Annotated in this window: 85 protein-coding genes and 2 tRNA genes (1 of these 87 cut by a window edge); 47 read left to right on the top strand and 40 right to left on the bottom strand. The window is 64.2% G+C overall.

What is annotated here, in order from left to right:
• The 3 genes in view from ACODS9_RS11100 to cbiE are tightly spaced (each overlapping or abutting the next) and all read right to left on the bottom strand, a layout consistent with a single transcriptional unit that may run on beyond the window.
• Positions 1 to 106: the start of a cobalt-precorrin-6A reductase gene (locus ACODS9_RS11100; protein WP_489093907.1), read on the bottom strand. 614 nt of this gene lie to the left of the window's left edge; only the first 106 of its 720 coding nucleotides appear in the window; it begins with the start codon at positions 104 to 106; its stop codon lies off the left edge, out of view.
• Positions 103 to 1,197 carry a cobalt-precorrin-5B (C(1))-methyltransferase gene (locus ACODS9_RS11105; RefSeq protein ID WP_489093908.1) on the bottom strand — a complete coding sequence of 365 codons (1,095 nt, stop codon included), beginning with the start codon at positions 1,195 to 1,197 and terminating at the stop codon, positions 103 to 105. Before ACODS9_RS11105 ends, ACODS9_RS11100 begins: the two co-directional genes overlap by 4 nt.
• Positions 1,190 to 2,401: a precorrin-6y C5,15-methyltransferase (decarboxylating) subunit CbiE gene (cbiE, locus tag ACODS9_RS11110; protein WP_489093931.1), complete on the bottom strand. Its 1,212-nt coding sequence runs from the start codon at positions 2,399 to 2,401 to the stop codon at positions 1,190 to 1,192. The genes ACODS9_RS11105 and cbiE overlap by 8 nt, the downstream gene beginning before the upstream one ends.
• 111 nt (positions 2,402 to 2,512) lie before the next feature.
• Between cbiE and cobG the strand changes: the two genes are divergently transcribed.
• From cobG to cobJ, 4 genes are read left to right on the top strand one after another with little or no spacing between them, the layout of a single operon-like run.
• Entirely contained in the window at positions 2,513 to 3,838 is a 1,326-nt protein-coding gene (cobG, locus tag ACODS9_RS11115) for a precorrin-3B synthase (protein ID WP_401109149.1), read from the top strand.
• Positions 3,831 to 4,457, top strand: a complete 627-nt coding sequence (locus ACODS9_RS11120) for a precorrin-8X methylmutase (RefSeq protein ID WP_011535884.1) — start codon at positions 3,831 to 3,833, stop codon at positions 4,455 to 4,457. The genes cobG and ACODS9_RS11120 overlap by 8 nt, the downstream gene beginning before the upstream one ends.
• A complete protein-coding gene (locus ACODS9_RS11125; RefSeq protein ID WP_102683173.1) occupies positions 4,454 to 5,188 on the top strand; it encodes a precorrin-2 C(20)-methyltransferase in 735 nt (244 codons plus the stop codon). Before ACODS9_RS11120 ends, ACODS9_RS11125 begins: the two co-directional genes overlap by 4 nt.
• On the top strand, positions 5,176 to 6,876 hold the full coding sequence (cobJ, locus tag ACODS9_RS11130; protein ID WP_489093909.1) for a precorrin-3B C(17)-methyltransferase: 1,701 nt from the start codon (positions 5,176 to 5,178) through the stop codon (positions 6,874 to 6,876). Before ACODS9_RS11125 ends, cobJ begins: the two co-directional genes overlap by 13 nt.
• A 12-nt stretch (positions 6,877 to 6,888) precedes the next feature.
• On the opposite strand, the gene ACODS9_RS11135 is transcribed toward cobJ, so the two are convergent.
• The 11 genes from ACODS9_RS11135 to ACODS9_RS11185 form a co-directional block, all read right to left on the bottom strand.
• On the bottom strand, positions 6,889 to 7,485 hold the full coding sequence (locus ACODS9_RS11135; RefSeq protein ID WP_023633040.1) for a MarC family protein: 597 nt from the start codon (positions 7,483 to 7,485) through the stop codon (positions 6,889 to 6,891).
• Between the two features lie 129 nt (positions 7,486 to 7,614).
• Positions 7,615 to 10,389 carry a hybrid sensor histidine kinase/response regulator gene (locus ACODS9_RS11140; protein ID WP_489093910.1) on the bottom strand — a complete coding sequence of 925 codons (2,775 nt, stop codon included), beginning with the start codon at positions 10,387 to 10,389 and terminating at the stop codon, positions 7,615 to 7,617.
• Between the two features lie 136 nt (positions 10,390 to 10,525).
• On the bottom strand, positions 10,526 to 11,818 hold the full coding sequence (gene purD / locus ACODS9_RS11145; protein ID WP_046854049.1) for a phosphoribosylamine--glycine ligase: 1,293 nt from the start codon (positions 11,816 to 11,818) through the stop codon (positions 10,526 to 10,528).
• A gap of 181 nt (positions 11,819 to 11,999) precedes the next feature.
• Positions 12,000 to 13,607: a bifunctional phosphoribosylaminoimidazolecarboxamide formyltransferase/IMP cyclohydrolase gene (purH, locus tag ACODS9_RS11150; protein WP_489093911.1), complete on the bottom strand. Its 1,608-nt coding sequence runs from the start codon at positions 13,605 to 13,607 to the stop codon at positions 12,000 to 12,002.
• A 78-nt stretch (positions 13,608 to 13,685) separates the two neighbouring features.
• Positions 13,686 to 14,006 carry a DNA-binding transcriptional regulator Fis gene (gene fis / locus ACODS9_RS11155; protein WP_011535876.1) on the bottom strand — a complete coding sequence of 107 codons (321 nt, stop codon included), beginning with the start codon at positions 14,004 to 14,006 and terminating at the stop codon, positions 13,686 to 13,688.
• Complete coding sequence (dusB, locus tag ACODS9_RS11160) at positions 14,003 to 15,016, bottom strand: tRNA dihydrouridine synthase DusB (RefSeq protein WP_489093912.1); 1,014 nt, start codon at positions 15,014 to 15,016, stop codon at positions 14,003 to 14,005. The genes fis and dusB overlap by 4 nt, the downstream gene beginning before the upstream one ends.
• Positions 15,017 to 15,221: 205 nt before the next feature.
• Positions 15,222 to 16,553 carry a DUF3426 domain-containing protein gene (locus ACODS9_RS11165; RefSeq protein WP_489093913.1) on the bottom strand — a complete coding sequence of 444 codons (1,332 nt, stop codon included), beginning with the start codon at positions 16,551 to 16,553 and terminating at the stop codon, positions 15,222 to 15,224.
• A 43-nt stretch (positions 16,554 to 16,596) separates the two neighbouring features.
• Entirely contained in the window at positions 16,597 to 17,475 is an 879-nt protein-coding gene (gene prmA / locus ACODS9_RS11170) for a 50S ribosomal protein L11 methyltransferase (RefSeq protein WP_046854052.1), read from the bottom strand.
• 167 nt (positions 17,476 to 17,642) lie between these two features.
• A complete protein-coding gene (locus ACODS9_RS11175; RefSeq protein ID WP_489093914.1) occupies positions 17,643 to 20,453 on the bottom strand; it encodes an FAD-binding and (Fe-S)-binding domain-containing protein in 2,811 nt (936 codons plus the stop codon).
• Positions 20,454 to 20,524: 71 nt separating this feature from the next.
• The gene (gene lldD, locus ACODS9_RS11180; RefSeq protein ID WP_038706870.1) at positions 20,525 to 21,670 is read right to left on the bottom strand and encodes an FMN-dependent L-lactate dehydrogenase LldD; all 1,146 of its coding nucleotides are present in this window, start codon (positions 21,668 to 21,670) and stop codon (positions 20,525 to 20,527) included.
• Between the two features lie 63 nt (positions 21,671 to 21,733).
• The gene (locus ACODS9_RS11185) at positions 21,734 to 23,404 is read right to left on the bottom strand and encodes a lactate permease LctP family transporter (protein WP_102683181.1); all 1,671 of its coding nucleotides are present in this window, start codon (positions 23,402 to 23,404) and stop codon (positions 21,734 to 21,736) included.
• Between the two features lie 260 nt (positions 23,405 to 23,664).
• Between ACODS9_RS11185 and ACODS9_RS11190 the strand changes: the two genes are divergently transcribed.
• Positions 23,665 to 24,432: an FCD domain-containing protein gene (locus ACODS9_RS11190; protein ID WP_023629356.1), complete on the top strand. Its 768-nt coding sequence runs from the start codon at positions 23,665 to 23,667 to the stop codon at positions 24,430 to 24,432.
• A 58-nt stretch (positions 24,433 to 24,490) separates the two neighbouring features.
• On the opposite strand, the gene smpB is transcribed toward ACODS9_RS11190, so the two are convergent.
• On the bottom strand, positions 24,491 to 24,973 hold the full coding sequence (smpB, locus tag ACODS9_RS11195) for an SsrA-binding protein SmpB (RefSeq protein WP_023629355.1): 483 nt from the start codon (positions 24,971 to 24,973) through the stop codon (positions 24,491 to 24,493).
• A 161-nt stretch (positions 24,974 to 25,134) separates the two neighbouring features.
• On the opposite strand from smpB, the gene ACODS9_RS11200 reads away from it, so the two are divergent.
• Positions 25,135 to 25,569 (top strand): type II toxin-antitoxin system RatA family toxin, encoded by a 435-nt coding sequence (locus ACODS9_RS11200; protein ID WP_046854056.1) that lies wholly within the window; start codon positions 25,135 to 25,137, stop codon positions 25,567 to 25,569.
• Between the two features lie 88 nt (positions 25,570 to 25,657).
• On the opposite strand, the gene ACODS9_RS11205 is transcribed toward ACODS9_RS11200, so the two are convergent.
• Positions 25,658 to 26,176, bottom strand: a complete 519-nt coding sequence (locus ACODS9_RS11205; protein WP_046854057.1) for an outer membrane protein assembly factor BamE — start codon at positions 26,174 to 26,176, stop codon at positions 25,658 to 25,660.
• A gap of 97 nt (positions 26,177 to 26,273) precedes the next feature.
• On the opposite strand from ACODS9_RS11205, the gene fur reads away from it, so the two are divergent.
• The gene (fur, locus tag ACODS9_RS11210) at positions 26,274 to 26,678 is read left to right on the top strand and encodes a ferric iron uptake transcriptional regulator (RefSeq protein ID WP_028691268.1); all 405 of its coding nucleotides are present in this window, start codon (positions 26,274 to 26,276) and stop codon (positions 26,676 to 26,678) included.
• Positions 26,679 to 26,755: 77 nt separating this feature from the next.
• Here fur and recN read toward each other — a convergent pair whose 3' ends face one another.
• Positions 26,756 to 28,429 (bottom strand): DNA repair protein RecN, encoded by a 1,674-nt coding sequence (recN, locus tag ACODS9_RS11215; RefSeq protein ID WP_046854058.1) that lies wholly within the window; start codon positions 28,427 to 28,429, stop codon positions 26,756 to 26,758.
• A 183-nt stretch (positions 28,430 to 28,612) separates the two neighbouring features.
• Between recN and grpE the strand changes: the two genes are divergently transcribed.
• The 8 genes from grpE (at position 28,613) to ACODS9_RS11255 (ending at position 38,946) form a co-directional block, all read left to right on the top strand.
• Entirely contained in the window at positions 28,613 to 29,167 is a 555-nt protein-coding gene (gene grpE / locus ACODS9_RS11220) for a nucleotide exchange factor GrpE (RefSeq protein WP_023629352.1), read from the top strand.
• Between the two features lie 101 nt (positions 29,168 to 29,268).
• A complete protein-coding gene (dnaK, locus tag ACODS9_RS11225) occupies positions 29,269 to 31,194 on the top strand; it encodes a molecular chaperone DnaK (RefSeq protein WP_217867301.1) in 1,926 nt (641 codons plus the stop codon).
• Positions 31,195 to 31,405: 211 nt separating this feature from the next.
• Positions 31,406 to 32,530, top strand: coding sequence for a molecular chaperone DnaJ (gene dnaJ / locus ACODS9_RS11230; protein WP_028691264.1), 1,125 nt, complete (start codon positions 31,406 to 31,408; stop codon positions 32,528 to 32,530).
• A 13-nt stretch (positions 32,531 to 32,543) separates the two neighbouring features.
• Positions 32,544 to 33,350 carry a 4-hydroxy-tetrahydrodipicolinate reductase gene (gene dapB / locus ACODS9_RS11235; RefSeq protein WP_038706867.1) on the top strand — a complete coding sequence of 269 codons (807 nt, stop codon included), beginning with the start codon at positions 32,544 to 32,546 and terminating at the stop codon, positions 33,348 to 33,350.
• 226 nt (positions 33,351 to 33,576) lie between these two features.
• On the top strand, positions 33,577 to 34,713 hold the full coding sequence (carA, locus tag ACODS9_RS11240) for a glutamine-hydrolyzing carbamoyl-phosphate synthase small subunit (protein WP_023629348.1): 1,137 nt from the start codon (positions 33,577 to 33,579) through the stop codon (positions 34,711 to 34,713).
• Positions 34,714 to 34,818: 105 nt separating this feature from the next.
• On the top strand, positions 34,819 to 38,040 hold the full coding sequence (gene carB, locus ACODS9_RS11245; protein ID WP_489093915.1) for a carbamoyl-phosphate synthase large subunit: 3,222 nt from the start codon (positions 34,819 to 34,821) through the stop codon (positions 38,038 to 38,040).
• Complete coding sequence (gene greA, locus ACODS9_RS11250) at positions 38,037 to 38,519, top strand: transcription elongation factor GreA (protein ID WP_082120346.1); 483 nt, start codon at positions 38,037 to 38,039, stop codon at positions 38,517 to 38,519. The genes carB and greA overlap by 4 nt, the downstream gene beginning before the upstream one ends.
• Entirely contained in the window at positions 38,497 to 38,946 is a 450-nt protein-coding gene (locus ACODS9_RS11255) for an MFS transporter (protein ID WP_082120347.1), read from the top strand. Before greA ends, ACODS9_RS11255 begins: the two co-directional genes overlap by 23 nt.
• Before the next feature lie 12 nt (positions 38,947 to 38,958).
• Here ACODS9_RS11255 and ACODS9_RS11260 read toward each other — a convergent pair whose 3' ends face one another.
• Positions 38,959 to 39,267: a YhbY family RNA-binding protein gene (locus ACODS9_RS11260; protein ID WP_027595032.1), complete on the bottom strand. Its 309-nt coding sequence runs from the start codon at positions 39,265 to 39,267 to the stop codon at positions 38,959 to 38,961.
• A gap of 102 nt (positions 39,268 to 39,369) precedes the next feature.
• Between ACODS9_RS11260 and rlmE the strand changes: the two genes are divergently transcribed.
• From rlmE to ACODS9_RS11340, 16 genes are all read left to right on the top strand, one after another.
• The gene (gene rlmE / locus ACODS9_RS11265) at positions 39,370 to 39,996 is read left to right on the top strand and encodes a 23S rRNA (uridine(2552)-2'-O)-methyltransferase RlmE (protein WP_011532133.1); all 627 of its coding nucleotides are present in this window, start codon (positions 39,370 to 39,372) and stop codon (positions 39,994 to 39,996) included.
• A 203-nt stretch (positions 39,997 to 40,199) separates the two neighbouring features.
• On the top strand, positions 40,200 to 42,107 hold the full coding sequence (gene ftsH / locus ACODS9_RS11270) for an ATP-dependent zinc metalloprotease FtsH (protein WP_038706866.1): 1,908 nt from the start codon (positions 40,200 to 40,202) through the stop codon (positions 42,105 to 42,107).
• 8 nt (positions 42,108 to 42,115) lie between these two features.
• A complete protein-coding gene (folP, locus tag ACODS9_RS11275; RefSeq protein WP_489093916.1) occupies positions 42,116 to 42,967 on the top strand; it encodes a dihydropteroate synthase in 852 nt (283 codons plus the stop codon).
• Between the two features lie 16 nt (positions 42,968 to 42,983).
• Positions 42,984 to 44,324, top strand: a complete 1,341-nt coding sequence (glmM, locus tag ACODS9_RS11280; protein WP_489093917.1) for a phosphoglucosamine mutase — start codon at positions 42,984 to 42,986, stop codon at positions 44,322 to 44,324.
• Positions 44,325 to 44,390: 66 nt separating this feature from the next.
• Entirely contained in the window at positions 44,391 to 45,146 is a 756-nt protein-coding gene (gene tpiA / locus ACODS9_RS11285) for a triose-phosphate isomerase (protein ID WP_139673714.1), read from the top strand.
• A gap of 3 nt (positions 45,147 to 45,149) precedes the next feature.
• Positions 45,150 to 45,542 carry a preprotein translocase subunit SecG gene (gene secG, locus ACODS9_RS11290; protein ID WP_046854066.1) on the top strand — a complete coding sequence of 131 codons (393 nt, stop codon included), beginning with the start codon at positions 45,150 to 45,152 and terminating at the stop codon, positions 45,540 to 45,542.
• Positions 45,543 to 45,562: 20 nt separating this feature from the next.
• A tRNA-Leu gene (locus tag ACODS9_RS11295) sits at positions 45,563 to 45,648 on the top strand.
• 98 nt (positions 45,649 to 45,746) lie between these two features.
• Positions 45,747 to 45,823, top strand: a tRNA-Met gene (locus tag ACODS9_RS11300).
• 130 nt (positions 45,824 to 45,953) lie between these two features.
• Positions 45,954 to 46,412 (top strand): ribosome maturation factor RimP, encoded by a 459-nt coding sequence (rimP, locus tag ACODS9_RS11305; protein ID WP_038707604.1) that lies wholly within the window; start codon positions 45,954 to 45,956, stop codon positions 46,410 to 46,412.
• Between the two features lie 59 nt (positions 46,413 to 46,471).
• A complete protein-coding gene (gene nusA / locus ACODS9_RS11310) occupies positions 46,472 to 47,953 on the top strand; it encodes a transcription termination factor NusA (protein ID WP_038706865.1) in 1,482 nt (493 codons plus the stop codon).
• Between the two features lie 27 nt (positions 47,954 to 47,980).
• Positions 47,981 to 50,518 carry a translation initiation factor IF-2 gene (infB, locus tag ACODS9_RS11315; protein ID WP_046854067.1) on the top strand — a complete coding sequence of 846 codons (2,538 nt, stop codon included), beginning with the start codon at positions 47,981 to 47,983 and terminating at the stop codon, positions 50,516 to 50,518.
• Positions 50,519 to 50,635: 117 nt separating this feature from the next.
• On the top strand, positions 50,636 to 51,034 hold the full coding sequence (rbfA, locus tag ACODS9_RS11320) for a 30S ribosome-binding factor RbfA (protein WP_023629337.1): 399 nt from the start codon (positions 50,636 to 50,638) through the stop codon (positions 51,032 to 51,034).
• Positions 51,035 to 51,037: 3 nt separating this feature from the next.
• On the top strand, positions 51,038 to 51,955 hold the full coding sequence (gene truB, locus ACODS9_RS11325) for a tRNA pseudouridine(55) synthase TruB (RefSeq protein ID WP_046854068.1): 918 nt from the start codon (positions 51,038 to 51,040) through the stop codon (positions 51,953 to 51,955).
• A 150-nt stretch (positions 51,956 to 52,105) separates the two neighbouring features.
• A complete protein-coding gene (gene rpsO, locus ACODS9_RS11330) occupies positions 52,106 to 52,375 on the top strand; it encodes a 30S ribosomal protein S15 (RefSeq protein ID WP_023629335.1) in 270 nt (89 codons plus the stop codon).
• A 248-nt stretch (positions 52,376 to 52,623) separates the two neighbouring features.
• Positions 52,624 to 54,729 carry a polyribonucleotide nucleotidyltransferase gene (gene pnp / locus ACODS9_RS11335; RefSeq protein ID WP_023629334.1) on the top strand — a complete coding sequence of 702 codons (2,106 nt, stop codon included), beginning with the start codon at positions 52,624 to 52,626 and terminating at the stop codon, positions 54,727 to 54,729.
• Positions 54,730 to 54,990: 261 nt separating this feature from the next.
• Positions 54,991 to 55,341, top strand: coding sequence for a BON domain-containing protein (locus ACODS9_RS11340; RefSeq protein WP_102683196.1), 351 nt, complete (start codon positions 54,991 to 54,993; stop codon positions 55,339 to 55,341).
• Between the two features lie 95 nt (positions 55,342 to 55,436).
• On the opposite strand, the gene ACODS9_RS11345 is transcribed toward ACODS9_RS11340, so the two are convergent.
• Positions 55,437 to 55,739 (bottom strand): heme-binding protein, encoded by a 303-nt coding sequence (locus ACODS9_RS11345; protein WP_401112218.1) that lies wholly within the window; start codon positions 55,737 to 55,739, stop codon positions 55,437 to 55,439.
• Positions 55,740 to 55,799: 60 nt separating this feature from the next.
• Between ACODS9_RS11345 and ACODS9_RS11350 the strand changes: the two genes are divergently transcribed.
• On the top strand, positions 55,800 to 56,213 hold the full coding sequence (locus ACODS9_RS11350) for a VOC family protein (RefSeq protein WP_046854071.1): 414 nt from the start codon (positions 55,800 to 55,802) through the stop codon (positions 56,211 to 56,213).
• Between the two features lie 58 nt (positions 56,214 to 56,271).
• Here ACODS9_RS11350 and ACODS9_RS11355 read toward each other — a convergent pair whose 3' ends face one another.
• From ACODS9_RS11355 to dksA, 16 genes are all read right to left on the bottom strand, one after another.
• Positions 56,272 to 59,208, bottom strand: coding sequence for a DUF748 domain-containing protein (locus tag ACODS9_RS11355; protein WP_489093918.1), 2,937 nt, complete (start codon positions 59,206 to 59,208; stop codon positions 56,272 to 56,274).
• A 79-nt stretch (positions 59,209 to 59,287) separates the two neighbouring features.
• Complete coding sequence (locus ACODS9_RS11360; RefSeq protein ID WP_489093919.1) at positions 59,288 to 60,157, bottom strand: oxygenase MpaB family protein; 870 nt, start codon at positions 60,155 to 60,157, stop codon at positions 59,288 to 59,290.
• Positions 60,158 to 60,188: 31 nt separating this feature from the next.
• Complete coding sequence (locus ACODS9_RS11365; RefSeq protein WP_401112230.1) at positions 60,189 to 60,542, bottom strand: antibiotic biosynthesis monooxygenase family protein; 354 nt, start codon at positions 60,540 to 60,542, stop codon at positions 60,189 to 60,191.
• Positions 60,543 to 60,577: 35 nt separating this feature from the next.
• A complete protein-coding gene (locus ACODS9_RS11370; RefSeq protein WP_489093920.1) occupies positions 60,578 to 61,561 on the bottom strand; it encodes a zinc-dependent alcohol dehydrogenase family protein in 984 nt (327 codons plus the stop codon).
• A 170-nt stretch (positions 61,562 to 61,731) separates the two neighbouring features.
• Positions 61,732 to 62,034 (bottom strand): ArsR/SmtB family transcription factor, encoded by a 303-nt coding sequence (locus ACODS9_RS11375; protein ID WP_023631021.1) that lies wholly within the window; start codon positions 62,032 to 62,034, stop codon positions 61,732 to 61,734.
• 81 nt (positions 62,035 to 62,115) lie between these two features.
• Positions 62,116 to 64,050: an acetate--CoA ligase gene (gene acs, locus ACODS9_RS11380; protein WP_489093921.1), complete on the bottom strand. Its 1,935-nt coding sequence runs from the start codon at positions 64,048 to 64,050 to the stop codon at positions 62,116 to 62,118.
• Between the two features lie 156 nt (positions 64,051 to 64,206).
• The gene (gene pgi, locus ACODS9_RS11385) at positions 64,207 to 65,871 is read right to left on the bottom strand and encodes a glucose-6-phosphate isomerase (RefSeq protein ID WP_038706862.1); all 1,665 of its coding nucleotides are present in this window, start codon (positions 65,869 to 65,871) and stop codon (positions 64,207 to 64,209) included.
• Positions 65,872 to 66,061: 190 nt separating this feature from the next.
• A complete protein-coding gene (panC, locus tag ACODS9_RS11390; RefSeq protein ID WP_489093922.1) occupies positions 66,062 to 66,925 on the bottom strand; it encodes a pantoate--beta-alanine ligase in 864 nt (287 codons plus the stop codon).
• Entirely contained in the window at positions 66,922 to 67,722 is an 801-nt protein-coding gene (gene panB / locus ACODS9_RS11395; RefSeq protein ID WP_102683204.1) for a 3-methyl-2-oxobutanoate hydroxymethyltransferase, read from the bottom strand. Before panB ends, panC begins: the two co-directional genes overlap by 4 nt.
• A 250-nt stretch (positions 67,723 to 67,972) precedes the next feature.
• Entirely contained in the window at positions 67,973 to 68,452 is a 480-nt protein-coding gene (gene folK / locus ACODS9_RS11400) for a 2-amino-4-hydroxy-6-hydroxymethyldihydropteridine diphosphokinase (protein WP_476260784.1), read from the bottom strand.
• Between the two features lie 2 nt (positions 68,453 to 68,454).
• On the bottom strand, positions 68,455 to 69,849 hold the full coding sequence (locus ACODS9_RS11405; RefSeq protein WP_046854081.1) for a polynucleotide adenylyltransferase PcnB: 1,395 nt from the start codon (positions 69,847 to 69,849) through the stop codon (positions 68,455 to 68,457).
• Positions 69,850 to 70,596: 747 nt separating this feature from the next.
• A complete protein-coding gene (locus ACODS9_RS11410) occupies positions 70,597 to 72,039 on the bottom strand; it encodes a sigma-54-dependent transcriptional regulator (protein ID WP_110701728.1) in 1,443 nt (480 codons plus the stop codon).
• 4 nt (positions 72,040 to 72,043) lie between these two features.
• Complete coding sequence (locus ACODS9_RS11415; protein ID WP_172670868.1) at positions 72,044 to 75,019, bottom strand: sensor histidine kinase; 2,976 nt, start codon at positions 75,017 to 75,019, stop codon at positions 72,044 to 72,046.
• Entirely contained in the window at positions 75,003 to 75,179 is a 177-nt protein-coding gene (locus ACODS9_RS11420; protein WP_003250005.1) for a hypothetical protein, read from the bottom strand. Before ACODS9_RS11420 ends, ACODS9_RS11415 begins: the two co-directional genes overlap by 17 nt.
• A 209-nt stretch (positions 75,180 to 75,388) precedes the next feature.
• On the bottom strand, positions 75,389 to 76,276 hold the full coding sequence (gene gluQRS, locus ACODS9_RS11425) for a tRNA glutamyl-Q(34) synthetase GluQRS (RefSeq protein ID WP_489093923.1): 888 nt from the start codon (positions 76,274 to 76,276) through the stop codon (positions 75,389 to 75,391).
• Between the two features lie 99 nt (positions 76,277 to 76,375).
• Positions 76,376 to 76,822 (bottom strand): RNA polymerase-binding protein DksA, encoded by a 447-nt coding sequence (dksA, locus tag ACODS9_RS11430; RefSeq protein WP_046854085.1) that lies wholly within the window; start codon positions 76,820 to 76,822, stop codon positions 76,376 to 76,378.
• Positions 76,823 to 77,035: 213 nt separating this feature from the next.
• Between dksA and ACODS9_RS11435 the strand changes: the two genes are divergently transcribed.
• Positions 77,036 to 78,208, top strand: coding sequence for a pyridoxal phosphate-dependent aminotransferase (locus ACODS9_RS11435; protein WP_489093924.1), 1,173 nt, complete (start codon positions 77,036 to 77,038; stop codon positions 78,206 to 78,208).
• A 3-nt stretch (positions 78,209 to 78,211) separates the two neighbouring features.
• Complete coding sequence (sfsA, locus tag ACODS9_RS11440) at positions 78,212 to 78,925, top strand: DNA/RNA nuclease SfsA (protein WP_110701720.1); 714 nt, start codon at positions 78,212 to 78,214, stop codon at positions 78,923 to 78,925.
• Here sfsA and ACODS9_RS11445 read toward each other — a convergent pair.
• Complete coding sequence (locus tag ACODS9_RS11445; RefSeq protein WP_401112246.1) at positions 78,915 to 79,232, bottom strand: Rieske (2Fe-2S) protein; 318 nt, start codon at positions 79,230 to 79,232, stop codon at positions 78,915 to 78,917. The two genes, sfsA and ACODS9_RS11445, sit on opposite strands and share 11 nt — an antisense overlap.
• Positions 79,233 to 79,394: 162 nt before the next feature.
• Between ACODS9_RS11445 and ACODS9_RS11450 the strand changes: the two genes are divergently transcribed.
• From ACODS9_RS11450 to ACODS9_RS11465, 4 genes are read left to right on the top strand one after another with little or no spacing between them, the layout of a single operon-like run.
• Positions 79,395 to 80,279: a heme/hemin ABC transporter substrate-binding protein gene (locus tag ACODS9_RS11450; RefSeq protein WP_489093925.1), complete on the top strand. Its 885-nt coding sequence runs from the start codon at positions 79,395 to 79,397 to the stop codon at positions 80,277 to 80,279.
• A 50-nt stretch (positions 80,280 to 80,329) separates the two neighbouring features.
• Positions 80,330 to 81,313 carry a FecCD family ABC transporter permease gene (locus ACODS9_RS11455; RefSeq protein WP_367859000.1) on the top strand — a complete coding sequence of 328 codons (984 nt, stop codon included), beginning with the start codon at positions 80,330 to 80,332 and terminating at the stop codon, positions 81,311 to 81,313.
• Positions 81,313 to 82,080, top strand: coding sequence for a heme ABC transporter ATP-binding protein (locus tag ACODS9_RS11460; protein ID WP_489093926.1), 768 nt, complete (start codon positions 81,313 to 81,315; stop codon positions 82,078 to 82,080). The genes ACODS9_RS11455 and ACODS9_RS11460 overlap by 1 nt, the downstream gene beginning before the upstream one ends.
• A 12-nt stretch (positions 82,081 to 82,092) precedes the next feature.
• Positions 82,093 to 82,986, top strand: a complete 894-nt coding sequence (locus ACODS9_RS11465) for a ChaN family lipoprotein (RefSeq protein WP_489093927.1) — start codon at positions 82,093 to 82,095, stop codon at positions 82,984 to 82,986.
• Positions 82,987 to 83,157: 171 nt separating this feature from the next.
• Here ACODS9_RS11465 and ACODS9_RS11470 read toward each other — a convergent pair whose 3' ends face one another.
• The 3 genes from ACODS9_RS11470 to ACODS9_RS11480 form a co-directional block, all read right to left on the bottom strand.
• Positions 83,158 to 83,442 (bottom strand): TfoX/Sxy family protein, encoded by a 285-nt coding sequence (locus ACODS9_RS11470; RefSeq protein WP_046854091.1) that lies wholly within the window; start codon positions 83,440 to 83,442, stop codon positions 83,158 to 83,160.
• A 207-nt stretch (positions 83,443 to 83,649) separates the two neighbouring features.
• Positions 83,650 to 84,003 carry a pentapeptide repeat-containing protein gene (locus ACODS9_RS11475; protein WP_046854092.1) on the bottom strand — a complete coding sequence of 118 codons (354 nt, stop codon included), beginning with the start codon at positions 84,001 to 84,003 and terminating at the stop codon, positions 83,650 to 83,652.
• Between the two features lie 100 nt (positions 84,004 to 84,103).
• Positions 84,104 to 85,666 (bottom strand): bifunctional aminoglycoside phosphotransferase/ATP-binding protein, encoded by a 1,563-nt coding sequence (locus ACODS9_RS11480; protein WP_367857874.1) that lies wholly within the window; start codon positions 85,664 to 85,666, stop codon positions 84,104 to 84,106.
• A 118-nt stretch (positions 85,667 to 85,784) separates the two neighbouring features.
• Here ACODS9_RS11480 and mrcB point away from each other — a divergent pair, with 118 nt between their 5' ends.
• The 9 genes from mrcB to msrQ all read left to right on the top strand — a co-directional run bounded on the left by mrcB (position 85,785) and on the right by msrQ (position 95,638).
• A complete protein-coding gene (mrcB, locus tag ACODS9_RS11485; protein ID WP_489093928.1) occupies positions 85,785 to 88,106 on the top strand; it encodes a penicillin-binding protein 1B in 2,322 nt (773 codons plus the stop codon).
• A gap of 26 nt (positions 88,107 to 88,132) precedes the next feature.
• On the top strand, positions 88,133 to 88,912 hold the full coding sequence (locus ACODS9_RS11490; RefSeq protein ID WP_401112260.1) for a tetratricopeptide repeat protein: 780 nt from the start codon (positions 88,133 to 88,135) through the stop codon (positions 88,910 to 88,912).
• Positions 88,909 to 89,241, top strand: a complete 333-nt coding sequence (locus ACODS9_RS11495) for a YqcC family protein (protein ID WP_367857876.1) — start codon at positions 88,909 to 88,911, stop codon at positions 89,239 to 89,241. Before ACODS9_RS11490 ends, ACODS9_RS11495 begins: the two co-directional genes overlap by 4 nt.
• A 407-nt stretch (positions 89,242 to 89,648) precedes the next feature.
• Positions 89,649 to 91,373 (top strand): acetolactate synthase 3 large subunit, encoded by a 1,725-nt coding sequence (locus tag ACODS9_RS11500; protein WP_046857681.1) that lies wholly within the window; start codon positions 89,649 to 89,651, stop codon positions 91,371 to 91,373.
• Position 91,374: 1 nt separating this feature from the next.
• On the top strand, positions 91,375 to 91,866 hold the full coding sequence (ilvN, locus tag ACODS9_RS11505; RefSeq protein ID WP_003250040.1) for an acetolactate synthase small subunit: 492 nt from the start codon (positions 91,375 to 91,377) through the stop codon (positions 91,864 to 91,866).
• A 54-nt stretch (positions 91,867 to 91,920) separates the two neighbouring features.
• Positions 91,921 to 92,937 carry a ketol-acid reductoisomerase gene (ilvC, locus tag ACODS9_RS11510; protein WP_038706849.1) on the top strand — a complete coding sequence of 339 codons (1,017 nt, stop codon included), beginning with the start codon at positions 91,921 to 91,923 and terminating at the stop codon, positions 92,935 to 92,937.
• Positions 92,938 to 93,087: 150 nt separating this feature from the next.
• Positions 93,088 to 93,939, top strand: a complete 852-nt coding sequence (gene pssA / locus ACODS9_RS11515; RefSeq protein WP_028691215.1) for a CDP-diacylglycerol--serine O-phosphatidyltransferase — start codon at positions 93,088 to 93,090, stop codon at positions 93,937 to 93,939.
• A 77-nt stretch (positions 93,940 to 94,016) separates the two neighbouring features.
• Positions 94,017 to 95,030: a protein-methionine-sulfoxide reductase catalytic subunit MsrP gene (msrP, locus tag ACODS9_RS11520; protein WP_094012266.1), complete on the top strand. Its 1,014-nt coding sequence runs from the start codon at positions 94,017 to 94,019 to the stop codon at positions 95,028 to 95,030.
• Positions 95,030 to 95,638 carry a protein-methionine-sulfoxide reductase heme-binding subunit MsrQ gene (gene msrQ / locus ACODS9_RS11525; RefSeq protein ID WP_489093929.1) on the top strand — a complete coding sequence of 203 codons (609 nt, stop codon included), beginning with the start codon at positions 95,030 to 95,032 and terminating at the stop codon, positions 95,636 to 95,638. The genes msrP and msrQ overlap by 1 nt, the downstream gene beginning before the upstream one ends.
• Positions 95,639 to 95,647: 9 nt before the next feature.
• On the opposite strand, the gene ACODS9_RS11530 is transcribed toward msrQ, so the two are convergent.
• Positions 95,648 to 95,831: hypothetical protein (locus tag ACODS9_RS11530; protein WP_489093930.1), on the bottom strand; the 184-nt coding region annotated here is incomplete at its 5' end.

Genomic DNA, 95,831 nt, shown 5'->3' on the forward strand with positions numbered 1-95,831 from the left:
GAATACGGCCGATGCCGGCGAGGCTGTAGACATGCTGCGGCCCGAGTGTACGGGCGATGGCCAGGGCCTCGGTAACGCCGCCCAGCAGCAGGATGCGCCCGTTCATTGCACACCTGCCTTGCCGACGATGCCGCCCTGGCGGTCGATGGCGAACACCTCCACCTGGACCTGGGCCGGCACCACGCTCCGGGCGAAGTTCAGCGCATGGCGGCAGACTTCGTCGCCCAAGGCGATACCGGCGGCATGGGCCAGGGCGAGGGCCTGCTGGCTGGTGTTGGCGCCGACGATCGCCGCTTGCAACGCTGAGTCGGCGCCAATGTCGGCAGCCCAGCCCGCCAGCTGCGGCAGGTCGATGCTCGAATGGCGGCTGTGCAGGTCCATGTGCCCGGCTGCCAGCTTGCTGATCTTGCCGAAGCCACCGCACAGCGTGAGGCGCGGCACCGGCACCTTGCGCAGGTGCTTGAGCACGGCGCCGACGAAGTCGCCCATCTCGATCAGGGCGATCTCGGGCAGGTCGTAGACCCGGCGCATGGTGTCTTCGCTGGCGTTGCCGGTGCAGGCGGCGATGTGCGTGTAGCCGTTGGTGTGGGCGACGTCGATGCCCTGGTGGATCGAGGCGATGTAGGCCGAGCAGGAAAACGGCCGGACGATGCCGCTGGTACCGAGGATCGACAGCCCGCCGAGGATGCCCAGGCGCGGGTTCATGGTCTTCAGGGCCAGCGACTCGCCACCCTGGACATTGACCGTGACTTCGAAACCGCCGCCATAGCCGCATTCGCTGGCCAACTGTTGCAAGTGGTCGCCGATCATCCTGCGCGGTACCGGGTTGATCGCTGGCTCGCCGACGCCCAGCACCAGCCCCGGGCGGGTCACGGTCCCCACGCCTTGCCCGGCGACAAAGCGAATGCCGGGCTCGGCCAGCAGGCGCACCTGGCTGTAGAGCAGGGCGCCATGGGTGACATCGGGGTCGTCGCCGGCATCTTTCAGGGTGCCGGCTTCGGCGGCTTCGCCTTTGAGATGGCAGAACTCCAGGCGCATCTCTACCACCTTGCCCTTGGGCAGGGTGATGTGCACCGCGTCATTGTGCTGGCCGGTCAGCAGCAGGCGCGCCGCCGCCAGGCTGGTGGCGGTGGCGCAACTGCCGGTGGTCAGGCCGCTGCGCAGGGGCGCGGGCTGTTCGCGGGTTTCTTCACGCATCGACGGGTTTCACCACGTCGAGCAAAGTGATCGGCAGGGCCTGGCGCCAGGTGTCGAAACTGCCCAGCGGCTGGGTGTGGGCGATATGGATACGGGTCAGCTCGCCGCCATGCTGGTCGCGAAACTGCGCCAGGGCGACCTCGCTTTGCAGCGTGACGGCGTTGGCAATCAGGCGCCCGCCCGGCAGCAGGCGCTCCCAGCACAGGTCAAGCACGCCTGCGCGGGTGATGCCACCGCCGATGAAGATCGCGTCCGGACGTTCCAGACCGGCCAACGCCTCGGGTGCCTTGCCGCGGATCAGTTGCAGGCCGGGCACGCCGAGGGTGTCGCGGTTGTGTTCGATATAGCCCTGGCGGCCTTCGTCTGCCTCGATCGCAAGGGTGCGGCAGCTGGGGTGGGCGCGCATCCATTCGATGCCGATGGAGCCGCAGCCCGCGCCTACGTCCCACAGCAGTTCGCCGGGTTGCGGTGCCAGGCGGGCCAGGGTAATCGCACGCACGTCGCGCTTGGTCAGCTGGCCGTCGTGACGGAAGGCGCTGTCGGGCAGGCCGGCCACGCGAGGCAGGCGCGGGGCATCAGGCGAGGCCTGGCATTCGATGGCGACCAGGTTGAGCGTGGCGATCTCGGTGTGTGGCCAGTCGTCAGCGGTGCCGCTCAGCGTTCTTTCCTGTGGCCCACCGAGGTGTTCGAACACCTGGAGACGGCTGGGGCCGAAGCCACGTTCGCGCAGCTGTGCGGCAATGGCCGCCGGGCTGCTTTCGTCGTTGCTCAGCACCAGCAGGCGCAGGCCGCTGTACAGGTGGGCATTGAGCGCCGCCAGCGGGCGGGCGACCACCGAGACCACCTGCACGTCCTGCAGCGGCCAGCCCAGGCGGGCGGCGGCCAGGGCGCAGGAGGAGGGCATCGACAGCACCTGCAGTTCCTCGGCGGGCAGCTGGCGCGCCAGGCTGGCGCCGACGCCGTAGAACATCGGATCGCCGCTGGCCAATACGCATACCGGCTCGCCGCGCAGGGCCAGGACCGGGGCCAGGGAGAAGGGGCTGGGCCAATGCAGTTGCTCGGCGGTGACGCAGCGGGGCAGCAGGGCCAGCTGGCGCGGGGCACCGATGATGCGCGTGGCCGCTAGCAGGGCGCGCCGGGCCTGTTTGCCCAGGCCGCTGAAGCCGTCTTCGCCGATGCCTATTACTGTCAGCCAGGGGGCCATCTGTTCCTCGTACCGTTCATTGATCGCGGGGCGTTCGACCACCGGTTTTTCATGCCGCCGGACAAAGCAGGCATAATACCGCGCCTTCTACACTGAAGCGCACTTTCACGATTGCCGGATGCCCCCTTGACGCCGCCCCTGCCCCCCGAAGTTTCGCCCCGTCCCTCGGCCTGCCCGGGGTTGTGGCGCATCGTCGCCGCGCGCGATGGCGGCATCTGCCGGATCAAGCTGCCCGGTGGCCTGCTGCTGGCCGACCAGGCCGATGCCGTGGCCGACGCCGCCGAGCGTTTTGCCGGAGGCGTGATCGAGGCGACCAACCGGGCCAATCTGCAGATTCGCGGCATCGGTGATGACCACCGGGGCCTGGTCGAGCAGCTGCTGGCTGCCGGGCTCGGCCCGCGTGACGCGGCCGGTGATGATGTGCGCAACCTCATGGTGAGCCCATTGGCTGGGCTCGATCCGGCCATGGTGTTCGACACCCGACCGTTGGCCGGGCAGATTCTCGACCTGCTGGAAAGTACACCCAGGTTCCACAAGCTGTCGGCCAAGTTCGCCGTTCAACTCGATGGCGGCGAAGCGCTGGCGATGCTCGAGCACGCCCATGATCTGTGGCTGTCCGCGATGCAACGCGAAGGACGCATCTGGTTGCGGTTCGGGCTCGCCAGCAGCCTGTCGAATAGCCAGGCGCTGGGCGCGGTGCCGGTGGAGCAGGGGCTGGCGTTGGTGCGTGCAGTGCTGGAGCGCTTCCTCGACCTGGCGACCCCCGAGCAGTCGCGCATGCGTCAATTGCTGCAGGTGTGCCCGGTGGAGCACTTCCTTGAAGGGCTGCCCCTGCAAATCGACACCTCATCGCTGGCTTGGCAGCGCCCGGCAACGACAAGTGCCTGGCTTGGCATGTTGCCCCAGCGCCAGGGCGTGGCCCTGGGCGTCGCGCCACCCCTTGGTCGCCTGACCCCGGCCATGCTGCGCGGCGCCGCCCATGTCGTCCGCCAATGGGGCGATGGCAGCTTGCGCCTGACGCCTTGGCAGAGCCTGGTACTGACCAACCTGAACCCGGCCCATGTGCAGCCTGCCCGCGAACACCTTGCGGCCCTGGACCTGCTGTGTCACAGCGAGCACCCGCTGGCGCGGGTCGTCGCCTGCACTGGCTCCAGCGGCTGCGCCAAGGGCCAGGCCGACACCAAGGCCGATGCCGTCACCCTGGCCGGCTTGCTGCACCACGGCGCCCCAGGCAGCGTGCACCTGTCCGCCTGCCCACGTTCCTGCGCCATGGCCCATGCGGCCCCGGCCACCCTGCTGGCCCGCGCCCCGGGCCGCTATGACCTTTACCTGCGCGATGCGCGCCAGCCGGGCTTCGGCAGGCTGCGCGGCGCCGACCTCACCCCAGAAGAAGCAGGCGCCATGCTCGACCTGCCGACGGAGCACCTTGATGATTGACTACATCCGCGATGGTCAGGAGATCTATCGCAATTCCTTCCGCATCATCCGCGAGGAAGCCCGGCTCGAGCGGATCCCCGCCGATCTTGAAAAGCTCGCCGTGCGCGTGATCCATGCCTGCGGCATGGTCGAGGCCATCGATGGCCTGCAGTTCTCCGAAGGCGCCGGCACTGCCGGCCGCGAGGCCCTGGCCAAGGGCGCGCCGATCCTCTGCGACGCGCACATGGTCGCCGAAGGCATCACCCGTGCCCGTCTGCCGGCCAACAACCCGGTGATCTGCACCCTGCGCGACCCGAGCGTGCCGGACCTGGCCAAGGCCGAAGGCAACACCCGTTCCGCCGTGGCCCTGGAGCTGTGGCGCCCGCACCTGGAAGGCAGCGTGGTGGTGATCGGCAACGCGCCGACCGCGCTGTTCTACCTGCTGGAAATGCTCGATGCCGGCGCACCGAAACCGGCGTTGATCCTCGGCTTCCCGGTCGGCTTCGTCGGCGCCGCCGAATCCAAGGCGATGCTCGCCGCCGACAGCCGCGGCGTGCCGTTCGTGATCATGCAGGGCCGCCTGGGCGGCAGCGCGATGGCCGCCGCGGCAGTCAACGCCCTGGCCACGGAGGTGGAATGATGCAGGCACGCGGACGACTGCTGGGCCTCGGCGTGGGCCCGGGCGACCCTGAGCTGATCACGGTCAAGGCCTTGCGCCTGCTGCGCGAGGCGCCGGTGGTGGCGTACTTCGTTGCCAAGGGCAAGCGCGGCAATGCCTTCGGCATCATCGAAGCGCACCTGCAAGCCGAACAGACCCTGTTGCCGCTGGTGTACCCGGTGACCACCGAGGCGCTGCCCGCGCCGCTGTCCTATGAACAGGTGATCAGCGACTTCTACGACGAAGCCAGCGTGCAGGTGGCCGAACACCTGGATGCCGGCCGTGACGTGGCGGTGATCTGCGAGGGCGACCCGTTCTTCTACGGCTCCTACATGTATCTGCACGACCGCCTGGCCTCGCGCTACGAGGCCCAGGTGATCCCGGGCGTGTGCTCGATGCTCGGCGGCGCCTCGGTGCTCGGAGCGCCGCTGGTGTATCGCAACCAGACCCTCACCGTGCTTTCCGGTGTGTTGCCCCATGAGGAGCTCAAGCGCCGTCTGGCCGATGCCGACGCCGCAGTGATCATGAAACTGGGACGCAACTTCCCCAAGGTGCGCCAGGTGCTCGCCGAACTGGGCATGGATAGCCGTGCGCTGTACGTGGAGCGGGCGACCATGGCCAACCAGAAGATCGTCGCGCTGGACGAGGTCGACCCACAGTCCTCGCCATACTTCTCGCTGATCATCGTGCCGGGTGAGAAATGGCAGGGATGAACAAGGCTCCGGCAATCGTCATTCTCGGCCCGGGCAGCCTGGCCACCGCGCGGCGTATCCAGGCCTGTTATCCACAGGCGCTGATCCATGGCCTGGAAGGGCGCGTGGAAGGGGCCGACCGATACTACGCAGCATTTGGCGACACCCTGCGTGCGCTGTACCAGCAGGACACGCCGATCATCGCCCTGTGCGCGGCGGGTATCGTTATTCGCACCCTGGCGCCGCTGTTGAGCGAAAAAGGCGTCGAGCCACCGGTACTGGTGGTGGCCGAGGACGGCAGCGCCGTGGTGCCGCTGCTCGGTGGCCTGGGTGGGGTCAACGTCATGGCCCGAGAGATCGGCGAGGCGCTGGGTGTGAGCGCGGCGATCACCACCAGTGGCGAGCTGCGCTTTGGCACCTGCCTGCTCAACCCGCCCGAGGGTTACGCACTGGCGGACCTGGAGCAGGGCAAGCGCTTCGTCTCCGACCTGCTGGCGGGTGAGACGGTGCGTGTCGAAGGCGACGCGCCGTGGCTCGAACACGTGCAGTTGCCCGCCAGTGACGAGGCGCAACGCACTATCCACGTGGGCAGCGCACTGCGTCCGGCCAGCCGTGACGAACTGCTGATCCATGCGCGTTGCGTGGTGGTGGCGGTCAGGGCCGGTAGCGCCGACCTGGTGCACCAAATACGCGAGGAACTGCTGCGGGCGAACATCGCCGAGCCCGCGCTGGCCTGCCTGCTGGCGAGCGAAACCGAGATGGCGGAGCCAGCCCTGCACGAAGCTGCACGGGCACTGAATGTTGCCCTGCGCTTCGCCCCGGCTGCCGAAAGCCTGGAGCGGATGCTGGCTGATGCAGTCCCGCAAGCGCGGGTAGGCTCGTCCGTGGGGCTCGCCCACGCCGTTTGCCCGGCACCTGTCGACATCGACCGCATTGGCCGGCGCCGTGGTCGCCTGGCCGTGATCGGCCTGGGCCCTGGTGCCGCCGAGCTGATGGTGCCGGCGGTCAAGGCTGAGCTGGCGCGTGCGCAGGATGTGCTGGGTTACGAAACCTACGTGCGCATGGCCGGCCCCTTCCGCGACGATCAGGTGCTGCATTGCACCGACAACCGCGAAGAAATGCAGCGCGCCCGCCATGCCTTCGAGCTGGCGGCGCAAGGGCGTTCGGTGGTGGTGGTGTCGTCGGGCGATCCGGGCGTGTTCGCCATGGCCGCCGCGGTGCTCGAAGCGCTCCACGAATCCAGTGACCCGGCCTGGCAGCGCGTCGAGCTGGAGATCCTGCCCGGCGTCTCGGCCTCGCTGGCTACCGCCGCCCAGGCGGGGGCGCCACTGGGCCACGACTTCTGCGTGATGTCGTTGTCGGACAACCTCAAGCCCTGGTCGATCATCGAGAAACGCCTCGACCTGGCGGCCCAGGCGGATCTGGTGCTGGCGTTCTACAACCCGATCTCCAAGGCCCGACCGCATCAGCTGGGCGTGGCGCTGGAGGTGGTGCGCCGCCATCGCGACGCAGGCACTCCCGTGGTGCTGGGCCGTGATATCGGCAGGCCGGGGCAGACCCTGCGGGTGGTGACCTTGGGCGAGCTGCTGCCGGAGATGGTCGACATGCGCACCATGGTGCTGGTTGGCTCCTCGACCACCTGCACCTTCCCCCGTGCCGATGGCGGCCAGTGGGTGTACACGCCGCGCTGGTACCCCGCCAAGCCCTGAGCGCAGCCGGGGTCAGGGCAGCAGGTAGCCCTTGATCCCGGTGAAGATGATCTGCGCCGCCAGGGCGCAGACGAACAGCCCCATCAGGCGGCTGACGATCTGCAGGCCCTGGTCGCCGAGGATCCGTTCGATACGGTGCGAGAGGTACAGCACCAGGCCCACGGTGAAGCTGGCCAGGGCGATGCTGACGATGGCCAGCAGCTTGTCGTCCCAGTGCGGTTGGCCCACGCCCATCACCAGCAACGCACCGATGGTGCCGGGGCCGACGGTGAGCGGAATGGTCAGCGGCACGATGGTCACGTCCTGCTGCACGTTGTCGGTCTGCACCGCCGACTTGCCCTGGGCCATGCCCAGCGCCGAGATGAACAGCACCGAGCCTGCGCCGATGCGGAAGGCGTCGGCGGTGATGCCGAATACCCCGAAGATCACCCGCCCGAACAGGTACAGCAGCACGCTGGCGACCAGCGTGGCAATGGCTACCCGCCAGGCCAGTTGCTTGCGCTCCTTGCTGGAGTGGCCGCGGGTCAGGCCGATGAAACATGAGAGTACGAAGAACGGGCTGTAGAGCACGAGCATCTTCAGGTAGACGCTGAACAACTCATGGAGCATGGCGCTGGGTCCGCGGCGGGAATGGGTGGCACCTGTATAGCACGGAACCTGTAGGAGCGGCTTCAGCCGCGATCACCCGCGAAGGGGGTATCAGATTCTGTGGTGGCTGCCTCGCGGCTGAAGTCGCTGCTACAGGATCTGCGTGGTGTCGTCGGACACCGCCTGCCGCTGCCCCGCCCAGAACTGCACCAGCTCGCGCAACTGCGACAGCTCCACCGGCTTGGCCATGTGCCCGTCCATGCCGGCCAGGCGCGCGCGTTCCTTGTGCTCATTGAGGATGTGCGCGGTCAATGCCACCACCGGGGTGCGCGGACGCTGGTTGGCGGTCTCCCAGGCGCGCAACTGCTGGGTGGCGGAGAAACCGTCGAGCACTGGCATCTCGCAGTCCATCAGTACCAGGTCGTAGTGCTTGGCCTTCATTGCCTGCAGGGCCTCTTCGCCGTTGCTGGCGGTATCCGGCTCGAGGTTGAGCTTGCCGAGCATGCCGCGGATGACCTTGGTCGAGATGCTGTTGTCCTCGGCCACCAGGATACGGAAGTCGCCGGGCAGGTCCAGCGGCACCGGGGTGCCGACCGGCAGCGGCGGTGCGGCCTGCTCGCGGCCGCGCAGGGCGAGCTCCTCGGCAAGGGTGGTCTTGAGCGTGTAGCCGGCCACCGGCTTGGCGAGGATGCGCTTGACCCCGGCATTGCGGGCGATGATCTTGCTCGGCGCGTTGCTGATACCGGTGAGCATGACCACCAGGATGTCGTGGTTCAGGCTCGGGTCTTCCTTGATCTTGGCCGCCAACTGCATGCCGGTCATGCCGGGCATGTTCTGGTCGAGCAGCACCGCGTCGAAATAGTCGCGCAGGTGCGCCTTGGTGCGCAGCAAGGCCAGCGCCTCCTTGCCCGACGGCACCGCGCTGACGTTCATGCCCCAGGCGCTGCATTGCTGCACCAGCACCTTGCGGCAGGTGTCGTTGTCGTCCACCACCAGCACCCGGGCGTCGCGCAGCGGGCCGTCGAGGTCGGTGGGCGGCTGCTCCAGGCGCAGCGGGTCGAGCGGCAGGGTCAGCCACAGGGTGTTGCCCATGCTGGTGCTGGTCTTGATGCCGAACTCGCCCTGCATCAGCCCGATCAGTTGCTTGGCGATCACCAGGCCCAGGTGGCCGCCGAGCTTGTTGCTGGAAAGGAAGTGGCGGCTGTGCAGCTCGGCCTGCAGCAAGGCGTCGCGCTCGGCCGGCGGCATGGGCTCGCCGCTGTCCTGCACGGCGATGCGCAGGCGCGGGCTGTCGCCACGCTGGTCGAGGGCCACCACCAGCAGGATCTCGCCCTGGGTGGTGTTCTTCAGGGCGTTGTCCAGCAGGCTCGACAAGGCCTGGCGCAGGCGCGTCGGGTCGCCGCTGACCACTCGCGGCACCTGTGGCTGGGTGAAGCTGATCAGCTCGATGTTCTGCTGTTCGGCCTTGGCCCGGAAGATGTTCAGGCAGTCCTCGATCAGGGCATTGAGGTCGAACTGCACGTCGTCCAGCTCGATCTGCCGCGACTCGAGCTTGGAGATGTCGAGGATTTCGTTGATCAGGGTGAGCAGTTCGTTGCCGGCGCTGTGGATGGTCTGCACATAGTCGCGCTGCTTGACCGATAGCGGCGTGCCGAGCAGCAGCTCGGTCATGCCCAGCACGCCGTTCATGGGGGTGCGGATCTCGTGGCTGATCTTGGCCAGGAATTCGGCCTTGGCGTTGATCTCGGCGTCGCTGGCGGCCAGCGCGCGGCTGGCGCGGAAGCGCTCCTCGCTGATCCGGCGCAGGCGCTCGCTGACCGCGAGGTTGAGCAGCAGGCCGCTGACCACGGTCAGCGCCATGAGGATGCACAGCAACCAGGGCGTGGAGGTGCGGGTGAGGCCCAGCAGGGCCGGCAGCAGCACCAGGCCGCCGAGGTTGAACACCAGCATCGCCACGGCGAACAGGCGCGCCGGGCCGTAGCCTTTGTACCAGTGATAGCCGCTGACCAGCAGCATGCTCACGCTGCCCAGGGCGAGCAGGGCGTAGGTCATCAGGTTCAGCGGCAGGGTGTCGACGAACAGCAGCACCAGGCCGCTGACCGCGGCCACCACCATTTCCATGTGCAGCAGGCGATTGAGCCGCGCCGAACTGCAGGGGGAGAAGAAATGCAGGGTGAAGTACAACCCGGCCAGGCCTGCCAGTACCAGCGTCAGGTAGGCCGCCGGGGTTTGCGCGCTGTGCCACAGCTGCCCCCAGGGCCCAGTGAGGTTGAGCAGGATCAGCGCGCTGAGCAGCATCAGGCCGTGGTACAGCGCCAGTACCAGCGTGGTGCTCGAGCGTGTGTAACCGAAGCGGATCAGGTTGTGCAGGATCAGCATCACCAGGCCACCGAACAACAGGCCGAACAGCAGCGATTGGCGCTGGTCGGCGGCGGCGTGGGCGGTGGTCTCGACAGTGATGGCCGGGCGCAATTGGTGTTCGGAAACCAGTCGCAGGTAGATATCCAGTGGTTGGTTGCTGTGCGGCAGTGGCAGCACGTGGTCCCTGCCGCGCAGGGTGGGGCTGAGGCCGTCGCCCTGCCGGCCATGGTGCAGCTGGCGCAGCAATTTGCCGCCTTCCAGGGCGTAGAGGTCCAGGCGTGACAGGTCGGGGGCGAAAATGCGTACCAGTTGTTCCTGGTCGCTCGGATCCAGGCGGTAGTGCAACCACAGGGCCTGGTCGGGGAGGGCGGCATCCAGTTCTTCGAGGGCCAATGGGCTGAACTGGTTGCGGTAGCGTTCGGAGCGCACGTCGGACAGCTGCAGGTTGGCCTGTTCATCGAGCAGCGCCGACCAGCCTGCAGCCTGTTCGGCGTGTGCCGGGAGCAGGCAGAGCAGGGTCAGCAGGCTGACGATCAGGGCTATGGCAATCCGAAGCCGACGCACGACGAAATCCCTTCTTAGCTAATGTGCCGGATAACCACTATGCGCGGCGCGCCAAGGCGAAGGCAAGGCCCCGGCGGGGCCTTGACGACGAGCCGAAGGCCGTGCGCCGGGAGCGGCACGACCGTTGGCTGCACTTTTACTGCTGCTCACCGCGCTCGCGGGCGATGGCCCGGTAGCCGATGTCGTTGCGGTAGAAGCTGGCGTCCCACTTGACCTGCTCGGCCAGGCGGTAGGCCTGCTGCTGGGCGGCTTCGACGGTGTCGCCCATGGCGGTGGCGCACAGTACGCGGCCACCGGCGGTGACCACCTGGCCGTCCTTCAGTGCGGTGCCGGCGTGGAACACCTTGCCTTGCAGCTTGGCGGCGGCGTCCAGGCCGCTGATCACGGCGCCCTTGGCGTAGTCGCCCGGGTAGCCACCGGCGGCCAGCACCACGCCCAGGCTCGGACGCGGGTCCCATTGCGCTTCGACCTTGTCCAGGGCCTTGGCGAAGGCGGCTTCGATCAGCAGTACCAGGCTCGACTCCAGGCGCAGCATGACCGGCTGTGTTTCCGGGTCGCCGAAGCGGCAGTTGAACTCGATGACCTTGGGGTTGCCCGCCTTGTCGATCATCAGGCCGGCATACAGGAAGCCGGTGTAGACGTTGCCTTCCTCGGCCATGCCGCGCACGGTCGGCCAGATCACCTGGTCCATCACGCGCTGGTGCACGTCGGCAGTGACCACGGGGGCAGGGGAGTAGGCACCCATGCCGCCGGTGTTCGGGCCGGTATCCTGGTTGCCGACACGCTTGTGGTCCTGGCTGGTGGCCATGGGCAGCACGTTGTGGCCGTCGACCATGACAATGAAGCTGGCTTCCTCGCCGTCGAGGAACTCTTCGATCACCACGCGCGAACCGGCTTCACCGAAGGCATTGCCGGCGAGCATGTCGCGCACGGCGTCTTCGGCTTCCTGCAGGGTCATGGCGACGATTACGCCTTTACCGGCGGCCAGGCCGTCGGCCTTGATCACGATCGGCGCGCCTTTCTCACGCAGGTAGGCCAGGGCCGGCTCGATCTCGGTGAAGTTCTGGTAGTCGGCAGTCGGGATCTTGTGACGGGCCAGGAAGTCCTTGGTGAAGGCCTTGGAGCCTTCCAGCTGGGCCGCGCCCTTGGTCGGGCCGAAGCAGTCCAGGCCACGGCTGCGGAACAGGTCCACGACACCGATGACCAGCGGCGCTTCCGGGCCGACGATGGTCAGGTCGACGTTCTTCTCGGCGAAGTCGGCCAGTTGCTCCAGGGCAGTGACGTCAATGGCGACGTTCTCGCACTTGGCTTCGCTGGCGGTACCGGCGTTACCCGGCGCCACGAAGATTTTCTCGACCCGTGGGTCCTGGGCGACTTTCCAGGCCAGGGCGTGTTCGCGACCGCCGCTGCCGATGATCAAAACTTTCATGTCAAAACCTCGAAATCTGTCGAACGAGAGGCAACACCCCTCGCTGTACGAGGTCGCAATGAAGCAGGTAGATGCAAGGCGGGGACGGTTCCGATGAGCGCAGTTGCCTTATGGCAATGAGCATCAGCGGAACCGGCCCCAACGCAGCAGATGCCTGCTTCAGTGCGGCCGATTGCCATAATCAGTGGCGGAAGTGGCGCATGCCGGTGAATACCATGGCGATCCCGGCTTCGTCGGCAGCGGCGATGACTTCGGCATCACGCATCGAACCACCTGGCTGGATCACGGCGCTGATACCCACTTTAGCCGCGTTGTCGATGCCATCACGGAACGGGAAGAACGCATCCGAGGCCATTACCGCGCCCTGCACCTGCAGGCCGGCATGTTCGGCCTTGATCGCGGCGATGCGCGCGGAGTTGACGCGGCTCATCTGGCCGGCGCCGACGCCGATGGTCTGGCGCTGCTTGGCGTAGACGATGGCGTTGGACTTGACGAACTTGGCCACTTTCCAGGCAAACACCAGGTCGTGGATTTCCTGCTCGGTCGGCGCACGCTTGGTGACGATCTTCAGGTCGTCGGCAGTGATCATGCCGACATCGCGGCTCTGCACCAGCAGGCCACCGTTGACGCGCTTGAAGTCCCAACCGGCGGCGCGCTCGGCTGGCCACTCGCCGCACTCCAGCAGACGCACGTTCTGCTTGGCGGCCACGACTTCGCGGGCGGCCTGGGAGATTTTCGGGGCGATGATCACTTCGACGAACTGGCGCTCGACGATGGCTTTGGCGGTTTCGCCGTCCAGCTCGCGGTTGAAGGCGATGATGCCGCCGAACGCCGACTCGGTGTCGGTGGCGTAGGCCAGGTCGTAGGCCTTGCGGATACCGCCTTCGTCCTCAGGCACCACGGCCACGCCGCACGGGTTGGCGTGCTTGACGATCACGCAGGCCGGCTTGACGAAGCTCTTCACGCACTCCAGCGCGGCGTCGGTGTCGGCCACGTTGTTGAACGACAGCTCCTTGCCTTGCAGCTGGATGGCGGTGGAAATGCTGGCCTCGCCTTTCTTGGCCTCGACGTAGAACGCCGCGCTCTGGTGCGGGTTCTCGCCGTAGCGCATTTCCTGGGCCTTGACGAACTGGCTGTTGAAGGTGCGCGGGAACTCGCTGCGGTCTTCGGTGGACAGGGTGTCCTTGACCTGGTCGATGGTGCCCATGTAGTTGGCGATCATGCCGTCGTAGGCGGCGGTGTGCTCGAAGGCCTTGAGCATCAGGTCGAAGCGCTGGGCGTAGGTCAGGCCGCCGGCTTTCAGGCCTTCGACAATGCCGGCGTAATCGCTGGCGTTGACCACGATGGCCACGTCCTTGTGGTTCTTCGCCGCGGAACGGACCATGGTCGGGCCGCCGATGTCGATGTTCTCGATGGCGGTCGGCAGGTCGCAGCCCGGCTTGCTGATGGTGGCTTCGAACGGGTACAGGTTGACCGCGACCAGGTCGATCGGCTTGATGCCATGCTCGTTCATGATGGCGTCGTCGGTGCCGCGACGGCCCAGGATGCCGCCGTGGATCTTCGGATGCAGGGTCTTGACCCGGCCGTCCATCATTTCGGCGAAGCCGGTGTAGTCGGCCACTTCCACCGCGTTGACGCCGTTGTCCTTGAGCAGCTTGTAGGTGCCGCCGGTGGACAGGATCTCGACACCGAGCTGTTGCAGCTCACGGGCGAATTCGAGGATACCGGTCTTGTCGGAGACGCTGATCAGGGCGCGGCGGATCGGCAGGCGGGTAGTCTGGTCGGTCATTTCAGATTCCATAACGCGGTGGAGTCAGCAAAAAAGGCGCCTCTTTGCATGAGCGCCTTTTTGGTTGGGGTTCTGGCCTTACAACAGATCGTACTGCTTGAGCTTCTTGCGCAGCGTGCCTCGGTTGAGCCCGAGCATCTCGCTGGCCTTGGTCTGGTTGCCCTTGACGTAGTTCATCACGCATTCGAGCAGCGGCGCCTCGACTTCCGAGAGCACCAGGTTGTACACGTCCGTGACGGTAGCGCCTTCCAGGTGGGCGAAGTAGTTGTGCAGTGCCTTCTCGACGCTGTCGCGCAGGGTCTGGCCCTCTTCGCTCGGCGTGTTCAAGTGCTGCTTGAGGTTGGCGTTGTCGCTCACGGGCGTTGTTCCACTCACTAATGTCTCGGTCATCATCGTCATGCGGCCACCCCTTGTTCGTCCTCTGTCCCAAGGCTCTGTCGACGTTCGGCGAAAAACGCCTGAACGTTGGCGCACTGCGCTTGTGTGTCTTGCAAAGCGTTGAACTGGCTGCGGAACTCCTTGCCGCCAGGTCGGGTTGCCAGGTACCAGCCAACGTGCTTGCGGGCGATCCGCACGCCCATCACATCGCCATAGAAGGCATGCAGCGCGGCCAGGTGCTCCAGCAGAATGCGTTCCACTTCGTCCAGCGCCGGGGCGGGCAGGTGCTCGCCCGTGCGCAGGTAATGCTCGATCTCGCGGAAAATCCACGGCCGCCCCTGGGCGGCACGGCCGATCAGCAGGCCGTCGGCACCGGTGGCATGCAGCACCGCCCGGGCCTTTTCCGGCGAGGTGATGTCGCCGTTGGCGAAAACCGGGATCGACACCGCCTGCTTGATCGCGGCGATGGTGTCGTACTCGGCGTCACCGGTGTACAGGTCGGCGCGTGTGCGGCCATGCACCGCCAGCGCCTGGATGCCGGCCTGTTCGGCGATCTTCGCCACGTTCAGGCCGTTCTTGCTCGTCCGGTCCCAGCCGGTGCGGATCTTCAGCGTCACCGGCACGTCCACGGCGCCGACGACGGCATGGAGGATTTCGGTGACCAAGGCTTCATCTCTCAATAAAGCAGAGCCTGCGGCCTTGTTGCAGACTTTTTTCGCCGGGCAGCCCATGTTGATATCGATGATCTGCGCGCCGGCTTCGACGTTGGCCCGGGCCGCCTCGGCCATCATCTGCGCGTCGCCACCGGCGATCTGCACCGAGCGTGGCTCGGGATCACCTTCGTGGATGCGGCGCAGGCTCGACTTGCGGCTGTTCCACAGGCGCATGTCGCTGGAGACCATCTCCGATACCACCATGCCCGCCCCGAGGCGTTTGCACAGTGTTCGGAAAGGCTGGTCCGTGACGCCGGCCATGGGGGCCAGGATCAGGTTGTTCTGCAGTGTGTAAGGGCCGATGCGTACCGCCGACATAGGTGTTCCCTGTTGTGGGGCCGAATCATTGGAGTTCGAAAAAGGGATGGCATGATACCCGCTCTCGATGACCGGATAAAGATGAATCTGGATAAAATCTGAACAGTTGCGGCGTTATGACACCCAGTGCCAAGCGGCAAGCTTCAAGCTGCAAGAGGCCTGCAGACAGGCTTTTACCTGCGGTTTGAAGCTTGCCGCCTGTCGCTTACTCCGGCGAACGGAAGCTCAGGCTGTAGTTCACCGCCTTCGGCCCAGGGTCGAGGATATCCAGGGCGATGTGGATCGGCGTCTGGCTGGGCATCTCGCCGCGCCCGGCCAGCTCGCCCGACAGGTACTCGCTGGGCTTGAAGCGCCGGCTGGCGATCAACTGGCCGTTGAGGTCGGCGAAGCGCAGCTCGAGCAGCGGGAAGGGCTGGGCGAAGGGCGCGCGGTTGTAGATGATCGCGTCGACGATCAGCGCCCCTTTGAAGTCCGGGTGGCTGCGCACTACCAGGTTGCTGCTCTTGATCCGCGAGATGTCGACGCGGGTCGGCACCTGGCAGCCGAACATCGGGCATAACTGCTGGAACCATGGGCGGTACTGGTCCTGGCGGGCCATTTCGTCGAAGTGGAACCAGACGTACTGGAATGCCAGCAGGCCTGCGGCCAGCAGGGTCAGGAAACCCCACAGCAGGCGCTTGCCCCAGTTCGGGGCGGGCTTTTCCCAGCCCAACTGCAACGGGTCGTCGACCACGTCGACCAGCGGCTCCTTGCGCGCGCGCTCGGGCTTGGCGGCCAGGCTCGGTTCCAGGCGCTGCCCGGGATGTTCGTCGGGGTCATCGTCGCGGGCCGAGAACGGCGCGCTGTGCACCTCGTCGTCAAGCGCCGAAAGGCCCTTTTCCGGCACCGGTTCGTCATGGCTGGGTAACTGCCGCGAGGGTTCGTCGAGGTCGTCGTCGAGTGGCCGATCGCGCACTGGTGGTTCATCGTCGAGATCGAGGCTGGTGGCGCCGAGAGTAGGCTCGGTGCGCTCGTCGTCGGCCGGTGCCAGGTCAAGCGGCTCCTGCTCGACCAGCATCGGTGCGTCCTCGCGCTCCTGCGCAGGCAAACGGTCGCCGTCAGTGGCGGTGCCGAACGGTTCATCGCCAGGCCCATCGCCGAGCTGATCGTCGCGGCGGGCCTGGAGCATGCCCTTGGCCGGGGCTGCGCGCCGATCACCGGGGCTGCGCCGTTCAAGGCGCGCCAGCTCCTGGTCGAGGTCGAGGGCATCGAGTTCCTCGGCCGTGACCGTCCAGTTGTCCTCGCTCGGTGCCGGCGGGGCGGCCTCCGGCTGCACGGCTGCGGGCGCTGGCACGGCCGGCTCGGCTGCCGGCGCCGGCGCACGGGTGTCGCCTTCGCCAGCCGCGGCGCGGTTCTGCTCCAGCAGTTGTTTCGCCGCGTTGAACACCTGCAGGCATTGGCCGCAGCGCACTACGCCGCGGGCCACGCTCAACTGGTGATGGGTGACGCGAAAGCTGGTCTGGCAATGCGGGCACTGGGTGACGAAACTGTCGGTCATGCGGCTGTCCGGGAAGCTGTGCAGGAGATGAGTCTAGGCGCGCTTAGCGGCGGCGACCACTGATACGTACCCAGCCGTCGCGCACGACGATCGGGTCCAGGTCGAAGTCGGCGGCATAGGCGGCGGCCACTTCCTCACCCTGTTCGGCGAGGATGCCCGACAGCGCCAGCAGGCCGCCGGGGCGCACCAGGCCGGACAGCTGCGGCGCCAGCGATACCAGCGGGCCGGCCAGGATGTTGGCGACCAGCACGTCGGCCTGCATGGCCGGCATCTGCTCGGGCAGGTACAGGTCGAACGTGTCGTCGGCAATGCCGTTGCGCTGGGCGTTGTCACGCGAGGCCTCGATAGCCTGCACGTCGATGTCGGTGCCGACCGCGTGGCGGGCACCGAGCAGCAGCGCGGCAATGGCCAGGATGCCCGAGCCGCAGCCGAAGTCGAGCACCTGCGTGCCTTGCAGCTGCTGGCCGTCGAGCCATTCCAGGCACAGCGCGGTGGTCGGGTGGGTACCCGTGCCAAAGGCCAGGCCCGGGTCGAGCAGCAGGTTGACCGCGTCCTTTTCCGGGGCTTCGTGCCAGCTCGGCACGATCCACAGGCGCTGGCCGAAACGCATCGGCTGGAAGTTGTCCATCCAGCTGCGCTCCCAGTCCTGGTCCTCGATCACCTCGGCGTGGTACTCGGGCAGCTCGGCACCGGTCAGCAGGCGCAGGTGGGCGAACACCTGCTCGGGCTCGGCATCGGCCTCGAACAGCGCCAGCAGGTGCGTGTGCGACCACAGCGGGGTGGTGTTGAGGTCCGGTTCGAAGATCGGCTGGTCTTCGGCGTCCATGAAAGTCACCGAGACGGCGCCCACTTCAAGCAGGGCGTCTTCGTAGGTTTCGGCTTGTTCCGGGCTGATGGCCAGGCGTACTTGCAGCCAGGGCATGGCGGGCACCTTTGGTAAATCGACAGGGGCAGCCCGAGGCTGCGCGAAAAGGCCGCCAGTTTACTTGAGTGCGTGGGGTTTGTGCAGGACGCAGTTGTGCTGCCGGCTTTGCCGGCGCCATCGCGGGGCTGGCCCGCTCCCACGAGAGAGCGGGGTTGCCTTGCGGTTCAGTGGCCGCGCGCCCGGGTAACCCGGTCTACCAGGTAGACCAGCCCGTGATAATCGATGCCACTGTGGCTCGACAGGCCGATCTCGCAGGTGCGGCTGGTGGAGATCCCCTCGCTGCAATACTGCACCGCGTCCTTGAGCGTGCGCAGCGAATGGGCGTTGAGCTCCGGTGTGGTGAAGCCCTTGTCGCCGGCGAAGCCGCAGCAATGAATGCCTTCGGGGATCACCACCTGCTTGCTGCAGCGCCGCGCCAGGTCGATCAGCGCCTGGCTTTCGCCCAGGTGCTGGGTGCTGCAGGTCACGTGCACCGCCACGGGCTCGTCCTGGGGGGTGAACTCCAGCTTGTCGACCAGGTGGGTGCGGATGAAGCGCACCGGGTCGTACAGGTCCAGCCGCGATTCGCCCAGGTCCTGGACCAGGCGCAGGGTGCAGGGGCTGGTGTCGCAGTAGATCGGATCAAGGCCGCCACGGCTGGCGTGCAGCAGCGCGGTGATCAGTTCCTGGCGCTTGTGCTCGGCCTGCTTGGGGTAGCCCTTGGAGGCGAACGGCTGGCCGCAGCACAGACTGTCGGCGTTGTCCGGGAACACTACCTGGTAGCCGGCCTTCTCTAGCAGGGCACGGGTTTTGTCCAGCAGCGAACTCTGCTCGCGGTCGGCATAGGCCGGGCCCATGACCCGCGATACGCAGGCGGCCAGGTAGACCACGCGAGGGCGGGCGTCGTGGCTCGCGGTGCTGAGCTCGACGGCTCGCAGCGGCTGCGGCATGGCGGGAGTCCACTGCGGCAGGCGGCCTTTGCTGGCCTTGCTCAGGCGGGCGCTGAGCCGGCTCATGCGCGGGGCACCGAGCAGCTTGCGCGCGCCATTGGCGGCGGCCAGCGTGAAGCGCGCGCCGTGCAGGGTGGCGTGGAAATGCTCGGCCAGCCAGTCGGCGGCCTTGCCGTGTTCGGCCGCCTGACCGCGCAGCTTCTTCACCAGCTCGCCGGTGTTGATGCCCACCGGGCAGCGCTGTGCGCACAGGCCGGTGGCGGCGCAGGTGTCGATGCCCTGGTACTGGTAGGTGCGCAGCAGTTCGCGGGTATCAACGCCGGCGCGTTTCTTCGCCTGGATGTCGCGCCACATGACGATGCGCTGGCGCGGGCTCAAGGTAAGCCCTTTCGACGGACACACCGGCTCGCAGAAACCGCACTCGATGCACTTGTCGACGATCTCGTCGGCGGCCGGCAGCGGCTTGAGGTTCTTCAGGTGGATGTCGGGGTCCTCGCTCAGCACCACATCGGGGTTGAGGATGCCGTTGGGGTCGAGCAGGCGCTTGAGCTTCCACATCAGCTGGTAGGCGTCATGCCCCCATTCCAGCTCGACGAAGGGCGCCATGTTGCGCCCGGTGCCGTGCTCGGCCTTGAGCGAGCCGCCGAATTCCACGGCCACCAGCTGCGCCACGTCGTCCATGAAGGCCTGGTAGCGAGCCACTTCCTCGGCACTGTTAAAGCCCTGGGTGAAGACGAAGTGCAGGTTGCCTTCCAGGGCGTGGCCGAAAATGATCGCCTCGTCGTAGCGGTGCTTGTCGAACAGCTGGATCAGGCGGTTGACGCCTTCGGCCAGTTGCTCGATGGGGAAGGTCACGTCCTCGATGATCACCGTGGTGCCGGTCTGGCGCACGGCGCCGACGGCGGGGAAGGTGTCCTTGCGGATCTTCCACAGCTGGTTGTACACCGCCGGGTCTTCGCTGAACGCGACCTTCTGCTCCAGCGGGTAGTCGTCGATGGACGCCATCACCTGCTCGAGCTGCTCGTGCAGCAGGCTCTGGCTGGCGGCGCGGCACTCGATCAGCAGGGCGCAGGCGTTTGCCGACAGGTCCTTGACCCATGCCGGCATGCCCGGCATCTCCTGCACCGAGCGCAGGCTGCGGCGGTCGAGCAGCTCCACGGCGGAGACTGGCTGGCGCTTGAGCATGGTCACGGCGCGGCAGCAGCTTTCAACGCTGGGGAACACCAGCAGCGCGCTGGCCTTGTGCGGGTGGTCGGGCACGGTGTTGTAGGTGACGGCACTGATGAAGCCAAGGGTGCCTTCGGAACCGACCAGCAGGTGCTGCAGGATATCGAGCGGCTGGTCGTAGTCCACCAGTGCGTTGAGTGAGAGCCCCGTGGTGTTTTTCAGCCGGTACTTGTGCCGGATGCGTTCAGCCAGCGCGGTGTTGGCGCGGGTCTCGCGGCCAAGGCGGGCCAGTTCGTCCAGCAGGCCGGCGTGGCTGTGCTCGAAGGCGGCGACGCTGGTTGGGTCCTCGCTGTCCAGGCGGGTGCCGTCGGCCAGCACCAGGCGCAGACCAGCGAGGGTGTGGTAGGTGTTCTGGGCGGTGCCGCAGCACATGCCACTGGCATTGTTGGCGACGATACCGCCGATCTTGCAGGCGTTGATCGACGCCGGGTCCGGGCCGATCTTGCGCCCATAGGGGGCCAGCCAGGCATTGGCCTGGGCGCCGATCACGCCGGGCTGCAGGCGGATCTGCCCGCCCTGGTGGCGAATCTCCCGGCCATTCCAGTTGTCGCCGAGCACGATCAGCACCGAGTCGCTGATGGCCTGGCCGGACAGGCTGGTGCCGGCGGCTCGGAAGGTCACCGGCACCCGGTCGCGCTGGGCCAGCTGGATCAGCGCGACCACTTCGTCCTCGGACTCCACGCGCAGCACCAGCTTGGGGATCAGCCGGTAGAAGCTGGCGTCGGTGCCGAAGGCCAGGGTCGAGGTCGGGTCGTCGAAGCGGCGTTCGGCGGGGATCAGGCGCTCGGCATCACGCAGGAACGCGGCGGGCAGGCTCATGCAGTCTCCTCGCGGGGCCGCGGCGTCTGGCGCGCGGCGTGCCCCGGATATTCAGGCGTTGGCGGGCGCGCTCAGGCGCCCAGTTCGCGGACCAGCGAGTCTTTGCTGATCTCGCCGATGGACTTGGCACCGGTCAGCACCATGGCCACGCGCATCTCCTTCTCGAACAGCTCCAGCAGGTTCTTCACCCCGGCCTCGCCATGGGTGGCCAGGGCATAGAGGAAGGCGCGGCCGATCAGCACGCTGTCGGCGCCCAGGGCGATCATGCGCACCACATCGAGGCCGCTGCGGATGCCGGAGTCGGCGAGGATCTTGATATCGCCCTTCACCGCGTCGGCGATGGCCGGCAGGGCGCGGGCGCTGGACAGCACGCCATCGAGCTGGCGGCCGCCGTGGTTGGAGACGACGATGCCGTCGGCGCCGAACTTGACCGCGTCGCGGGCGTCATCGGCGTCAAGGATGCCCTTGATGATCATCGGGCCGTCCCAGAATTCGCGGATCCACTCCAGGTCTTTCCAGGAGATGGACGGGTCGAAGTTGTTGCCCAGCCAGCCGATGTAGTCGGCCAGGCCCGTGGGGTTGCCGCGGTAGGCGGAGATATTGCCCAGGTCGTGGGGGCGGCCCATCACGCCGACGTCCCAGGCCCATTGTGGGTGGGTCATGGCTTGCAGCACGCGGCGCAGCGGGCCGTTGGCGCCGCTCATGCCGGAGTGGGCATCGCGGTAGCGGGCGCCGGGCACGGGCATGTCGACGGTGAACACCAGGGTCTTCACGCCGGCGGCCTTGGCGCGCTCCAGGGCGTTGCGCATGAAGCCGCGGTCCTTGAGCACATACAGCTGGAACCACATCGGCCGGTCGATGGCCGGGGCCACTTCTTCGATCGGGCACACCGATACCGTCGACATCGTGAACGGAATGCCGTGTGCCGCCGCTGCGCGTGCCGCCTGCACTTCGCCACGGCGGGCGTACATGCCGGTGAGGCCGACCGGGGCGAGGGCCACGGGCATGCTCAGGGTTTCGTCGAACAGCTGCGTCTGCAAGCTCAGCTCGGACATGTTCTTCAGTACGCGCTGGCGCAAGGCGATGCCGGCCAGGTCCGAGACGTTGTGGCGCAGGGTGTGCTCGGCGTAGGCGCCGCCGTCGGCGTAGTGGAACAGGAAGGGGGGCAGCTTGCGTTGGGCCGCGGCGCGATAGTCGGTGGAGGCGGAAATGATCATGGATTCTCGCAGCGTTGCTTGTGGGGAATGCCGGGCGCGTCAAGGCGCCCGGCCCCTGTCACTTTAGTGATGAACCAGCATGCCAGTGAGCCAGTAGGCCTGGACCAGAGTGATCAGGCCGACGATGGTGGCGAAGAACAGGCTGTGCTTGACGGTGAAGCGGAACAGGTCGGATTCCTTGCCGACCAGGCCGGTGGCCGCGCAGGCCACGGCGATCGACTGCGGCGAGATCATCTTGCCGGTCACGCCGCCGCTGGTATTGGCCGCCACCAGCAGGGTGTCGCTGACGCCGATCTGGTGCGCGGTGGTGGCCTGCAGCGAGCTGAACAGGGCGTTGGACGAGGTGTCCGAGCCGGTCAGGAACACGCCCAGCCAGCCGAGGAACGGCGAGAAGAACGGGAACGCCGCGCCGGTGCCGGCCAGCACCAGGGCCATGGTCGAGGACATGCCCGAGTAGTTGGTGACGAAGGCGAAGGCCAGCACCATGCCGATCGACAGGATCGGCCAGCGCAGTTCCCAGAACGTTTCTTTGAAAGTGGTCAGACCAGTTTTGAAGTTGATCTTCAGCACCCACATCGAGATCAGTGCCGAGAGGAAGATCGCGGTGCCGGTGGCGGAGATCGGGTCGAGCTTGAACACGGCCGGCATGGCGGTGGGCGCTGTGACGATTGGTGCGGTCTTGACCACCAGCTGGTCGAGGTGCGGGATGGCGAAGTTGAACACGAAGTTGTACATCGCGCCGCCCGGGGCGAAGGCCGCCTTGAACGGTTTGAGGGTCCAGATGGTCACCAGCACGGTGAGGATCAGGAATGGCGACCAGGCCTTGAAGATCTCGCCAAAGCTGTACGGGCTCGGTTGGCTGCCGCTCGACTGCACGACGGCGGCGCCGACACTGCCCTTGGCCTCGGCGAACGCGCGCTTGGGCTGCCAGACCTTGAGGAACAGGGTCAGGGCGATCAGGCTGGCCAGGGCCGAGGTGATGTCGGGCAGCTCCGGGCCGATGAAGTTGGAGGTGAAGTACTGGGTGACGGCGAAGCTCAGGCCGGCCACCAGGGCGGCAGGCCAGGTCTCTTTCACGCCGCGCACGCCGTCCATCATGAACACCAGCCAGAACGGCACGAACAGCGACAGCAGCGGCAGCTGGCGACCGGTCATGGCGCCGATGTGGAAGGCGTCGATGCCAGTCACCTGGCCGGCGACGATGATCGGGATGCCTAAGGCGCCGAAGGCCACCGGGGCGGTGTTGGCGATCAGGCACAGGCCGGCGGCGTACAGTGGGTTGAAGCCCAGGCCCACCAGCAGCGCGGCGGTGATGGCCACCGGGGCGCCGAAGCCGGCCGCGCCTTCGAGGAAGGCGCCGAAGCAGAAGCCGATCAGCAGCACCTGCAGGCGCTGGTCGTCGGTGATCGACAGTACCGAGCTGCGGATGACTTCGAACTGGCCACTCTTGACCGTGAGTTTGTAGAGGAACACCGCGGCGACGATGATCCAGGCAATCGGCCACAGGCCGTAGAGGAAGCCATAACCCGCAGCGGCCAGCGCCATGTCGACAGGCATCTGGAAGGCGAAGATCGCCACCAGGATCGACAGTGCCAGGGTGATGCTGCCGGCGACGTGGCCCTTGAGGCGGAACACGGCGAGGGCGAGGAAGAAGAACACGATTGGGATGACCGCCGCCAGCGCGGACAGGCCAAGGCTACCAAGCGGGGTATAGAGTTGTTGCCAGGTTTGCATATGGGGTGGCCCCTAATTGTTGTTGGTCAAGGCACTGGCATTGGATAATTGGTAAGACCAATTTACAATGGCTGGTCGCTAGGTTAAGAGCGCCACGCAGGGTGTGTCAATTTGTCCTGTGGGAAACTTTGGTCGGATGCCGATGAGCGGGCATCTGCTTGGCTGGGAAAAACGCCGCCTGACGGCTGTCGGCGCAAGCCGGATAGGCGCAGAATAGGCGCCCCCGGATTCGCATCCCCGGGGTTCGTGGAGAGCATGTGATGGTTTTTGATCAGGTCCGCCAGCGGCGCCTGTCCGACGACATCGTCGATCGGTTGGAAGGGATGATTCTCGAAGGCACCCTCACCTCGGGTCAGCGCCTGCCGGCCGAGCGCGCCCTGGCCGAGCAGTTCGGCGTGTCGCGGCCATCGCTGCGCGAGGCGATCCAGAAGCTGGTGGCCAAGGGCTTGCTGGTCAGTCGCCAGGGCGGCGGCAACTATGTGGCCGAGTCATTGGGCTCGACCTTCAGCGACCCCTTGCTGAAGCTTCTCGAATCCAGTCCCGAGGCGCAGCGTGATCTGCTGGAGTTTCGTCATACGCTGGAGGCGTCCTGCGCCTACTACGCGGCGCAGCGCGCCACCGAGCCGGATCGCGAGCGGCTGAAGACTGCCTTCGATGCGTTGCAGGACTGCTACAACCGTGTCGGTGAAGTGGACCGGGCGGAGGAGGGGGCGGCGGATGCGCGTTTCCATCTGGCCATTGCCGAGGCCAGCCACAATGCCGTGTTGTTGCACACCATTCGCGGGTTGTTCGACCTGCTCAAGCGCAATGTGGTGACCAACATTGGCGGCATGTACCAGCAACGCACTGAGACCCGCGACATGCTGATCAGCCAGCATCGCGAGTTGTATCTGGCGATTGTCGAGGGGCGTGCGGAAGACGCGCGGGAGGTGTCCAGCCGGCACATTCTGTATGTGCAGGAAGTGCTGCAGGAGGCGCAGCAGGAAGCGCAGCGGGTGGCGCGGGCGGAGCGGCGCAGCGGGCGCTGATTCTGGACTTCGTGGGAACGGGGCAAGCCCGCTCCCACGTGAAAGGTCAGGCCGAGCCTTACTCTTCCTTGCCCTTGTTGCGCATCGTGCGCTGCAGCTCGCGGTTGGAGTCGCGCTCGCGCACGGTATCGCGCTTGTCGAACTCCTTCTTGCCCTTGCCGAGTGCGATCTCGCACTTGATCAGGTGCTTGCTCCAGTACAGCGACATCGCCACGCAGGTGTAGCCCTTCTGCGCCACGGCCGCTTCCAGGCGCTCGAGCTCGCGCTTGTTCAGCAGCAGCTTGCGGGTGCGGATGGGGTCGGCAATGACGTGGGTGCTGGCGGTGTTCAGCGGGGTGATGTGGCTGCCGAACAGCCAGGCTTCGCCATCCTTGAGCAGCACGTAGCTGTCGGTCAGGTGCGCCTTGCCGGCCCGCAGGCTTTTTACTTCCCAACCGGACAGGACCAGCCCGGCCTCGAACTTGTGTTCGATGAAGTAATCGTGTCGCGCTTTCTTGTTCTGCGCGATGGTCCCGGTCGGATGCTTCTTTTGTTTAGCCATAGGGGCGGCATTATAGGCAGTCGCCGCGTCCTCGGCTACGGGGTTTAGCTGCGCTTGAGCCTGTTGTGTGAATCCCGGACAATGCAACCCACGCTCTGCCGCGCAGAGCCGTTTTCAAGGCGCTGACAAGCGCTGCCGCCCAGTTTGGAAGTGACGCCTGGATGACTACCCATATTCAACGCTCCGCTCTGCTGCCGTACCCTGCCCAGGCGCTCTACGACCTGGTCAACGATGTGGCGAGCTACCCGGAGTTCCTGCCCTGGTGCTCGGCGTCCACGGTGCTCGAGACCAGTGACACGCACATGCGGGCCAGGCTGGAAGTGGCCAAGGGTGGCATGAGCCAGCAGTTCATCACGCGCAATGTGCTGGTGCCGGGGCAGTCGATCGAGATGAACCTGGAGGAGGGGCCGTTCACCCAGTTGCATGGGCTGTGGGTGTTCAAGCCGCTGGGAGAAAAGGCCTGCAAGATCAGCCTCGACCTGTCGTTCGACTACGCCGGTGCCTTGGTGCGGGCCACCTTGGGGCCACTGTTCAACCAGGCGGCCAACACCATGGTCGATGCCTTCTGTCAGCGGGCCAAGCAGCTCAATGGTTGAGGGTGCGCGTGGCGGGTGAGCAAGCCCCGCCATTCATGCAGGCAATAAAAAGCCCGGGCAAGATCCGGGCTTTTTAGTATCGGCGCATTTACTGCGGCGAAGTTTCCAGCGGTGCTGGTGTCGGCACCGGGGTGGTCTCGACGTTGTCGATTTCCTTTTGCAGTGAGTCTTCCAGCGAGCCTGGCTTGGCTGGCTTCTCCGGTTGGCTCGGCTGCTTGTCCGGGTTGACCGTGGTGTCGCCGCTGCCGCCGAGGATTTCCTGGTCGCGGCTGACGCCTGGCATGAAGTCGCCGGAGAGGTTGACCAGTTGGTCGTTCTCGTTGAAGAAGATGCTCATGCGCTCTTGCTGGCGCTGGCCGCCGCCAGGCTGCAGGCTGTAGAGATAATCCCAGCGATTGGTGTGGAAGGTGTCCTGCAGCAGGGGGTTGCCCATGATAAACCTTACTTGTCGGCGGGTCATTCCCGGGCGCAATTGGTCTATCATATCCTGCGTGACGACATTGCCCTGCTGGATGTCGATTTTGTAAACCCCGGGAAACGAGCAACCGGCGAGTGCGAGCAGTCCCACTAGGGTGAGGCTGGTTAGCAAGAGCTTGGTGTTTTGCATCGGTGGGCGACTTCCACTATCTTGGCTGGACAACGTAAACCCCGATCATACCCGTATTAAGAGAAGCTGCGAAGCAGCATCGGCGAGAAAGCTGACCATGGTTGAAAATAGCGAATTGCGCAAAGCGGGCCTCAAGGTAACCCTGCCTCGAGTAAAGATTCTTCAGATGCTCGACTCCGCCGAGCAGCGTCACATGAGTGCCGAGGATGTGTACAAGGCGCTGATGGAAGCTGGCGAAGATGTCGGTCTGGCGACCGTGTACCGCGTACTGACCCAATTCGAAGCGGCGGGCCTGGTGGAGCGCCACAACTTTGATGGCGGCCACGCGGTGTTCGAGCTGGCGGATGGTAAGCACCACGATCACATGGTCAACGTGGACAGCGGTGAAGTCATTGAATTCTTCGATGCCGAAATCGAGAAGCGCCAGAAAGAGATCGTTGCCGAGCATGGCTTCGAGCTGGTGGACCACAATCTGGTGCTGTACGTGCGTAAAAAGAAGTAACGATTTAATCGTTATTGACGACAAAGGCGACCTTCGGGTCGCCTTTGTGCTTTCTGGGTTGGGCTCGCTTCGGCCGCTCAGGCCTTGCCACTCACTACCATCTTGCGCGCATGGGCCAGCGACTCCTTGGTGAGGTCGATGCCGCCCAGCATCCGCGCCACTTCCTCGACTCGCTCGCGCTTGCCCAGGCTGGCCACGGCGGTATGCGTGGTGTCGCTGTTGCGCACTTTGTGCACGAACAGGTGGTGATGCCCCTGGGCGGCTACCTGTGGCAGGTGGGTCACGGTCAGCACCTGGCCGCGTTCGCCGAGGCGGCGAAGCAATTGACCGACAATCTCGGCGGTCGGGCCGCCGATACCCACGTCGACTTCGTCGAATACCAGGGTCGGAATGCGTGAAGTCTGTGCGGTGATCACCTGGATCGCCAGGCTGATGCGTGACAGCTCGCCGCCCGAGGCCACCTTGGCCAGGCCCTTGAGTGGCTGGCCGGGGTTGGCGCTGACCAGCAGCTCGATCTGCTCCAGGCCGTGGGGCGAGAGGTCCGTGCTTTCGAAAGGGGTGAGTTCGATGCAGAAGCGCCCGCCGGGCATGCCCAGGCGCTGGATTTCCTGCTCCACGGCGGTGGCCAGCTGCTTGGCCGCCTGCTGGCGCAGGGCGCTGAGCTCGATGGCCTTCTCTTTATAGTGCTGGGCGAAGGCCGCGAGCTCCTCGCCCAGCCGCTCGATCGACTCGTCGCTGGCGTTCAGGCCTTCCAGCTCCTCCATCAGGCGCTGTTGCAGGTGCGGCAGTTCGGTGGGGTGCACGCGGTGTTTGCGGGCGAGTGTATAGATAGTGTCCAGGCGTTCTTCGAGGGTCTGCAGGCGCATCGGGTCGGCATCGAAGTTGTCGAGGAAGCGGTTGAGTTCGCCGACGGCCTCTTCCACCTGGATCTGCGCGCTGGCAATCAGGTTGACCGCCTCGCCCAGTGCCTTGGGTGCATTGCCTACCGCGCCTAGGCGATTGAGGCTCATGGTCAGGGCGCTAAGCACGTTGCCCGAATCGCTTTCGCTGCACTGGTCGATGACCTGGCGGCAGATGCCGAAGAGGGCCTCGGCATTGGTCAGGTTCTTGTGCTCCTGCTCCAGCTGTTCCAGCTCGTTTTCGCCAAGGCCCAGGTTGTCGAGTTCCTCCAGCTGGTAGCTGAGCAACTGGTGGCGCGCCCGCTGCTCGTCGCCGGAGTTGCTCAGGCGCTCCAGCTCTTGGCGCGTCTGGTTCCAGCGCTTGGCGGCCAGCTGTACCTGGCGGGCCAGGTCGGTGGCGCCGGCGTACTCGTCCACCAGACGGCGGTGGGTATCGGTTTTCAGTAGCGACTGGTGTTCGTGCTGGCTGTGGATGTCGATCAGCAGCTCGCCCAGGGCCTTGAGGTCGCCCAGCGGGCAGGGGGTGCCATTGATGTAGCCGCGGCTGCGGCCCTCGGCGGTGATCACTCGGCGCAGGATGCAGGGGCCGTCGCTTTCCAGGTCGCGCTCGGCGAGCCAGGCGTGCGCCTCGGGGATGTCGACCAGGTCGAAGGTGGCGAGGATGTCCGCCTTGTCGGTGCCCGGACGCACCACGCCACTGTCGGCGCGATCGCCAAGGGCCAAGCCGAGGGCGTCGAGCATGATCGACTTGCCGGCCCCGGTCTCGCCGGTGATGACGGACATGCCGCGGGCGATCTCGAGGTCGAGGTGTTCGACGATGGCGTAGTTGTGGATGGACAGGTGCACCAGCATTGGGGCGGCTCCCGAGGGGTCGTGTCTGGATATTTATACAGTGCTTTTCGCGAGTCTGCCAATAGCCGGTCGACGAATGTGGAAAAGCACCTGCCCCCTTGAACCTGGTTTTTCCGACCCCATATAGCCGGCAAGACATGGCGAGCCTGGCTCGCACGACAGAAATCGTGGAGGAGAAACCCAATGGCTGACGAACAGCTGGATGAGAAGAACCTGAATTCCGAAGAAGCCGGTGCAGCAACCGCCGACGCGCGCGTTCTGGAGCTCGAAGAGCAGCTGGCCGCCGCCAAGGACCAATCCCTGCGCGCTGCCGCCGACCTGCAGAACATCCGTCGCCGTGCCGAGCAGGACGTCGAGAAGGCGCACAAGTTCGCCCTGGAGAAATTCTCCTCCGACCTGCTGCCGGTGATCGACAGCCTGGAGCTGGCCCTGGCGCACTCCAGCGCTGAAGACGAGAACGTCAAGAAGATCCGTGAAGGTGTCGAGCTGACCCTGAAGATGTTCCAGGACACCCTCAAGCGCTACAACCTTGAAGCCGTCGATCCGCACGGTCAGCCGTTCAACGCCGAACACCACCAGGCGATGGCCATGCAGGAAAGCGCCGATGTCGAGCCGAACAGCGTGATCAACGTGTTCCAGAAGGGCTACCTGCTCAACGGCCGCCTGCTGCGCCCCGCCATGGTGGTGGTCAGCAAGGCGCCGAGCGCTGCGCAGCCTTCGATCAATGAAAAGGCTTGAAATCTTTCCGGGCGCCCCCATTTAGGTGTCAAGCCTTCAAGTATTAGCGCAGATGGCCAAAGCAGTCACTGCTACCAAATTCAAGTTTCGGGAGAATCATCATGGGTAAAATCATCGGTATTGACCTGGGGACCACCAACTCCTGCGTCTCCGTGCTGGAAAACGGCACCGCCAAGGTCATCGAGAACGCCGAAGGCGCGCGCACCACGCCTTCGATCATCGCCTACGCCAACGACGGCGAAATCCTGGTTGGCCAGTCGGCCAAGCGCCAGGCGGTCACCAACCCGCACAACACCCTGTTCGCGGTGAAGCGTCTGATCGGCCGCCGCTTCGAAGAAGACGTCGTCCAGAAAGATATCAAACTGGTGCCTTACAAGATCGTCAAGGCCAACAACGGTGATGCCTGGGTCGAGGCTTCCGGCAAGGAAATGGCGCCGCCGCAGATCAGCGCCGAAGTCCTGAAGAAAATGAAGAAGACCGCCGAAGACTACCTCGGCGAGCCTGTCACCGAAGCGGTCATCACCGTACCGGCCTACTTCAACGACAGCCAGCGCCAGGCGACCAAGGACGCCGGCCGCATCGCTGGCCTGGACGTCAAGCGCATCATCAACGAACCGACTGCCGCCGCGCTGGCCTACGGCATGGACAAGGGCAAGGGCGACCACACCGTCATCGTCTATGACCTGGGTGGCGGTACCTTCGACGTATCGGTCATCGAAATCGCCGAAGTCGACGGTGAGCACCAGTTCGAAGTACTGGCTACCAACGGCGACACCTTCCTGGGTGGCGAAGACTTCGACATGCGCCTGATCGACTACCTCGTCGACGAGTTCAAGAAAGAGTCCGGCATGGACCTGAAGAACGATCCCCTGGCCCTGCAGCGCCTGAAAGAAGCCGCTGAAAAAGCCAAGATCGAGCTGTCCTCGGCCCAGTCGACCGACGTCAACCTGCCGTACATCACTGCAGACGCAACCGGTCCGAAGCACCTGAACGTGAAGATCTCCCGCGCCAAGCTGGAGTCGCTGGTCGAAGACCTGGTCAACCGTACCATCGAGCCATGCCGCATCGCCCTGAAGGACGCCGGCATCGATGCCAGCAAGATCGACGACGTGATCCTGGTCGGTGGCCAGACCCGTATGCCGATGGTGCAGAAAGCCGTTGCCGACTTCTTCGGTAAAGAAGCACGCAAGGACGTCAACCCGGACGAAGCTGTCGCCATGGGTGCTGCCATCCAGGGCGCCGTTCTGGCCGGTGACGTGAAGGACGTGCTGCTGCTGGACGTCAGCCCGCTGACCCTGGGTATCGAAACCATGGGTGGCGTGATGACCGCGCTGATCGAGAAGAACACCACCATCCCGACCAAGAAGTCGCAGGTGTTCTCGACCGCCGACGACAACCAGGGCGCCGTGACCATCCACGTGCTGCAGGGCGAGCGCAAGCAAGCTTCGCAGAACAAGTCGCTGGGCAAGTTCGACCTGGCCGATATTCCGCCGGCTCCACGTGGCGTGCCGCAGATCGAAGTGACCTTCGACATCGACGCCAACGGCATCCTGCACGTCGGTGCGAAGGACAAGGCCACCGGCAAGGCGCAGTCGATCGTGATCAAGGCCAACTCCGGCCTGTCCGACGAAGAAATCGAGAAAATGGTGCGTGACGCCGAGGCCAATGCCGAGGAAGACCGCAAGTTCGAAGAGCTGGCCGCCGCCCGTAACCAGGGTGACGCGCTGGTCCACTCGACTCGCAAGATGGTCACTGAAGCGGGTGACAAGGTCACCGCCGAAGAGAAGACTGCCATCGAGGCCGCCGTGGTTGCCCTGGAAGCCGCCGTCAAGGGCGACGACAAGGCTGCCATCGACGCCAAGGTCGAGGAGCTGTCCAAGGTTTCGGCCCCTGTTGCCCAGAAGATGTACGCCGAGCAACAGGCCGAGCAACCGCAGGGCGGCGCCCAGCAGGCCGAGCCGGAAGCCAAGCACGATGACGTGGTTGACGCCGAGTTCGAAGAAGTAAAAGACAACAACAAGCAGTAAATCCTGCATGTTGTCGCCCAGTTCACCGTCGTTTGCCGGTGAGCTGGTAGGATGTCGCCGCGCGGGGGCTTGCTCCCGCGTTGGCGTGTCTGGAACACGAGAATTATTTACAGCATCTGTCTGGGCGCATTCGCGTATGGCGGCAGGTGCTGACGGCATGGCGCACCGATGCGCAGAGGTATGCCGAACGCCCCCAAGAGTGCAATGACCTATGGCAAAGCGTGATTTTTATGAAGTCCTGGGTGTCGAGCGTGGCGCCAGTGAAGGTGATCTGAAGAAGGCCTACCGCCGTCTGGCGATGAAGTACCACCCTGACCGCAACCCGGGTGATAAAGAGTCCGAAGACCTGTTCAAGGAGGCCAACGAGGCCTACGAAGTGCTGTCGGATGCCAGCAAGCGTGCGGCGTACGACCAGTACGGCCATGCCGGCGTCGATCCGAGCATGGGCGGCGGCGGTGCCGGCTTCGGTGGTGCCAACTTCTCCGATATCTTCGGCGATGTCTTCAGTGATTTCTTCGGCGGTGGCCGTGGTGGTGGTCGTGGCGGCGCCCAGCGTGGCAGCGACCTGCGCTACACCCTCGAGCTCAATCTCGAAGAGGCGGTGCGCGGTACCACGGTCAATATCCGCGTCCCCACGCTGGTCAACTGCAAGCCGTGCGACGGCTCCGGCGCCAAGAAGGGCTCGACCCCGTCGACCTGCCCGACCTGTGGCGGTATCGGCCAGGTGCGCATGCAGCAGGGCTTCTTCGCGGTACAGCAGACCTGCCCGCGCTGCCATGGCCAGGGCAAGATCATCACCGACCCTTGCGGCTCGTGCCACGGCGAAGGCCGTGTCGAGGAATACAAGACCCTGTCGGTCAAGGTGCCGGCTGGCGTCGATACCGGCGATCGCATCCGCCTGTCCGGCGAAGGCGAGGCGGGTGCCCATGGCGGCCCGACCGGTGACCTGTACGTGGTCGTCAACGTGCGTGAGCACCCGATCTTCCAGCGCGACGGCAAGCACCTCTACTGCGAAGTGCCGATCAGCTATACCGATGCCGCCCTGGGTGGCGAGCTGGAAGTGCCGACCCTCGATGGTCGCGTGAAGCTGAAGATCCCCGAAGGTACCCAGACCGGCAAGCAGTTCCGCTTGCGCGGCAAGGGCGTGGCGCCGGTGCGCGGTGGCGCGGCAGGCGACCTGCTGTGCCGTGTGGCGGTGGAAACGCCGGTCAACCTCAGCCGTCGCCAGCGCGAGCTGCTCGAAGAGCTGCGCGATTCGCTGGAAGGCGACAGCTCCCATTCGCCCAAGGCCAGCGGCTGGTTCGAGGGTGTGAAGCGCTTCTTCGGCGATCTCTGAGAAGGAACAGGCTATGCGACGTATTGCGGTAATGGGCGCGGCGGGGCGGATGGGCAAGACCCTCGTCGAGGCTGTGCAGCAGCAGGCGCCCCAGACCGGGCTGACAGCGGCGATCGATCGCCCGGACAGCTCGCTGGTCGGGGCCGATGCCGGTGAGCTGGCGGCCCTGGGGCGTATCGGCGTGCCGATCTGCGATGACCTGGCCAAGGTCGCCGACGAGTTCGATGTGCTGATCGACTTCACGCATCCTTCGGTGACCCTGAAGAACCTGGCGTTCTGCCGCAAGGCGGGCAAGGCCATGGTCATCGGCACCACCGGTTTCACGCCGGAAGAAAAAGAGCTGCTGGCGGAGGCGGGCAAGGAGATCCCGATCGTCTTCGCCGCGAACTTCAGCGTGGGCGTGAACCTCAGCCTCAAGCTGCTGGACATGGCGGCCCGGGTGCTGGGCGATGATGTGGATATCGAGATCATCGAGGCCCATCACCGGCACAAGGTCGACGCGCCGTCGGGGACCGCGCTGCGCATGGGTGAAGTGGTTGCCAATGCGTTGGGGCGCGACCTGCAGGAAGTAGCGGTTTACGGTCGTGAAGGCCAGACCGGTGCCCGTGATCGCAAGACCATCGGTTTCGCCACCGTGCGTGCCGGTGATGTGGTCGGTGACCACACCGTGCTGTTCGCCGCCGAAGGCGAGCGCCTGGAGATCACCCACAAGGCCTCCAGCCGCATGACGTTCGCCAAGGGCGCCGTGCGCGCCGCGCTGTGGCTGGAAGGGCGCGAGCCTGGCCTGTACGACATGCAGGACGTGCTCGAGCTGCGTTGATGCCGTGGGGCTGCCTGGCAGCCCCTTGTCGCATTGGTGTGTTTTAGAGACACATCTACGGTAGACCGAAAACGCACTTTTCTGTAAGCTACAGCTTTAGTGTGTCCACTAAAAGCGCGCAGCGAATTGAATTCAGCACTTAAAAGCGGGGTGACGTGTCCATACGTCACTCCGCTTTTTTGCAACCTGCGATCGCCCTTTCATGCTTGATTTACGGGAGGTCTTCTTGACAAAGCCAGCCATACTCGCCCTTGCCGACGGCAGTATTTTTCGCGGTGAAGCCATTGGTGCCGACGGTCAGACCGTTGGCGAGGTGGTATTCAACACCGCTATGACCGGCTACCAGGAAATCCTTACAGACCCTTCCTACTCGCAGCAAATCGTCACCCTGACCTACCCGCACATCGGCAATACCGGCACCACTCCGGAAGACGCCGAATCCAACCGCGTCTGGTCCGCCGGCCTGGTCATCCGCGACCTGCCGCTGCTGGCCAGCAACTGGCGCAACACCCAGTCGCTGCCTGAGTACCTCAAGGCCAACAACGTTGTCGCCATCGCCGGTATCGATACCCGTCGCCTGACCCGTATCCTGCGTGAAAAGGGCGCCCAGAACGGCTGCATCCTCGCCGGTGACAACATCACCGAAGAGCAGGCCATCGCCGCTGCCCGCGCCTTCCCAGGCCTGAAGGGCATGGACCTGGCCAAGGTCGTCTCCACCAAGGAGCGCTACGAGTGGCGTTCCAGCGTGTGGGAACTGAAGACCGACAGCCACCCGACCATCGACGCTGCCGACCTGCCGTACCACGTGGTTGCCTTCGACTACGGCGTCAAGCTGAACATCCTGCGCATGCTGGTCGCGCGTGGTTGCCGCGTGACCGTGGTGCCTGCCCAGACCCCGGCCAGCGAAGTGCTCGCGCTCAACCCCGATGGTGTGTTTCTGTCCAACGGCCCTGGTGATCCGGAGCCATGCGACTACGCCATCCAGGCGATCAAGGAAATCCTCGAAACCGAGATTCCGGTCTTCGGCATCTGCCTCGGCCACCAACTGTTGGCCCTGGCCTCCGGCGCCAAGACCGTGAAGATGGGTCATGGCCACCACGGTGCCAACCACCCGGTCCAGGACCTGGACACCGGCGTGGTCATGATCACCAGCCAGAACCACGGCTTTGCCGTCGACGAAGCCACCTTGCCGGCTAACGTACGCGCCATCCACAAGTCGCTGTTCGACGGCACCCTGCAGGGTATCGAGCGCACCGACAAGAGCGCGTTCAGCTTCCAGGGCCACCCTGAAGCGAGCCCGGGCCCGACCGACGTCGCGCCACTGTTCGATCGTTTCACCGATGCCATGGCCAAGCGCCGCTGAGCATCCTGCTTCAAGGCCCCGGGCCGGCTTGTGCCGCGCCCGGAAGCGCCTGACCCAGATTGTTCAAAGCGGCTTGCCGACTGACCCCGGATTTGAGTGACCACCATGCCAAAACGTACAGACATCAAAAGCATCCTGATTCTCGGCGCTGGCCCGATCGTGATCGGCCAGGCCTGTGAGTTCGACTATTCCGGCGCCCAGGCCTGCAAGGCCCTGCGCGAGGAAGGTTTCCGCGTCATCCTGGTGAACTCCAACCCAGCCACCATCATGACCGACCCGGCCATGGCCGACGCCACCTATATCGAGCCGATCAAATGGCAATCGGTGGCCAAGATCATCGAGAAAGAGCGCCCGGACGCCGTCCTGCCGACCATGGGTGGCCAGACCGCGCTGAACTGCGCCCTGGACCTGGAGCGCCATGGCGTTCTGGAAAAGTTCGGCGTGGAGATGATCGGTGCCAACGCCGACACCATCGACAAGGCCGAAGACCGCTCGCGCTTCGACAAGGCCATGAAGGACATCGGCCTTGAGTGCCCGCGCTCGGGTATCGCCCACAGCATGGAAGAGGCCAATGCGGTCCTCGAGAAGCTCGGCTTCCCATGCATCATCCGCCCGTCCTTCACCATGGGCGGCACCGGTGGCGGCATTGCCTACAACCGTGAAGAGTTCGAAGAAATCTGCACCCGTGGTCTGGACCTGTCGCCGACCAAGGAACTGCTGATCGACGAATCGCTGATCGGCTGGAAGGAATACGAGATGGAGGTGGTCCGCGACAAGAAGGACAACTGCATCATCGTCTGCTCCATCGAAAACTTCGACCCGATGGGCGTGCACACCGGTGACTCGATCACCGTGGCTCCGGCACAGACCCTGACCGACAAGGAATATCAGATCATGCGCAACGCCTCGCTGGCGGTGCTGCGTGAAATCGGTGTCGAAACCGGTGGTTCCAACGTGCAGTTCGGCATCTGCCCGGACACCGGCCGCATGGTCGTGATCGAGATGAACCCGCGTGTTTCGCGTTCGTCCGCCCTGGCCTCCAAGGCCACCGGCTTCCCGATCGCCAAGATCGCCGCCAAGCTGGCCATCGGCTACACCCTCGACGAACTGCAGAACGACATCACCGGCGGCCGTACCCCGGCGTCCTTCGAACCGTCGATCGACTACGTCGTCACCAAGCTGCCACGCTTCGCCTTCGAGAAATTCCCCAAGGCCGACGCCCGCCTGACCACCCAGATGAAATCCGTCGGTGAAGTCATGGCCATCGGCCGTACCTTCCAGGAATCCCTGCAGAAAGCCCTGCGTGGCCTGGAAGTCGGCGCCTGCGGTCTCGACCCGAAAGTCGACCTGGCCAACCCGGAAGCCGCCAGCATCCTCAAGCGCGAACTGACCGTGCCGGGTGCCGAGCGTATCTGGTACGTGGCCGACGCCATGCGTTCGGGCATGACCATCGAGGAAATCTTCCAGCTGACCGGCATCGACCTGTGGTTCCTGGTGCAGATGGAAGACCTGATCAAGGAAGAAGAGAAGGTCAAGACCCTGGCCCTGTCGGCGATCGACAAGGACTACATGCTGCGCCTCAAGCGCAAGGGCTTCTCGGACCAGCGCCTGGCCAAGCTGCTCGGCATCACCGACAAGAACCTGCGCCGTCACCGCCACAAGCTGGAAGTGTTCCCGGTGTACAAGCGCGTCGACACCTGCGCCGCCGAGTTCGCCACCGACACCGCCTACCTGTACTCGACCTACGAGGAAGAGTGCGAGGCCAACCCGTCGACCCGCGACAAGATCATGATCCTGGGCGGTGGCCCGAACCGTATCGGTCAAGGCATCGAGTTCGACTACTGCTGCGTGCACGCAGCGCTGGCACTGCGTGAAGACGGTTACGAGACCATCATGGTCAACTGCAACCCGGAAACCGTCTCCACCGACTACGACACCTCCGACCGTCTGTACTTCGAGCCGCTGACCCTGGAAGACGTGCTGGAAGTCTGCCGCGTCGAGAAGCCGAAGGGCGTCATCGTCCACTACGGCGGCCAGACCCCGCTGAAACTGGCCCGTGCCCTGGAAGAAGCCGGCGTGCCGATCATCGGTACCAGCCCGGACGCCATCGACCGCGCCGAAGACCGCGAGCGTTTCCAGCAAATGGTTCAGCGCCTGAACCTGCTGCAGCCGCCAAACGCCACCGTGCGCAGCGAAGACGAAGCCATCAAGGCGGCCGGCACTATCGGCTACCCGCTGGTGGTGCGTCCGTCCTACGTACTGGGCGGCCGTGCGATGGAGATCGTCTACGAGCTGGACGAACTCAAGCGCTACCTGCGTGAAGCGGTGCAAGTGTCCAACGACAGCCCGGTGCTGCTCGATCACTTCCTCAACTGCGCCATCGAGATGGATGTGGATGCGGTCTGCGACGGCACCGACGTGGTGATCGGCGCGATCATGCAGCACATCGAGCAGGCCGGCGTTCACTCCGGTGACTCGGCGTGCTCGCTGCCACCTTACTCGCTGAGCAAGGAAGTGCAGGACGAAGTCCGCGTGCAGGTCAAGAAAATGGCCCTGGAACTGGGCGTGGTCGGCCTGATGAACGTGCAGCTGGCCCTGCAGGGTGACAAGATCTACGTGATCGAGGTCAACCCGCGCGCCTCGCGTACCGTGCCGTTTGTGTCCAAGTGCATCGGCACCTCGCTGGCGATGATCGCCGCACGCGTCATGGCAGGCAAAACCCTGAAAGAACTGGGCTTCACCCAGGAAATCATCCCGAACTTCTACAGCGTCAAGGAAGCCGTCTTCCCGTTCGCCAAGTTCCCGGGGGTTGACCCGATCCTCGGCCCTGAGATGAAATCCACCGGTGAAGTCATGGGTGTCGGCGACAGCTTCGGTGAAGCCTTCGCCAAGGCCCAGATGGGCGCCAGCGAAGTACTGCCGACCGGCGGTACCGCGTTCATCAGCGTGCGCGACGACGACAAGCCACAAGTGGCTGGCGTTGCCCGCGACCTGATCGCCCTGGGCTTCGAAGTGGTTGCAACTGCAGGCACCGCCAAGGTTATCGAAGCGGCCGGCCTGAAAGTGCGCCGTGTGAACAAGGTGACCGAGGGTCGCCCGCACGTGGTCGACATGATCAAGAACGACGAAGTGTCGCTGATCATCAACACCACCGAAGGCCGCCAGTCGATCGCCGACTCCTACTCGATTCGTCGCAATGCGCTGCAGCACAAGATTTACTGCACCACCACCATTGCGGCCGGTGAAGCCATCTGCGAGGCGCTGAAATTCGGTCCGGAAAAGACCGTTCGTCGCCTGCAGGATCTGCATGCAGGACTCAAAGCATGAGCATTACCAAGTATCCGATGACCGTCCAGGGCGCTCGCGCCCTGGAAGAAGAGCATCTGTTCCTGAGCAAGACCGAGCGCCCGCGCCTGAGCCAGGCTATCGGTGAGGCCCGCGAGCTGGGTGACCTCAAGGAAAACGCCGAATACCATGCCGCCCGTGAGGAGCAGGGCATGGTCGAGGCGCGTATTCGCGATATCGAAGGCCGCCTGCAGAACTCGGTGGTGATCGACGTGACCACCATTGCCCACACCGGCAAGGTCATCTTCGGCACCACTGTCGATCTGGAGAACACTGAAACCGGCGATCAGGTGACTTACCAGATCGTTGGCGAAGATGAAGCCGACGTGAAGAAAGGCAAGCTTTCCAGCGGTGCACCTATCGCCCGTGCCATCATTGGCAAGGAAGAAGGTGACACGGTGGTCGTGAAGACGCCGAACGGTACGGTCGAGTACGAGATTGTCGAAGTCAAGCACATCTGACCGGCGCCTGCGGGCGCCATCCCTCGAGGGGATTCTCTGGCAGCTGGCCCAGGTTTTCTGGGTCGGCGGCCTGTGGGTGTTCCACGTGGGGCTGGTGCCGGCGCTGAAAGTCAGTGGCCTGGCGCCGTTGCTGGTGCACGACATTGCTGCACAGATCGACCGCTGGTTGATCGGCGTGGCAATGCTCGGGCTGTTGACCCAGCTGGCTGTATTGGCGAGGGTGGATGGCCTGGCGGCCTGGTGGCGGCAATTTCGCGGCCAGATGCTGTTGCTCGGCTTCGCTGCCTGCGTCAGCTACTACACTCTGCGCTACGGGATCTCCGTGGGCGAACGCTGGCAGATGTTCTGCTTTTTGGTGCTGGGTTTTTCCGGCATCGTGCTGGTGGCCCAGCCGGTTCCGGTCAGGGCGCGCAAGGCGCGCCACTGATCGGCGCCACCGTTACTTGAAGCGGTGGATGTTGGACAGCTGCTTGTTCGGCTGTGGGTTCTTGCGGTAGATCAGCGCCTTCTTGCCGATGGTCTGCACCAGCTCGGCGCGGCCGACCTTGCACAGTTCGGCGATCGCGGCGGCGCGCTCTTCACGGTCTTCCGAACGGATTTCGACCTTGATCAGCTCGTGATCGGCCAGGGCGCGCTCCAGTTCGGCGGCGACGCCTTCGTTCACACCGTTGCCAGCAACGATCAGGACCGGCTTCAGGTCATGACCAATGGACTTGTATTGCTTCTTCTGCTCGTTATTGAGCGGCATAATCTGACCCTTTTCGTCTGATTCTGTAAAATTGACGGGCATTTTACCCGAGGGCCCCTGGCTCCGCCCAGTCAAACACGACGCATATCATCGAGGTGCCCCGTGGTACAACGTTCCAAAAGCAGCGCAAACTGGCTGCGAGAGCATTTCAACGATCCTTTTGTGAAACAGGCGCAGAAGGATGGCTACCGCTCGCGTGCGAGCTACAAACTGCTGGAGATCCAGGAAAAAGACCGCCTGATCCGCCCCGGCATGAGCGTGATCGACCTCGGCGCAGCGCCAGGGGGCTGGTCGCAGGTGACCAGTCGTCTGATTGGTGGCCAAGGGCGGTTGATCGCCTCGGACATCCTGGAAATGGACTCGATCCCGGATGTTACCTTCATCCAGGGCGACTTTACCCAGGACGAAGTGCTGCAGCAGATCCTGCAGGCGGTCGGTGATTCGCACGTAGACCTTGTGATTTCCGATATGGCCCCCAATATGAGTGGTACGCCCGCGGTGGACATGCCGCGCGCCATGTTCCTCTGTGAACTGGCCCTGGATCTGGCGACCCGCGTGCTCAAGCCCGGCGGGGATTTCCTGATCAAGATCTTCCAGGGTGAGGGTTTCGACATGTACCTGAAGGACGTGCGCAGCAAGTTCGACAAGGTGCAGATGCGCAAGCCGTCGTCCTCGCGGGATCGCTCCCGCGAACAGTACCTGTTGGGCAAGGGTTTCAAGGGAGCGTGAAAGGCGTGCTGCGGGGTTGCCGATAGTTATTTCCAATCGGCGGCTCCGTCTGGATCGTCCGAACTTCGTGTAGTCTAGCTTTCACAAAGGGTTACAGACGGTGCCTGCGGATGCGTGGGTAATGTAGTAAGTTAGGGCGATGAATATCATGCGAGGCACGGCTGCGTCGTGCGCCGGCCTCAGAGGGTAGCGAATTGAACGACATGGCAAAGAATCTGATCCTCTGGTTGATCATCGCCGCCGTCCTGGTGACGGTGATGAACAACTTCTCGAGCCCTAACGAGCCGCAGACCCTCAACTATTCCGACTTCATCCAGCAGGTCAAGGATGGCAAGGTCGAGCGCGTGACCGTCGACGGCTACATCATTACCGGCAAGCGCACCGACGGCGACAACTTCAAGACCGTCCGCCCGGCCATCACCGATAACGGCCTGATCGGCGACCTGGTGGATAACCACGTCACCGTCGAAGGCAAGCAGCCAGAGCAGCAGAGCATCTGGACCCAGTTGCTGGTGGCCAGCTTCCCGATCCTGGTGATCATCGCCGTGTTCATGTTCTTTATGCGCCAGATGCAGGGCGGTGCCGGTGGTAAAGGCGGCCCGATGAGCTTCGGCAAGAGCAAGGCGCGCCTGCTGTCCGAAGATCAGGTCAAGACTACCCTGGCTGACGTTGCCGGTTGCGACGAGGCCAAGGAAGAAGTTGGCGAGCTGGTCGAGTTCCTGCGTGACCCGGGCAAGTTCCAGCGCTTGGGTGGCCGCATCCCCCGCGGTGTGCTGATGGTTGGCCCGCCCGGTACCGGTAAGACCCTGCTGGCCAAGGCCATCGCCGGCGAAGCCAAGGTGCCGTTCTTCACCATTTCCGGTTCCGACTTCGTCGAGATGTTCGTCGGCGTGGGTGCCAGCCGCGTGCGCGACATGTTCGAGCAGGCCAAGAAACACGCACCTTGCATCATCTTCATCGACGAGATCGACGCCGTCGGCCGCCACCGTGGCGCCGGCATGGGCGGCGGTCACGACGAGCGTGAGCAGACCCTGAACCAGTTGCTGGTCGAAATGGATGGCTTCGAGATGAACGATGGCATCATCGTCATTGCCGCCACCAACCGTCCCGACGTGCTCGACCCGGCGCTGCTGCGCCCGGGCCGCTTCGACCGCCAGGTGGTGGTCGGCCTGCCGGACATCCGTGGTCGTGAGCAGATCCTCAAAGTGCACATGCGCAAGGTGCCAATCGGCGAGAACGTCAACGCGGCGGTCATCGCCCGCGGTACCCCTGGCTTCTCCGGTGCCGACCTGGCCAACCTGGTCAACGAGGCGTCGCTGTTCGCTGCCCGTTCCAGCAAGCGCGTGGTCGAGATGAAGGAGTTCGAGCTGGCCAAGGACAAGATCATGATGGGCGCCGAGCGCAAGACCATGGTCATGTCCGAGAAAGAGAAGCAGAACACCGCTTACCACGAAGCTGGCCATGCCATCGTCGGCCGTGTCGTCCCCGAGCATGATCCGGTGTACAAGGTGTCGATCATTCCGCGTGGTCGTGCCCTGGGTGTGACCATGTTCCTGCCGGAAGAAGACCGTTACAGCCTGTCCAAGCGTGCGCTGATCAGCCAGATCTGCTCGCTTTACGGTGGTCGTATCGCTGAAGAGATGACCCTGGGCTTCGATGGTGTGACCACTGGCGCCTCCAACGACATCATGCGTGCGAGCCAGATTGCCCGGAACATGGTCACCAAGTGGGGCCTGTCCGAAAAACTCGGGCCGCTGATGTACGCCGAAGAAGAGGGCGAGGTGTTCCTCGGCCGCAGCGCGGGTAGCCAGCATGCCAGCGTTTCCGGTGAAACGGCGAAGATGATCGACTCCGAAGTGCGCAGCATCATCGACCAGTGCTATGCCACGGCCAAGCAGATCCTCACCGACAATCGCGACAAGCTCGACGCCATGGCCGAGGCCTTGATGAAGTACGAAACCATCGATGCCGACCAGATCGACGACATCATGGCTGGCCGCACTCCGCGTGAGCCACGTGACTGGGACAACGATGCCGGGACCTCTGGCAAGCAGGCTTCCCAGGATGATCGTCCGGAGTCGCCGATCGGCGGTCCAGCGGCTCAACACTAAGGGCACCTATGAGCTCTAAGCAGTACCCGACCCGGTTGCCTTGCGGCAACCGGGTTCTTGATTTGTCCCGTACCCATGTCATGGGTATCCTCAATGTCACTCCAGACTCGTTCTCCGATGGTGGGCGCTTCAGCCAGCGCGATGCGGCCCTGCGTCATGCCGAGGAGATGGTGGCGGCCGGAGCGACCCTGATCGATGTGGGGGGCGAGTCCACCCGTCCGGGTGCCCGCGCCGTTTCGCCTACCGAGGAGCTGGAGCGCGTGGCGCCGATCGTCGAAGCGATCAACAGCCGGCTCGACGTGGTCATCTCGGTCGATACCTCGACGCCTGCGGTCATGCGCGAATCCGCACGCCTCGGTGCTGGCTTGATCAACGACGTGCGCGCCCTGGAGCGCGACGGTGCGCTTGATGCGGCGGCGGACACCGGCTTGCCGGTGTGTCTCATGCACATGCGCGGTGAGCCGGGCAACATGCAGGACAATCCACAGTACGAAGATGTGACAGCCGATGTTACGCGCTATCTTGAACAGCGTATGGTCGCCTGCGCGGCGGCAGGCATCGGGGCTGAGCGCATCATCCTCGACCCGGGGTTCGGCTTTGCCAAGACCCTCGAGCACAACCTCAGCCTTTTCAAACACATGGAAGCGCTCTATCGCCTCGGCAGGCCGCTCCTGGTAGGCGTTTCGCGCAAGAGCATGATCGGCCTCGCGCTGGACCGCCCCGTCGGTGAGCGCCTGTACGGTAGCCTGGCGCTGGCGGCATTGGCCATGACCAAGGGTGCGAGCATCCTGCGGGTGCATGACGTGGCGGAAACCGTCGACGTGGTGCGCATGATCGCGGCCGTGCAGAGCGCCGAATAAGAACATTGGAGTCACTATGAGCAGAAAATACTTTGGTACCGATGGTATCCGTGGTCGCGTTGGCCAGTTCCCCATCACCCCGGACTTCATGCTGAAACTCGGCTGGGCGGCGGGTATGGCCTTCCGCAAGCAGGGCAATTGCCGTGTGCTGGTCGGCAAGGACACGCGTATCTCGGGCTACATGTTCGAGTCCGCGCTGGAGGCAGGCCTGTCCGCGGCCGGCGCCGACGTGATGCTGCTCGGGCCGATGCCGACGCCTGCCATCGCCTACCTGACCCGCACCTTCCATGCCGAAGCGGGTATCGTCATCAGCGCCTCGCACAATCCGCACGACGACAACGGCATCAAGTTCTTCTCCGGCGCCGGTACCAAGCTGCCGGACGAAGTCGAGCTGATGATCGAGGAACTGCTCGACCAGCCGATGACCGTGGTCGAGTCCAGCAAGCTGGGCAAGGTTTCGCGCATCAACGACGCGGCGGGGCGCTATATCGAGTTCTGCAAGAGCAGCGTGCCCAGCAGCACCAGTTTCGAAGGCCTCAAGATCGTGGTGGACTGCGCGCATGGTGCCACCTACAAGGTGGCACCGAGCGTGTTCCGTGAGCTCGGCGCCGAAGTCACGGTGCTGCACGCGGCGCCAGACGGCCTGAACATCAACGAGGGCTGTGGCTCGACCCATATCGAGTCGCTGCAGGCCGCGGTGCTGGTCGGACATGCGGACATCGGCATCGCCTTCGACGGCGACGGTGACCGTGTGTTGATGGTCGATCATACCGGCACCATCGTCGATGGCGACGAGCTGCTGTTCATCATCGGTCGCGACATGCAGGAGCGCGGCAAGCTGCAAGGCGGCGTGGTCGGTACGTTGATGAGCAACCTGGGCCTGGAGTTGGCGTTCAAGGAGCTTGATATTCCGTTCGTGCGCGCCAAGGTTGGTGATCGCTACGTGATGGCCGAGCTGCTCGAGCGCGAATGGCTGCTGGGTGGCGAAAATTCCGGGCATGTCGTCTGCGGCAGCCACACCACCACGGGAGACGCGATCATCGCCGCGCTGCAGGTGCTGATGGCGCTCAAGCGCCGTGGCGAGAACCTCGCCCAGGCCCGCCAGGCGGTGCGCAAGTGCCCTCAGGTGCTGATCAATGTGCGGTTCGCCGCGGGCAAGAGCGATCCCCTGGAAAACCCGTTGGTCAAAGAGGCCAGCGCCAAGGCGACCGAGGCCATGGCCGGTCGCGGCCGCGTGCTGCTGCGCAAGTCGGGTACCGAGCCTCTGGTGCGGGTGATGGTAGAGGGTGACGACGAAACCCAGGTGCGTGGCCATGCCGAAGCCCTGGCCAAGCTCGTTGAAGAAGTTTGTGCCTGAAAGAGGCTTGCCAGCGCAGATCGGGTTGGGTAAGATCTGCGCCCACTTTGACCGACGAGGTAAAGCATGCGTCGCCCCATGGTAGCTGGTAACTGGAAGATGCACGGTACCCGCGCCAGCGTCGCTGAGCTGACTCAGGGGTTGGGCAAAATGCTCATTCCCGACGGTATCGAAGTCGCGGTGTTTCCACCGGCCCTGTTCATCAATGAAGTTGTTGATGGGCTGAAAGGCAAGGGGATCATCGTTGGAGCACAGAATTCTGCGGTACAGCCCGAACAGGGTGCACTGACCGGTGAAGTTGCACCGAGTCAGTTGTCAGAAGTCGGTTGCAAGTTGGTGTTGATCGGCCATTCGGAGCGTCGCCAGATTATCGGTGAAAGTGACGAAGTGCTGAATCAAAAGTTTGCAGCCGCACAGAAAAGTGGTTTGACGCCAGTGCTCTGTGTAGGGGAAACTCTCGCCGAGCGTGAAGCAGGCAAGACGCTCGAAGTTGTAGGGCGTCAACTAAGCAGTGTGATCGACGCGTTCGGTATCGCCGCTTTTGCCAATGCAGTAATTGCCTATGAGCCTGTATGGGCCATTGGTACAGGTTTGACGGCCTCGCCCCAGCAAGCCCAGGATGTGCATGCAGCCATCCGCAAGCAGTTGGCGGAAAAGGACGCCGAAGTTGCCCGTAAGGTGCAGCTTCTCTACGGCGGCAGCGTGAAGGCGGCTAATGCGGCCGAACTGTTCGGCATGCCGGATATCGATGGGGGGCTCATTGGTGGAGCGTCCCTGAATGCAGACGAATTCGGTGCAATTTGTCGCGCCGCAGGAAACTGAAAAATGCTGGAAACAGTCGTAGTTGTTTTTCATCTGTTGGCAGCACTGTCACTGGTAGTCATGGTGTTGTTGCAGCAGGGTAAAGGTGCGGAAGCAGGTGCATCTTTCGGCGCAGGTGCTTCAAATACTGTGTTCGGAAGCCAAGGTTCCGCTACCTTTTTGAGTAAAGTTACTGCTATACTTGCCGCCACTTTCTTTTTGACTGCACTTGGGTTAGGATACTTCGCCAAGCAGCAAGCACACCAGCTGACTCAAGCTGGTCTGCCAGATCCAGCAGTGCTGGAAGTCAAAGAGCAAAAGCCGGCAGTCAATGATGATGTACCGGTGCTCCAGCAGCAGAAGAGCGAAACCACCAACTCTGGTGATGTACCTCCTCCAGCCAAAGAGCAGCAGTAACGGGTTTCAAATGTAGTATTGCCGAGGTGGTGGAATTGGTAGACACGCAACCTTGAGGTGGTTGTGCCCATAGGGTGTAGGGGTTCGAGTCCCCTTCTCGGTACCAATTGAAGCATGAGAGCCCGCTTTAGCGGGCTTTCTTGCAGGTGGAGGTCGGATTGACCCAGCAAAGGGTTCAGTCTTATACTTTCGCCCCAGCTTTGTCGCGGGGTGGAGCAGCTTGGTAGCTCGTCGGGCTCATAACCCGAAGGTCGTTGGTTCAAATCCAGCCCCCGCAACCAGCTTCAGCAGAGCCCCTTTTCAGGGGCTTTTTGCTAGCCGAACAGTTTTAGGCGTCGTTGTCCAACGGCGCTTTCAGGGATGGGCGCTTCGCCCATTTTTTATTTGCACAGCATGCACGAGGGGGTTCAGGTGTCGAGCAAGCTAGAACAGTTGCAGGCCTTGTTGGCCCCGGTTGTCGAGGGCCTGGGCTACCAATGCTGGGGGATCGAATACGTCTCCCAAGGCAAGCATTCGGTACTGCGTATCTATATCGACAAGGAAGGCGGCATCCTGGTGGAAGACTGCGAAGCCGTCAGCCGTCAGGCCAGCGCCATCCTCGATGTGGAAGATCCGATCAGCTCTGAATATACCCTCGAGGTGTCCTCTCCAGGCATGGACCGCCCGCTGTTCACCCTAGAACAGTTTGCAGCGCATGCCGGCGAGCAGGTGAAGATCAAGCTGCGTACGCCCTTCGAGGGCCGTCGTAACTTCCAGGGCCTTCTCCGCGGTGTGGAGGAACAGGATGTGGTGGTGCAGGTGGACCAGCACGAGTTCCTGTTGCCGATCGACTCGATCGACAAGGCCAATATTATTCCCAGTTTTGACTGAGACGTGCCGGGCCCGGCGGATGTTCCGGGGCCAATGGCTTGCGCAAGGCGAGGCGTACGATGAGCAAAGAAGTACTGCTGGTTGTTGAATCGGTATCCAACGAGAAAGGTGTACCGCCAGGCGTCATTTTCGAAGCGCTGGAAGTGGCCCTGGCCACTGCAACCAAAAAACGTTTTGAGGACGAAGTCGACCTGCGTGTGGAAATCAACCGCCACACCGGTAGCTACGAGACCTTCCGCCGCTGGACCGTGGTCGACGAAAACGACCTGGACGATCCGGCGATCGAGACCTGGCTGGAAAAGATCCAGGACACGCACCCGGATGCCAAGATCGGTGACGTGATCGAAGAGAAGATCGAGTCGATCGAGTTCGGTCGCATCGCCGCGCAGACCGCCAAGCAGGTCATCGTGCAGAAGGTCCGCGAGGCCGAGCGCGCCCAGGTGGTCGATGCCTACCGCGAGCGCGTGGGCGAGATCATCTCCGGTACCGTCAAGAAGGTCACCCGCGACAACGTCATCGTCGACCTGGGCAACAATGCCGAGGCGCTGCTGGCGCGCGAAGACATCATTCCCCGTGAGACCTTCCGTGTCGGCGTGCGCCTGCGTGCGCTGCTCAAGGAAATCCGCACCGAGAACCGCGGCCCTCAGCTGATCCTGTCGCGCACCGCGCCGCAGATGCTGATCGAGCTGTTCCGCATCGAAGTGCCGGAAATCGCCGAAGGCCTCATCGAAGTCATGGCCGCCTCCCGTGATCCGGGTTCGCGTGCCAAGATCGCCGTCCGCTCCAAGGACAAGCGCATCGACCCGCAGGGTGCCTGTATCGGCATGCGTGGTTCGCGCGTCCAGGCCGTATCCGGCGAGCTGGGTGGCGAGCGTGTGGATATCGTCCTCTGGGACGAGAACCCGGCGCAGTTCGTCATCAACGCCATGTCGCCGGCAGAGGTTGCCGCGATCATCGTTGACGAGGACGCCCATGCGATGGATATCGCCGTTGCCGAGGACAACCTGGCCCAGGCGATTGGCCGTGGTGGCCAGAACGTCCGCCTGGCCAGCCAGCTGACCGCCTGGACCCTGAACGTGATGACCGAGAAGGACATCCAGGCCAAGCAGCAAGCTGAAACCGGCGACATCCTGCGTAATTTTGTCGAGGAACTGGAAGTCGACGAGGAGCTGGCACAAGTGCTGGTCGACGAAGGCTTTACCAGCCTCGAAGAAATTGCCTACGTACCGTTGGAAGAAATGCTCAACATCGATGGCTTTGACGAGGAAATCGTCAATGAGCTCCGCGCTCGAGCCAAGGACCGTTTGTTGACCAAGGCCATCGCTACCGAAGAAAAACTGGCAGACGCCCATCCGGCCGAAGACCTGCTCTCCCTCGAGGGCATGGACAAGGACCTGGCGGCGGAACTGGCGGTGCGCGGCGTGGTTAACCGCGAAGACCTGGCCGAGCAGTCGATCGACGACCTGCTCGACATCGACGGCATCGACGAAGAGCGTGCCGGCAAGTTGATCATGGCCGCCCGAGCCCACTGGTTCGAGTAATTAGGCGCGGCCTGAGGAGAGAAGTGCATGACGCAAGTCACGGTGAAAGAACTGGCCCAAGAGGTCGAGGCACCGGTAGAGCGCCTGCTGCAGCAGATGCGTGAGGCAGGTCTGCCGCACACCGACGCCGGTCAGGTAGTGACCGACAATGAGAAGCAGACCCTGCTGACTCATTTGAAGAGCAGCCACAAGAGCAAGGCGGAAGAGCCGCGCAAGATTACCTTGCAGCGCAAGACCACCAGCACTCTGCGTGTCGCCGGTAGCAAGAGCATCAGCGTAGAAGTACGCAAGAAGAAAGTCTTCGTGCAGCGCAGCCCGGAAGAAATCCAGGCTGAGCAGAAACGCGAGCAGGAAGAGCGTCGCGCCGCGGAAAACGCCGCGCGCGAGAAGGTTGAAGCCGAAGTTCGCCAGCGCAACGAGGAGCAGGCACGCCGTCAGGCCGCCGAGGCTCCGGCCGCCGCGCCAGCGCCCAAGGCCGAGCCTGCGCCAGCCGCTGCCCCGGTAGTGGCCAACGCACCGGTGTCCGAAGACGCCGCCGCGCGTGCTGCCGAGCGCAAGAAGGACGAGACCCGTCGTAACGAAAGCCGCACCCGTGATGACGATCGTCGCGGTGGTGGCCAGGCTACCGCCGGCCGTGGCGAAGCGCCGCGCATGTCGGTCAAGGTCAAGGTCAAGGAGAAGGAAAAGGCTCCGACTCCGCGCGCCGCGCCGCGTACCACCGATGAAGAAAGCGATGGTTTCCGTCGCCGCGGTGGCAAGGGTAAAGGCAAGAAGCGCAATGCGCATGGCTTCCAGAGCCCGACTGGTCCGGTTATCCGTGACGTGGCGATCGGCGAGACCATCACGGTCTCCGATCTGGCCAACCAGATGTCCGTCAAGGGCGCTGAAGTGGTCAAGTTCATGTTCAAGATGGGTACTCCGGTCACCATCAACCAGGTGCTCGACCAGGAAACCGCTCAGCTGGTAGCAGAAGAGCTGGGCCACAAGGTCACCCTCATCAGCGACACCGCCCTGGAAGACTCCCTGGCCGAATCGCTGAAGTTCGAAGGCGAGACCACTTCGCGTGCGCCGGTCGTGACCGTCATGGGCCACGTCGACCACGGCAAGACCTCGCTGCTCGACTACATCCGTCGTGCCAAGGTTGCTGCTGGCGAGGCCGGTGGTATCACCCAGCACATCGGTGCCTACCACGTCGAAACCGACCGTGGCATGGTTACCTTCCTCGACACCCCTGGCCACGCTGCGTTCACGCAAATGCGCGCCCGTGGTGCCAAGGCGACTGACATCGTCATCCTGGTGGTGGCGGCGGACGACGGCGTGATGCCGCAGACCCGCGAAGCCGTGCAGCATGCCAAGGCAGCTGGCGTACCGCTGGTCGTTGCAGTGAACAAGATCGACAAGCCAGGCGCAGACCTCGACCGCATTCGTAACGAGCTGTCCGTCGAAGGCGTGACCTCCGAGGAATGGGGTGGTGACACGCCGTTCGTCAAGGTTTCGGCGAAGATGGGTACCGGCGTCGACGAACTGCTCGAAGCGGTCCTGCTGCAGGCCGAGATCCTCGAACTCAAGGCCACCCCGACCGCACCTGGTCGTGGTGTCGTGGTCGAGTCGCGTCTGGACAAGGGCCGTGGCCCGGTGGCGACCATCCTGGTTCAGGACGGTACCCTGCGTCAGGGCGACATGGTCCTGGTCGGCTCCAACTATGGCCGCGTGCGTGCCATGCTCGACGAGAACGGCAAGCCTGTGAAGGAAGCCGGCCCGTCGATCCCGGTCGAGATCCTCGGCCTGGACGGCACGCCCGACGCTGGCGAAGAGATGTCGGTGGTTGCCGACGAGAAGAAAGCGCGTGAAGTTGCGCTGTTCCGTCAAGGCAAGTTCCGCGAGGTCAAGCTGGCCCGTGCTCACGCCGGCAAGCTGGAAAACATCTTCGAGACCATGGGTCAGGAAGAGAAGAAGACCCTCAACATCGTCCTCAAGACCGACGTGCGCGGCTCCCTCGAGGCGCTGCAAGGTTCGCTCGGCGGCCTGGGCAACGACGAAGTTCAGGTTCGCGTCATCGGTGGCGGCGTCGGTGGTATCACCGAAAGCGATGCCAACCTGGCGCTGGCGTCCAACGCTGTACTGTTCGGCTTCAACGTGCGTGCCGATGCCGGCGCGCGCAAGATCGTCGAGCAGGAAGGTCTGGATATGCGTTACTACAACGTGATCTACGACATCATCGAAGACGTCAAGAAGGCCCTGACCGGCATGCTCGGCAGCGATGTTCGCGAGAACATCCTGGGTGTCGCCGAAGTCCGTGACGTGTTCCGTTCGCCGAAGTTCGGCGCCATCGCTGGCTGTATGGTCATCGAGGGTACCGTGTACCGCAACCGTCCGATCCGCGTTCTGCGCGACGACGTGGTGATCTTCGAAGGCGAGCTGGAATCGCTGCGTCGCTTCAAGGACGATGCGTCCGAAGTACGCAACGGCATGGAGTGCGGTATTGGCGTCAAGAGCTACAACGACGTCAAGGTCGGCGACAAGATCGAAGTGTTCGAGAAAGTCCAGGTGGCTCGTACCCTGTAAGGGCCGAGCGTGGTGCAGGCCCCGCCCCAGGGCGGTTGCCTGAACCTCTGAAGGTAGCGCCCGGTCAGGCTTCGAGCTTGACCGGGCGTTTGCCGCTTTAAGATACAGGTAGCAAGAATGGCAAAAGAATACAGCCGTACCCAACGTATCGGTGATCAGATGCAGCGTGAGCTGGCAGAGCTGATCCGCCGTGAAGTCAAAGACCCGCGTGTCGGCCTGGTGACCATCACCGCCGTCGACGTCAGCCGTGACCTGGGCCATGCCAAGGTCTTCATCACCGTCATGGGCGAAGAAACCCCGGACGCCGTCAAGCAGTCGCTCAAGGCCTTGAACAGCGCCGCCAGCTTCCTGCGCCTGCACCTGGGTCGCTCGATGCAGCTGCGCAGCGTGCCGCAGCTGCATTTCCACTTCGATGAAAGCGTGAGCCGCGGTGTGCATCTGTCGGCGCTGATCGAACGTGCGGTGGCCGAAGACCGCCAGCACCAGGATGCCGACGCGCCGGACACCAAGGAGTAAGCGGTGGCCCAGGTCAAACGTATCCGCCGCAACGTCAGCGGCATCATCCTGCTCGACAAGCCGCTGGGGTTCACCTCCAACGCTGCCCTGCAGAAGGTCCGCTGGCTGCTCAACGCCGAGAAGGCCGGCCACACCGGCAGCCTCGATCCGCTGGCCACCGGTGTGCTGCCGCTGTGCTTCGGCGAGGCCACCAAGTTCTCGCAGTACCTGCTCGACTCCGACAAGGGCTACGAGACGGTGATGCAGATGGGCCAGACCACCACCACCGGGGACGCCGAAGGCGAAGTGCTGAAGACCCGCGACGTGACCGTTGGTCGCGCCGACATCGAAGCGGTCATCCCGCGTTTTCGCGGTGAAATCCAGCAGGTGCCGCCGATGTACTCGGCCCTCAAGCGCGACGGCCAGCCGCTGTACAAACTGGCTCGCGCTGGAGAGGTAGTGGAGCGTGAGGCGCGTTCTGTTACTATTGGCCGGTTGGACCTGCTGGAGTGCGAAGGCACTCGGGCACGCCTGTCGGTTGGCTGCAGCAAGGGCACCTATATCCGCACCCTGGTGGAGGATATGGGCGAGGCGTTGGGCTGTGGTGCCTACGTCGCCGAGCTGCGTCGCACCCAGGCCGGCCCCTTCGAGCTGGCCCAGACCGTAACGCTCGAAGAGCTGGAACAGGCTCACGCCGAAGGTGGCAACGAAGCGCTCGATCGCTTCCTGATGCCCTCGGACAGCGGCTTGCAGGACTGGCCATTGGTGGTATTGTCCGAGCACAGCGCGTTCTACTGGCTACATGGCCAGGCAGTACGTGCGCCGGACGCGCCGCAATTCGGCATGGTCCGCGTACAGGATCACAATGCCCGCTTCATCGGTATCGGTGAGGTGAGCGAAGACGGGCGCATTGCGCCGCGTCGACTGATTCGGTCGGAATGACCGATACCACAGGGCGAGGTCAACGCTTTGCCCTGCGGATTCGAGGATGGCTGTCAGTAGGCACGGTCATTACTCTTTTTATTAATACAGGGATCCAGTCCCTGGCCTATTGGACCCCGCTTGCGGGATCCGTTTATCAGGAGAAGCCAAATGGCCCTCAGCGTCGAAGAAAAAGCTCAGATCGTTGCAGACTATCAGCAAGCCGCCGGCGACACCGGTAGCCCGGAAGTACAGGTTGCCCTGCTGACCTTCAACATCAACAAGCTGCAAGGCCACTTCAAGGCCAACGAAAAAGACCACCACTCCCGTCGTGGTCTGATCCGTATGGTCAACCAGCGTCGTAAGCTGCTGGATTACCTGAAGGGCAAAGACACCACTCGTTACAGCGCCCTGATCGGTCGCCTGGGCCTGCGTCGCTAATAGCGGCCTGGCCAGTGGTGTTGCATGGTGTGTCGCATTCTTCGGCTACGCTGCCTGTCAGCGTCGCCGTTGGACACGCCGCGCGATCTGCGAGGTTGGCAGCCTGGTGTGCCGAGCGGTTTATCCGCCCGGCGCCAGGCTCCCAGCCTCGTGTTGTATCTGGACGGTCAATGGGGCCGATTCCCCGTTCTGCCCAAGAATTCGCAAGAACCAGTTCCCCCAAGAGCCACTGAAAAAGGTAGGAAACCGTGAACCCGGTAATCAAGCAATTCCAGTTCGGTCAATCGACCGTTACCCTCGAAACGGGCCGCATTGCCCGTCAGGCCACCGGTGCCGTGCTGGTCACCGTCGACAACGATGTCACCGTGCTGGTGACCGTGGTCGGTGCCAAGCATGCCGATCCGAGCAAGGGCTTCTTCCCGCTGTCCGTGCACTACCAGGAAAAGACCTACGCCGCTGGCAAGATCCCAGGTGGTTTCTTCAAGCGTGAAGGCCGCCCATCCGAAAAAGAAACCCTGACTTCGCGCCTGATCGACCGCCCGATCCGCCCGCTGTTCCCTGAAGGTTTCATGAACGAAGTGCAGGTTGTCTGCACCGTGGTTTCCACCAGCAAGAAGACCGATCCGGACATCGCTGCGATGATCGGTACCTCGGCTGCCCTGGCCATCTCGGGCATTCCGTTCGAAGGCCCGATCGGCGCCGCCCGCGTTGCCTTCCACGAAAGCACCGGCTACCTGCTGAACCCGACCTACGAGCAGCAGGCCGCTTCGAGCCTGGACATGGTCGTTGCCGGTACCGAGTCGGCCGTACTGATGGTTGAATCGGAAGCCAAAGAGCTGACCGAAGACCAGATGCTGGGCGCCGTGCTGTTCGCCCACGACGAATTCCAGGCCGTGATCAAGGCTGTCAAAGAGCTGGCTGCCGAAGCCGCCAAGCCGACCTGGGACTGGAAACCTGCCGTTGCCAACACCGAACTGTTCAACGCCATCCGCGCCGAGTTCGGCGAAGCGGTGTCGCAGGGCTACACCATCACCGTCAAGGCCGACCGCTACGCGCGCCTGGGCGAGCTGCGCGATCAGGCGATCGCCAAGTTCTCCGGTGAAGAAGGCCAGCCATCGGCTGGTGAAGTCAAAGACATCTTCGGCGAGATCGAATACCGCACCGTTCGCGAAAACATCGTCAACGGCAAGCCACGTATCGACGGTCGCGACACCAAGACCGTGCGCCCGCTGAACATCGAAGTCGGCGTTCTGCCGAAGACCCACGGTTCGGCCCTGTTCACCCGTGGCGAAACCCAGGCCCTGGTCGTCGCGACCCTGGGTACCGCCCGTGACGCCCAGCTGCTGGACACCCTCGAAGGCGAGAAGAAAGACCCCTTCATGCTGCACTACAACTTCCCGCCGTTCTCGGTAGGCGAGTGTGGTCGCATGGGCGGTGCTGGCCGTCGTGAAATCGGCCACGGCCGTCTGGCCCGTCGTTCGGTACAGGCCATGCTGCCGGCCGCTGACGTGTTCCCGTACACCATCCGCGTGGTATCGGAAATCACCGAGTCCAACGGCTCCAGCTCCATGGCTTCGGTCTGCGGTGCCTCCCTGGCGCTGATGGACGCGGGCGTGCCGATGAAGGCGCCGGTTGCCGGTATCGCCATGGGCCTGGTCAAGGAAGGCGAGAAGTTCGCCGTACTGACCGACATCCTGGGTGACGAAGACCACCTCGGCGACATGGACTTCAAGGTAGCCGGTACCGCCAAAGGCGTCACCGCGCTGCAGATGGACATCAAGATCAACGGCATCACCGAAGAGATCATGGAAATCGCCCTGGGCCAGGCCCTGGAAGCGCGCCTGAACATCCTCGGCCAGATGAACCAGATCATCGGCGAGTCGCGTACCGAGCTGTCGGCCAACGCACCGACCATGATCGCGATGAAGATCGACACCGACAAGATCCGTGACGTCATCGGTAAAGGCGGCGCCACCATTCGCGCCATCTGCGAAGAGACCAAGGCTTCGATCGACATCGAAGACGACGGCTCGATCAAGATCTTCGGCGAAACCAAGGAAGCCGCGGACGCTGCCAAGCAGCGCATCCTGGGCATCACCGCCGAAGCCGAGATCGGCAAGATCTACGTCGGCAAGGTCGAGCGCATCGTCGACTTCGGTGCCTTCGTCAACATCCTGCCGGGCAAGGACGGCCTGGTGCACATCTCCATGCTGAGCGATGCTCGCGTCGAGAAGGTCACCGACGTGCTGAAGGAAGGCCAAGAAGTCGAAGTACTGGTACTGGACGTGGACAACCGCGGCCGTATCAAGCTGTCGATCAAGGACGTTGCCGCTGCCAAGGCATCGGGCGTCTAAGCCTTTCGAGGCTAAAGGAAAGGACCCTTCGGGGTCCTTTTTTTATGCCTGCCGCAAAATAGTTGAGAGCATGCATCTTGCACGTGGCTTTTTTACCGGGATTGCAAAATGCACGGTAACGGCTTCTTTTTGTTTTGATTAACTCATTGATTTAAAAGGATTTATAGGGCGCGCAAAAACTGGCACAGCCCCTGCAACTACCTTCCTACCTGACGCCAGGAACCAAGGCGCAGACCTTTCGAAAAAACAGGAGTGACCCACATGAAGAAGTTCGCCATTGCTGCCGCTACTGCTACCGCTCTGACCCTGACCATGGCTAACGCGGCTTTCGCTGCCCAGTCCACCCAGGCCCCGATGACGCTTGCGGCCGGTGAGGTGACCAAAGCCAAGGAAGCCACTTCCGACACCTGGATCACCACCAAGGTGAAGGCTGACCTGATGACCGAGAAAGGCGTGCCAGGCAGTGACATCAAGGTCGAAACCAACAAAGGCGTAGTGTCCCTGTCTTCCGACGTGGCCATTACCGATGCACAGAAAGAGATGGCGGTTGCCATCGCCAAGAAGATCAAAGGCGTACAGGCCGTCTCGGCTGATGGCCTGAAAGCCGAATAAGGATTGTCCCGTCGGCCAAAAGGATTTGGCCACCCCTTCAAGCAAAAGCCCCGGCCATCGCCGGGGCTTTTCTATTGGCATTCAGGAAGGCGGCTTCAGCTCACCGGGTTTCGGGCGATCACATCGCTCTCGAAGCACACCTGTTCTTCGATCAGCGGCTCCACCAGGGGGCGGCTGTCGCGAAAATGCGCGGTCCGGGTATGCGCCTCGTACGCCTCATCGTCCTGGTAGATCTCGTACAGGTAGATGACATCGGCATTCTCCCGGTCCTGCGAGACATCGAATACCAGGCAACCCGGCTCGGTGGCGACCGATGCCGCGGCGTTGGCATTGATGGCTGCCAGGAAGGCATCCGCGGTACCGGGTTTCACCCGCGTCTTGATAAATAGGCAGTACACATGACGCTCCTTTTGTTTTAAATTCTAATATGAATTGTATACAAAAAAGGAGCCGCGCTCATGTCCGATCTACCTGCCCGCCCAGGCCGTCTCAATGGCCTGCGGCACATCGCCCTGCTGGTCCCCAACCTGGAGGAGTGCGAGCGCTTCTACGTGGATGTGCTGGGCATGGAGGTGCTCAACCGTGCCAACGAAGACCTGGTCTACCTCACCTGCGGCAACGACAACCTGTCGCTCGGGCGCGGCGCAGGCGCGGCCAACGGGCTGCAGACCCTGGATCACTATGGCTTCATCGTCGACAGCGTGGAGGAACTGGAAGCCTGGTACCAGTACTTCAAGGCCCATGGCGTGACGCTGCTGGACCGCCCGTTCAATCACGGCGATGGCGCGCGCAGCTTCCATTTGCTGGACCCGGCGGGGAACAAGGTGCAGCCGCTGTATCACCCGGCGGTATCGGGGCAGCGGCTGGCCTGATGGTATTGATCGCCTGAGCTGCCCTCATCGCAGGCAAGCCGGCGATGAGGGCGACTGGTTACTCGGCATCCAGGTGCATCGGTGTCACCACGCGGCCATCGCTCTCGGCCTGGCCGAGGTTGGTGTCGATGAAGTACACCCGGTCATCTTCCAGCTGGCCCTTGTCCACCAGGTAGTCCTTGATGCTGCTGGCCCGCTCCTGGCCCAGGTTGCGCAGCAACACGGCGCTTTCCGCCCAGGACTTGATGACCGCCTCGCGCAGCTTGGTGCTGCGCTCGTCACGGCCCAGGTCCTGCCATTCAACCGGGGGCTGCTGTTTCAGGCGGGTACGGTAGATGCCCTCGAGCATCGCCGGCTTGTCGCTGTCGTCCACTACCAGCAACGAAGCATTGGCCGGCACCTTGTCGCCCCGACGCTGGAGGATCTTGTACCAGGTCGCCTGGTACTCGCGCTCCAGGCGCTGCTGGGCGATCAGCGGGCCGTCACTGCTCTGGGCCGCCGTGCCTTCGATTTCCAGGCGCAGCTCGGGGCGCTCCTTGAGGGCCGAGGCAAGCTTGTCCAGGGACGCTTGAACCTCAGGCGTAAGGTCGCTCGAGCCGGCGGCGAACGACACGTTGCCGAGATCTTCCGCGCCACCTCCCGACACCAGCCCGCCAAGCAGCTTGAACGGCGCCTGCGCCGCGCGCAGCACCAGGTTGCGCAGGGTCTGCCAGACGATCGGCATCACGCTGAACTGGGGGTTGTTGAGGTCGCCCGACACCGGCAACTCGATGGAGATCTTGCCTTCGGTGTCCTTGAGCAGGGCCACCGCCAGGCGGATCGGCAGGTCCACGGCATCCGGGCTGTCGACCTTCTCGCCCAACTGCAGTTGCTCGATCACCACCTTGTTCTCGGCCTTGAGCTGGCCGTTGGTGATCAGGTAATGCAGGTCGAGGTTCAACCGGCCCTTGCGGATGCGCATACCGGCGAACTTGCCGGAGTAGGGCGTCAGGGTCGTCAGCTCGACACGCTTGAAGCTGGTGGCGATGTCGAGGCTGGCGAGTGGGTTGAACGGGTTGAGCGCGCCCTTGATGGTCACAGGCGCGTAACGGTCCACCTTGCCCTTGATATCGACCTTGGCCGGTAGCGGCTTGCGGTTGTCGATGGTGCCGATCTGGCCGTTGAGCTGCTGGACTGCGGTGGCGAAGTTGGGCGTCAGGGTCAGGTCGGCGAAGTTGGCCGAGCCGTCGTTGATGCTGATCTGGCCGATGTGGATGCCCAGCTCCTTGCCGCTACCGGCAGCGGCGGGCTTACTCGCGGCCGTGGCAGGCTTGTCGGCGGGTTGCGGGATCAGCAGGTCGTCGACGTTGGTGGTGCGGTCTTCGTTGATGATGAAGCGTGCGTAGGGTTGCAGCAGGGTGACCTTGTCGATCGACAGGGCATCGCCATGCACGTACGACAGGCCATCGACGTTGACCTGCTGCCATTTGACGAAGTCGCGGTTCTTGATGGTGTCCAAGGTGTGCAGCTGGTTGGCCTGGGCCTTGCCGGTGATGGTGAAGGCCAGGGGCTCGGTGCTCTTGAGGTCGACCTTGAGGTCGCTGGAGAGCATGCCGCTGCGCAGCTCCAGGCGGATGAACGGGCTGATGTAGGCCTGGGCCACCCGCAGGTCGATATCGCGGGTGGCAACGTCGAGCTTGGCCGAGACCGGTGCCAGGTTGACCTGGCCTGCGGCCTGCAGCTTGCCCTGCTTGCCCACGCCGGTGTCCAGCTTGAGGGTGAAGGGCGACTGGTTGAGGCTGTCGAAATTCTGCAGGTCGAGATTGAGCGGGCCGACATCCAGGGACACGGGCTCTTTCTGGCTACGATCGGCCAGGTGGACCATGTAGTTGCGCGCCTGCACGTCCTTGAGCAGGACCTGCCAGGGTTTGCTTGGCTCTTTGGCCGCCTGTTCTTCCGGGGTGGGTTCGGCGGCGGCGGGCTCGGCCTTTTCCTTGGGCGTGGCCTTGGCCGGCTGGCTGGCGAACAGCTTCTGCCAGTCGAGCTGGCCGTCCTTCTCCAGCGCTGCCCAGGTTTCCAGCTTGTCGCTGCGGATCTTGCCGACGGTGACCAGCTGCTTGGCCAGGTCGATGGAGGTTTCACTGACCTCCAGGCTGGCCAGGCGCGCCAGTGGGCGGCCGTCCGGGGCCTTGATGGCGAAGGGCGCGACCCGCACCGAGGTGTTGTCGAGCAGCAGCTCGGTTTCCTTGGAAAGGTTGAGCTTGTAGTGGGTGTCGAGGCTGACCATGCCGTCTTCCAGCACCAGCGGCACGGCGTCGCGCACGTAAGGCCAGAACAGCTTCATCTTGCCGTCGGTGACTTTCAGCGTGCCCTCGGAAGCGATTGGCGTCAGGCTGAGCGTGCCGCTCCAGTCGATACGTCCACCCGCCGGGCCGTTGGCCACCAGGGTCATGTCGGCGTTGTCGTCGGGGAGGGTGCTGAGATTCTTCAGCTCCAGGTTCATCGAGTCGTAGAGAAACTCGATCGGCTCGCTCGGGCGCAGGTCCTGGAAGTGCAGGTAGCCCTCGCTCAGCTTGATGCTGGCGATGCGCAGCGGGAACGGGTCGCTTGGTGGTTCCTCGGCCTTGGGCTCGCTGGGCGGGAGCTTGAACAGCTGGGCCAGGTTGAGGCTGCCGTCCTTGGCGAACAGCAACTCGGTACGCGGCTTGTCCAGCTCCACCGCGTCGAGGCGCAGGGCCTTGGTCCACAGGCTGTCGAGGGACAGGTTGGCGTAGAGACGCTCGAAGCCGACCTGCTCCTTGCCGGGCTCGCCGATCTGCAGGCCCCACAGGGTCAGTTCAAGGCTGAACGGATTCAGTTCGATGCGCTGCAGATGCGCCGGCACCGTGGCGTACTGCGCCAGTTGCTGGTTGGCGATGCGCAGGGCGATGCCGGGGAGAATGAAAAAGCCGAGCAGGCTGTACAGGGCCACGAGGGCCACGAGTGCGCCGAGGGCGCGGGTCAATCCTTTGGGCATGTGTCGCTTCGTCTGTATCAGGCTGGAGTGCTTGGAGTATGGCACGTTAAATCGGTTCCGATGAACGGACCAAAATAACTCATTCGACGCCCATGCGCCGCCTGGCGCGCTGCGCCGAGCCATTGCGCATGGCCCAGCGCAGCACCGGCGCGGTATTGCTCAGGCCCAGGCGGATCATGCGCCGCTCGACCGCGCCCTGGTGCAGGTCGAGCATTGTGCTGGCCCAGTCCGGCAGCAGGTCGATGCCGGCCTTGAGCATCAGCTTGCCCACCGGCTCTGCGAGGCGGCTGGGGGCCGGGGCCTTGAGCAGTATATCGACCACCTCGAGGCTGCGCGCATCGCACTGCAACTGCGGGCGCATGCGCTGCAGGTAGGCATCCACCTCGGCACAGGAGCGGGGCACGTCGCGCGCGCCCAGGCGCTCGGCGATCAGGGCGATCTCGTTGTAGTAGGCGTCCTGCGCGCTACGCGGCAGGTCAGGATTGCGGTAGCGCAGGTGGGCGGCGAGGAAGCTGCTGACTTCGGCCACATGCACCCAGGTCAGCAGGTCGGGGTCGCTGGCGGCGTAGGGGCGGCCATCGGCCGCGGTGCCGACCACCTTGAGGTGGATGGTGCGGACCTTGTCGATCAGCCACTCGGCGTCACGGGTCGAACCGAAGGTGGTGCCGGAGATGAACTGGCTGGTGCGGCGCAGGCGGCCGAGCAGGTCCTGGCGAAAGTTCGAATGGTCCCAGACCCCGGCCAGGGCCAGCGGATGCAGCAGTTGCAGCATCAGCGCGCTGATCCCGCCCACCAGCATGCTGGGGAAGTCGCCGTGTACCTGCCAGCTGATGCTCTGTGGGCCGAACAGGCCGGGATCGCCCTTGGGCGACTCCAGGTCGAGCTGGCCGAGGGCCAGCCCGGTGAGGCTCATGACTTGGGTTTCGATGCGGCGACGCAAGGCTTCCATGGCGACCTGTGCTGGCCGCCATGGCGGCCGTCTATGGGGTTGGGCGATTGTCGTCCAGTCGGGCACTGCCCGGGCTGGTGGGCGCGTGCGTTTCGAACGCGCCGCCCTGCACATGATAAACCGTGGGCTCCTCGGAAAAATATGGTGTCAGGTGAGCCATGAAGACCTGGTGGTCTTCACTGGTCTCGAAACCCGGCGCGTGGTCCTCGAGTGTTTGCCATTGCACGATCAGGTTGAATTGATGGGGGCTCTCGATCCCTTGCGCGAGCATATGGCTGACGTGACCCTTGGCTCGGCTGAGCAACGGGGCGACCTCGGCGAATGCGTGCGTGAAGGTCTCGACGTGGGTCGGACGAATGGGAAGCAGGGCAATTTCGTAGATCATGGCGGTCCTTGAAGTCGAAAAGGGTGGCAGGTGCTTCAAGCGCTGGCGGGATCGGCCATGGGCGCGACCGCAATGGCGATCTTCCCTTGCAGGCCATTGTTGGCGCTTTGCAGCCGGGCATGGGCGAGGGGAACCTCCGCGAGGGGGTAGACGGCGCCCACGTGTGGCTTCAGTTGCCCGCGCTCGACCAGCGCGCTCAACTCGTCGAGTTTGCCGCGGTGCTGTCGGGTGAAGACGAAGTGGTAACTCGCGTTGCGACCCCAGGCCTGGATCAGGTTCTGCGGTTGCGCGATGTCCACGATCGACACCACGCGCCCCAGTTGCGCCAGGACGTCCGGGCTGCGTGCCAGGGTATCGCCACCGATGGTGTCGAAGACCACGTCGACGCCTTGGCCCCCGGTTTCCCGCAGGACGACATCGACATAATCCTGATGCTCATAGTCGATGACCACGTCCGCGCCCATTTGCCGCACGAATTCGGCATTGGCCTCGCGTACGGTGGTGAACACCCTGGCGCCCATGGCCTTGGCCAGCTGGATCGCCACGTGGCCGACACCGCCTGCGCCGCCGTGAACCAGAATGCGCTCGCCCACCCTGAGCGCCGCACGCACTACCAGGGCCTCCCAGGCCGTGCCGCCGACCAGGCTCAGGCTGGCGGCCTCCAGATGGCTCAGCGAAGGCGGCTTCAGGCCTATGATGCCTTCGGCGGCGACGTGGTACTCGGCATAGCTGCCCGCCCCGTCGAAGATCTGCGGCGTGTACCACACCTCGTCGCCCGGCCTGAACGCGGTCACGCCCGGCCCGATGGCTTCGACGACGCCGGAAACGTCGTGCCCGGTAATGGCCGGGAGGGGCACCAGGTCGGGGTAGTCGCCACGCCGAACCTGGTAATCCAGGGGGTTGATGGAGGTGGCATGCACCCGGACCAGCACCTGTCCGGCCTGCGGCACCGGTTTGGCGACATCGCGATAGGCAAATGCGTCCGGGCCGCCAAAGGAATCCAGTATCAACGCTTTCATGGTGTTTCCTCGCTTCGATAAAAAGGGATATCGGGAAATATCGATGTATCAAGTAAAGTGAAGTTGCTGTTCTGTGCCTTGGCACCTGCCAGGTGCCGCAGTTGTTGCCTCCTTGAGTTCGATAAAACGGGATATCGGGAAAAGTCGATGTATAGAGATAAAAGTAAAACCTACAACTCGCTCCCGATCAGCTCGGCGAGCGCGCTGATGGCTGCTTCGTTACGTTTGTAGTAGGTCCACTGGCCAATGCGCCGGACTTCGACCAGGCCCGCGCGCTGCAGGGTGGCCAGGTAGTCGGATACCGTCGACTGCGACAGCCCGACGCCTTCCTGGATGCTGCTCACACAGACGCCCACCGTGTGAACGTCACCTTCGTCCTGGGGAGGAAAGTGTTTCACCGGGTCTTTCAGGCCTTTGAGGATCTCGAGACGGGTACGGTTCGAGAGTGCCTTGAATATGTCGAGCAGTTCCATGGCGCGATAATATCGGGATTTACCGATATGTCAATGCGGTAAAGGATGATCGGGGCGGCGGTGGTGGCCGCCCCGAGGGTTCTACTGGTTGAGACGTTTGTCGATCAGCCCCTGGACCACGCTGGGGTCGGCGAGGGTGGACGTATCCCCCAGGTTGTCCAGCTCGTTGCAGGCGATCTTGCGCAGGATGCGCCGCATGATCTTGCCCGAACGGGTCTTGGGCAGGGCGGGCGCCCACTGGATCAGCTCGGGCTTGGCGAAGCTGCCGATTTCCTTGCTGACCAGGGCCAGCAGTTCGGCCTTGAGCGCATCATCCGGTTCTATGCCGTTCATGGGGGTGACGAAGGCATAGACGCCCTGGCCCTTGAGGTCATGAGGATAACCGACCACCGCGGCTTCGGCGACGCTGTCATGCAGCACCAGCGCGCTCTCCACCTCGGCGGTACCGATGCGGTGGCCGGAGACATTGATCACGTCGTCGATGCGCCCGGTGATCCAGTAGTCGCCATCGGCGTCGCGGCGGGCGCCGTCGCCGGTGAAGTAATAGCCGGGCATGGGCTTGAAGTAGGTGTCGACCATGCGCTGGTGATCGCCGTAGACGCTGCGGATCTGCCCGGGCCAACTGGCCTTGATCGCCAGCAGGCCGGCGCCTGGCCCCTCGATGAGCTTGCCCTTTTCATCCAGCAGCACCGGCTGCACGCCGAACATCGGTTGGGTGGCGCAACCGGGCTTGAGCCTTTGTGTGCCGGGAAGGGGCGTGAGCATGATGCCGCCGGTCTCGGTCTGCCACCAGGTGTCGACGATGGGGCAGCGTTTCTGCCCGACCGCCTCGAAGTACCATTCCCAGGCCTCTGGGTTGATCGGCTCGCCGACACTGCCGAGCAGGCGCAGGCTCTGGCGCGAGGTGCCCTGCAGCGGGCCGGAGCCTTCACGCATCAGGGCCCGCAACGCGGTGGGCGCGGTGTAGAAGATGTTCACCTGGTGCTTGTCCACCACCTGCCAGAAACGCGAGGTGTCGGGGTAGTTGGGCACGCCCTCGAACATCAGCGAGATCGCGCCGTTGGCCAGCGGGCCATAGACGATATAGCTGTGGCCGGTGACCCAGCCGACGTCGGCGGTGCACCAGAACACCTCGCCGTCGCGGTAATCGAACACCACCTTGAAGGTCATCGTGGCCTGCAGCAGGTAGCCGGCGGTGCTGTGCAGCACGCCCTTGGGTTTGCCGGTGCTGCCGGAGGTGTAGAGGATGAACAGCGGGTCTTCGGCGTTCATCGGTTCGGGCGGGCAGTCGTCACCGGCCTTTGCCGTTGCCTCGTGGTACCAGAGGTCACGGCCTTCGCTCCAGCTGACGTCGCCGCCGGTGCGCTTGACCACGAGCACGCTGCTGACGGCCGGGCAGCTGGCCAGCGCCTTGTCGACATTCTGCTTGAGCGGTATGCGCTTGCCGCCGCGTACCCCTTCGTCGGCAGTGATCACGGTGCGGCAATCGGCGTCGAGGATACGGTCGCGCAGGGCATCGGGGGAGAAGCCGCCAAACACCACCGAGTGAATGGCGCCGATGCGGGTGCAGGCGAGCATCGCGTAGGCGGCCTCGGGGATCATCGGCATGTAGATGCATACCCGATCGCCTTTCTTCACACCCCGGGCTTTCAGGGCATTGGCCAGCCGGCACACCTGGCGGTGCAGCTCGCGGTAGCTGATGGCCTTGCTGTCCTTGGGATCGTCGCCCTCCCAGAGCAGGGCGGTCTGCTCGCCGCGCGTGGCCAGGTGGCGATCGATGCAGTTATGGCTGACATTCAGCTGGGCGCCGTCGAACCAGCGCGCCGTGCCGGTCTTCAGGTCGCATTGCTGCACGCTCGACCAGGGCTTGATCCAGTCCAGGCGCTTGGCCTGCTCGGCCCAGAAGGTGTCGGGGTCGTCCACCGACTGGCGATAGAGGCAGCGGTAGTCGTCGTCGGAGAGTGTGGCGGCCTGGCTGACGGCCAGTGCCTCGGGATAGTCGCGGATATCGAACATGGCGGGTGGTCCTGCTCTTGTTAGGGGCGAGGGACTGCAACGGCTATTCGATGGACAGTGTAGAAGGTGGGGGTGTTCCCGGGCGGAAAGCATCGCGGGGCAAGCCGCATCGGCGCACCGATGCGATTTGCCCCGCGATTGACGGCTACAGGTCGATCAGCCGCGATGACGGCCGCGGAAGTAGTTGATCAGGCCTTGGGTCGAGCCATCCTCGGCGCTGTCTTCCTGGGCGCCGACCAGGCGCTGGTACACGCCCTTGCCCAGTTCCTTGCCCAGCTCCACGCCCCACTGGTCGAAGGCGTTGATGCCCCAGACCACGCTTTGCACGAACACCTTGTGTTCGTACATTGCCACCAGCGCGCCAAGGCGGCGCGGGCTGATGCGCTCGACCACCAGGGTGTTGCTCGGGCGGTTGCCCGGGATCACCTTGTGCGGCGCCAGCTTGGCGATGTCGTCCTGGTTCAGGCCCTTGGCGCGCAGTTCGGCCTCGGCTTCCTCGCGGGTCTTGCCGAGCATCAGTGCCTGGCTCTGCGACAGGCAGTTGGCGTACAGCCACTGGTGATGGTCGGCCACCGGGTTGAAGCTCACCACCGGCACGATGAAGTCGGCCGGGATCAGCTGGGTGCCCTGGTGCAGCAGCTGGTGGTAGGCGTGCTGGCCGTTGCAGCCGACGCCGCCCCAGATCACCGGGCCGGTTTCGGTCTGCACCGGCGTGCCATCGGTCAGCACGCTCTTGCCGTTGGACTCCATGTCCAGCTGCTGCAGGTGCTTGGTGATGTTGCGCAGGTAGTGGTCGTACGGCAGGATCGCGTGGCTGCGGGCGCCCCAGAAGTTGCCGTACCACACGCCCAGCAAGGCCAGCAGCACCGGCATGTTCTTCTCGAACGGCGCGGTCTGGAAGTGCTGGTCCATGGTGTAGGCGCCGGACAGCAGCTCCTTGAAGTTGGCGGTGCCGATGGCCAGGGCGATCGGCAGGCCGATGGCCGACCACAGCGAGTAACGCCCGCCCACCCAGTCCCACATCGGGAAGATGTTCTCTTCGCGGATGCCGAAGGCCACGGCCGCGGCCTTGTTGCTCGACACGGCGATGAAGTGGCGGTACAGCTCGGCTTCCGAGCCGCCCTGGGCCAGGTACCAGGTACGCGCGGCCATGGCGTTCTTCAGGGTTTCGAGGGTGTTGAACGACTTCGACGACACGATGAACAGGGTGGTCTCGGCGCGCAGGTTGGCCGACAGTTCATGGAACTCGCTGCCGTCGATGTTCGCCAGGTAGTGGCAGCGCACGCCGCGCTGGGCGTAGGGCAGCAGAGCCTCGGAGACCAGCTCCGGGCCCAGGAACGAGCCGCCGATGCCGATGTTGACCACGTCGGTGATCGGCTTCTCGCTGTAGCCGCGCCACAGGCCGTCGTGGATGCGCCCGACCAGCTCGGTGATCTGGTTGAGCACCTTGTGCACTTCGGGCATCACGTTGACGCCGTTCACGCTGAGCTTGTCGCCGACCGGGCGGCGCAGGGCGGTGTGCAGCACCGGGCGGCCTTCGGAGGCGTTGATGATCTCGCCGCTGAACATCGACTTGATGGCCGCTTCCAGGTCGACTTCCTTGGCCAGGTTGACCAGCAGGTCTCGGGTCTGCTCGGTGATCAGGTTCTTCGAGTAGTCGAGAAACAGGCCGCAGCTGCTCAAGGAGAACTGGTCGAAGCGCTTGCCGTCGGCGGCGAAGGCTTCGCGCATGCTGAAGCCCTGCATGGCGTCGCGGTGTTGCTGGAGCGCCTGCCAGGCGGGCAGCGCCGTCACATCGTGGGGGGTACGGTAATACGCCATTGCGGGTGGTTTCCTTGTTGCATGGTCAGGCTTGGACAGCGGCAGTCATTGCCGGTTGCAAGCTGGACATTATAGGCATTGGCGCCAAGGCGGGAATGGGGGGAGGCGGGCGGTGCGGATTAAAAATTGTCACTGGCCTGATACTCAAGGCACGCGTGGGGCGGCGTTGAGCCGCTCCCACGCGTCGAGCTCAGGCGGTCTGCTCTTCCAGGTGCAGATAAAGATTGTCGATCAGCCGGGTGTTACCCAGGTAAGCTGCGGCGATCACCACCAGGTCACGGTCATCGACCTGCGCCGGGCGCAGGGTGACGGCGTGGCGTACTTCCAGGTAATCCTTACGGAACCCGGCGGCTTCGAGTTGCGCCTGGCCCTCGGCGATCAGCGCCGCGTAGTCGCGCTGGCCACGGCGCAGGGCCTCGGCCATGCCGGCCAGCACACGGTACAGCGCCGGCGCGGCGGCACGCTGCTCCGGCGTCAGGTAGCCATTGCGCGACGACAGCGCCAGGCCATCCTCGGCGCGCACGGTTGGCTCGCCGATGATCTGGATCGGCATGTTCAAGTCGCGGACCATGGCGCGGATCACCGCCAGTTGCTGGAAATCCTTCTCGCCGAACACGGCCAGGTCCGGCTGGACCATGTTGAACAGCTTGCTGACCACGGTCGCCACGCCTTCGAAGTGGCCAGGACGGCTGGCGCCGCACAGCCCTTCGGACAGTTGCGGCACGCTGACGCGGGTCTGCACGGTCATGCCGTCGGGGTACATCTCCTCGACGGTAGGGGCGAACAGCAGGTGGCAGCCGGCCTGGAGCAGTTTCTCCTGGTCGGCGGCGAGGGTGCGCGGGTACTTGTCCAGGTCTTCGCCGGCGCCGAACTGCAACGGGTTGACGAAGATGCTGGCGACCACGAAGTCGGCGCGCTGTGCGGCCTTGGTCACCAGGGCGGCGTGGCCGCTGTGCAGGTTGCCCATGGTCGGCACGAAGGCAATGCGCTTGCCCTCGCCACGAGCGCGGGCCACGGCGGCGCGCAGCTCACGGACGGTCTTGACGGTATTCATGCGCTGAACCCATGTTCGCTGCCGGGGAAGCTGACTTCCTTGACCGCGCGGACATAGGCGGCCAGGGCGCTCTGGATGTCCGGCTGGCCGGCCATGAAGTTCTTCACGAACTTCGGCACGCGGCCGCTAAGCGACAGCCCGAGCATGTCGTGCAGCACCAGCACCTGGCCATCGGTGGCACTGCCGGCTCCGATGCCGATCACCGGAATGCTCACGGCCTGGGAGATTTCCGCGGCCAGCTCGCTGGGCACGCACTCGAGCAGCAGCATGGCCGCGCCGGACTGTTCCAGGGCGATGGCGTCGGCGCGCATCTGCCGCGCCTGGGCTTCCTGGCGCCCCTGGACCTTGTAGCCGCCCAGCACGTTGACCGTCTGCGGGGTCAGGCCCATGTGCGCGCACACCGGCACGCCACGTTCGGCCAGCAGGCGGATGGTCTCGCCCAGCCAGGCGGCGCCTTCGATCTTGAGCATGTGGGCGCCGGCGCGCATCAGTTCGGCGGCGTTGGCGAAAGCCTGCTCGGGGGTGGCGTGGGCCATGAACGGCAGGTCGGCGAGGATCAACGCCCCATCGTTGCCGCGTTTGACGCAGGCGGTGTGGTAGGCCATGTCGCGGTTGGTGACGGGCAGGGTGCTGTCATGGCCCTGCAGGACCATGCCCAGGGAGTCGCCCACCAGCAGCACTTCCACGCCGGCCTGGCTGGCTGCCTTGGCGAAGGTCGCGTCGTAGCAGGTCAGCATGGTGATTTTTTCACCCTTGGCCTTCAGGCCGTGCAGGGTGGTCAGGGTTACTTCAGGCATGTAGGGGAGTCCTCGTTCAGGCGCTGTGAACAACAACTGCGTACAACGCGTGTATTCATCTTCCGGAGCGGCACATCATCGGTCGTGATGTTCGGGCACAGATCCGTCCGAGCCTAAATGGGTGATAGCGGCACAGTGGCGCCGCGGGACGCCTATAGTCGTGAGCGAGGTGGGGGAAGTCAACCAGCCGTGTTACCGCATTGTTACGGCGTGGGTGTTACTGGCGTTACCGTCGTCTGAAACGCCCGATTTACAGGCGTTCCAGGCCGACGAACGGGCAGTCCTCGAGCAGTTGCGCGAGGGGGCGGCCGTCGGCAAGGCGGAAGCTTTCGGGAACCAGCTCGGCGAGCGGGTAGAGCACGAAGGGGCGGGCCTGCATATGGTAATGCGGCACTTTCAGGCGCGGCACGTCGATGACCTGATCGCCGAACAGCAGCATGTCCAGGTCGAGGGTGCGCGGGCCCCAGCGTTCCTTGCGTACGCGGCCCTGGCCGTTCTCGATGGCCTGGAGGGCGTCCAGCAGGTCAAGCGGTGCCAGTGCCGTGTCGATGGCCGCCACGGCGTTGGTGTAGCGTGGCTGGCCCGGCAGCAGCGAATCGCTGGTGTAGAGCGCCGAGGCCGCCGCCAGGCGGGTTTCGGCGATCAGGTCCAGCGCCTGCAGGGCGCTGCGCAGCTGCTCGGCGGGCTCATCCAGGTTGCTGCCCAGGCCGATGTACGCACGGGTGGTCATGCTCAGTCCCAGGCCTGCTCGTCGTCACGCTTGCGCTTGCCGCCACTGCGCTTGCGCTTGCGTGGGCCGGCGCCGGCGCCAGCGGCGTCGTCACGGTTGCCCAGCTCGCGGATCATGTCGCGGCGCTGGCTGTCGTTGGCGTCCTGGTAGTCGGTCCACCATTGGCCCAGCCCATCGGTTTCCTCGCCGGCGCTTTCACGCAGCAGCAGGAAGTCGTAGCCGGCGCGGAAACGCGGGTTGTCCAGCAGCATGTCGGCGCGCTTGCCGCTGCGCCGTGGCAGGCGCTCCTGCATGTCCCAGATCTCGCGGATCGGCAGGGTGAAGCGCTTGGGGATGGCGATGCGGGCGCACTGTTCGGCGATCAGGTCGTGGGCCGCGCCGTTCATGGCTGGAATCGGCGGCACGCCCTGGCTCTGCAGGTACAGTACGCGGCTTGGCAGGGCTGGCCAGAGCAGCGCGGCGAACAGGAAGGCGGGCGTCACCGGCTTGCCCTGCTTGACGCGCAGGTCGGTGTTGGCCAATGCCTGGCTGATCAAGCTGTGGGTGTAGCTCGGACGTTCTTCCAGGGCATGGCTGCTGGCCGGGAACAACGGCTCGAACAATTGCAGGTCGACCAGCATCTCGAAGGTGATCGCCCCCTGGCCGTTGAGGAACAGCTTGAGGCTTTCCTCGAACAGGCGCGCGGGTGGGATGTCGCGCAGCATCGGCGCCAGCTCGCGGATCGGCTGCACGGTGTGCTTCTCGATGCCGAAGTCCAGCTTGGCGGCGAAGCGCACGGCACGCAGCATGCGTACCGGATCTTCCTGGTAACGGTGGGTCGGGTCGCCGATCAGGCGCAGCAGCCGGTTACGGATGTCGTGGACACCGTTGGCGTAGTCGAGGATGCGCTCGCTGACCGGGTCGTAGTACAGGGCGTTGATGGTGAAGTCGCGGCGTTGCGCGTCTTCTTCCAACGTGCCGTACACGTTGTCGCGCAGGATGCGACCGCTGGCATTGTGCGACGAACGGTGGCTATCGGACTGGTCGTCATCGGAATGGGGCGCACGGAAGGTGGCGACCTCGATGATGTCACGGCCGAAATGCACATGGACCAGCTTGAAGCGCCGGCCGATGATGCGGGCGTTGCGGAACTCCGCGCGGATCTGCTCGGGGGTGGCGCTGGTGGCCACGTCGAAGTCCTTGGGCGTGATGCCCAGCAGCAGGTCGCGCACACAGCCACCGACCAGGTAGGCCTGGTAGCCGGCCGCCTGCAGGCGCTCGACAATGCCCACGGCATGGCGGCTGAACTGGCTGCGCTGCAGCGAGTGCTGGCTCTTGTTGATCACTTCAGGCGTGGTGCGCCTGTGGTGCTGGCCACGAACGGGCGGGCGGAACGACTGGAACAGCTTCTTCAGCATGGGATGCACTGTTTGAAGGAATGATCGGCCAAGGATAGGAGAATGGCCGCATGATGGGCGGGGATTCTAGCATTTACTGGGGGAATGGTGTAGGCGGTGTGCCAAGCGTGATGCAGAAGTGAGAAACGACATGGGGAGCCGAAGCTCCCCATCAAGTCGTTGCGTGCTCTTATTGTTCTTCTGCCGGGCTTCTTGTTTTTGTTGAATGCCCTGTCCACAAATCTCGAAGCTTGTGGACGACCCCCAAACCGGGGGTGAAGAGCAAACGGATTGCTTTGGTCGCCGAGTTGATGCTGATCTGTCGATCCAATCAGTTCAGGTGCTGCTTTTGAGTGCAGTTTTTGTTGTTCTCTGCCTGATCGTGGGGCAAGCCCCAAACACAACGCCTCTCCAAAAGAATCAGTTAGCTGCGCCTCCGCCGTCTTGTTTTTATTGTGCGTGAGCCGTTTCGTCTTGTTCTTATTCTGAGTTGCAGTGCTTGTTATTGTTCTTGTACCAGACATATAGCAGGTGCCGTGCCAACTTTTGAAAACCCAATGAAATCGGGGGTTTCAGCGTTTCAGGCAGGTTTTGCCGCGGGGCAAATGTAGAAATTTCGTTACCTTACGCCTCGGGGGATGTTACGCCCGGCAGGGTAGGTAACAGATTTTTGCGGTAACTGATGTGTTACCCCCCAAACGACCGCGGGGCAAGCCTGCCCCCACGCGCTGTGGGTGCGGGCTTGCCCCGCGATCGGATTACACAGAATCAGTTGTCGCTGGTGGCGTTGCTCTTGCGCCGCGGGATGCCCAGGCGCTGGCGGCGTTCCCACAGGCATTTGCGGCTAACGCCCAGCTTGCGGGCCAGTTCGGTTTCGGTCATGTGGTCCTGGTGCTCGAGCACGAAGTGCTGGAAGTAATCCTCCAGCGACAGGTCCTCGGTCGGCTCATGGCTGGCGCTGTTACTGCTGGCCAGCGCCGGCAGGTTGTCCAGCATGTCGTCGTCTTCCAGGTCGCTCAGCTCGATGTCGATGCCCAGCAGGTCGGCGGAAATTTCCGCGCTTTCGCTGAGAATCACTGCGCGCTCCACCGCGTTTTCCAGCTCTCGCACGTTGCCCGGCCAGCTGTAGTGGCGGATGGCTTGTTCGGCATCGTGGGAGAAATGCAGGTCGTCGCGGCCGATCCGGGCGCTCTGGCGGGCAAGGAAGGCATTGGCGATCTCGTTGACGTCGCTGCCGCGCTCGCGCAGGGCCGGCAATTTCAGGGCGATCACATGCAGGCGGTAGTAAAGGTCTTCACGGAACTGCCCGGCTTTGGCCAAGTTCTTCAGGTCGCGGTGGGTGGCCGCGATCAGGCGCACGTCGACCTTCTGCGATTGCACCGAACCCACCCGGCGGATCTCGCCTTCCTGCAACACCCGCAGCAGGCGGGCCTGGGCTTCCAGTGGCAGCTCGCCGATCTCGTCGAGGAACAGGGTGCCACCATCGGCGGCTTCGACCAGCCCCGCCCGGCCCGCGCTGGCGCCGGTGAAGGCGCCTTTCTCGTGGCCGAACAGTTCCGACTCGATGAGGGTTTCCGGGATCGCCGCGCAGTTCACCGAGATCATCGGTGCCTTTGCCCGGCGCGAGAGGTTGTGCAGGGCGCGGGCGACCAGCTCCTTGCCGGTGCCGGATTCGCCCTGGATCAGCACATTGGAGTCGGTTGGCGCGACCTTGCGGATCTTCACGAACATGTCCTGCATCGGCGGGCAGGAGCCAATGATGCCGATCTCGCCATTGGCGGCGGCGGGGCTGGCCTTGTCCGTGCTGGCCTTGCCGTTGGCGGCCCGGGGCTCGCCGGCCGGCGCCGAGGCCGGGGCGTTCACCCGGTCGCGCAGGATACGCGCCACGGCCTGGAGCATCTCGTCGTGGTCGAAGGGCTTGGCGATATAGTCCACCGCGCCCATTTTCATCGAGTCCACCGCCGAGCGCAGGCTGGCGTAGCTGGTCATGATCAGTACCGGCGTGCCCTGGCCGAGCTTGATCAGCTCGGTGCCCGGGGCACCCGGCAGGCGCAGGTCACTGACGATCAGGTCGAAGGTGGCAATGCTGAAGCGTTCCTGGGCTTCCTGCACCGAGCCGGCTTCGCTGACCTGGTACTGGTTCCGCTCGAGCAGGCGACGCAGGGCCGAACGGATGATGGTTTCGTCTTCGACGATCAGAATATGCGGCATTGATTCAATTCTCTCGACGGTCTCGAATTTCAGGGGACGTCGCTACGACATGCCGGGGCAGGGTCACGCGGATCCGGGTACCACGTTGGCGCTCGATGTCGGCCGGGCTGTCGATGGTGATTTGCCCATAATGCTCTTCCACGATGGAATAGACCAGAGCGAGCCCCAGTCCGGTTCCTTCGCCCGGGTCCTTGGTGGTGAAGAAGGGTTCGAACAGGCGGTCCATGATGCTTTTCGGAATACCGCTGCCTTCGTCCTCGACCACCAGGTCGACGGTGTGCTCGTTGATTTCACTGCGCACGCGCACGGCGCTGCCGGGTGGCGAGGCGTCGCGGGCGTTGGAGAGCAGGTTGATCAGCACTTGGGCCAGGCGTTGCGGGTCGCCCTCGACCCAGTGTTGCGGGTCGCAGAGGTTGAAGAACTGTACTTCGAAATTGCGCCGGTTCAACGCCAGCAGACCAATGGCATCCTGCGCCACCTCGGCAAGGCACACCGGCTCTTCGCTGTTCTGCTGGCTGCCGCCGGCGTGGGCGAAACTCATCAGCGACTGGACGATGCGCGACACGCGCTTGGTCTGCTCGAGGATCTGGCTGGACAGCTCGATGATCTCGCCGTCGCCCTCGCGCTCCTCGCGCAGGTTCTGCGCCAGGCAAGCGATGCCGGTGATCGGGTTGCCGATCTCGTGGGCCACGCCCGCGGCGAGGCGGCCGATGCTCGCCAGGCGCTCGGAGTGCACCAGCTTGTCTTCCAGCGCCTGGGTCTCGGTGAGGTCCTCGACCAGCAGCACCAGGCCGCTGTTACCCGGGGCCAGCGGCTCGTCGATGGCCGCCTTGTGCAGGTTCAGCCAGCGCGGCTGGCCATCGAGGACCAGGCGCTGCTTGTGCAGGTGTTCGTCGGGCACGTTGATGAAGCCTTGCAGCAGACCGCGCCAGGGTTCGGCGATGGTCACCAGGCGCGAGCCGACCACATGCTTGGCGGCGATGCCGGTGAGCTCCTCCATCGCCTTGTTCCACATCAGGATCTCCTGGTCCTTGGCCAGCGAGCACACGCCCATGGGCAGTTCCTGGAGGGTCTGGCGGTGATAGCGGCGCAGGGCGTCGAGCTCGGCTGCAAGGCCGGTCAGGCGCGAGTGATAGTCCTCGAGGCGGCTCTCGATGAAGTGAATGTCCTCGGTGACGTAGTTCTCGTTGCCGGACTTGTACGGCAGGAAGGTCTCGACCATGTCCTGCGCCACGCTCGGCCCCATCAGGCCGGACAGGTTGGCCTCGATGCGGTCGCGCAGGCGCCGCAGGGCATAGGGGCGGCGTTCGTCGAAGGGTAGGTAGAGGTCGCGCAGGGCTTGCTCCACCTCTTTTTGCGCAGCCTTGGCGCCCAGCGGCTTGGCCAGCTGGGTGGCGAACTCCTGGGGTGAGGCGGCATGCAGTTCGCGGCGTTGCGGGCGGCGTACGTTGTCCACCGCGCAGGCCTCGGCGGCGCTGACCTCTTCGCTGCTGGCATTGGTGAACAGCGAGATCAGGGTGAATAGCAGGACGTTGGCCGCAAGCGAGGCGATGGCCGCCATGTGCCAGCTGGTGTCGTCCAGCACGTAGATCATGTCCAGCAACGGGATGTAGAAGCCCTGCAGGTTGCCCAGCAGCGGCAGCAGCATGGTCACCATCCACACCAGCATGCCGGCCAGCAGGCCGGCGATGAACCCTCGTCGGTTGGCGGTCGGCCAGTACAGCACCGAAAGCACCCCGGGCAGGAACTGCAAGGTGGCGACGAAGGCGACGATGCCCAGGTTGGCCAGGCTCTGGTGGTTGTTCTGGGTAAGGTAGAAGACGAAGCCGGCGGTGATGATGGCGACGATCAGCGCCCGGCGGGTCCACTTCAGCCAGCGGTAGATGTTGCCTTCGGCCGGCGGCTGGTACAGCGGCAGCACCAGGTGGTTCAAGGCCATGCCCGACAGCGCCAGGGTGGTGACGATGATCAGCCCGCTGGCGGCCGACAAGCCACCGACATAGGCCAGCAGCGCCAGCGCTTCGTTGTTGGCGGCAATGCCCAGGCCCAGGGTGAAGTACTCGGGGTTGGTGCTGGCGCCCAGGCGCAGGCCGGCCCACAGCACCAGCGGCACCGCCAGGCTCATCAACAGCAGGAACAGCGGCAGGCCCCAGCTGGCGCTGACCAGCGAGCGCGGGCTGAGGTTTTCGGTGAAGGCCATGTGGTACATGTGCGGCATGACGATCGCCGAGGCGAAGAACACCAGCAGCAGGGTGCGCCAGGGGCCTTCCTGCAACGGCGTGTGCAAGGCGGCGAGGGCGGTCTGGTTCTGCAGCAGCCAGACTTCCAGCCCATGCGGGCCACCGAACACGCCGTACAGCGCATAAAGGCCGATACCACCCAGCGCCAACAGCTTGATCACCGATTCGAAGGCGATGGCGAACACCAGGCCTTCGTGCTTTTCGCGGGTGGCGATATGGCGTGAGCCGAAGAAGATGGTGAACAGGATGATCAGCACGCAGAAGGCGAACGCCACCCGCGCCTTGACCGGCTCGCCGGTGAGGATGCTGATCGAGTCGGCCACCGCCTGGATCTGCAGGGCCAGCAGGGGCAGCACGCCGATCAGCATGAAGATCGTGGTCAGCGCGCCGGCCCAGGTGCTGCGAAAGCGAAACGCCAGCAGGTCGGCCAGTGACGACAGCTGGTAGGTACGGGTGATCTTGAGGATCGGATAGAGCAGCACCGGGGCCAGCAGGAAGGCCCCGGACACCCCCAGGTAACAGGCAAGGAAGCCGTAGCCATATTGATAGGCCAGGCCGACCGAGCCGTAGAAGGCCCAGGCACTGGCGTAGACGCCCAGCGACAAGGTGTAGGTCAGGGGGTGGCGAATGATCGCCCGCGGGATCAGCCCGCGCTCGCTGATCCAGGCCACGCTGAACAGCACCAGCAGGTAGGCGGCGCTGATCAGGATCATCTGGGTCAGGCTAAAGCTCATCGGCATCTCGTTGGCTCTGCAGGATGAAGGTGACGACGATGAGGATCAGCCAGAGCAGGTAGGGGCGGTACCAGGCACCGGTCGGCTCGATCCACCAGTCCATGATGGCGGGGGAGAACAGGTAGATCCCCACCACCAGAAGCAGGACCAAACGATAGATGTACATGCTGGCCTCGAAGGGTTGGGCGCTGCGGTTTGGACTTATTATTGGCGCAAATGGCTGGGGCGATGCTAGCGGGAATCGGGGCTGTTAGCCAAGGGTTTGAATTTGTTGGGCTTTTGAGCCTGGTTTTACTTGTTCTGGCCCTGTCGCGAGCCTGCGCATAGCCAGGCATCATGGGAGCGGGCTTGCCCCGCGACAGGGCCGCGACTGCCTCAGCGCAAATCAGCCTCGGGCACCGTCATCTGCCGCGCAATGTGCTCCGGCCGCCACTGCTGGCGCGCTACCGCCAGCACCTCGGCCGGGCTAGCTCCTGTCAGTGCCGGATCGGTCTGCTGCCCCAATGCCCGCAACGCTCGCAGCAGCAACGGCGTGGCCTGGTCTGCCTCAAGCGGCGGTGATCGATACGACTTGCCCAGCTTGTGCCCGTCAGGCTGCACGATCAATGGAATGTGCAGGTAACGCGGCTGCGAGAAGCCCAGCAACTCCTGCAGGTAAAGCTGGCGGGGCGTGTTGTCCAGCAGGTCGGCGCCGCGCACGATGTCGGTGACGCCCTGCCAGGCATCGTCCAGCACCACTGCCAACTGGTAGGCATAGAGCCCGTCGCGGCGCTGGATGACGAAGTCGCCCACCTCGCGCCCCAGGTGCTGTTCGAACGTACCCTGGACGCGATCCGTGAAGCGGTAGATCAATTCCGGCACACGCAGGCGAATGGCCGCGTCTTGCCGGGGATGCCCGGCGTCACGGCAAAAGCCTGGGTAGATACCGTCGTACCCTTCCAGTTGCTTGCGCGAACAGGTGCAGGCATAGGCCAGGCCCATGCTGAACAAACGGTCGACCACGGCGGCATAGGCCTCGTGGCGCTGGCTCTGGAACACCACTTCGCCGTCCCACTCCAGGCCGTAGCGCTCCAGGGTCTGCAGGATCGCATCGCGTGCTCCGGGCATTTCCCGGGGCGGGTCGGTGTCTTCCATGCGCAGCAACCAGCGGCCATCGACCGCGCGGGCGTCGAGCCAGGAGGCGAGGGCGGCCACCAGCGAGCCGAAGTGCAGAAAGCCGCTGGGGGTGGGGGCGAAGCGGCCGATGTAGCGGGAGTCGTTCATGGATTGCACAGCTATATAAATGAAGACGGGGCGTACCGATTGCAGGAGCGGGCAAGCCCGCCTCCACAACCAGTACGCCCCGTCTGCGAGGTTCTGGAATCAGCCTTTACCGACAGTCTTTTCCTTCTTCTCGGCAATTTCCTTGCAGTCGAAGCACAGGTCGGCGGTCGGGCGGGCTTCGAGGCGGCGCAGGCCGATCTCGATGCCACAGGAGTCGCACCAGCCGTACTCTTCGTCCTGAATCTTCTGCAGGGTCTTGTCGATCTTCTTGATCAGCTTGCGCTCACGATCGCGGTTGCGCAGTTCCAGGGCGAACTCTTCTTCCTGGCTGGCACGGTCAGCCGGGTCTGGGAAGTTGGCTGCCTCGTCCTTCATGTGCGTCACGGTCTGGTCCACGCTCGTCATCAACTCAAGCTTCCATGCTCCCAGAAGCTTGGTGAAGTGCTTGCGCATGGGCTCCCCCATGTACTCTTCGCCCTTGGTTTCTTTATAGGGCTCTACACCGTACATGGACTGACTGGTTTTTTGCTTTTCTACGGTGGACATGAATAGACCGCCTCTCACTCATCTGATCCAATGCGCAGGCTTGCTTCCATCGCCGGCACCCGCCGGCCCTGCGACTGCGAGCCGCCGAACTTACCAGATAGATCCGGGGTGCGCTACCCCGCCCTATGCCTGCTATTGACAGCAGGCCGGGCGGCACGTTCGCTGCGGTGCACAGGTAGAATCACCAGTTTAGACCCAATTGAGAGAAGGCCCATGGCTCAGCCACACAGTGCGCGCAGTCGCGCCATCGAACCCTTCCACGTGATGGCCCTGCTGGCGCGTGCCAACGAGCTGCAGGCTGCGGGCCACGACGTGATCCACCTCGAGATCGGCGAGCCGGACTTCACCACCGCCGCGCCGATCGTCGCCGCGGGCCAGGCTGCCTTGGCCGCCGGGCACACCCGTTACACCGCTGCCCGTGGCTTGCCGCAACTGCGTGAGGCAATCGCCGGGTTCTATGGCCAACGCTACGGTGTGGACCTCGACCCGGAGCGCGTGCTCATCACCCCGGGCGGTTCCGGCGCGCTGCTGCTGGCCAGCAGCCTGCTGGTCGATCCGGGCAAGCACTGGCTGCTGGCCGACCCGGGCTACCCGTGCAACCGCCACTTCCTGCGCCTGGTCGAAGGCGGCGCGCAGCTGGTGCCGGTGGGGCCGGAGGTCAATTACCAGCTGACCGCCGATCTGGTCGAGCGTCACTGGGACAAGGACACGGTCGGTGCCCTGGTGGCGTCGCCAGCCAACCCGACGGGTACGGTACTCGACCGTAACGAGCTGGCCAGCCTTTCCAAGGCTACCCGCGAGCGCCATGGGCATCTGGTGGTGGACGAGATCTACCACGGCCTCACCTACGGCATGGATGCGCCGAGCGTGCTGGAAGTCGACGATGAGGCCTTCGTCCTGAACAGTTTTTCCAAATATTTCGGCATGACCGGCTGGCGCCTGGGCTGGCTGGTGGCGCCGCCGTCGGCGGTAGCGGACCTGGAAAAGCTGGCGCAGAACCTCTACATCAGTGCTCCGAGCATGGCCCAGCATGCCGCGCTGGCCTGCTTCGAGCCGCAAACACTGGCCATCCTCGAGGAGCGCCGCGCCGAGTTCGCCCGCCGCCGCGACTACCTGTTGCCGGCATTGCGTGAGTTGGGCTTCGGTATCGCCGTGGAGCCGCAAGGCGCCTTCTATCTGTATGCCGATATCAGCGCGTTCGGCGGCGATGCCTTCGCGTTCTGCCGGCACTTCCTCGAAACCGAGCACCTGGCATTCACGCCGGGGCTGGACTTCGGTCGTCACCAGGCCGGCCACCATGTGCGTTTTGCCTACACCCAGAGCCTGTCGCGCCTGGAAGAGGCGGTGCAGCGCATCGCCCGTGGCCTGAAAAGCTGGCAGGGCTGACGGATGCTGTTTCCGCAACTGGAACAGGCGCGCCTGCTGCGCCGCTATAAACGCTTCCTGGCCGATATCGAACTGGCCACTGGCGAGCAGCTGACCATTCACTGCCCCAACACCGGCTCCATGCTCAATTGCATGCGCGAGGGTGGGCAGGTGTGGTTCAGCCGCTCCAACGACCCCAAGCGCAAGCTGCCCGGTACCTGGGAGATCAGCGAAACGCCCCAGGGGCGGCTGGCCTGCGTCAACACCGGGCGCGCCAATGCGGTGGTGGAGGAAGCGCTGCGGGCCGGAGTGATCACGGAGCTGGCCGGGTTCACCACGCTCAAGCGTGAAGTGGCGTATGGCGAGGAACGTAGCCGTATCGACTTCTATCTGGAGTTCGCCAATGGCGACAAAGCCTATGTCGAGGTCAAGAGCGTGACCCTTGGTTATCCCGATACCGCCGTGGCGGCGTTCCCTGACGCCGTCACCCAGCGTGGGGCCAAACACCTGCGCGAGCTGGCCGCCCTGGCACGCCAGGGCATCCGTGCAGTGCAGCTGTATTGCGTGAACCTGACCGGCATCGAGGCCGTGCGCCCGGCCCAGGAGATCGACGCCGCCTACGCCCAAGCACTGCGCGCTGCGGTGGCGGAAGGGGTCGAGGTGCTGGCCTATGGCACGCGGCTGGATGCCCAACAGTTGGTCATCGACCGGCCGCTGCCGGTACTGCTCAATCCGTGAGCCAGATGCCCTGGCTGTCTTCCCGACAGTCCAGGGCTTCCAGCCATTCGCCCGCGCAGGGGCCAGTAATGCATTCGCCGCTTTCTATCAGGAACTGGGCGCCGTGATGGGCGCACTGGATCAGGCTCGCGCTGTCATCGAGAAAGCTGGCCGCCGCCCAGTTCAGCGGGATGCCCCGGTGCGGGCAGCGGTTGCGGTAGAGGTGGACCGTGCCCTGGCGGCGCACGCCGAACAGCGCTATGCCGGCTACGCTGAAGGCGCGGCTGTGGCCCTCGGCGAGGTCGTTGGAGGCGCAGAGAAAATGCATCGCAGCGGAGTCTTCCGGTTAAGCCGTGTGACAAAGGGATGGCTTGACGCTTCAATGCGAATAATTATCAAATTGCCCGCATTCGTCGCGCCAGGCTGTCTATGGTGCGCACTTGTGCCGCCCGCCACAAGGTGTGCTGTCCGCCCTCTGCAAAGGAATCCGATGATGCGCCGTCCCGCTGCCTTGATTGCCCTGTGCGCCGGTCTTGCCCTGTCTACCCACACCATGGCCGCCGAGCTGCCACAGCGCTGGGTGAGCGCCGGCGGTGCCTTGAGCGAGTGGATCAGCGCCCTGGGCGGTGAGCAGCGCCTGGTTGGCGTCGACACCACCAGCCAGCACCCCGAGTCGCTCAAGGCGCTGCCCAGCATCGGTTACCAGCGCCAGCTGTCGGCCGAAGGCATCCTCAGCCTGCGCCCTGACGTACTGGTGGGCACCGAGGAAATGGGGCCACCGCCGGTGCTGGCGCAGATCCGCAAGGCCGGGGTGCGGGTCGAGCTGTTCTCCAGCAAGGCCGAAGTGGGCGCGGTTGACGAGAACCTCAAGCACCTGGGGGCATTGCTCGGCGATGAGCACAAGGCCAAGACGTTGGCTGCCGATTACCGCCAGCAGTTGGAGGCGTTGCACAAACAGGTCGAGCAGGCCCAGGCCGGGCAGAAGGCGCCTGGGGTGTTGCTGCTGGTCGGGCATGCCGGCGCCAAGCCGATGATCGCCGGGCAGGGCACTGCCGGGGACTGGGTGCTGCGTCAGGCGGGAGGGCACAATCTCGCCGACCACCAGGGCTACAAGAACTTCTCGGTGGAGGCCCTCGCCGCGCTGAACCCGGACGTGGTGGTGTTCTCCGACCGGGCCCTCAGTGGTGAACAGGCCTTGCAGGCACTGATCAAGGAAAACCCGGCCCTGGCGACTTCCCGCGCGGTGCGCGACAAGCGCCTGCTGTCGCTCGACCCGACGTTGCTGGTCGGCGGCCTCGGCCCGCGCCTGCCGGCCACCCTGCATGAGCTGGCCGCCAGCTTCTATCCCGCCGCCAAGGCCAGCCTCAATCCATGATGCCGCGGGTTCGACCACGTACGTTGTTCATTACCCTGGCCTTGCTGTGCCTGCTGGCGGTGTGGTTGTCGCTGGCGCTGGGGCCGGTCAGCCTGCCGCTGTTCGATACCCTGCGCGCCGGCCTGCGCCTGGTCGGGTTGCCGGTCAGTGGCGAGGGCCTGGAGCAGGCCGAGATGATCCTCGGCCAGATCCGCCTGCCGCGAACCCTGCTGGGGCTGGCGGTCGGCGCGGTGCTGGCATTGTCCGGCGTGGCGATGCAGGGGTTGTTCCGCAACCCGCTGGCCGATCCGGGGCTGGTCGGTGTCGCCAGCGGCGCTGCCCTGGGGGCCGCGGTGGCGATCGTCGGCGGCAGCTGGCTGGGCGGCATTCCTGACTGGTTCGCGCCTTATCTGTTGTCGTTGTGTGCCTTCGTCGGTGGCCTGGGCGTGACAGCGATGGTCTATCGCCTGGGGCGCCGCGACGGCCAGACCAACGTGGCGACCATGCTCCTGGCCGGTATCGCGATGACCGCGCTGGGCGGCTCGGCGGTGGGCCTGTTCACTTACCTGGCCGACGACGCCACCCTGCGCACCCTGACTTTCTGGAACCTGGGCAGCCTCAACGGCGCCAGCTACGAGCGGCTGTGGCCGTTGCTGCTGGTGGCGGCGGCCGTGGCCTTGTGGCTGCCGCGCCGGGCGCAGGCGCTCAACGCGTTGCTGCTAGGCGAGTCGGAGGCGCGGCACCTTGGCATCGAGGTGGAAAAGCTCAAGCGCGAGCTGGTGTTCTGCACCGCGCTCGGCGTGGGGGCGGCGGTTGCCGCGGCCGGCCTGATCGGCTTCATCGGCCTGGTGGTGCCGCACCTGGTGCGGCTGGTGGCGGGGCCGGATCATCGGGTGCTGCTGCCGGCCTCGTTGCTGGCGGGCGGTACCTTGCTGCTGTTCGCCGACCTGATCGCGCGCCTGGCCCTGGCCCCGGCAGAGTTGCCGATCGGCATCGTCACCGCCTTTATCGGGGCGCCATTCTTCCTGTTCCTGCTGGTGAAGGTGCGCAACTGATGCTCGACGTCCAAGGGCTGTCTCTCAAACGTGGTGGCAGCCAGGTGCTGCACGACCTCAACCTCACGTTGCGGCCAGGGCAGGTGCTGGGTGTGCTCGGGCCCAATGGCGCCGGCAAGAGCAGCCTGCTCGGCGTGCTGTGTGGCGAGCTGGCGCCCAGTGCCGGGCGCGTGCACCTCGACGGCCGCGGGCTGGACGATTGGCCGGGCCAGGAGCGGGCCCGGCGCCTGGCGGTACTGCCGCAGGCGTCCAGCCTTGGCTTTGCCTTCAGTGTCGCGGAAGTGGTCGGTCTTGGCCGCCTGCCCCATGCCAGCGGCCGTCAGCGCGACCGGGAAATCGTCGAGGCGGCGCTGGCGGCGGCGGATGCTCAGCACCTGGTCGAGCGCAGCTACCTGGCGCTGTCCGGGGGGGAGCGCCAGCGCGTGCACCTGGCGCGGGTGCTGGCCCAGCTGTGGCCGGGCGAGCCCGGCACCACGCTGTTGCTGGATGAGCCCACTTCTGCGCTGGACCCGCTGCATCAGCACACCACGCTGCAGGCGGTACGCAGTTTCGCCGACCGAGGCGCTTCGGTGCTGGTGATCCTGCATGACCTGAACCTGGCGGCGCGCTACTGTGACCATATTCTCTTGCTGGAGCAGGGCCGCAGCCATGCACTGGGTACACCGCAACAAGTGCTGACACCGACGGCGCTGCGAGCGGTGTTCGGCATCGACGTCCTGGTGCAACCTCACCCGGAGCGCGGCCATCCGCTGATCATCACTCGCTAGGAGCCATTCGCCATGCGCCATCCCTTGCTGTCCGGCTTGTCCATTTGCCTGGCGCTGGCGCTCGGCGGTTGCCAGGCGAGCCTGCCGCCCGTGCCGGCCTGGCAGGGGACCGAGGGCCGCGACAACGTCCAGTTGGGGCAGATCATCGAGTTGTCCAGCGGCCAGGTATTGAGCCCTGGGCAGCTGGTCCAGCGCCTGGCCGATGCGCCACGGGTGCTGGTCGGTGAAAAGCACGACAATCCCGACCACCACCACTTGCAGCTGTGGCTACTGCGCGCCCTGGAGAGCCACCGCGCGCAGGGCAGCCTGCTGCTGGAAATGCTCGAGCCGCAACAGCAGGCGCTGATCGATGCGCAGAAGGGCAAGGCATCGCCTGCAGCCGACCTGCCGAAGGCGCTCGCCTGGCAACCTGGCTGGGATTGGACGCTGTACGGGCCTATCGTGCGCGAGGCCCTTGGCCAGCCATACCCGCTACTGGCGGCGAACCTGTCGCCCGATGAAATCCGCCAGGCCTATCGCCAGCCAGCGACACCACCGGGCGAACGCTCCAATGCGCCGGCAGTGGTGCAGGCGTTGCTGGCACAGGTGCGTGCCGGCCACTGCAACCTGCTGCCGGAAAGCCAGCTACCGGCGATGCTGGCGGTGCAGCAGCAGCGTGACCGGCGCATCGCCGAGCGCTTGCTGGCCGCGCCGCAGCCGGCGCTGTTGCTCACCGGCAGCTACCATGCGCGCAAGGATCTCGGCGTGCCGCTGCACCTGGCCGACCTCGACGCCAAGTCTGAAGACAAGGTGCTGTTGCTGGCGGAAGTGGGGGAAACGGTCGAGCCGGCCATGGCGGACTTCGTCTGGTACACCCCGGCGACACCGGAGCAGGACTACTGCGCCCAACTGCGCAAGGGCCACTGAATCGCAGGCAAAAAAAGACCCGGCAAAAAGCCGGGTCAATAACCGTGATTAGCCTGATGAGGAGATAATCTGAGCGTCCGAACCAGGGAGCATTCAGGTTACCCAACCGGTCTCGCGACCAGTTGTGATAATCATAACGATTCTCATTTCGGAGTCAATGCCTTTGCACAATTATTTTTCGTTCTTTTGTGATTGGGCTGGGCACTTGGCATCGAGCTGCTGGTTCAACGCCTGCTTGCGTTCGACCGGCAGGTCATTCCAGTGCATGTCCAGCAGGGCGCCCTCGATGGCGTACAACAACACCTTCGAAGCCCGGAATCCTCGCGTTCTCACGGCCTGATAGGCACCCACCGCGCCGAGCCGGCGCAGGTCCGATGCACTGTGGATGCCGACGGCATGCAGCCATTGCGCGGAGGTCTTGCCAAGGTTTTTCAGATGCTGCAATTCATCGTTCATCGAGCCTCCTTGCGATGGCTGAACGGGTCGTGGGGATAAATCGCGAGCAGGTCAATGAGGAGTGTAGCGGGGGTTGTGGATTACGCGGCCTTTTGCCATCGGCGCCGACGGGATGTAGCGCTCTGGCTGAACGGGAGCGGGCAAGCCCGCTCCCAGGTGTGTCCGATCCACAAGGTTCGTGGCCACCGCCTTGTGCAGGCCAGACGCTTACCCTTGGCGTGGGCTGCGATAACGCATCCGCGTCCCGAACTTCACCGACATCAGGATCTCGTCGGCGCTCAGCTCGGCCGGGAAATACGTCCCGGAGATCTGCGCATGGGCCAAGCTCGCCCCTTCCAGGCCGTTTTCCCGCAGGTCCAGCCCGCGCAGGTCGGCGGCACGGAAGTAGGCGTCGGAAAAGTCGATGCCGCGTACATCCAGATCGCGCAGGTCGAGGCCGCGGAAATCACCGCCGCGAAAGTCGATCGGTGAATCGCTGGGTTTCTCGCGGTTGAACGCCGCGATCTTCTCGTCGCGGATCATCGAGTACAGGACGTTGTCCAGCTGACGGGGCTGATTCATGGCGGCGCCTCCTCCGTGGGGTGTGATGATATTGTAATGACATCACTGGAGGGGCGCCGGACTTCAGGCGTGAACTGTCGACTGCTTCACGCCTGATGGCTCAAAAGCCGGGGAAATGCTGGCGGATCTGTTCGATCAACTGGTCCATGCTGGCGCTTTCCTGGGTGTTCACTCGCTTGCTGTGCTTTTGCTCTTCGGCATCGAGCGGATCGCGCGTCGCTTGCTGCGCCTTGACCACCTCCAGGGTGGCGTCCGACGGGTCGATGGCCTCGGCCTGGCGTTGCGCCAGCCAGCTGGCGATCACCGCGTCCGGGGCATGGCAGTCGAGGATCAGGAACGGCACGCCGGTCTCGCTGGCGACCTCGGCCGCGGCCTTGCGCTGCTCATGCTTGAGGTAGGTGGCGTCGAGCACCACCGGGAACCCGGCGTGGAGGATGATCTCTGCAAGTTCGTGCAGGCGCTGGTAGGTGGCAACGCTGGCCTGCTTGTCGTAGATGCCGGCTTCCAGGTGACCGGCATCGGCCGCCGATTGCTTGCCGAACAGGCGCTTGCGCTCCACGTCCGAGCGCACGCGCACTGCGCCGAGCGCCTCGACCAGGCGCATTGCCACGTGGCTCTTGCCCACTGCCGAGACGCCCTGGGTGATGGCCAGCAGGCGCGAAGGGATGGCGCTGTAGCTTTCGGCCAGGTTGGCATAGTTGCGGTAGGTGCGCAGGGTGGTGGCGCGCTGCACGCCGTCGGCCTCGGCCGGCATGCTGAACAGCGCGACCTTGGCCCGCACCAGGGCGCGGTAGGCCTTGTAGAAGTTCAGCAGTTCCAGGCCCTGGTAGTCGCCGGTCAGCTCCAGGTACTGGCTGACGAAGCGGCGCGACAGGCACTTCAGGCCGCGATCCTCGAGGTCCATGGCCAGGAAGCCGACGTCGGCGTAGACGTCGGTCAGGCGGAAGGGTTCGTTGAACTCGATGCAGTCGAAGATCACCACCTTGCCGTCGATCAGGGTGGCGTTGCCCAGGTGGATGTCACCGTGGCATTCGCGAATGAAACCGTTGGCCTTGCGCGCCTCGAGCAGGCCGTGCAGGCGCTTGAAGCTGTCCTGGGCCCAGGCTTGCAGTGCATCGAGCTGCTGCAGGTCGGCCTTGTCGCTGAGGAACGGGCGGATCTGTTCGAAGTTCTGCTCCACCGGCGCCATCACCGCGTCCGGAGTGCCCAGCGGGTGCTCGACCGGCACCTTGGGCGCCTGCAGATGGAACTCGGCGATCTGCCGGGCCATCTGGTCGATATGCCCGGCATTCAGCTCGCCGTTGGCCTGCAGGGTGCTGAGCATCTGGCCCTGGGGGAACTGGCGCATCTTCAGCGCGTATTCGATCGCCGGGCCTTCGCCGTCGATCTGCGGCGCTTCGACGCTACCGGTGATCGGCAGCACTTCCAGGTACAGACCTTCGGTCAGGCGCTGGTTCAGGCGCAGCTCTTCGTTACAAAAATGCCCGCGCTGGTCGAGGCCGGTGAAGTCGAGGAAGCCGAAGTTCATTGGCTTCTTGATCTTGTAGGCAAACTCGCCGGTCAGCAGGACCCAGGAGATATGCGTCTCGATGAGCTCGAAGCCCGCGACAGGGTGCGGATAGAGGGCGGGGTTCTGCAGCGCGCTGATCAGGGCTTGGCTCACGGATCATCCTTTAAGGGGTCAGGGAATTCGAATCGAACATTATGGTCAATGGTGCGGTCCCTGCAAACCGCCAAGGGGCGTCTGCCCCCCTTTTCCAAAGTGCGTATAATCCGCCGCCATGACTCGTACCCGAAATTCCCGCACCTCTAAAAAACGCCCGACCGGCCGCGCCCGTGCCTGGCTGGGCTGGGCGCTCAAGCTCAGCCTGGTCGGCCTGGTACTGATCGCCGGCTTCGCGGTCTACCTCGACGCCACTGTCCAGGAGAAGTTCTCCGGCAAGCGCTGGACCATCCCGGCCAAGGTGTATGCCCGGCCGCTGGAGCTGTTCGTCGGCCAGAAACTGAGCCGCAACGACTTCCTCACCGAGCTCGATGCCCTCGGCTACCGTCGGGAAAGCGCGGCCAACGGCCCGGGCGCGGCGTCGGTCAACGGCAACAACGTCGACCTCAATACCCGTGGCTTCCAGTTCTACGAGGGCATGGAACCGGCGCAGTTCGTGCGCGTGCGCTTCTCCGGCGATTATGTCGCGGGCCTCAGTGGCGCCAATGGCGGCAAGCTCGACGTGGTGCGCCTCGAGCCGCTGATGATCGGCGGCATCTACCCGAAGAACCTCGAAGACCGCATCCTGATCAAGATCGACCAGGTGCCGCCGTATCTGGTGGAGACCCTGATCGCCACCGAGGACCGCGACTTCTACAGCCACTTCGGCGTGTCGCCCAAGTCCATCGCCCGTGCGGTGTGGGTCAACACTTCGTCCGGCGCCATGCGCCAGGGCGGCAGTACCCTGACCCAGCAGTTGGTGAAGAACTTCTTCCTCACCAACGAGCGCAGTCTCAGCCGCAAGCTGACCGAAGCGATGATGTCGCTGCTCCTGGAAGTGCACTATGACAAGCACGAGATCCTCGAGGCATACCTGAACGAAGTGTTCATCGGACAGGACGGCCAGCGCGCCGTGCACGGCTTCGGCCTGGCCAGCCAGTTCTTCTTCAGCCAGCCGCTGCAGGAGCTCAAGCTGCACCAGATCGCCCTGCTGGTGGGCATGGTCAAGGGCCCGTCATACTACAATCCACGCCGCCATCCCGAGCGCGCCCTGCAACGGCGCAACCTGGTGCTCGACCTGCTCGCCGAGCAAGGCGTGGCCACTCAGGACGTGGTAGACGCGGCGAAGAAGATGCCCCTGGGCGTGACCAAGCGCGGCAGCCTGGCCGACAGCTCGTTCCCGGCCTTCCTCGATCTGGTCAAGCGTCAGTTGCGCCAGGACTACCGCGACGAAGACTTGACCGAAGAAGGCCTGCGCATCTTCACCAGTTTCGACCCGATCCTGCAGATGAAGGCCGAAACCGCCATGAGCGAGACCTTCAAACGCCTGGCCGGGCGCAAGGGCGCCGACGAAGTCGAGTCGGCGATGGTCGTCACCAACCCGGAAACCGGTGAGGTGCAGGCGCTGATCGGCAGCCGCCAGTCGGGCTTCGCCGGTTTCAACCGCGCCATCGATGCGGTGCGGCCGATCGGTTCGCTGGTCAAGCCGGCGGTCTACCTGACCGCGCTGGAACAGCCGAGCAAGTTCACCCTCACCAGCTGGGTGCATGACGAGCCGTTCTCGGTCAAAGGCGCCGATGGCCAGGTATGGCGGCCGCAGAACTACGACCGCCGCCCCCATGGCACCATCTACCTGTACCAGGGCCTGGCCAACTCCTACAACCTGTCCACCGCCAAGCTGGGCCTTGAAGTGGGCGTGCCCAACGTGATCAAGACCATCGCCCGACTGGGCGTGCAGGTCGACTGGCAGGCGTTCCCATCGATGCTGCTGGGCGCCGGCGGCATGTCGCCGATGCAGGTGGCGACCATGTACCAGACCATCGCCAACGGCGGTTTCAACACGCCGATGCGCGGTATCCGCAGCGTGCTCACCGCCGAAGGCGAGCCGCTCAAGCGCTACCCGTTCCAGATCCAGCAGACCTTCGACCCGGGCTCTATCTACCTGGTGCAGAACGCCATGCAGCGGGTGATGCGTGAAGGTACCGGGCGCTCGGTGTACAGCACGCTGCCGAGCTCGCTGACCCTGGCCGGCAAGACCGGCACCAGCAACGATTCGCGCGACAGCTGGTTCTCCGGTTTCAGCCAGGACCTGCTGGCGGTGGTCTGGCTGGGCCGCGACGACAACGGCAAGACGCCGTTCACCGGTGCCACCGGCGCGTTGCAGGTGTGGACCAGCTTCATGAAGAAGGCCGACCCGCTGCCGCTGGACATGCCGCAGCCGGACAACGTGGTGCAGGCCTGGATCGACCCATACAGCGGCCAGGGTTCCGACGGCAGCTGTCCGGGAGCGGTGCAGATGCCGTATATTCGTGGCAGTGAACCGCCCGCAGGCGCCGCCTGTGGCGGCGAGCAGAACCCGGCCGAACAGGTGATGGACTGGGTCAAGGGCTGGATGAATTGAGCGCGAGCTTCTGAAGAGGGTGTGAAGTGAACAAGTGGTGGATTCCTGCCGTGGCGGCAGTGACCGTTCTGCACGGCTGTGCCAGCGTCCCGCGTGGCAACATTCCGGTGGTCGATTCGAGCACCCGGGTCTCCAACAGCGAGCGCGTCGCGGCCAACCGCACGTCGGCCTATCCGACCAGCGGCGGCAGCAGCCAGGCCCAGTCATTGCCGGAAGACTCCGGAGTCACCGTGATGATCCCGCAGGGGACAGGCGGCGCGCCGATCCAGTCGTTCCCGGCAGGCACCGGGCCTGCGCCGATCAGCACCGGCCCGATCACCCCTGGCCCGGTCAGCAGCGGGCCGATCACGACCAACCCCAACCCGATTGCCGACGAACCGTTCGACATCGCTTCGATGAGCAACCCGGCGCCGGTGACCAGTGCCCCGACCGGTATCCCGCGTGGCAACGCCTCCAGTGGCGGCCTGTCGGCCGACGAGCAGCTCGACGGCCCGGTGCTGGCCTTGCTCACCACTGCCCAGCAGCAGCAGGGCAGCGGCGACTTCAACGGCGCCGCGTCGAGCCTGGAGCGTGCCCAGCGCATCGCCCCGCGTGAGCCGCAGGTGTTGTTCCGCCTGGCCCAGGTACGCCTGTCCCAGGGCGATGCGGCGCAGTCCGAGCAACTGGCGCGCCGCGCCCTGACCTACGCCAACGGTCGCCCAGACCTGCAGGCCCAGCTGTGGAACACCATCGCCCAGGCCCGTGAAAAGCAGGGTGACAGCGCAGGTGCCGCCCTGGCGCGGCAGAAGGCGCGGGTCAACCTGTGATGGAACAGCGCATTCTCGATATCGCCGACCAACTGCTGCTGATCGAGCAGGAGCTCAAGGTCCAGGGCTGGTGGAGCGACGCCACCCCCAGTGCCGAGGCGTTGGCCAGCGTGGAGCCGTTCGCGGTGGACCGCATGAGCTTCGAACAGTGGCTGCAGTGGATCTTCCTGCCGCGCATGAAGCTGATCCTCGAGCACGGGCACCCGTTGCCCAACGCCTCGGGCATCCTGGTGATGGCCGAGACGGTGTTCGTCGACCGCCCGGAACAAAGCCGCGAGCTACGGCGTTTGCTCGCAACTTTCGACCAATTGATCGCGCCTTCCGCCTGATTTCTACCGTTTTTCCTTCAAGGGCCGCAGATTGTGGCCCTTTTTTATGGAAATCTTATTTTTCCTGCTGCTGCTCGCGCTATTAGTGGTGGTGAGAATTCATCTTGATGAAAAATTGGCAATAATTTCTCTTGACTTGTGAGCGCCGAATCACAAGAATCCAGATTCCGCTGTAGAGGGACTGCCAGAAGCAGACCCGCTAAGCAGATCATGAGGCGCACACCCGCGCCGACTTGTAACACCCCGCAACGCGTTACCTCGCGCTGGGTGGGAAGGCCCGCAACACACCAGGGTATTCCCAATACTTGCTCAGTCAGTGCTGACGTTCGCTCATGCTCTGCTTGGCAGTAAACCTAATAAGACCCGCTCAGTGAGGGCGGTATTCTGGCGTTTTAGAGGTGAACAACGTGGAGCTCTTATCCGGCGCTGAAATGGTCGTCCGCTTCTTGCGCGACGAAGGCGTTAAGCACATCTACGGGTACCCTGGCGGTGCTCTCCTTCATGTTTACGATGCCTTGTTCAAGGAACCGGAAGTCCAGCACATCCTGGTTCGTCACGAGCAGGCTGCCACCCATATGGCGGACGGTTACGCCCGTGCCACCGGCAAGGCCGGCGTGGTACTGGTGACTTCCGGCCCAGGCGCGACCAATGCCATCACCGGCATTGCCACCGCCTACATGGATTCCATCCCGATGGTCATCCTGTCTGGCCAGGTGCCCAGCACCATGGTCGGCACCGATGCGTTCCAGGAAACCGACATGATCGGTATCTCCCGGCCGATCGTGAAGCACAGCTTCATGGTCAAGCACGCCTCGGAAATCCCCGAAGTCCTGAAAAAAGCCTTCTATCTGGCGCAGTCCGGCCGTCCTGGCCCGGTCGTGGTCGACATTCCAAAAGATATGACCAACCCGGCCGAGAAGTTCGAGTACATCTACCCGAAAAAGGTCAAGCTGCGTTCCTATAGCCCGGCCCTGCGCGGCCATTCCGGGCAGATCCGCAAGGCAGCCGAAATGCTCCTCGCGGCCAAGCGCCCGGTGGTCTACTCCGGCGGCGGCGTGATTCTCGGCGGTGGCTCCGAAGCCCTGACCGAAATCGCCAAGTCGTTGAACCTGCCGGTCACCAACACCCTCATGGGCCTTGGTGGCTTCCCCGGCACCGACCGCCAGTTCCTCGGCATGCTCGGCATGCACGGCAGCTACACCGCCAACCTGGCCATGCACAACGCCGACGTGATCTTCGCTGTCGGCGTGCGTTTCGACGACCGCGTGGTCAACGGCCCGGCCAAGTTCTGCCCGAACGCCAAGATCATCCACATCGACATCGACCCGGCGTCGATCTCGAAGATGATCAAGGCCGACGTGCCGATCGTCGGCCCGGTCGAGAGCGTGTTGAGCGAAATGCTCGGCATCCTCAAGGAAATCGGCGAGCAGCCCGACAAGGCGGCGCTCGATGCCTGGTGGAAGCAGATCGACGAATGGCGTGGCGACGGTGAGCTGTTCCCCTACGACAAGGGCGACGGCAACATCATCAAGCCGCAACAGGTCATCGAGACCCTGTGCGAAGTGACCAAGGGCGATGCCTTCGTCACCTCCGACGTGGGCCAGCACCAGATGTTCGCGGCGCAGTACTACCGCTTCAACAAACCCAACCGCTGGATCAACTCCGGTGGCCTGGGCACCATGGGCTTCGGTTTCCCGGCGGCCATGGGCATCAAGCTCAACTTCCCCGACCAGGACGTGGCCTGCGTTACCGGTGAAGGCAGCATCCAGATGAACATCCAGGAGCTGTCCACCTGCATGCAGTACGGCCTGCCGGTGAAGATCGTCAACCTGAACAACGGTGTGCTGGGCATGGTTCGCCAATGGCAGGACATGTCCTACAACGGTCGCCACTCGCACTCCTATGTCGAGTCGCTGCCGGACTTCGTCAAGCTGGCCGAGGCCTATGGCCATGTGGGCATTCGCATCACCAGCCTGAAAGACCTCAAGCCGAAACTGGAAGAGGCTTTCGCGATGAAGGACCGCCTGGTGTTCATCGACATCGCGGTCGACCGGACCGAGCACGTCTATCCGATGCAGATCAAGGACGGCTCGATGCGTGACATGTGGCTGAGCAAGACGGAGCGTACCTGACATGCGGCACATCATCTCCCTGCTGCTGGAAAACGAACCCGGTGCCTTGTCTCGCGTGGTCGGCCTGTTCTCCCAGCGCAACTACAACATTGAAAGCCTGACCGTGGCGCCGACCGAAGACCCGACCCTGTCGCGTCTGACGCTGACCACCGTTGGCCATGACGAAGTGATCGAACAGATCACCAAGAACCTCAACAAGCTGGTCGAAGTGGTCAAGCTTGTCGACCTGTCGGAAAGCGCCCATATCGAGCGCGAACTGATGCTGGTCAAGGTCAAGGCCACCGGTGCCCAGCGCGCCGAGATCAAGCGCACCACGGATATCTTCCGTGGCCAGATCGTCGACGTGACCGCCAGCGTGTACACCGTGCAGCTGAGCGGCACCAGCGACAAACTGGACAGCTTCATCCAGGCCATCGGCACCGCATCGATTCTCGAAACCGTGCGCAGTGGCGTCACCGGCATTGCCCGTGGCGACAAAGTGCTCAGCATCTAACTTCAAAAATAGCGATGGCTCCGCAGGGGCCGAGATATAACCAGGGGTATTTTCATGAAAGTTTTCTACGACAAAGACTGCGACCTCTCCATCATCCAGGGCAAGAAAGTCGCCATCATCGGCTACGGTTCCCAGGGCCACGCCCAGGCGTGCAACCTGAAGGACTCCGGTGTGGACGTTACCGTCGGTCTGCGTAAAGGTTCGGCCACCGTTGCCAAGGCTGAAGCCCACGGCCTGAAAGTGGCCGACGTGGCCAGCGCCGTCGCTGCCGCCGACCTGGTCATGATCCTGACCCCGGACGAGTTCCAGGGCCAGCTGTACAAGAACGAGATCGAGCCGAACATCAAGAAGGGCGCCACCCTGGCCTTCTCCCACGGCTTCTCGATCCACTACAACCAGGTCGTGCCGCGTGCCGACCTCGACGTGATCATGATCGCGCCGAAGGCCCCGGGCCACACCGTGCGCTCGGAGTTCGTCAAAGGCGGCGGCATCCCTGACCTGATCGCCATCTACCAGGACGCCTCGGGCAACGCCAAGAACGTCGCCCTGTCCTACGCCGCTGGCGTCGGTGGCGGCCGTACCGGCATCATCGAAACCACCTTCAAGGACGAGACCGAAACCGACCTGTTCGGTGAGCAGGCCGTTCTCTGCGGCGGTACCGTCGAGCTGGTCAAGGCCGGTTTCGAAACCCTGGTCGAAGCGGGCTACGCCCCGGAAATGGCCTACTTCGAGTGCCTGCACGAGCTGAAGCTGATCGTTGACCTCATGTACGAAGGCGGCATCGCCAACATGAACTACTCGATCTCCAACAACGCCGAGTACGGTGAGTACGTCACCGGCCCTGAAGTCATCAACGAAGAATCCCGCAAGGCCATGCGCAACGCTCTGAAGCGCATCCAGGACGGCGAGTACGCGAAGATGTTCATCAGCGAAGGCGCCACCAACTATCCTTCGATGACCGCCAAGCGCCGCAACAACGCCGCTCACGGCATCGAGATCATCGGCGAGCAGCTGCGTTCGATGATGCCGTGGATCTCGGCCAACAAGATCGTCGACAAGACCAAGAACTGAGTCTTGCGTCGATAATGAAAAACGCGGCTTCGGCCGCGTTTTTTCGTTTGCGCGGTCAGCTTCTGGTATAAAGCGACCAGTGGCTCGCTGTCAGAACCGTTTTGCAGAGCCCATGTCGAACATATTCCACCCTGTTGCAAGGTACTTTTCATGAGCGAACGTCCCGAAGAGCCGAACAAGCCCTCCGACGCCGAAAGCCTGCTACCTGTCGATGAGCACGTTGAAGAAGGCCACGACGCCGAAGGGCGCAAGGTGCGTCACCGCGGTATCTATCTGCTGCCCAACCTGTTCACCACCGCGAACCTGTTCGCCGGCTTCTATTCCATCATCAGCTCGATGAGCGCGCAGAGCGCCCTGAGCGCGGGTGATCCACGCGAGGCGAGCAAGTACTTCGCCTTCGCTGCCATCGCCATCTTCGTCGCCATGGTCCTCGACGGCCTCGACGGCCGCGTGGCGCGCATGACCAATACGCAAAGCGCCTTCGGTGCCGAGTACGACTCGCTGTCGGACATGGTCGCCTTCGGCGTGGCCCCGGCGCTGCTGGCGTTCGGCTGGGCCCTGGGCGACATGGGCAAGGTCGGCTGGATGGTCGCCTTCATCTATGTGGCCGGCGCGGCCCTGCGCCTGGCGCGCTTCAACACCCAGGTCGGCACCGCCGACAAACGTTACTTCATCGGCCTGGCCAGCCCGGCGGCGGCCGGCGTGGTGGCCGGTACCGTCTGGGCGTTCAGCGACTACGGCATCCAGGGTTCCAAGCTGTCGTTCCTGGTGGCGCTGCTGGTTGCGGCTGCCGGCATGCTGATGGTCAGCAACATCAAGTACAACAGCTTCAAGGAGCTCGACCTCAAGGGCCGCGTGCCCTTTGTCGCGATCCTCGCCGTGGTGCTGGTGTTTGCCGTGGTGTTCAGCGATCCGCCACGTATCCTGCTGCTGATCTTCCTCGCCTATGCTGCATCGGGGCCGATCCAGTTCCTGTTGCGGGCGCGCCGTCGCAAATCCTGACAAGGATTTAATCGCGGAATAACCTGCCGGCTCCATAGTCTTACGTGTACATCAGTTACCCGTACTGTGGAGCCGCCATGCTCATCAAGCTTCCCCGATCCAGCGACTGCAAGTCGTCCGAGATCACCCCCGAAAGTTTCTACCTCTCCCGTCGCAAGCTGCTGGGCGCCAGCCTTGCAGGTGCAGCCCTGGGCGCCTTGCCCCGGTTGGGCGCCGCGGCGGAGGTTTCCCGCTATGCCGATGTCGAGGCGGGCAGCGCGCCAGGCTGGTTCAGCGACAAGCTCGGCGCCACGCGCTGGCAGGCGGTCACCGTCAGCGGCGAGGCGATCACGCCGTTCAAGGACGCGACTCATTACAACAACTTCTATGAGTTCGGGCCCGACAAGGGCGACCCGGCGGCCAATGCCGGCAGCCTGAAGACCGAGCCGTGGAGCCTGGTGGTCGATGGCGAAGTGGCCAAGCCCGGGCGTTATGCGCTGGAGGACTTCGTCAAACCGTACCAGCTCGAGGAGCGCATCTATCGCCTGCGCTGCGTGGAGGCCTGGTCGATGGTGATTCCCTGGCTGGGCTTCCCCTTGGCCGAGGTGCTCAAGCAGGTCGAGCCAACCTCCAAGGCGCGCTATATCCGTTTCGAAACCCTGGAAGACCCCAAGCGCATGCCGGGCCAACGCTCCGGCTTCGCCCTGATCGACTGGCCCTATGTGGAAGGCCTGCGCCTGGACGAGGCGATGAACCCGCTGGCGATCCTGGCGGTGGGCATGTATGGCCGTGAACTACCCAACCAGAACGGCGCGCCGCTACGCCTGGTGGTGCCATGGAAGTACGGCTTCAAGAGCATCAAGTCGATCGTGCGCATCAGCCTGGTGGCGGAGCAGCCTGCGACTACCTGGCAGGGGTTGGCGCCGGATGAGTACGGCTTCTATGCGAACGTCAACCCGACGGTGGACCATCCACGCTGGACCCAGGCCCGCGAGCGGCGCCTGCCCAGCGGGCTGTTCAGCCCCAATGTGCGCGATACGCTGATGTTCAACGGCTATGCCGATGAAGTGGCGTCGCTGTATACCGGCCTCGACCTGCGGAAGAACTATTGATGCGCTATCCGTGGCTGCGCCTGGCGATCTTCGTGATCGGGTGCCTGTTTCCCGTGTGGTGGTTGTATGAGGCAGCCATGGGTTTGCTCGGCCCGGATCCGGGAAAGATCATGGTGGATCGCCTTGGCCTGGGGGCGCTGGTGTTCCTGTTGATCACCCTGAGCATGACACCGCTGCAGCGGTTGACGGGGTGGTCGGGGTGGATCGTGGTGCGGCGGCAACTGGGGCTGTGGTGCTTTGCTTATATAGTGCTGCACCTGACGGCGTACCTGGTGTTCATCCTGGGGCTGGACTGGGGGCAGTTTGGCGTCGAGCTGCGCAAGCGGCCCTACATCATTGTCGGTGCATTGGGTTTTCTTGGCTTGCTGGCGCTGGCGGTCACGTCCAACCGGTTTAGCCAGCGGCGCCTTGGGGCGCGGTGGAAGAAGCTGCACCGGCTGGTCTATGTGATTCTCGGGCTTGGGTTGCTGCACTTCCTGTGGATCGTACGCTCGGACCTGAAGGAGTGGGCGGTGTATGCCGCTATCGGGGGCTTTCTCTTGGTGCTGCGTATACCCCCGGTGTGGCGGCGTGTTCCACGGCTGGTGGGGCGGGGGAGGGCGGCCTGAAATCTTTCTTTAATAAAAGGTTGACGCCCTCTCAGATCCCCTTATAATGCGCCCCACTTCCGACGTAGTCGAAACGCAAAACCTGTTGTTAATCAATAAGTTGAGTGTTTCAGGTAGTATCGGAAGTGCTTCGATCACCAGATCGGCAGCGGTGAAAAAGGCAGTTGACAGCAGGTTGTAACGCTGTATGATT

Source organism: Pseudomonas sp. FG36 (assembly GCF_057809275.1).

Excerpts from the sequence above, each read along its gene's own strand:
- purD (WP_046854049.1), bottom strand. The coding sequence starts at position 11,818 with ATGAAAGTTTTGATCATCGGCAGCGGCGGTCGCGAACACGCCCTGGCC.
- ACODS9_RS11120 (WP_011535884.1), top strand. The coding sequence starts at position 3,831 with ATGATTGACTACATCCGCGATGGTCAGGAGATCTATCGCAATTCCTTC.
- mrcB (WP_489093928.1), top strand. The coding sequence starts at position 85,785 with ATGACTCGTACCCGAAATTCCCGCACCTCTAAAAAACGCCCGACCGGC.
- ACODS9_RS11350 (WP_046854071.1), top strand. The coding sequence starts at position 55,800 with ATGTCCGATCTACCTGCCCGCCCAGGCCGTCTCAATGGCCTGCGGCAC.
- ilvC (WP_038706849.1), top strand. The coding sequence starts at position 91,921 with ATGAAAGTTTTCTACGACAAAGACTGCGACCTCTCCATCATCCAGGGC.
- prmA (WP_046854052.1), bottom strand. The coding sequence starts at position 17,475 with ATGCCCTGGCTGCAAGTACGCCTGGCCATCAGCCCGGAACAAGCCGAA.
- ACODS9_RS11435 (WP_489093924.1), top strand. The coding sequence starts at position 77,036 with ATGGCTCAGCCACACAGTGCGCGCAGTCGCGCCATCGAACCCTTCCAC.
- glmM (WP_489093917.1), top strand. The coding sequence starts at position 42,984 with ATGAGCAGAAAATACTTTGGTACCGATGGTATCCGTGGTCGCGTTGGC.
- ilvN (WP_003250040.1), top strand. The coding sequence starts at position 91,375 with ATGCGGCACATCATCTCCCTGCTGCTGGAAAACGAACCCGGTGCCTTG.
- ACODS9_RS11420 (WP_003250005.1), bottom strand. The coding sequence starts at position 75,179 with ATGTACATCTATCGTTTGGTCCTGCTTCTGGTGGTGGGGATCTACCTG.
- ACODS9_RS11260 (WP_027595032.1), bottom strand. The coding sequence starts at position 39,267 with ATGCCGCTCAATAACGAGCAGAAGAAGCAATACAAGTCCATTGGTCAT.
- dusB (WP_489093912.1), bottom strand. The coding sequence starts at position 15,016 with ATGTCGGCGGTACGCATCGGCCCTTACACACTGCAGAACAACCTGATC.
- secG (WP_046854066.1), top strand. The coding sequence starts at position 45,150 with ATGCTGGAAACAGTCGTAGTTGTTTTTCATCTGTTGGCAGCACTGTCA.
- dnaK (WP_217867301.1), top strand. The coding sequence starts at position 29,269 with ATGGGTAAAATCATCGGTATTGACCTGGGGACCACCAACTCCTGCGTC.
- gluQRS (WP_489093923.1), bottom strand. The coding sequence starts at position 76,276 with ATGAACGACTCCCGCTACATCGGCCGCTTCGCCCCCACCCCCAGCGGC.
- msrQ (WP_489093929.1), top strand. The coding sequence starts at position 95,030 with ATGCGCTATCCGTGGCTGCGCCTGGCGATCTTCGTGATCGGGTGCCTG.
- panB (WP_102683204.1), bottom strand. The coding sequence starts at position 67,722 with ATGCCTGAAGTAACCCTGACCACCCTGCACGGCCTGAAGGCCAAGGGT.
- tpiA (WP_139673714.1), top strand. The coding sequence starts at position 44,391 with ATGCGTCGCCCCATGGTAGCTGGTAACTGGAAGATGCACGGTACCCGC.
- dksA (WP_046854085.1), bottom strand. The coding sequence starts at position 76,822 with ATGTCCACCGTAGAAAAGCAAAAAACCAGTCAGTCCATGTACGGTGTA.
- pgi (WP_038706862.1), bottom strand. The coding sequence starts at position 65,871 with ATGGCGTATTACCGTACCCCCCACGATGTGACGGCGCTGCCCGCCTGG.
- rbfA (WP_023629337.1), top strand. The coding sequence starts at position 50,636 with ATGGCAAAAGAATACAGCCGTACCCAACGTATCGGTGATCAGATGCAG.
- ACODS9_RS11205 (WP_046854057.1), bottom strand. The coding sequence starts at position 26,176 with ATGCAAAACACCAAGCTCTTGCTAACCAGCCTCACCCTAGTGGGACTG.
- acs (WP_489093921.1), bottom strand. The coding sequence starts at position 64,050 with ATGTTCGATATCCGCGACTATCCCGAGGCACTGGCCGTCAGCCAGGCC.
- ACODS9_RS11190 (WP_023629356.1), top strand. The coding sequence starts at position 23,665 with ATGGTTTTTGATCAGGTCCGCCAGCGGCGCCTGTCCGACGACATCGTC.
- nusA (WP_038706865.1), top strand. The coding sequence starts at position 46,472 with ATGAGCAAAGAAGTACTGCTGGTTGTTGAATCGGTATCCAACGAGAAA.
- ACODS9_RS11355 (WP_489093918.1), bottom strand. The coding sequence starts at position 59,208 with ATGCCCAAAGGATTGACCCGCGCCCTCGGCGCACTCGTGGCCCTCGTG.
- ACODS9_RS11475 (WP_046854092.1), bottom strand. The coding sequence starts at position 84,003 with ATGAATCAGCCCCGTCAGCTGGACAACGTCCTGTACTCGATGATCCGC.
- greA (WP_082120346.1), top strand. The coding sequence starts at position 38,037 with ATGAGCATTACCAAGTATCCGATGACCGTCCAGGGCGCTCGCGCCCTG.
- fur (WP_028691268.1), top strand. The coding sequence starts at position 26,274 with ATGGTTGAAAATAGCGAATTGCGCAAAGCGGGCCTCAAGGTAACCCTG.
- ACODS9_RS11360 (WP_489093919.1), bottom strand. The coding sequence starts at position 60,157 with ATGGAAGCCTTGCGTCGCCGCATCGAAACCCAAGTCATGAGCCTCACC.
- rpsO (WP_023629335.1), top strand. The coding sequence starts at position 52,106 with ATGGCCCTCAGCGTCGAAGAAAAAGCTCAGATCGTTGCAGACTATCAG.
- ACODS9_RS11135 (WP_023633040.1), bottom strand. The coding sequence starts at position 7,485 with ATGCTCCATGAGTTGTTCAGCGTCTACCTGAAGATGCTCGTGCTCTAC.
- purH (WP_489093911.1), bottom strand. The coding sequence starts at position 13,607 with ATGACCGACCAGACTACCCGCCTGCCGATCCGCCGCGCCCTGATCAGC.
- ACODS9_RS11105 (WP_489093908.1), bottom strand. The coding sequence starts at position 1,197 with ATGCGTGAAGAAACCCGCGAACAGCCCGCGCCCCTGCGCAGCGGCCTG.
- ACODS9_RS11415 (WP_172670868.1), bottom strand. The coding sequence starts at position 75,019 with ATGCCGATGAGCTTTAGCCTGACCCAGATGATCCTGATCAGCGCCGCC.
- ACODS9_RS11460 (WP_489093926.1), top strand. The coding sequence starts at position 81,313 with ATGCTCGACGTCCAAGGGCTGTCTCTCAAACGTGGTGGCAGCCAGGTG.
- pssA (WP_028691215.1), top strand. The coding sequence starts at position 93,088 with ATGAGCGAACGTCCCGAAGAGCCGAACAAGCCCTCCGACGCCGAAAGC.
- ACODS9_RS11405 (WP_046854081.1), bottom strand. The coding sequence starts at position 69,849 with ATGCTGAAGAAGCTGTTCCAGTCGTTCCGCCCGCCCGTTCGTGGCCAG.
- infB (WP_046854067.1), top strand. The coding sequence starts at position 47,981 with ATGACGCAAGTCACGGTGAAAGAACTGGCCCAAGAGGTCGAGGCACCG.
- ACODS9_RS11465 (WP_489093927.1), top strand. The coding sequence starts at position 82,093 with ATGCGCCATCCCTTGCTGTCCGGCTTGTCCATTTGCCTGGCGCTGGCG.
- ftsH (WP_038706866.1), top strand. The coding sequence starts at position 40,200 with ATGGCAAAGAATCTGATCCTCTGGTTGATCATCGCCGCCGTCCTGGTG.
- ACODS9_RS11370 (WP_489093920.1), bottom strand. The coding sequence starts at position 61,561 with ATGAAAGCGTTGATACTGGATTCCTTTGGCGGCCCGGACGCATTTGCC.
- ACODS9_RS11340 (WP_102683196.1), top strand. The coding sequence starts at position 54,991 with ATGAAGAAGTTCGCCATTGCTGCCGCTACTGCTACCGCTCTGACCCTG.
- ACODS9_RS11365 (WP_401112230.1), bottom strand. The coding sequence starts at position 60,542 with ATGATCTACGAAATTGCCCTGCTTCCCATTCGTCCGACCCACGTCGAG.
- ACODS9_RS11165 (WP_489093913.1), bottom strand. The coding sequence starts at position 16,553 with ATGACCGACAGTTTCGTCACCCAGTGCCCGCATTGCCAGACCAGCTTT.
- ACODS9_RS11175 (WP_489093914.1), bottom strand. The coding sequence starts at position 20,453 with ATGAGCCTGCCCGCCGCGTTCCTGCGTGATGCCGAGCGCCTGATCCCC.
- ACODS9_RS11200 (WP_046854056.1), top strand. The coding sequence starts at position 25,135 with ATGACTACCCATATTCAACGCTCCGCTCTGCTGCCGTACCCTGCCCAG.
- lldD (WP_038706870.1), bottom strand. The coding sequence starts at position 21,670 with ATGATCATTTCCGCCTCCACCGACTATCGCGCCGCGGCCCAACGCAAG.
- dapB (WP_038706867.1), top strand. The coding sequence starts at position 32,544 with ATGCGACGTATTGCGGTAATGGGCGCGGCGGGGCGGATGGGCAAGACC.
- recN (WP_046854058.1), bottom strand. The coding sequence starts at position 28,429 with ATGCTGGTGCACCTGTCCATCCACAACTACGCCATCGTCGAACACCTC.
- dnaJ (WP_028691264.1), top strand. The coding sequence starts at position 31,406 with ATGGCAAAGCGTGATTTTTATGAAGTCCTGGGTGTCGAGCGTGGCGCC.
- folK (WP_476260784.1), bottom strand. The coding sequence starts at position 68,452 with ATGACCACCCGTGCGTACATCGGCCTGGGCAGCAACCTGGATGAGCCC.
- sfsA (WP_110701720.1), top strand. The coding sequence starts at position 78,212 with ATGCTGTTTCCGCAACTGGAACAGGCGCGCCTGCTGCGCCGCTATAAA.
- folP (WP_489093916.1), top strand. The coding sequence starts at position 42,116 with ATGAGCTCTAAGCAGTACCCGACCCGGTTGCCTTGCGGCAACCGGGTT.
- smpB (WP_023629355.1), bottom strand. The coding sequence starts at position 24,973 with ATGGCTAAACAAAAGAAGCATCCGACCGGGACCATCGCGCAGAACAAG.
- fis (WP_011535876.1), bottom strand. The coding sequence starts at position 14,006 with ATGACGATGATGACCGAGACATTAGTGAGTGGAACAACGCCCGTGAGC.
- ACODS9_RS11450 (WP_489093925.1), top strand. The coding sequence starts at position 79,395 with ATGATGCGCCGTCCCGCTGCCTTGATTGCCCTGTGCGCCGGTCTTGCC.
- cbiE (WP_489093931.1), bottom strand. The coding sequence starts at position 2,401 with ATGGCCCCCTGGCTGACAGTAATAGGCATCGGCGAAGACGGCTTCAGC.
- ACODS9_RS11185 (WP_102683181.1), bottom strand. The coding sequence starts at position 23,404 with ATGCAAACCTGGCAACAACTCTATACCCCGCTTGGTAGCCTTGGCCTG.
- panC (WP_489093922.1), bottom strand. The coding sequence starts at position 66,925 with ATGAATACCGTCAAGACCGTCCGTGAGCTGCGCGCCGCCGTGGCCCGC.
- ACODS9_RS11470 (WP_046854091.1), bottom strand. The coding sequence starts at position 83,442 with ATGAACGATGAATTGCAGCATCTGAAAAACCTTGGCAAGACCTCCGCG.
- grpE (WP_023629352.1), top strand. The coding sequence starts at position 28,613 with ATGGCTGACGAACAGCTGGATGAGAAGAACCTGAATTCCGAAGAAGCC.
- ACODS9_RS11445 (WP_401112246.1), bottom strand. The coding sequence starts at position 79,232 with ATGCATTTTCTCTGCGCCTCCAACGACCTCGCCGAGGGCCACAGCCGC.
- cobJ (WP_489093909.1), top strand. The coding sequence starts at position 5,176 with ATGGCAGGGATGAACAAGGCTCCGGCAATCGTCATTCTCGGCCCGGGC.
- ACODS9_RS11125 (WP_102683173.1), top strand. The coding sequence starts at position 4,454 with ATGATGCAGGCACGCGGACGACTGCTGGGCCTCGGCGTGGGCCCGGGC.
- msrP (WP_094012266.1), top strand. The coding sequence starts at position 94,017 with ATGCTCATCAAGCTTCCCCGATCCAGCGACTGCAAGTCGTCCGAGATC.
- ACODS9_RS11375 (WP_023631021.1), bottom strand. The coding sequence starts at position 62,034 with ATGGAACTGCTCGACATATTCAAGGCACTCTCGAACCGTACCCGTCTC.
- ACODS9_RS11410 (WP_110701728.1), bottom strand. The coding sequence starts at position 72,039 with ATGCCGCATATTCTGATCGTCGAAGACGAAACCATCATCCGTTCGGCC.
- carB (WP_489093915.1), top strand. The coding sequence starts at position 34,819 with ATGCCAAAACGTACAGACATCAAAAGCATCCTGATTCTCGGCGCTGGC.